Source organism: Mesorhizobium salmacidum (SeqCode) (genome assembly GCF_037179605.1).
Lineage (GTDB): Bacteria > Pseudomonadota > Alphaproteobacteria > Rhizobiales > Rhizobiaceae > Mesorhizobium > Mesorhizobium salmacidum.
The window spans coordinates 55,645-170,662 of record NZ_JAPYKS010000015.1 but is presented as its reverse complement, the minus strand read 5'-3'; the positions used below and the strand labels follow the sequence as shown (position 1 = coordinate 170,662).

General features: G+C 62.7%; 98 protein-coding genes, 1 tRNA gene and 4 pseudogenes (2 of these 103 running past the window's edge). 57 read left to right on the top strand and 46 right to left on the bottom strand.

The window, feature by feature from the left end; translation table 11 throughout:
* Positions 1–624: the 5' portion of an ROK family transcriptional regulator gene (locus O7A60_RS20870; RefSeq protein WP_337107824.1), read on the bottom strand. The gene continues 603 nt to the left of window position 1, outside the view; 624 of the gene's 1,227 nt are visible here — the first part of the coding sequence; its start codon is at positions 622–624; its stop codon lies off the left edge, out of view.
* A gap of 269 nt (positions 625–893) precedes the next feature.
* On the opposite strand from O7A60_RS20870, the gene O7A60_RS20865 reads away from it, so the two are divergent.
* From O7A60_RS20865 to bglA, 10 genes are all read left to right on the top strand, one after another.
* On the top strand, positions 894–1,871 hold the full coding sequence (locus O7A60_RS20865; RefSeq protein WP_415926840.1) for a sugar ABC transporter substrate-binding protein: 978 nt from the start codon (positions 894–896) through the stop codon (positions 1,869–1,871).
* Between the two features lie 156 nt (positions 1,872–2,027).
* Positions 2,028–3,089: an ABC transporter permease gene (locus tag O7A60_RS20860; protein WP_337107823.1), complete on the top strand. Its 1,062-nt coding sequence runs from the start codon at positions 2,028–2,030 to the stop codon at positions 3,087–3,089.
* Complete coding sequence (locus O7A60_RS20855; RefSeq protein WP_337107822.1) at positions 3,086–3,868, top strand: ATP-binding cassette domain-containing protein; 783 nt, start codon at positions 3,086–3,088, stop codon at positions 3,866–3,868. Before O7A60_RS20860 ends, O7A60_RS20855 begins: the two co-directional genes overlap by 4 nt.
* Positions 3,869–4,001: 133 nt before the next feature.
* On the top strand, positions 4,002–6,464 hold the full coding sequence (locus O7A60_RS20850; protein ID WP_337107821.1) for a glycogen/starch/alpha-glucan phosphorylase: 2,463 nt from the start codon (positions 4,002–4,004) through the stop codon (positions 6,462–6,464).
* Between the two features lie 105 nt (positions 6,465–6,569).
* A complete protein-coding gene (glgB, locus tag O7A60_RS20845; RefSeq protein WP_337107820.1) occupies positions 6,570–8,783 on the top strand; it encodes a 1,4-alpha-glucan branching protein GlgB in 2,214 nt (737 codons plus the stop codon).
* 51 nt (positions 8,784–8,834) lie between these two features.
* Complete coding sequence (glgC, locus tag O7A60_RS20840) at positions 8,835–10,100, top strand: glucose-1-phosphate adenylyltransferase (protein ID WP_337107819.1); 1,266 nt, start codon at positions 8,835–8,837, stop codon at positions 10,098–10,100.
* Positions 10,101–10,178: 78 nt separating this feature from the next.
* Positions 10,179–11,624, top strand: coding sequence for a glycogen synthase GlgA (gene glgA, locus O7A60_RS20835; protein WP_337107833.1), 1,446 nt, complete (start codon positions 10,179–10,181; stop codon positions 11,622–11,624).
* Between the two features lie 3 nt (positions 11,625–11,627).
* Positions 11,628–13,256 (top strand): alpha-D-glucose phosphate-specific phosphoglucomutase, encoded by a 1,629-nt coding sequence (locus O7A60_RS20830; protein ID WP_337107818.1) that lies wholly within the window; start codon positions 11,628–11,630, stop codon positions 13,254–13,256.
* Between the two features lie 232 nt (positions 13,257–13,488).
* A complete protein-coding gene (glgX, locus tag O7A60_RS20825; protein WP_337107817.1) occupies positions 13,489–15,486 on the top strand; it encodes a glycogen debranching protein GlgX in 1,998 nt (665 codons plus the stop codon).
* Positions 15,487–17,121 (top strand): beta-galactosidase BglA, encoded by a 1,635-nt coding sequence (gene bglA / locus O7A60_RS20820; protein ID WP_337107816.1) that lies wholly within the window; start codon positions 15,487–15,489, stop codon positions 17,119–17,121.
* A gap of 28 nt (positions 17,122–17,149) precedes the next feature.
* On the opposite strand, the gene O7A60_RS20815 is transcribed toward bglA, so the two are convergent.
* Both O7A60_RS20815 and O7A60_RS20810 read right to left on the bottom strand, forming a co-directional pair.
* A complete protein-coding gene (locus tag O7A60_RS20815; RefSeq protein WP_337107815.1) occupies positions 17,150–18,907 on the bottom strand; it encodes a hypothetical protein in 1,758 nt (585 codons plus the stop codon).
* Positions 18,908–19,354, bottom strand: a complete 447-nt coding sequence (locus O7A60_RS20810; RefSeq protein WP_337107814.1) for a TadE/TadG family type IV pilus assembly protein — start codon at positions 19,352–19,354, stop codon at positions 18,908–18,910.
* Between the two features lie 282 nt (positions 19,355–19,636).
* Between O7A60_RS20810 and O7A60_RS20805 the strand changes: the two are divergent.
* The 4 genes and pseudogenes from O7A60_RS20805 to O7A60_RS20790 all read left to right on the top strand — a co-directional run.
* A pseudogene (locus O7A60_RS20805) lies at positions 19,637–20,977 on the top strand (peptide ABC transporter substrate-binding protein); the annotation flags it as partial.
* 416 nt (positions 20,978–21,393) lie between these two features.
* Positions 21,394–22,317 (top strand): ABC transporter permease subunit, encoded by a 924-nt coding sequence (locus tag O7A60_RS20800; RefSeq protein ID WP_337107812.1) that lies wholly within the window; start codon positions 21,394–21,396, stop codon positions 22,315–22,317.
* On the top strand, positions 22,310–23,431 hold the full coding sequence (locus O7A60_RS20795) for an ABC transporter permease (RefSeq protein WP_337107811.1): 1,122 nt from the start codon (positions 22,310–22,312) through the stop codon (positions 23,429–23,431). Before O7A60_RS20800 ends, O7A60_RS20795 begins: the two co-directional genes overlap by 8 nt.
* Positions 23,432–23,448: 17 nt before the next feature.
* Entirely contained in the window at positions 23,449–25,068 is a 1,620-nt protein-coding gene (locus O7A60_RS20790) for an ABC transporter ATP-binding protein (protein WP_337107810.1), read from the top strand.
* A gap of 28 nt (positions 25,069–25,096) precedes the next feature.
* Here O7A60_RS20790 and O7A60_RS20785 read toward each other — a convergent pair whose 3' ends face one another.
* From O7A60_RS20785 to O7A60_RS20765, 5 genes and pseudogenes are all read right to left on the bottom strand, one after another.
* Complete coding sequence (locus tag O7A60_RS20785; RefSeq protein ID WP_337107809.1) at positions 25,097–25,441, bottom strand: hypothetical protein; 345 nt, start codon at positions 25,439–25,441, stop codon at positions 25,097–25,099.
* 156 nt (positions 25,442–25,597) lie between these two features.
* Positions 25,598–26,041, bottom strand: coding sequence for a hypothetical protein (locus O7A60_RS20780; RefSeq protein WP_337107808.1), 444 nt, complete (start codon positions 26,039–26,041; stop codon positions 25,598–25,600).
* The gene (locus O7A60_RS20775; protein ID WP_415926839.1) at positions 26,038–26,268 is read right to left on the bottom strand and encodes a hypothetical protein; all 231 of its coding nucleotides are present in this window, start codon (positions 26,266–26,268) and stop codon (positions 26,038–26,040) included. Before O7A60_RS20775 ends, O7A60_RS20780 begins: the two co-directional genes overlap by 4 nt.
* A 492-nt stretch (positions 26,269–26,760) precedes the next feature.
* Positions 26,761–27,045, bottom strand: a complete 285-nt coding sequence (locus O7A60_RS20770; RefSeq protein WP_337107807.1) for a hypothetical protein — start codon at positions 27,043–27,045, stop codon at positions 26,761–26,763.
* 564 nt (positions 27,046–27,609) lie between these two features.
* Positions 27,610–27,950 (bottom strand): annotated as a pseudogene (locus O7A60_RS20765) (helix-turn-helix domain-containing protein); the annotation flags it as partial.
* A 158-nt stretch (positions 27,951–28,108) separates the two neighbouring features.
* Here O7A60_RS20765 and O7A60_RS20760 point away from each other — a divergent pair.
* Positions 28,109–28,384 carry a hypothetical protein gene (locus O7A60_RS20760; protein ID WP_027143995.1) on the top strand — a complete coding sequence of 92 codons (276 nt, stop codon included), beginning with the start codon at positions 28,109–28,111 and terminating at the stop codon, positions 28,382–28,384.
* Between the two features lie 157 nt (positions 28,385–28,541).
* Here the strand turns inward: O7A60_RS20760 and O7A60_RS20755 are convergent, their stop codons facing one another.
* Positions 28,542–28,949, bottom strand: a complete 408-nt coding sequence (locus O7A60_RS20755; protein WP_337107806.1) for a lysozyme inhibitor LprI family protein — start codon at positions 28,947–28,949, stop codon at positions 28,542–28,544.
* A gap of 471 nt (positions 28,950–29,420) precedes the next feature.
* Here O7A60_RS20755 and O7A60_RS20750 point away from each other — a divergent pair, with 471 nt between their 5' ends.
* Positions 29,421–30,455, top strand: coding sequence for a YihY/virulence factor BrkB family protein (locus tag O7A60_RS20750; RefSeq protein ID WP_337107805.1), 1,035 nt, complete (start codon positions 29,421–29,423; stop codon positions 30,453–30,455).
* 320 nt (positions 30,456–30,775) lie between these two features.
* Here the strand turns inward: O7A60_RS20750 and O7A60_RS20745 are convergent.
* Positions 30,776–30,852 (bottom strand) — tRNA-Pro (locus tag O7A60_RS20745).
* A 199-nt stretch (positions 30,853–31,051) separates the two neighbouring features.
* Between O7A60_RS20745 and O7A60_RS20740 the strand changes: the two genes are divergently transcribed.
* Positions 31,052–32,572: a phosphomannomutase/phosphoglucomutase gene (locus O7A60_RS20740; protein WP_337107804.1), complete on the top strand. Its 1,521-nt coding sequence runs from the start codon at positions 31,052–31,054 to the stop codon at positions 32,570–32,572.
* 1 nt (position 32,573) lies between these two features.
* On the opposite strand, the gene O7A60_RS20735 is transcribed toward O7A60_RS20740, so the two are convergent.
* A complete protein-coding gene (locus tag O7A60_RS20735) occupies positions 32,574–33,461 on the bottom strand; it encodes an NmrA/HSCARG family protein (RefSeq protein ID WP_337107803.1) in 888 nt (295 codons plus the stop codon).
* A gap of 113 nt (positions 33,462–33,574) precedes the next feature.
* Here O7A60_RS20735 and O7A60_RS20730 point away from each other — a divergent pair, with 113 nt between their 5' ends.
* Both O7A60_RS20730 and O7A60_RS20725 read left to right on the top strand, forming a co-directional pair.
* A complete protein-coding gene (locus O7A60_RS20730; protein ID WP_337107802.1) occupies positions 33,575–34,474 on the top strand; it encodes a LysR family transcriptional regulator in 900 nt (299 codons plus the stop codon).
* A gap of 51 nt (positions 34,475–34,525) precedes the next feature.
* On the top strand, positions 34,526–36,760 hold the full coding sequence (locus O7A60_RS20725; RefSeq protein WP_337107801.1) for a mannose-1-phosphate guanylyltransferase/mannose-6-phosphate isomerase: 2,235 nt from the start codon (positions 34,526–34,528) through the stop codon (positions 36,758–36,760).
* Positions 36,761–36,766: 6 nt separating this feature from the next.
* Here the strand turns inward: O7A60_RS20725 and betB are convergent, their stop codons facing one another.
* The 5 genes from betB to betI form a co-directional block, all read right to left on the bottom strand.
* Entirely contained in the window at positions 36,767–38,230 is a 1,464-nt protein-coding gene (gene betB, locus O7A60_RS20720) for a betaine-aldehyde dehydrogenase (protein WP_337107800.1), read from the bottom strand.
* Between the two features lie 86 nt (positions 38,231–38,316).
* A complete protein-coding gene (gene betA / locus O7A60_RS20715; protein WP_140717013.1) occupies positions 38,317–39,969 on the bottom strand; it encodes a choline dehydrogenase in 1,653 nt (550 codons plus the stop codon).
* The gene (locus O7A60_RS20710; protein ID WP_337107799.1) at positions 39,962–40,966 is read right to left on the bottom strand and encodes a threonine/serine dehydratase; all 1,005 of its coding nucleotides are present in this window, start codon (positions 40,964–40,966) and stop codon (positions 39,962–39,964) included. The genes betA and O7A60_RS20710 overlap by 8 nt, the downstream gene beginning before the upstream one ends.
* Entirely contained in the window at positions 40,963–42,492 is a 1,530-nt protein-coding gene (gene betC / locus O7A60_RS20705) for a choline-sulfatase (RefSeq protein WP_337107798.1), read from the bottom strand. Before betC ends, O7A60_RS20710 begins: the two co-directional genes overlap by 4 nt.
* Entirely contained in the window at positions 42,489–43,079 is a 591-nt protein-coding gene (gene betI, locus O7A60_RS20700; RefSeq protein WP_337107797.1) for a choline-binding transcriptional repressor BetI, read from the bottom strand. The genes betC and betI overlap by 4 nt, the downstream gene beginning before the upstream one ends.
* Before the next feature lie 188 nt (positions 43,080–43,267).
* On the opposite strand from betI, the gene O7A60_RS20695 reads away from it, so the two are divergent.
* From O7A60_RS20695 to greA, 3 genes are all read left to right on the top strand, one after another.
* The gene (locus O7A60_RS20695) at positions 43,268–44,434 is read left to right on the top strand and encodes an acetyl-CoA acetyltransferase (RefSeq protein ID WP_337107796.1); all 1,167 of its coding nucleotides are present in this window, start codon (positions 43,268–43,270) and stop codon (positions 44,432–44,434) included.
* Positions 44,435–44,512: 78 nt separating this feature from the next.
* Positions 44,513–45,517, top strand: coding sequence for an asparaginase (locus O7A60_RS20690; protein WP_337107795.1), 1,005 nt, complete (start codon positions 44,513–44,515; stop codon positions 45,515–45,517).
* 163 nt (positions 45,518–45,680) lie between these two features.
* Positions 45,681–46,154, top strand: a complete 474-nt coding sequence (gene greA / locus O7A60_RS20685) for a transcription elongation factor GreA (protein ID WP_337107794.1) — start codon at positions 45,681–45,683, stop codon at positions 46,152–46,154.
* On the opposite strand, the gene O7A60_RS20680 is transcribed toward greA, so the two are convergent.
* From O7A60_RS20680 to O7A60_RS20665, 4 genes are all read right to left on the bottom strand, one after another.
* Positions 46,151–46,540 carry a type II toxin-antitoxin system death-on-curing family toxin gene (locus O7A60_RS20680; RefSeq protein ID WP_337107793.1) on the bottom strand — a complete coding sequence of 130 codons (390 nt, stop codon included), beginning with the start codon at positions 46,538–46,540 and terminating at the stop codon, positions 46,151–46,153. The genes greA and O7A60_RS20680 overlap by 4 nt on opposite strands.
* Positions 46,537–46,758, bottom strand: a complete 222-nt coding sequence (locus O7A60_RS20675; protein WP_027143979.1) for an AbrB/MazE/SpoVT family DNA-binding domain-containing protein — start codon at positions 46,756–46,758, stop codon at positions 46,537–46,539. The genes O7A60_RS20680 and O7A60_RS20675 overlap by 4 nt, the downstream gene beginning before the upstream one ends.
* A gap of 71 nt (positions 46,759–46,829) precedes the next feature.
* Positions 46,830–48,953 carry a methylmalonyl-CoA mutase gene (gene scpA, locus O7A60_RS20670; RefSeq protein ID WP_337107792.1) on the bottom strand — a complete coding sequence of 708 codons (2,124 nt, stop codon included), beginning with the start codon at positions 48,951–48,953 and terminating at the stop codon, positions 46,830–46,832.
* Positions 48,950–50,392: a methylmalonyl-CoA mutase subunit beta gene (locus O7A60_RS20665; protein ID WP_337107791.1), complete on the bottom strand. Its 1,443-nt coding sequence runs from the start codon at positions 50,390–50,392 to the stop codon at positions 48,950–48,952. Before O7A60_RS20665 ends, scpA begins: the two co-directional genes overlap by 4 nt.
* Positions 50,393–50,751: 359 nt before the next feature.
* Here O7A60_RS20665 and O7A60_RS20660 point away from each other — a divergent pair, with 359 nt between their 5' ends.
* Positions 50,752–52,299, top strand: coding sequence for a helicase HerA-like C-terminal domain-containing protein (locus O7A60_RS20660; protein WP_337107790.1), 1,548 nt, complete (start codon positions 50,752–50,754; stop codon positions 52,297–52,299).
* Between the two features lie 34 nt (positions 52,300–52,333).
* Here O7A60_RS20660 and O7A60_RS20655 read toward each other — a convergent pair whose 3' ends face one another.
* Both O7A60_RS20655 and O7A60_RS20650 read right to left on the bottom strand, forming a co-directional pair.
* Complete coding sequence (locus O7A60_RS20655) at positions 52,334–53,158, bottom strand: L,D-transpeptidase (protein ID WP_337107789.1); 825 nt, start codon at positions 53,156–53,158, stop codon at positions 52,334–52,336.
* 171 nt (positions 53,159–53,329) lie between these two features.
* Entirely contained in the window at positions 53,330–53,992 is a 663-nt protein-coding gene (locus O7A60_RS20650; RefSeq protein WP_337107788.1) for a haloacid dehalogenase type II, read from the bottom strand.
* 155 nt (positions 53,993–54,147) lie between these two features.
* On the opposite strand from O7A60_RS20650, the gene O7A60_RS20645 reads away from it, so the two are divergent.
* From O7A60_RS20645 to O7A60_RS31985, 5 genes and pseudogenes are all read left to right on the top strand, one after another.
* A complete protein-coding gene (locus O7A60_RS20645) occupies positions 54,148–55,026 on the top strand; it encodes a branched-chain amino acid aminotransferase (RefSeq protein ID WP_027143972.1) in 879 nt (292 codons plus the stop codon).
* Positions 55,027–55,196: 170 nt separating this feature from the next.
* Positions 55,197–55,799, top strand: a complete 603-nt coding sequence (locus O7A60_RS20640) for a superoxide dismutase (protein ID WP_337107787.1) — start codon at positions 55,197–55,199, stop codon at positions 55,797–55,799.
* A gap of 161 nt (positions 55,800–55,960) precedes the next feature.
* Positions 55,961–56,398 (top strand): c-type cytochrome, encoded by a 438-nt coding sequence (locus tag O7A60_RS20635; RefSeq protein WP_027143970.1) that lies wholly within the window; start codon positions 55,961–55,963, stop codon positions 56,396–56,398.
* Positions 56,399–56,407: 9 nt separating this feature from the next.
* A complete protein-coding gene (locus tag O7A60_RS20630) occupies positions 56,408–57,358 on the top strand; it encodes a c-type cytochrome (RefSeq protein ID WP_337107786.1) in 951 nt (316 codons plus the stop codon).
* 152 nt (positions 57,359–57,510) lie between these two features.
* Positions 57,511–57,998, top strand: a pseudogene (locus O7A60_RS31985) (glutathione S-transferase family protein).
* A 40-nt stretch (positions 57,999–58,038) separates the two neighbouring features.
* On the opposite strand, the gene O7A60_RS20620 reads toward O7A60_RS31985, so the two are convergent.
* The 3 genes from O7A60_RS20620 to O7A60_RS20610 form a co-directional block, all read right to left on the bottom strand.
* Complete coding sequence (locus O7A60_RS20620) at positions 58,039–58,440, bottom strand: SET domain-containing protein (RefSeq protein ID WP_140506104.1); 402 nt, start codon at positions 58,438–58,440, stop codon at positions 58,039–58,041.
* Positions 58,441–58,589: 149 nt separating this feature from the next.
* Positions 58,590–59,216 carry a LysE family translocator gene (locus O7A60_RS20615; RefSeq protein WP_337107785.1) on the bottom strand — a complete coding sequence of 209 codons (627 nt, stop codon included), beginning with the start codon at positions 59,214–59,216 and terminating at the stop codon, positions 58,590–58,592.
* Positions 59,217–59,235: 19 nt separating this feature from the next.
* Positions 59,236–61,335: a S9 family peptidase gene (locus tag O7A60_RS20610; protein WP_337107784.1), complete on the bottom strand. Its 2,100-nt coding sequence runs from the start codon at positions 61,333–61,335 to the stop codon at positions 59,236–59,238.
* A gap of 114 nt (positions 61,336–61,449) precedes the next feature.
* On the opposite strand from O7A60_RS20610, the gene O7A60_RS20605 reads away from it, so the two are divergent.
* Both O7A60_RS20605 and O7A60_RS20600 read left to right on the top strand, forming a co-directional pair.
* Complete coding sequence (locus O7A60_RS20605; RefSeq protein WP_337107783.1) at positions 61,450–61,818, top strand: SH3 domain-containing protein; 369 nt, start codon at positions 61,450–61,452, stop codon at positions 61,816–61,818.
* Between the two features lie 410 nt (positions 61,819–62,228).
* Positions 62,229–62,654, top strand: a complete 426-nt coding sequence (locus tag O7A60_RS20600; protein WP_027143963.1) for a Ros/MucR family transcriptional regulator — start codon at positions 62,229–62,231, stop codon at positions 62,652–62,654.
* 169 nt (positions 62,655–62,823) lie between these two features.
* Here O7A60_RS20600 and O7A60_RS20595 read toward each other — a convergent pair whose 3' ends face one another.
* Both O7A60_RS20595 and O7A60_RS20590 read right to left on the bottom strand, forming a co-directional pair.
* The gene (locus O7A60_RS20595; protein WP_027143962.1) at positions 62,824–63,252 is read right to left on the bottom strand and encodes a SufE family protein; all 429 of its coding nucleotides are present in this window, start codon (positions 63,250–63,252) and stop codon (positions 62,824–62,826) included.
* A 99-nt stretch (positions 63,253–63,351) separates the two neighbouring features.
* Positions 63,352–63,702: a DUF5330 domain-containing protein gene (locus O7A60_RS20590; protein WP_337107782.1), complete on the bottom strand. Its 351-nt coding sequence runs from the start codon at positions 63,700–63,702 to the stop codon at positions 63,352–63,354.
* A gap of 533 nt (positions 63,703–64,235) precedes the next feature.
* On the opposite strand from O7A60_RS20590, the gene O7A60_RS20585 reads away from it, so the two are divergent.
* The 3 genes from O7A60_RS20585 (at position 64,236) to O7A60_RS20575 (ending at position 67,162) form a co-directional block, all read left to right on the top strand.
* Entirely contained in the window at positions 64,236–65,987 is a 1,752-nt protein-coding gene (locus O7A60_RS20585) for a PAS domain-containing sensor histidine kinase (protein ID WP_337107781.1), read from the top strand.
* Positions 65,962–66,744, top strand: a complete 783-nt coding sequence (locus tag O7A60_RS20580) for a peptidoglycan-binding domain-containing protein (protein WP_337107780.1) — start codon at positions 65,962–65,964, stop codon at positions 66,742–66,744. The genes O7A60_RS20585 and O7A60_RS20580 overlap by 26 nt, the downstream gene beginning before the upstream one ends.
* A 70-nt stretch (positions 66,745–66,814) precedes the next feature.
* A complete protein-coding gene (locus tag O7A60_RS20575; protein ID WP_337107779.1) occupies positions 66,815–67,162 on the top strand; it encodes a DUF1491 family protein in 348 nt (115 codons plus the stop codon).
* Here the strand turns inward: O7A60_RS20575 and O7A60_RS20570 are convergent.
* From O7A60_RS20570 to O7A60_RS20545, 6 genes are all read right to left on the bottom strand, one after another.
* Positions 67,140–68,165, bottom strand: coding sequence for a hypothetical protein (locus O7A60_RS20570; RefSeq protein ID WP_337107778.1), 1,026 nt, complete (start codon positions 68,163–68,165; stop codon positions 67,140–67,142). The two genes, O7A60_RS20575 and O7A60_RS20570, sit on opposite strands and share 23 nt — an antisense overlap.
* 409 nt (positions 68,166–68,574) lie before the next feature.
* Complete coding sequence (locus O7A60_RS20565; protein WP_027143955.1) at positions 68,575–69,144, bottom strand: DUF1254 domain-containing protein; 570 nt, start codon at positions 69,142–69,144, stop codon at positions 68,575–68,577.
* The gene (locus O7A60_RS20560; protein ID WP_337107777.1) at positions 69,137–69,721 is read right to left on the bottom strand and encodes a DUF1214 domain-containing protein; all 585 of its coding nucleotides are present in this window, start codon (positions 69,719–69,721) and stop codon (positions 69,137–69,139) included. Before O7A60_RS20560 ends, O7A60_RS20565 begins: the two co-directional genes overlap by 8 nt.
* A gap of 111 nt (positions 69,722–69,832) precedes the next feature.
* Complete coding sequence (locus tag O7A60_RS20555; RefSeq protein WP_337107776.1) at positions 69,833–71,986, bottom strand: transglycosylase domain-containing protein; 2,154 nt, start codon at positions 71,984–71,986, stop codon at positions 69,833–69,835.
* A gap of 221 nt (positions 71,987–72,207) precedes the next feature.
* Positions 72,208–73,140: a dimethylarginine dimethylaminohydrolase family protein gene (locus O7A60_RS20550; RefSeq protein WP_015318637.1), complete on the bottom strand. Its 933-nt coding sequence runs from the start codon at positions 73,138–73,140 to the stop codon at positions 72,208–72,210.
* Between the two features lie 23 nt (positions 73,141–73,163).
* Positions 73,164–74,765 (bottom strand): zinc-binding metallopeptidase family protein, encoded by a 1,602-nt coding sequence (locus tag O7A60_RS20545; protein ID WP_337107775.1) that lies wholly within the window; start codon positions 74,763–74,765, stop codon positions 73,164–73,166.
* Positions 74,766–74,841: 76 nt separating this feature from the next.
* On the opposite strand from O7A60_RS20545, the gene O7A60_RS20540 reads away from it, so the two are divergent.
* From O7A60_RS20540 to O7A60_RS20520, 5 genes are all read left to right on the top strand, one after another.
* Entirely contained in the window at positions 74,842–75,738 is an 897-nt protein-coding gene (locus tag O7A60_RS20540) for a LysR substrate-binding domain-containing protein (RefSeq protein WP_140717055.1), read from the top strand.
* Between the two features lie 115 nt (positions 75,739–75,853).
* Complete coding sequence (locus O7A60_RS20535; RefSeq protein WP_337107774.1) at positions 75,854–76,948, top strand: ABC transporter ATP-binding protein; 1,095 nt, start codon at positions 75,854–75,856, stop codon at positions 76,946–76,948.
* 76 nt (positions 76,949–77,024) lie between these two features.
* A complete protein-coding gene (locus O7A60_RS20530) occupies positions 77,025–78,137 on the top strand; it encodes an ABC transporter substrate-binding protein (protein WP_337107831.1) in 1,113 nt (370 codons plus the stop codon).
* A gap of 21 nt (positions 78,138–78,158) precedes the next feature.
* Complete coding sequence (locus tag O7A60_RS20525) at positions 78,159–78,992, top strand: ABC transporter permease (protein ID WP_027143938.1); 834 nt, start codon at positions 78,159–78,161, stop codon at positions 78,990–78,992.
* The gene (locus tag O7A60_RS20520) at positions 78,992–79,798 is read left to right on the top strand and encodes an ABC transporter permease (protein ID WP_337107773.1); all 807 of its coding nucleotides are present in this window, start codon (positions 78,992–78,994) and stop codon (positions 79,796–79,798) included. Before O7A60_RS20525 ends, O7A60_RS20520 begins: the two co-directional genes overlap by 1 nt.
* Here O7A60_RS20520 and O7A60_RS20515 read toward each other — a convergent pair.
* Positions 79,795–80,581: pseudogene (locus O7A60_RS20515) on the bottom strand (2-keto-4-pentenoate hydratase). The gene O7A60_RS20520 and the pseudogene O7A60_RS20515 overlap by 4 nt on opposite strands.
* A gap of 302 nt (positions 80,582–80,883) precedes the next feature.
* Here O7A60_RS20515 and O7A60_RS20510 point away from each other — a divergent pair.
* The 10 genes from O7A60_RS20510 to O7A60_RS20465 all read left to right on the top strand — a co-directional run bounded on the left by O7A60_RS20510 (position 80,884) and on the right by O7A60_RS20465 (position 90,439).
* The gene (locus O7A60_RS20510) at positions 80,884–81,291 is read left to right on the top strand and encodes a DUF3168 domain-containing protein (RefSeq protein ID WP_337107771.1); all 408 of its coding nucleotides are present in this window, start codon (positions 80,884–80,886) and stop codon (positions 81,289–81,291) included.
* A 171-nt stretch (positions 81,292–81,462) separates the two neighbouring features.
* Complete coding sequence (locus O7A60_RS20505) at positions 81,463–81,762, top strand: hypothetical protein (RefSeq protein WP_027143934.1); 300 nt, start codon at positions 81,463–81,465, stop codon at positions 81,760–81,762.
* Positions 81,763–81,848: 86 nt separating this feature from the next.
* Positions 81,849–82,514: a response regulator transcription factor gene (locus O7A60_RS20500; RefSeq protein ID WP_027143933.1), complete on the top strand. Its 666-nt coding sequence runs from the start codon at positions 81,849–81,851 to the stop codon at positions 82,512–82,514.
* Positions 82,515–82,542: 28 nt separating this feature from the next.
* Positions 82,543–83,931: an ATP-binding protein gene (locus tag O7A60_RS20495; RefSeq protein WP_337107770.1), complete on the top strand. Its 1,389-nt coding sequence runs from the start codon at positions 82,543–82,545 to the stop codon at positions 83,929–83,931.
* Positions 83,932–84,115: 184 nt separating this feature from the next.
* Entirely contained in the window at positions 84,116–84,556 is a 441-nt protein-coding gene (locus O7A60_RS20490) for a hypothetical protein (RefSeq protein ID WP_337107769.1), read from the top strand.
* Between the two features lie 124 nt (positions 84,557–84,680).
* Positions 84,681–85,820, top strand: a complete 1,140-nt coding sequence (gene ccmI / locus O7A60_RS20485; RefSeq protein WP_337107768.1) for a c-type cytochrome biogenesis protein CcmI — start codon at positions 84,681–84,683, stop codon at positions 85,818–85,820.
* 8 nt (positions 85,821–85,828) lie between these two features.
* Positions 85,829–86,272, top strand: a complete 444-nt coding sequence (gene ccmE / locus O7A60_RS20480; protein ID WP_140506064.1) for a cytochrome c maturation protein CcmE — start codon at positions 85,829–85,831, stop codon at positions 86,270–86,272.
* Positions 86,273–86,304: 32 nt separating this feature from the next.
* On the top strand, positions 86,305–88,290 hold the full coding sequence (locus tag O7A60_RS20475) for a heme lyase CcmF/NrfE family subunit (RefSeq protein WP_337107767.1): 1,986 nt from the start codon (positions 86,305–86,307) through the stop codon (positions 88,288–88,290).
* On the top strand, positions 88,287–88,754 hold the full coding sequence (locus O7A60_RS20470) for a cytochrome c-type biogenesis protein (protein WP_027143927.1): 468 nt from the start codon (positions 88,287–88,289) through the stop codon (positions 88,752–88,754). The genes O7A60_RS20475 and O7A60_RS20470 overlap by 4 nt, the downstream gene beginning before the upstream one ends.
* 131 nt (positions 88,755–88,885) lie before the next feature.
* Entirely contained in the window at positions 88,886–90,439 is a 1,554-nt protein-coding gene (locus O7A60_RS20465; RefSeq protein ID WP_337107766.1) for a Do family serine endopeptidase, read from the top strand.
* A 70-nt stretch (positions 90,440–90,509) separates the two neighbouring features.
* Here the strand turns inward: O7A60_RS20465 and O7A60_RS20460 are convergent, their stop codons facing one another.
* Positions 90,510–90,638 (bottom strand): hypothetical protein, encoded by a 129-nt coding sequence (locus O7A60_RS20460; protein WP_337107765.1) that lies wholly within the window; start codon positions 90,636–90,638, stop codon positions 90,510–90,512.
* A gap of 154 nt (positions 90,639–90,792) precedes the next feature.
* Between O7A60_RS20460 and O7A60_RS20455 the strand changes: the two genes are divergently transcribed.
* Genes O7A60_RS20455 through O7A60_RS20440 form a run of 4 tightly spaced genes read left to right on the top strand, consistent with a single transcriptional unit; the run spans position 90,793 to position 96,441 of the window.
* Positions 90,793–91,467: a response regulator transcription factor gene (locus O7A60_RS20455; RefSeq protein ID WP_023771592.1), complete on the top strand. Its 675-nt coding sequence runs from the start codon at positions 90,793–90,795 to the stop codon at positions 91,465–91,467.
* Between the two features lie 8 nt (positions 91,468–91,475).
* Positions 91,476–92,957, top strand: coding sequence for a sensor histidine kinase (locus tag O7A60_RS20450; RefSeq protein WP_337107764.1), 1,482 nt, complete (start codon positions 91,476–91,478; stop codon positions 92,955–92,957).
* Complete coding sequence (locus O7A60_RS20445) at positions 92,957–95,917, top strand: bifunctional [glutamine synthetase] adenylyltransferase/[glutamine synthetase]-adenylyl-L-tyrosine phosphorylase (protein WP_337107763.1); 2,961 nt, start codon at positions 92,957–92,959, stop codon at positions 95,915–95,917. The genes O7A60_RS20450 and O7A60_RS20445 overlap by 1 nt, the downstream gene beginning before the upstream one ends.
* Before the next feature lie 50 nt (positions 95,918–95,967).
* Positions 95,968–96,441, top strand: coding sequence for an EF-hand domain-containing protein (locus O7A60_RS20440; protein WP_140506054.1), 474 nt, complete (start codon positions 95,968–95,970; stop codon positions 96,439–96,441).
* Positions 96,442–96,485: 44 nt separating this feature from the next.
* Here the strand turns inward: O7A60_RS20440 and O7A60_RS20435 are convergent, their stop codons facing one another.
* The gene (locus tag O7A60_RS20435) at positions 96,486–98,807 is read right to left on the bottom strand and encodes a PAS domain-containing sensor histidine kinase (protein WP_337107762.1); all 2,322 of its coding nucleotides are present in this window, start codon (positions 98,805–98,807) and stop codon (positions 96,486–96,488) included.
* A 196-nt stretch (positions 98,808–99,003) separates the two neighbouring features.
* A complete protein-coding gene (gene pepN, locus O7A60_RS20430) occupies positions 99,004–101,649 on the bottom strand; it encodes an aminopeptidase N (RefSeq protein WP_337107761.1) in 2,646 nt (881 codons plus the stop codon).
* A 272-nt stretch (positions 101,650–101,921) separates the two neighbouring features.
* On the opposite strand from pepN, the gene O7A60_RS20425 reads away from it, so the two are divergent.
* The gene (locus tag O7A60_RS20425) at positions 101,922–102,887 is read left to right on the top strand and encodes a DMT family transporter (RefSeq protein WP_337107760.1); all 966 of its coding nucleotides are present in this window, start codon (positions 101,922–101,924) and stop codon (positions 102,885–102,887) included.
* Here the strand turns inward: O7A60_RS20425 and O7A60_RS20420 are convergent, their stop codons facing one another.
* The 3 genes from O7A60_RS20420 to O7A60_RS20410 form a co-directional block, all read right to left on the bottom strand.
* Positions 102,888–103,700, bottom strand: coding sequence for a helix-turn-helix domain-containing protein (locus O7A60_RS20420; protein ID WP_337107759.1), 813 nt, complete (start codon positions 103,698–103,700; stop codon positions 102,888–102,890). It abuts the gene before it with no gap.
* A gap of 54 nt (positions 103,701–103,754) precedes the next feature.
* Positions 103,755–104,627 carry a uracil-DNA glycosylase gene (locus tag O7A60_RS20415; protein ID WP_337107758.1) on the bottom strand — a complete coding sequence of 291 codons (873 nt, stop codon included), beginning with the start codon at positions 104,625–104,627 and terminating at the stop codon, positions 103,755–103,757.
* Positions 104,628–104,715: 88 nt separating this feature from the next.
* A complete protein-coding gene (locus O7A60_RS20410) occupies positions 104,716–105,360 on the bottom strand; it encodes a hypothetical protein (protein WP_337107757.1) in 645 nt (214 codons plus the stop codon).
* A gap of 220 nt (positions 105,361–105,580) precedes the next feature.
* Between O7A60_RS20410 and O7A60_RS20405 the strand changes: the two genes are divergently transcribed.
* A complete protein-coding gene (locus tag O7A60_RS20405; RefSeq protein WP_337107756.1) occupies positions 105,581–107,260 on the top strand; it encodes an electron transfer flavoprotein-ubiquinone oxidoreductase in 1,680 nt (559 codons plus the stop codon).
* 104 nt (positions 107,261–107,364) lie between these two features.
* Entirely contained in the window at positions 107,365–107,961 is a 597-nt protein-coding gene (locus O7A60_RS20400) for a DUF922 domain-containing protein (protein ID WP_337107755.1), read from the top strand.
* A 174-nt stretch (positions 107,962–108,135) separates the two neighbouring features.
* On the opposite strand, the gene O7A60_RS20395 is transcribed toward O7A60_RS20400, so the two are convergent.
* From O7A60_RS20395 to O7A60_RS20375, 5 genes are all read right to left on the bottom strand, one after another.
* Complete coding sequence (locus O7A60_RS20395; protein WP_337107754.1) at positions 108,136–109,167, bottom strand: endonuclease/exonuclease/phosphatase family protein; 1,032 nt, start codon at positions 109,165–109,167, stop codon at positions 108,136–108,138.
* Positions 109,168–109,278: 111 nt separating this feature from the next.
* The gene (locus tag O7A60_RS20390; RefSeq protein ID WP_246672913.1) at positions 109,279–110,739 is read right to left on the bottom strand and encodes an AMP nucleosidase; all 1,461 of its coding nucleotides are present in this window, start codon (positions 110,737–110,739) and stop codon (positions 109,279–109,281) included.
* 117 nt (positions 110,740–110,856) lie between these two features.
* Positions 110,857–111,051: a hypothetical protein gene (locus O7A60_RS20385; RefSeq protein WP_337107753.1), complete on the bottom strand. Its 195-nt coding sequence runs from the start codon at positions 111,049–111,051 to the stop codon at positions 110,857–110,859.
* Positions 111,052–111,092: 41 nt separating this feature from the next.
* Positions 111,093–111,248, bottom strand: a complete 156-nt coding sequence (locus O7A60_RS20380) for a hypothetical protein (protein ID WP_181169782.1) — start codon at positions 111,246–111,248, stop codon at positions 111,093–111,095.
* 209 nt (positions 111,249–111,457) lie between these two features.
* Complete coding sequence (locus O7A60_RS20375; RefSeq protein ID WP_027143911.1) at positions 111,458–111,799, bottom strand: DUF2147 domain-containing protein; 342 nt, start codon at positions 111,797–111,799, stop codon at positions 111,458–111,460.
* Between the two features lie 437 nt (positions 111,800–112,236).
* On the opposite strand from O7A60_RS20375, the gene O7A60_RS20370 reads away from it, so the two are divergent.
* Both O7A60_RS20370 and O7A60_RS20365 read left to right on the top strand, forming a co-directional pair.
* A complete protein-coding gene (locus O7A60_RS20370; protein WP_010915070.1) occupies positions 112,237–112,503 on the top strand; it encodes an SEL1-like repeat protein in 267 nt (88 codons plus the stop codon).
* Positions 112,504–112,935: 432 nt separating this feature from the next.
* Positions 112,936–114,057, top strand: coding sequence for a branched-chain amino acid ABC transporter substrate-binding protein (locus O7A60_RS20365; RefSeq protein WP_027143910.1), 1,122 nt, complete (start codon positions 112,936–112,938; stop codon positions 114,055–114,057).
* A gap of 75 nt (positions 114,058–114,132) precedes the next feature.
* Here O7A60_RS20365 and O7A60_RS20360 read toward each other — a convergent pair whose 3' ends face one another.
* On the bottom strand, positions 114,133–115,018 hold the final stretch of the coding sequence (locus O7A60_RS20360) for an acetyl/propionyl/methylcrotonyl-CoA carboxylase subunit alpha (protein ID WP_337107751.1). 1,097 nt of this gene lie beyond the right edge of the window; 886 of the gene's 1,983 nt are visible here — the last part of the coding sequence; the start codon falls outside the window, past its right edge; its stop codon occupies positions 114,133–114,135.

Below are 115,018 nucleotides of genomic sequence, written 5' to 3'. Positions count from 1 at the left end.
TTGCAGGTAGACCGGAAAATCGCACTGTGCCTGGACGTCGGCCCTGATATCGCGATGGCGCCATTCGTCCATGACGTCGCGCGGCGCGCCGGCGGTGTCGGCCCAGTTCCAAAGTTCGAACGGCATGGCGATGCCGAGTCCGGCAATGCGCTTGTCCTGCGCCGGTGTCAGCTCGCCGCGCATCGTCTTCATGCCCGACGTGACAAACTCGACCGTCTCGCGTGGGGCAGGGTAGCGGTAGGAATGCTGCAGCATGGCGCGCACCTGCCCGAGGAAATCGATCAGCACGAGTTCGGCGCTACGGCGGCCGATCTTGAGGCCGATGAAGAAGGCGCCTTCGGGATTGAGCGCCATGGGGATCGAGGGCTGACCGATCTTGCCACGCAACGGCGCTTGGCGCACGAGCAGGCTTTCTTCCTCCAGTTCGCGCATGATGACCGAGACCGTCTGCGCCGAAAGTCCGGTCATGCGGGCAATGTCGGATTTCGCAAGACTGCCGTGCTGGCGCACCAGCGAAAGCACCAGGCGCTCGTTGTGGTCGCGCATGCCGCTCTGGTTGGTGCCGCGGTGAATAAGGCTCTCGTTCGCTTCGGGCGAACCATGCCTCGCAGTGGCGGTCTCCACCCTGTTCCTCCCGTCGTTTCCCCGGCAATGCTTTTGGGCCAGAATGAGTGAACGACGCAAGGCTGTCAATAATAAATAAGAGTGATTTAATTATTGACAGATGCCTTGCTGTGGTGTTCTTTGAGGGGGCATCCGCGCTGGGAGAAGTCGCTTGGATGCCGTGCGGGTGCCGGTTGGCCGGCACTCGAAAATGGTCCACTGGGAGGAAAATCGTGACCAATACAAAACTGTTGAAGTCCACCGTTTTTGCGGCGGCCGCGCTGGGTCTGATGGCGTTCGCTTCGTCCGCATCAGCCGCCGGCGTCGGCGCCTGCCTGATCACCAAGACCGACACCAATCCGTTCTTCGTCAAGATGAAAGAGGGCGCGACCGCCAAGGCCAAGGAACTTGGCGTCGATCTCAAGACCTATGCGGGCAAGATCGACGGTGACAGCGAGAGCCAGGTGGCGGCGATCGAAAGCTGCATCGCCGATGGCGCCAAGGGCATTCTGATCACCGCGTCCGACACCAAGGGCATCGTGCCGACCGTGAAGAAGGCGCGCGACGCGGGCCTGCTGGTGATAGCGCTCGACACGCCGCTCGACCCGATCGACGCCGCCGACGCGACCTTCGCCACCGACAATCTGGAGGCCGGCAAGCTGATCGGCGCCTGGGCCGCCGCCACTCTGGGCGACAAGGCCAAGGATGCCAAGATCGGCTTCCTCGACCTGACCCCCTCGCAGCCGACCGTGGACGTTCTGCGCGACCAGGGCTTCATGATGGGCTACGGCATCGACGTGAAGGATCCCAACAAGATTGGCGATGAGACCGATCCGCGCATCGTCGGCCATGATGTGACGAACGGCAACGAGGAAGGCGGCCGCAAGGCGATGGAAAACCTTCTCCAGAAGGACAACACCATCACCGTCATCCACACCATCAACGAGCCGGCAGCGGTCGGCGCCTACCAGGCGCTCAAGGCCGTCGGCCTCGAAAGCCAGGTGCTGATCGTCTCGGTCGACGGCGGCTGCCCCGGCGTGAAGTCGGTCGCCGAAGGCGTCATCGGCGCCACCTCGCAGCAATATCCGCTGCAGATGGCCGCACTCGGCATCGAGGCGATCGCCGCTTTCGCCAAGGACGGGACCAAGCCGAAGCCGACCGAGGGCAAGAACTTCTTCGACACCGGCGTCAATCTCGTCACCGACAAGCCCGCCAATGGCGTCAAGTCCATCGACACCAAGGAAGGCCTCGCCAAGTGCTGGGGCTAATGCCCGCCTGACCGGAACAAAACCGATGCGGCCGGGGGCTTGATCCCCGGCCGCATCGGGTGGACGATGCATCACTGTAAACGCGAATAATCCCGGCGACAGACCGGAAGGCGTGGAAGGCGTCAGCGCGTGGCTGAAGCCCTACGGGGAGAAAAAATGGCTCAAGTTCAGGAATTCGAGAAGGTTCTCTCGGCCAGCGACTCAAGTGTGGCCGCTTTCGACGAGCACAAATCAGCCGTCAAGCGCATCCAGCATTTTCTGCATTCGACGCCGGCCGCGGTGCCGCTGATCGTGCTGCTTCTGTCGATCATCATCTTCGGCATCACGATCGGAGGGCGATTCTTCTCGTCCTACACACTGACACTGATCCTGCAGCAGATCGCCATCGTCGGCATTCTCGGGGCCGCGCAGACGCTGGTCATCCTGACCGCCGGCATCGACCTGTCGATCGGGGTGATCATGGTGATTTCGGCCGTGATCATGGGCAATTGCGCGGTCAGCTACGGCATGCCGAGTGTGCTCGCCGTAGCGATCGGGCTTGCCGCCGGAGCGGCTTGCGGGCTGCTGAACGGGCTGCTGGTCGCCTATATGAAGCTGCCGCCCTTCATCGTGACGCTTGGCACCTGGAACATCGTCATGGCCACCAATTTCATCTATTCGGCCAATGAGACGATCCGCGACACCGACGTCGACAATCAGGCGCCGCTGCTGCACCTGTTTGCCCTGAGCTTCAAGGTCGGCACGGCGGTGCTGACGCTCGGCGTCATCGCCACGGTCGTGCTCGTGCTGGTTCTTTGGTACGTGCTCAACCACACCGCATGGGGCCGTCATGTCTACGCCGTCGGCGACGACCAGGAGGCGGCGAAGCTGTCGGGTATCCAAACCAAGAAGGTGCTGATGACAGTCTACACCCTTGCCGGGCTGATCGCCGCTTTCGCGGCCTGGGTCTCGATCGGTCGCAACGGCTCGATCTCGCCGTCCGCTGCCGTCACCGACTACAATCTGCAGGCCATCACCGCGACGGTGATCGGCGGTATTTCTCTCTTCGGCGGCCGCGGCTCCATCCTCGGCACCTTGTTCGGCGCCATGATCGTCGGCGTCGTCTCGATGGGCCTCAACATGCTGGGCGCCGATCCGCAATGGAAAGTGCTGCTCACCGGCGTGCTGATCATCGGCGCCGTCGCCATCGACCAATGGATCAGAAAGGTTTCGGCATGACCCAGGAACCCATCCTCACCGCGCGCGGTCTGGTCAAGCGCTATGGCCGCGTCACGGCTCTCGACAATGCCGATTTCGACCTTTACCCCGGCGAAATCCTTGCCGTCATCGGCGACAACGGCGCCGGCAAGTCGTCGCTCATCAAGGCGATTTCCGGCGCGGCCGTGCCGGACGAAGGCGAAATCCGGCTCGAAGGCAAACCCGTCTCCTTCAAGTCGCCGATGGAAGCTCGCGAAGCCGGCATCGAAACCGTCTACCAGAACCTGGCGCTGTCGCCGGCGCTGTCGATCGCCGACAACATGTTCCTCGGCCGTGAGATCCGCAAACCCGGCTTTGTCGGCCAGTGGCTTCGCATGCTCGACCGTCCGGCAATGGAAAAGCGCGCCCGCGACAAGCTCACCGAACTCGGCTTGATGACCATCCAGAACATCAGCCAGGCGGTGGAGACGCTGTCGGGCGGCCAGCGCCAGGGCGTTGCGGTGGCCCGCGCCGCCGCCTTCGGTTCGAAGATGGTGATCATGGACGAGCCGACGGCGGCACTGGGCGTCAAGGAGAGCCGCCGCGTGCTCGAACTGATCCTCGACGTGAAGAAGCGCGGTCTGCCGATCGTGCTGATCTCGCACAACATGCCGCACGTCTTCGAGGTGGCGGACCGTATACACATCCACCGTCTGGGCCGTCGCCTGTGCGTCATCGACCCCAAGCAACATACGATGTCCGATGCGGTTGCCTTCATGACCGGGGCAAAAACACCCCCGGAGGCGGCATTGGCGGCCTGAACTGCCAAGTTGCCGCGGGGTAAGCAGGCGGGAGTATTCTCTAATCGATTGAAAACATGCTGCAATGCACTAGGATAGGCTGGGAGAAACGGTGAAAGCCGGTATGATCAGGCCAAACCGAACGAGAGGCGATATGACATCCGCCATGACGATCGAAGCCCCCGCTCTCGACAATCCCGATCCCAAGACGCTCGCCGAAGAAGTCTTGATGTCGCTCAAATACCGTGTCGGCAAGGACACCACCGTCGCGACCCAGTACGACTGGCTGACTGCCTCGATCAAGGTCGTGCGCGATCGCATCGTCGACCATTGGATGCAGGCGACCAAGGAAGCCTACGACCAGCAGGAAAAGCGCGTCTATTACCTCTCGCTCGAATTCCTGATCGGGCGTCTGATGCGCGACGCCTTTTCCAATCTCGGCCTGATGGAGAATATGCGTGAGGCGCTGTCGTCGCTCGGCGTCGACCTCGACCTGATCGCGGCGCTCGAGCCGGACGCTGCCCTTGGCAATGGCGGCCTCGGACGGCTCGCCGCCTGCTTCATGGAAAGCATGGCGACCGTCGACATTCCCGCGCATGGCTACGGCATCCGCTATGCCAACGGCATGTTCCGCCAGGAAATCCATGACGGCTGGCAGGTCGAACTGCCCGAGACCTGGCTTGACCATGGCAACCCCTGGGAGTTCGAGCGCCGCGAGCGCTCCTTCGAAGTCGGCTTCGGCGGTTCGGTCGAATCGATCACCTCCAGGGAAGGGCGCCTCGAACGCCATGTCTGGAAGCCGAGGGAACATGTTCTGGCTGTCGCCTACGATACGCCCGTGGCCGGCTGGCGCGCCAAGCGCGTCAACACGCTACGACTATGGTCGGGCATGCCGATCGATCCGATCCTGCTCGACAAGTTCAATGCCGGCGACCACATCGGGGCGCTGGCTGAAAGCAACAAGGCCGATGCGCTGTCGCGCGTGCTCTATCCAGCCGATTCCCACATGGCCGGGCAGGAGCTCAGGCTGCGCCAGGAATACTTCTTCTCGACCGCTTCGCTGCAGGACATCGTCCAGCGCCATCGCAGCCAATATGGCGACCTGAAGTCGCTGCCCGACAAGGCCGCGATCCACCTCAACGACACCCATCCGGCGATCGCCGTGCCTGAACTGATGCGGCTCTTGATGGATGTCCATGGCATGGATTTCGATCTCGCCTGGGACATCACCAAGCGCACCTTCGGCTACACCAACCATACGCTGCTGCCCGAGGCGCTGGAAAGCTGGTCGGTGCCGCTGTTCGAGCGACTCCTGCCGCGCCACATGCAGATCGTCTACGCCATCAACGCGCAGGTGCTGCTCGAAGCTCGCGCCACCGACCAATTCTCGGACGAGCAGATCAGCCGCATCTCGCTGATCCAGGAGAATGGCGACCGCCGGGTGCGCATGGGCAATTTGGCCTTTGTCGGTTCGCATTCGATCAACGGCGTGTCGGCGCTGCACACCGAATTGATGAAGAAGACGGTCTTCGCCGACCTACACAAACTTTATCCCGATCGCATCAACAACAAGACCAACGGCATCACGCCGCGGCGCTGGCTCATCCAGTGCAATCCGGGCCTCACCGCGCTTGCCCGCGAGGCGATCGGCGACCGCTTCATGGATGACATCGAGGCGATCAAGGGGCTCGATCCTCTCGCCGACGACACTGCCTTCCGCGAAAAATTCGCCGCCGTGAAGCGCCAGAACAAGGTGAGGCTTGCCAATCTGGTAGCCGATCGCCTCGGCATCAAGCTCGACCCTTCGGCGCTCTTCGACATCCAGGTCAAGCGCATCCACGAATACAAGCGCCAACTCCTCAACATCCTCGAAGCGATCGCGCTCTATGACCAGATCCGTTCGCATCCCGAGCGCGACTGGATGCCGCGCGTGAAATTCTTCGGCGGCAAGGCCGCGCCCAGCTACCACAACGCCAAGCTGATCATCAAACTGGCCAACGATGTCGCCAGGGTGATCAACAGTGACCCTTCGGTGCGCGGCCTGCTGAAGGTCGTGTTCGTACCGAACTACAACGTCAGCCTGGCCGAGGTGCTGATGCCGGCCGCCGATCTTTCCGAGCAGATATCGACCGCAGGCATGGAAGCATCGGGGACCGGCAACATGAAGTTCGCGCTGAACGGCGCGCTGACCATCGGCACGCTCGACGGCGCCAATGTCGAGATCAAGGAGCATGTCGGCGACGACAACATCTTCATCTTCGGCCTCACCACCGAAGAAGTCGCCGAGCGGCGCAACAATGGCTATAATCCGCGCGGCGTCATCGAAGCATCCTCGGAACTGGTGCAGGCGGTCGCGGCCGTTTCGTCAGGCGTCTTCTCGCCCGATGATCCCAATCGCTACCGCGATCTCATCAACGGTCTCTACGACACCGACTGGTTCATGGTCGCGGCGGATTTCGACGCCTATGCCGCCTGCCAGCGCGACGTCGATGCCGTCTGGCGCAACAGCCCGGACTGGTACGCGCGCGCCATCCGCAACGTCGCCCGCGTCGGTTGGTTCTCCTCCGATCGCACGATCCGTCAATACGCGAAAGAAATCTGGAACGTGCCGGTCTGATGTGATTGCATGAGCCACGAACAATGTGGTCCCGGTGATGCGAGTTGAATGCCAATTCACATCGCTGGAAATGAATAGCTGGTGCCCTGGGAGGGACGCTGCCTGATGAGGAAGCCGCGCGCGACCGCTGCGACAAGCGGGCCGGACGGACTGGCGCCAGCCAGCGATGTTGCGGCGATTGTCGCCGGTACGCACGGCAATCCCTTTGCGGTTCTCGGTGTCCAGGAGGCCGGCAAGAGCCTGTTCGCGCGCTGCTTCGTTCCGCACGCGCAGTCCGTCACCGCCTACACGCTGACCGGCATCGAGGCGGGCGAATTGACCAGGCGCGACGACGCCGGTTTCTTCGAGGGCAAGCTGTCGATCAGGAAGCGCCAACCGCTTCGCTACCACGCGCGCAATGCCGGCGGCGACTGGTGGCTGACCGATCCCTATTCGTTCGGCCCGGTGCTCGGGCCGATGGACGATTACTACATCGCCGAAGGTTCGCATCTCAGGCTGTTCGACAAGCTCGGCGCGCATGTCATCGAGCACGAAGGCGCTACCGGCGTGCATTTCGCGGTATGGGCGCCCAATGCCCGGCGCGTCTCGGTGGTCGGCGATTTCAATGACTGGGATGGCCGCCGGCATACGATGCGCGACCGTCGCGACACCGGCATCTGGGAGCTGTTCATTCCCGATATTGGTGCCGGCCGGCCCTATAAATACGAAATCATAGGCCCCGATGGCGTCAGGTTGCCGCTGAAGGCCGATCCGTTCGCCTTCAAGTCGGAGCTGCGCCCGGCAACCGCCTCTGTGACCGCGGTGCCGCCGGCCCATCCATGGGGTGACGAGGCGCATCGCGATTTCTGGCGCAACGCCGACCCTCGGCGCGAAGCTATCTCGATTTACGAAGTCCACGCCGGTTCCTGGCAGCTTCGCGACGACGGCACCTTCCTGTCATGGGATGAACTGGCCGACCGGCTGATCCCCTATGTGGTCGAGGCCGGTTTCACCCATGTCGAATTCCTGCCGATCTCCGAGCATCCCTATGACCCGTCCTGGGGTTACCAGACAACCGGCCTCTACGCGCCATCGGCCCGCTTCGGCGATCCGGACGGCTTTGCCCGCTTTGTCGATGGCGCCCACCGTGCCGGCATCGGCGTCATTCTCGACTGGGTGCCGGCGCATTTCCCTGTCGACGAGCACGGTCTGGTCCATTTCGACGGCACCGCGCTCTACGAGCATGCCGACCCGCGCAAGGGCTTCCACCCGGACTGGAACACCGCGATCTACAATTTCGGCCGCCGCGAGGTGGTGTCGTTCCTCGTCAACAACGCACTATTCTGGGCCGAAAAATACCATGTCGACGGTCTTCGCGTCGACGCGGTCGCCTCGATGCTCTACCTCGACTATTCGCGCAAGCAGGGCGAATGGATTCCCAACGAGAAGGGTGGGCGCGAAAACCTCGAGGCGGTCAGCTTCCTGCAGAAGATGAACAAGGAGCTCTACGGGCACCATCCCGGCGTTATGACCATCGCCGAGGAATCGACTTCATGGCCAAAGGTCTCGGCGCCTGTCCATGAAGGCGGGCTGGGCTTCGGCTTCAAGTGGAACATGGGTTTCATGCACGACACGCTGGAGTATTTTTCAAAGGAGCCGATTTTCCGCAAGCACCACCACAATGAGCTGACCTTCGGCCTGACCTACGCCTTCTCGGAGAATTTCGTGCTGCCGCTCTCGCATGACGAGGTCGTGCACGGCAAGGGCACGCTGCTCGGCAAAATGGCCGGCGACGACTGGCAGAAATTCGCGACCTTGCGGGCCTATTACGGCTTCATGTGGGGATATCCCGGCAAGAAGCTGCTGTTCATGGGCCAGGAATTCGCGCAGCGCCGCGAATGGAGCGAGACGCGCGCGCTCGATTGGAACCTGCTCGATTTCCGCCCGCATCGCGGTGTCTGGCAGACGGTGCGCGATCTCAACTATCTCTATCGTTCACGCCCGGCCCTGCATGGCCGCGACTGCGAGCCGGAAGGGTTTTCCTGGCTGATCGTCGACGACAGCCAGAATTCGGTTTTCGCCTGGGTGCGCAACGCTCCCGGCGGCAATCCAGTCGCCGTCATCTCCAATTTCACACCGGTGCCGCGCGACAATTATCGTGTGCCTCTGCCGAAGGCCGGCAAGTGGCGCGAGATCATCAACACCGACGCTTCCGAATATGGCGGCTCCGGCATGGGCAATGGCGGCGTGGTCGAGGCACGGGCGGAGGGCAAGAGCATTTCGGCAACGATGCTTCTGCCACCGCTGTCGACGATCATGCTTGAACTCGCCGCGGACTGAACTCGTTAAGGCTGGTCAACGCATAAAGACGAGTAACTTGGGAGGGTAGGAATGGCAGACTTGAAACGAACCCAGCCGCTGGCCCGCGACGCCATGGCCTATGTGCTGGCCGGCGGGCGCGGCAGCCGCCTCAAGGAACTGACCGACCGGCGCGCCAAGCCGGCGGTCTATTTCGGCGGCAAGACGCGCATCATCGATTTCGCGCTCTCCAATGCGCTCAATTCCGGCATCCGCCGCCTCGGCGTCGCCACTCAGTACAAGGCGCATTCGCTGATCCGCCACCTGCAGCGCGGCTGGAACTTCCTGCGGCCCGAGCGAAATGAAAGCTTCGACATCCTGCCGGCCAGCCAGCGCGTGTCGGAAACGCAATGGTATGAAGGCACGGCGGACGCCGTCTACCAGAACATCGACATCATCGAGGCCTATGGTCCGGAATACATGGTCATCCTGGCCGGCGATCACATCTACAAGATGGATTACGAGATGATGCTGCGCCAGCATGTCGATGCCGGCGCCGATGTCACGGTCGGCTGCCTCGAAGTGCCGCGCATGGAAGCGACCGGCTTCGGCGTCATGCATGTCGATGCCAAGGACAACATCATCGCCTTCGTCGAAAAGCCCACCGATCCGCCGGGAATTCCAGGCCATCCGGAATTCGCCTTGGCCTCGATGGGCATCTACGTCTTCAAGACCAAGTTCCTGATGGAGCAACTGCGCCGCGACGCCGCCGAGCCGGGCTCCAGCCGCGACTTCGGCAAGGATATCATCCCCTATATCGTCACACACGGTAAGGCGATCGCGCACCGCTTCACCAAGTCCTGCGTGCGTTCGACCGCCGAGAACGAGGCCTACTGGCGCGATGTCGGCACGGTCGACGCCTATTGGGAAGCCAATATCGACTTGACCGACGTGACGCCGGAACTCGACCTCTACGACCGCGACTGGCCGATCTGGACCTATGCCGAGTTGAAGCCGCCGGCAAAGTTCGTCCATGACGAGGACGGCAGGCGCGGTTCCGCCGTCTCGTCACTGGTGTCGGGCGATTGCATCGTCTCGGGCGCTTCGCTGAAGAAAAGCCTGATTTTCACCGGTGCGCGCATCAATTCCTATTCGACGCTGGAAGAGGTTGTCATGCTGCCCGACGTTCATGTCGGCCGGAACGCAAAGTTGAAGCGCGTCGTCATCGACCACGGTGTAAGGATACCGGAAGGGCTGGTGGTCGGCGAGGATCCCGCGATCGACGCCAAGCGCTTCCGCGTCTCGGAAAAGGGTATCTGCCTGATCACACAGGACATGATCAACAAGCTGTCACTTTAGGGTGTTTTGTGCATGTCGTGGTCCCAAAACCGCTACACGGTTCTGGGCGACATGGACCAGGAGCGGATCGTTAAGCGCATGCATGTTCTGTCGGTCACGCCCGAAATCTTCCCGCTGATCAAGACCGGCGGACTGGCTGACGTAACCGGCGCGCTGCCTATTGCGCTCTCGGCCAAGGGCGTGACCATGCGCACGCTCATCCCGGGCTTTCCGGTGGTGATGAACGCCTTCAAGAAGAAGAAGGCCGTCTATCAGTACCCTTTGCTGCAGGGCGGCAAGGCCTCGGTCCATGCCGTCGAGGTCGGCGGGCTCGACCTGTTCGTGCTCGACGCGCCGCATCTGTTCGACCGCCCTGGCGGTCCCTATGGCAACGCCTCGGGCGCCGATTGGCCGGACAATTGGCGGCGCTTCGCGGCGCTGAGCCAGGCCGGCGCCGATATCGCCGGCGGCGCCATTTCGGGCTACCTGCCTGACATCGTCCATGCTCATGACTGGCAGTCGGCGATGACCCTGGCTTATATGCGCTACGGCAAGGCCGTTGGCATACCGTCGATGATGACCGTCCACAATCTCGCCTTCCAGGGCCAGTTCGGCGCCGGCATTTTCGGTGAGCTCGGCCTGCCGGCCGCGGCGATGGCACTTGACGGCGTCGAATATTATGGCGGTGTCGGCTTCCTCAAGGCTGGCTTGCAAGCCGCCTGGGCGATCACAACGGTGAGCCCGACCTATGCGCAGGAGATCCGTTCGCCGGAATTCGGCATGGGCCTCGACGGTCTCATCAACATGCGTTCAAGCGATCTCCATGGCATCGTCAACGGCATCGATACCGCCATCTGGGATCCGGAGACCGACAAGCATCTGGTATCGACCTATACGGCCGAAACGTTGAAGACCCGGGCGCCCAACAGGGCCGCCGTCGAGGACCGTTTCGGCCTCGACCGCGACGACAGCCCGATTGTCTGTGTCGTCAGCCGGCTGACATGGCAGAAGGGCATGGACATATTGGCGACGGTGGTCGACGGCATCGTCGCGACAGGCGCAAGGCTGGCCATCCTGGGCTCGGGCGACGCGGGCCTCGAAGGCGCGCTGCTGGCCGCGGCCGCACGCCACCGCGGCCGCATCGGCGTCGTCGTCGGCTATGATGAGCAGCTGTCGCACATCATGCAGGGCGGCTGCGACGCCATCGTTATTCCTTCGCGCTTCGAGCCTTGCGGGCTGACGCAGCTTTATGGCCTGCGCTATGGCTGCGTGCCGGTCGTCGCGCGCACTGGCGGCCTTGCCGACACCATCATCGATGCCAATGAAGCAGCAATGGCCGCGGGCGTGGCGACCGGGTTCCAATTTGCCCCCAACAATGGCGGCGCGCTGCTGCACGCCATCCGCCGCCTGGTCGATGCCCATGCCAGTCCCGCAAGCTTCGAAACCATCCAGCGCCAGGGCATGAAGACCGATCTGTCGTGGGACCGAAGCGCCGAAAAATACGTCGAACTTTATCGCCTGCTGCTTTCGAAAAGGGTTGCCTGAAGCATGATACGAACCGTCCCCACCAAGCCCTATTCCGACCAGAAGCCCGGCACGTCGGGACTGCGCAAGAAGGTGCCAGTGTTCCAGCAGGAGCACTATGCCGAGAACTTCATCCAGTCGATCTTCGACGCGCTCGACGGATTTGCTGGCAAGACCCTGGTGATCGGCGGCGACGGCCGCTACTACAACCGCGAGGTCATCCAGAAGGCCATCGCCATGGCCGCCGCCAACGGTTTCGGCAAGGTGATGGTCGGGCAGGGCGGCATATTGTCGACGCCGGCGGCCTCTCATGTCATCCGAAAATACAAGACCTTCGGCGGCATCATCCTGTCGGCCAGCCACAATCCTGGCGGCCCGCACGAGGATTTCGGCATCAAGTACAATGCCGGCAATGGCGGCCCGGCGCCGGAAAAGCTGACCGACGCCATCTTTGCCAAGACCAAGGCGATTTCGAGCTTCAAGACCGCCGACATCGATCCGATCGACATCGATACGGTCGGGACCGTCAAGGCTGGCGGCATGACCATCGAGATCATCGATCCGGTCACCGACTATGCCGAGCTGATGGAGAGCCTGTTCGATTTCGATGCGCTGCGCAAACTGTTCAAGTCGGGCTTCCGCATGCGCTTCGACGCCATGCATGCGGTGACCGGACCCTACGCCAAGGAAATCCTCGAACACCGCCTCGGCGCACCGAACGGCACCTGCCGCAATTTCAAGCCGCTGCCGGATTTCGGCGGTCATCACCCCGATCCCAACCTTGTTCATGCCAAACACCTATATGACGAGATGATGGGACCGAACGCGCCGGATTTCGGCGCCGCCTCCGATGGCGACGGCGACCGCAATCTGATCATAGGCAAGGGTATTTTCGTCACCCCGTCGGATTCGGTCGCCATGCTCGCCGCCAATGCCCGCCTGGCGCCGGGCTACAAGGAAGGTCTGAAGGGCATTGCCCGCTCGATGCCGACCAGCGGTGCGGCCGACCGCGTCGCCCACAAGCTCGGTATCGGCATCTACGAGACGCCTACTGGCTGGAAGTTCTTCGGCAATCTGCTCGACGCCGGCATGGCGACCATCTGCGGCGAGGAAAGTGCCGGCACCGGCTCCAACCATGTCCGCGAAAAGGACGGTCTGTGGGCCGTGCTGCTGTGGCTCAACATCCTGGCCGCGCGCGGCGAAAGCTGCAAACAGATCGTCACCGAACATTGGGCGACCTATGGGCGCAATTACTATTCGCGGCACGACTATGAGGAGGTCGAGACCGACCGCGCCAATGCGCTTGTCGACGAACTCAGGGCCAAGCTAGGCTCGCTGCCGGGCACCAGCGTGCGTGGCCTGAAGATCGCCAAGGCCGACGATTTTGCCTATCACGACCCGGTCGACGGCTCGACCAGCGAGCACCAGGGTATAAGGGTGCTGTTCGAAGGCGGCTCGCGCGTCGTCTTCCGGCTTTCGGGCACCGGCACGTCAGGCGCGACCCTGCGCGTCTATATCGAACGCTACGAGCCGGACCAGGCGAGGCACGATCTCGACACGCAGGAGGCGCTCGCCGATCTCATCGCCGCCGCCGACGACATTGCCCGGATCAAGAGCCACACCGGCCGCAACAAGCCCAGCGTGATTACTTGAGGGTGGTGGATGAGGCCTTCCCTACTCCCCTTGTGGGAGAAGGTGGCCGAGCGAAGCTCGGACGGCTGAGGGGTGCTCCAGCTTGGCGCAAACCGGCGCCCAGAACACGGGCGCCTCATTCCTTCCAACACCCCTCATCCGGCTCGGCGCTGCGCGCCGATCCACCCCCGGGGCGAGCCAACGGTCTCGCCCGCCCTTCGGGCCCCACAAGGGGAGAAGGGAAGGCGCGCGCATGACGTCGCTCGGCGCCACCATCACCAGCGAAGGCATCCGCTTTGCCGCATGGTCCTCATCGGCCCATCGCCTCTGGGTTTCGATCTTCGACGAGCAGGGGAACCGCGAACTCGATCGGCTGGAGCTGACGCCGGATGGCGACGGCATGCATGCGCTTTTCGTCTCCGGCCTGGCCGTGGGCGCGCGCTATGGCCTGCGAGCCGACGGCGACTATGCACCCGAGCGTGGGCTGTGGTTCGACCCCGACAAGCTGCTGACCGATCCCTACGCCGTCGAGATCGACCGGCCCTATGCCTATCACTGGAAGCTCGCCGCGCGGCGCAATGAGGGCGCCGACACTGCGTCGGTGATGCCCAAGGCCGTGGCCAACGCCTTGCCCGCGGCCCCACCGATCCTGCCGCCGCTGTTTCGTCCGGGCGGCCTGATCTACGAATTGAATGTCCGCGCCTTCACCAAGCTCCACCCGGATGTGCCCCAAGAACAGCGCGGTACGATCGCCGCACTTGCCCATCCAGCCATCATCGAGCATCTGCAAAGGCTCGGTGTCTCCGCTGTCGAACTGATGCCGGTGACGGCGTCGATCGACGAGCGACATCTGCCGCCGCTGGGCTTAAGCAACGCCTGGGGCTACAATCCCGTGACCTTCATGGCGCTCGACCCACGCCTCGCGCCCGGCGGCCTGACGGAATTGCAGGATACAGTCGCTGCGCTGCGCCGGGCCGGCATCGGCACCATTCTCGACCTCGTCTTCAACCATACCGGCGAAAGCGACAGGCTGGGGCCGACGCTCTCGCTACGCGGCCTCGACAACCAGGCCTACTATCGGCACCGGCCGGATGGCGTGCTGGTCAATGACACAGGCACCGGCAACACGATCGCCTGCGACCATCCGGTGGTGAGGGAAATGGTGCTCGACACACTCCGTCATTTCGTGCGCCAGGCCGGCGTCGACGGCTTCCGTTTCGATCTGGCTCCGGTGCTGGGCCGGATCGATGGTATCTTCGACCCGGAAGCGCCGCTGCTCCGGGCCATCACCCATGATCCGGTGCTCCGCGACCGGGTGCTGATCGCCGAGCCTTGGGATATCGGGGCAAACGGCTATCAACTGGGCAATTTCCGGCCGCCGTTCCTTGAGTGGAACGATCGCTACCGCGACGATGTCAGACGCTTCTGGCGCGGCGATGCCGGCATGGTCGGTGCTCTCGCCACGCGCCTTGCCGGTTCGTCCGACGCGTTCAACGGGGCAGGGGAGCAGACAAGCCGCAGCGTGAACTTCATCGCCGCCCATGACGGCATGACGCTGGCCGACATCGTCTCCTATGAGCGCAAGCACAACGGGGCCAATGGCGAGCAGAACCGCGACGGCCATAACGAAAACCTGTCCTGGAACAATGGCACCGAAGGCGAGACGGACGACGCGGCGATCACCAAGGCGCGCTTCGACGACCAGTGCGCACTGCTCGCCACGCTGTTCGCCTCGCGCGGCACCATAATGCTGACCGCAGGCGACGAGTTCGGCCGCACCCAGAAGGGCAACAACAACGCCTATGCGCAGGACAACGCCATCACCTGGCTTGACTGGGCAGCCCGCGACCAGGCGCTGGCGCGTTACGCATCGGCGCTCGCAGCTCTTCGCCAGGCGGTGCCGGCACTGTCGGACACGCGTTTCCTGACCGGGCAAGCGGTTGACGGTTCTGACATCCCCGATGTCTCATGGCTGACCGAGACGGGCGCTCCTCTCAACGAGAGCGACTGGAACGACTCCAGCCGGCATCGCCTCGTCATGCTGCTTGGCGGCGACGATGGCAGGCTTGCCGTCATGATCAACGGCGACCGCCGCCAATGCGTCTTCACCTTGCCAGCGCGAGATGGCTTCCTTTGGCGCCCGGCAATCGAGACGCAGGCGATCGACCTTCTACGCCCGCTGCCGGGTCGCGGCGTCAACTTCATGATCGAGGGCCGGACCGGAAACGGTGGCGCCGGGAAGGGTTCGTAAATGTCCGACGACAATGCCATGCAGAGGCCCGAATGGTGGCGAGGCTGCGTCATCTATCAGGTCTATCCGCGCTCTTTCCAGGACACCACCGGCGACGGCAGCGGCGATCTCAAGGGCATCACGTCACGGCTCGCTCATATCGCCTCGCTCGGCGTCGACGCTGTCTGGCTGTCGCCCTTCTTCAAGTCGCCGATGGCCGACATGGGCTATGATGTATCCGACTATCGCGACGTCGACCCGATGTTCGGCACGTTGGCGGATTTCGATGCGCTGGTTGCCGAAGCGCACAGGCTCGGCCTGAAAGTCGTCATCGACCAGGTGCTGTCGCATTCATCCGACAAGCACGAATGGTTCATCGAAAGCCGCTCCAGCCGCGACAACGCCAAGGCCGACTGGTACGTCTGGGCCGACGCCAGGCCGGACGGCGGCGCGCCCAACAATTGGCTGTCGGTCTTCGGGGGACCAGCCTGGGAATGGGACGCGACCCGCCGCCAATATTACATGCACAATTTCCTCGCCTCGCAGCCGGATCTCAATTTCCACAATCCGGAGGTCCAGGATGCATTGCTGGGCACGGTGCGGTTCTGGCTCGATCGCGGTGTCGACGGTTTCCGGCTCGACACGGTCAATTACTATGTCCACGACCGCTGGCTGCGCAGCAATCCGCCCGTGGCTTCGAGCGTAGCCGGCACCAATACGGAGACCAGCACCTATCTCTATCAGGAGCATCTGTTCGACAAGACGCAGCCGGAAAACCTCCATTTCCTCAGGCGCTTTCGGGCATTGCTGGACGAGTATGAGGGCCGCGCCGCCGTCGGCGAGATCGGCGATGAAGGCCGCTCCTTGCAGACGCTGGCCGCCTACACCTCCGGCGGCGACAAGCTTCAGATGAGCTACACTTTCGACCTGCTCGGCTCGCAATTCTCCGCGGCGCATGTACGTGGCTGCGTCGAGGCCTTCGAAAATGCGGTTGCCGATGGCTGGGTCTGCTGGGCATTCTCCAACCATGACGTCGTGCGCCATGTCAGCCGCTGGACGAGGCCGGGTGGCGATCCCGATGCGGTGGCCAGATTCTCGATCATGCTGCTCGCATGCCTGCGCGGTTCGATCTGCCTCTATCAGGGCGAGGAGCTCGGCCTTGAGGAGGCGGAGCTTGCCTATGAGGATCTGCGCGATCCCGTCGGCATCCGCTTCTGGCCCGGCGTGAAGGGCAGGGACGGCTGCCGCACGCCGATGGTCTGGGAGGCGGGCGCCAACAATGCGGGCTTTTCCACCGCGAAACCCTGGCTGCCTGTGCCGGCAGGCCATCGCGCCCGCGCGGTCGATGTGCAGAACGGCGAGGAGCAATCGGTGCTGTCGGCCTACCGCTCGGCGCTCGTCTTGCGCAAACAGCATCCTGCGCTGGTCGGCGGCTCGATCCGCTTTCTCGATACCGAGGGCGACGTGCTCGCCTTCATCCGCGAGGGTGGTGGGGAGAGGCTGCTCTGTGTCTTCAATTTCGCCGGAGAGCCGGCGACTTGGCCGTTGCCTGAGGATATCGGAACTGTCGCGGCTGTCCTGGGCGGCACTGCTTCCGTCGAGGAAAACGCGCTCTCGCTGCCGGCTCTCGGTTACTTCCTCGGTCGGCTCGACTGATTGGCGCTTCGGTTGTGGCCAAGCGGTTCTACTGAACGAGCACTGCCCGTCCGCAGGTCGCGCCGGTGACGCGCACGTCGGCCTGGCCGACACCGACGCCCAGGGCTGACAGCACATTGTAGAGCAAGTCGTCCACGGGCGCCGTTACAGTGTTGAGCAGGGCCACCACGGCTGGTTTGACCGTTCCGAGCAGGGTGGTCACATCGATCCCAAGACCAAGCAGATTGACCGAGAGCGAGAGGTTGTTGACCAGGGACGTGGTGAGCGACTGCGTGATGTTTCGCGTCGAAACGGTCTTCACCGTCTTGCTGGCGATGTCGGTCGCGTTGAAGGTCAGAGTCTGCGGGTTATTGTTGGTGATCGCGGGCGCGGCCGAACCCATCACCTGGATCAACGGTATCAGCAGCAGCTTAACATCCGCGATGTCTGCGTCCGTAAAGGTCTGCGGCTGGCTGAAATCGGCGAAGCCGGAAGGATTGTTGCTGTTGGCCAGGTTCAACTGGGCAATACCGGGGTGCGCGGCGATGGAAACGCTGATGCTGGACGGCCCTGTCGGGCAGGTGATGTCGGTCAACTTGGCCTCGGCATAGGCGACTTCCACATTGAGCGGCAGATTGACGGCCAGCAAGCTGATGCCGCCGGCCAGGCCGGGCGTGCCGATGCCGACGGAGGCCGTCAGCTTGATGCGCGTCTGGGCGGTCCGCACGACAGTGCCGATACCATCGACCGTCAGCCAGGGCGAGGATTGCATCGGCTCCCCGATGGCGATGTTGAGCTTGGTGGAAAGCAGCCCCGGTATGGTGGCGCCGAGATCGATCGCGGCCTGGTTGGTGCCGTTTGCAAGTACGGCCGCCGCCGTCAGCATCCCCATGGCGCTGGCGTCCACGCCAAGGCCGGACGGCTGTTGCCCGAGACCCAGGCTGCCGACGGAGCCAAGGTCGACAAGTCCGCTGAGTGGGATCTTGACGGTGCTGGTCGACTTGGAGGCGATGGTCTGCAAGGCGACCTTGGCGGTATTGCCGAGGCCAGGAACATTGGCCATGGCAGTGGCGATCTGGCCGACGGTCGCCTTCGATGCCAGAACGTCGGAATAGGTGCCGGCCGTGATGTTCAGTTGTGTGCCGAGCGCACTGATGAAGGAAAGCACGCTGACATCGGCCGAGATCAGCCCGTTGTAATCCATGACGCTAAGCGAGATGTTGCCGCCAAGAAGTCCGCTCAAAAGTGCGTTGAGGATGCCGCCATTGACGCTAAGCAATCTCGACCCGACCGAGAATGTCGCCTGCGGCGTCATGCTGGCAGTGGCTTGGGTGTCGATGACGGGAGTGGGGATCAGCGAGCTTGCGAAGTAGCGCTGGGGAATTTTCGCCAAAGTCACCCGCGCCGCATTGTAAGGCGTCACGCCCGCCTGAAAGCGCTGGCTGACATTGGCGGTCGACGAGGCATATCGGCCCCGCGTGACCGTCACCACCGTCTTTCCGGCGGCCGCTGGGATGGTTTGGCCCGAAGCTTGAACAACGACACCCGGCATGCCGTTGTCGGTGAGCGTGGTGACGACCGCTGTGTTGACGTTGTTGATGTTCGAGGCGGCGGTGATCGCTGCCAGGTCGACCATCGCCTGGGCTTCCCGGCGCTCGGTATAGATGGAGGCCTCGTCTATCGCCACCGCGGCCAGCGCCAGCGCAACCGGCGCGCTCAATGCGGTCATGACGGCGAAGTTCGCCTTCCTGTCTCCCATCATCGACCGTGCAAGCCGGCCGATGCCCTTGCCCGCCCGCTGCAGCATTCAGATACCCCCGACCCTGATCGTTGACTGACGCTTGATGGACGTCCCTGGCATGGCTATGCCCGGGAACAGATTCCAGATCGGCAGGTTGCGGGCATCATACGAGATGGACACCACGAACTGGCTTCCGTCGGCCACGCTGTCATTGGCCTGGTAGGTCAGCTTGCTGGCGTCCACGAAAGGGTAGCCGCCGGCGTTGTTGGTGAGATAGCTGGCCACGAGCGTTTGCCGCTCGGTCTGGTTCACCCCGGCGATAGCCGTCCGGGCGGCGTCGGCTGCGATTTGCTGGATCGAGTTGGCGGCACCAAAATAGATGCCGTAGGCAACCATTCCGAGCAAAAGAAGGATGAAAAGCGGTGACAACAGTGCGAACTCGACCGCTGAAGTTCCCGAATTGTCTGTTCGGAACTGGCGCCTTCGGACCTTGGAAATGAGGTTGTGGACCATGGCACCAGCATGCTCAAGTTCGCATGCAGAAAGCGGAAACTCCGGGTGCAACCAAGGGATGTGCTCGATTGAAACGTCTTTCTAATTTAGCTGTTGCTTCGGCGATAATGAGGATTGACTTAGGGTCAATCAGTACTCAGTTGAAAAGAGCTTACCTCCTGTCTAGTCTCCTGCCACCAGCCGCCGGAGGGAACCGGCGGCGCGCTCAAAGGAGCCAGACATCGGTTCCGGGGCGTCAACACGCAAAGGCGCGCCGATGGCAGCGCCGACAGGGAGAACTTCATGCTGAAAAACATGCTGAAGGCGACGGTACTCGCCACGACCATGACCTTGGCTGCCGGCACGTTCTTGACGCCAGCCTTTGCCGAGACCGTCTATAACAGGGGCACCGCCGCTGAATCGGAGTCGGTCGATCCACACAAGACCTCGACCGTCTATGAAGCCAACGTGCTGCGTGACCTGTTCCAGGGACTGGTCATGCAAGATGAGAAGGCGAACCTCATTCCGGGCGCCGCCGAAAGCTGGACGGTGTCGGATGACGGCACCGTCTACACCTTCAAGCTGCGCAAGGACGGCAAGTGGTCGGATGGCAGCCCGGTGACGGCGGACGACTTCGTCTACGCCTTCCACCGGCTCGAGGATCCGGCGACCGGCGCGGAATACGCCTCGATGCTCTATCCGGTGAAGGGTGCGGAGGACGTCAACACCAAGAAGGGCAAGCCGGAGGACATGGGCGTCAAGGCGATCGACGCCAACACCCTGGAAGTGACTCTGAAGGCACCGACGCCGTACTTCCTGGAGATGCTGACCCATCAGGCGACTTATCCGGTCAGCAAGGCCTCGATTGAAAAGCTCGGCGCCGACTGGATCAAGCCCGGCAATCTGGTTTCGAACGGCGCCTATACGCTGGCCGAATGGGTTCCCAACGACCACATGAAACTGGTCAAGAATCCGAAATTCTGGGACGCCGCGACCGTCAAGTTCGACGTCGTCAACTACATTCCGACCGAGGATCGTTCATCGGCTATGAAGCGCTTCGAGGCCGGCGAACTCGATAGCTATGACGATCTGCCGACCGAACAACTCGCCGACCTCAAGACCAAGTTCGGCGACCAGATCCATGTCGGGCCGTATCTCGGCACCTACTATTATGCGATCAAGACCGACAAGGCGCCGTGGAACAACCCCGAGCTGCGCAACGCCATCTCGATGGCGATCGACCGTGACTTCATCGCTGAAAAGGTCTGGCAGAACTCTATGTTGCCCGGCTATTCGATGGTGCCTCCCGGCATCGAGGGCTACACGCCCGCAATGGCCAAATACGCCGACATGCCGCAGATCGACCGCGAGGACGCGGCCAAGAAAATCCTTGAGAAGCTTGGCTACACGCCCGAGCATCCGCTGAAGATGGAGATCCGCTACAACACCTCGGAAAACCACAAGAACACCGCTGTGGCGATCCAGGAACAGTTGAAGCCGCTTGGCGTCGACGTCACGCTGCTCAACACCGACACCAAGACCCACTACTCCTTCCTCGAGCAGAAGGGCGACTATGACGTGGCGCGTGCCGCCTGGATTGCCGACTACAAGGATCCGGAAACCTTCCTCGGCATCACGCGCAAGGCCAGCGGCAACAATTATTCGAACTACAACAGTCCGCAATACGAAGCGGCAATGGACAAGGCCGCGGCCGCCGGCGGCAAGCCTGAAGAGCGCATGAAGGACCTCTCCGCCGCCGAGCGCATCCTGATCGACGATGTCGGCCAGATCCCGCTTCTCTACTACAGCTACCACGACATCGTTTCCTCGAAGCTGCATGGCTTCGTCGACAATGTGATGGACGTGCATCCGTCACGCTTCGTCAGCAAGGACTGATCCCTGGCCAAGCCGCCGCGCAACTGAATGCGCGGCGGCGCTGGTTTGCCATCGCATCGGCCCGGGAAGCGGAATCGATTTTCGGAAAGTTCGGTGCGAAGATTTGAAGGCTGGAGCGCAATCGTCCGGGTGGACGGGCGTGCTCCAGATCAAGCGGGGCGCCGATGCTGCGATACGTATTCCGGCGGCTTTTGACCGCCATCCCGACGCTGTTCGTCATCGTGACGATGGCGTTCTTCCTGATGCGCGTCGCGCCGGGCGGTCCATTCAACCAGGAGCGGGGACTTAGCCCCGAGATCAAGGCCAATCTTGAAGCCCAGTTCGGTCTCAACGATCCGCTCTGGCTGCAATATGTCCACTATCTCGGCAATCTGCTGCGCGGCAATTTCGGCCCGAGCTACAACATGCCGGATTTCACCGTCACCGAACTGTTTGCCAAGGGCCTGCCCATTTCCGTCCAACTCGGTGCCTCGGCGCTGATCCTGGCGCTGCTGCTCGGCAGCGTGCTCGGCACCATTGCCGCGCTCAACCAGAACAAGCTTGGCGACTATACGGTGATTGCGCTGGCGACCGCCGGCAGCACCATCCCCACCTTCGTCATCGCGCCGGTGATCCAGCTCCTGTTCGGGCTGACCTGGAGGCTGTTGCCGATCGGGGGATGGGGCGATGGCGCTTTCATCAACAAGGTGGGTCCGGTGCTGACGCTCGCCTTGCCGCAGATCGCCATCGTCGCCCGCCTGATGCGCGGCTCGATGATCGAGTCGCTGCGATCCCATCATATCCGAACGGCGCGAGCGCTCGGCCTCTCCGACTGGTCGGTGGTGGTCAAGCACGCCTTGCGCGGCGCCATCCTGCCTATCGTCTCCTTCACCGGCCCGGCGGCGGCGGCACTGCTGACCGGCTCTGTCATCGTCGAGACGATCTTCTCCATTCCGGGCGTTGGCCGCTATTTCGTCGATGCCGCGCTCAATCGCGATTACACGCTGGTGATGGGAACGGTGGTGGTGATCGCCATTTTCACCATCATCTTCAACCTGATGGTCGACGTCATGTACGCGGTCGTCGACCCGAGGGTGCGCTATGACTGACATCGCAGCCACCGCTCCCGCCATCGTCGGTCGCTCGCTTTGGGGTGATGCCTGGGCGCGCCTCAAGGCCAACCGCGCCGCCATGTTCAGCCTCTACTACCTCGTTCTGATCGGGGTCGTCAGCGTCTTTGGCCCGTGGTTCGTGCCGCATCAATACACGACTATCTACGCCGACTATGTGCGCATGCCGCCAAGCCTGTCGGCCTACCCGAAACCCGATATGATCGAGACGGCGCTCACCGAAGCGATCAAACGCATGCGCGTTGACATCAAGGAGTGGCACCAGGAGGGCAATAAGGTCTTCGTCACGGTCAAGTCGGCCAAGCCGATCGACGACCGCAACATCCGCTACCTCGACCGTTCCGATGCCTTCGACGACACCAAGATCGAGAGCAAGTCGACCGACGGCCTCGAAGTGACGATGAGCGCATCGGTCAAGCAGCAGTATTTCCTGTTCGGAACCGACAACACTGGCCGCGATCTCTTGTCGCGCACGCTGATGGCCGGGCGTATCTCGCTTGCCATCGGCCTGCTCGCGGGCATCGTGGCGGTGGTGATTGGTGTGATTTATGGCGCCGCCGCCGGCTTTTCCGGCGGCAAGGTCGACGAGGTGATGATGCGCATCGTTGACGTACTCTATTCCTTGCCGTTCATCTTCTTCGTCATCATGCTGGTGGTGTTCTTCGGCCGCAACTTCGTGCTGATGTTCCTGGCGGTCGGTGCCGTGCTGTGGCTCGACATGGCGCGCATCGTACGGGGCCAGGCGCTGTCGATCCGCCGGCAGGAATATGTCCAGGCGGCGGAAGCCATGGGCATCGGCCAGCGCGGCATCCTGCTGCGCCATGTCATCCCCAACCTGCTTGGCCCCGTGGTGATCTACATGACGCTGCTGGTGCCGCAGGTCATCATCCTGGAGAGCTTCCTGTCGTTCCTCGGCCTTGGCATCCAGGAGCCGATGACCAGCTGGGGCGTGCTGATCTCGGTTGGCGCCAAGAACATCGGCACCGCCAACTGGCTGCTCCTGTTTCCCGCCTTCTTCCTCGTCTCCACGCTGTTCGCCCTGAACTTCGTCGGCGACGGCCTGCGCGACGCGCTCGACCCAAGGGATCGATAAAGATGGGGAACGCTGACATGGCCACTCCCGAAACGATCCTCAGCGTCAAGGACCTCCGCGTCCGCTTCCGCACGCTCGACGGTGCGGTCGAAGCGGTCAAGGGTATCAACATCCACGTGAATGCGGGTGAAACCGTCGCAGTCGTCGGCGAGTCCGGCTCCGGCAAGAGCCAGACGATGATGGCGGCGATGAGCCTGCTGGCCTCCAATGGCGAGGCGTCGGGCAGTGTCGACTATCGCGGCCGCAACCTTTTGACGCTGAGCAAATCCGAGCTGAACAAGGTCCGCGGCCGCAAGATCAGCATGATCTTCCAGGAGCCGATGACCTCGCTCGATCCGCTCTATTCGATCGGCAACCAGCTGATCGAGCCGATCCGCCGGCATCGGGGCCTGAGCGCCACAGAGGCGCATGATGAGGCGCTCAAGCTGCTGCGGCTCGTCCAAATTCCGGATCCGGAACGGCGGATGAAATCCTATCCGCACGAAATGTCCGGCGGCCAGCGCCAGCGCGTGATGATCGCCATGGCGCTCGCCAACGACCCCGACATCCTGATCGCCGACGAGCCGACGACGGCGCTCGACGTGACCATCCAGGCGCAGATCCTGATGCTGCTGGCCGAGTTGCAGCGCAAGCTTGGCATGGCGATCGTCTTCATCACCCACGACCTCGGCATCGTCCGCCGCTTCGCCGATCGGGTCTATGTCATGCGCCAGGGGGAGGTCGTCGAGGAAGGGGAGGCGGAAGCGATCTTCGCCAACCCGCAGCATGCCTACACCAAGATGCTGCTGGCGGCCGAGCCGACGGGAACCAAGGCACCTCCGCCCGCCAATGCGCCCGTGGTGCTCGAGGGCAGGAATGTCGAAGTCACATTCAGGATCGGTGGCGGGTTTTTCGCCGGCGAACCGCTGATGCTGCGGGCTGTCGATCACATCTCGATCCGGTTGCAACGCAACCAGACCATCGGCATCGTCGGCGAATCCGGCTCGGGCAAATCGACGCTCGGCCGCGCCTTGCTGCGGCTTTTGCCGAGCGATGGGCTCATTCGGTTCGGCGATCGCGACATTTCCACTGCCAACCGGCAGCAGATGCGGCCGCTGCGGCGCCAGATGCAGCTCGTCTTCCAGGATCCCTTCGGCTCGCTGTCGCCGCGCATGACCGTCGGCCAGGTCATCACCGAAGGGCTGCTGGTGCATGAGCCGAACCTTTCGGGAAAGCAGCGCGACCAGCGCGCGGTCGAGGCCCTGCGCGAAGTCGGTCTCGACCCCAACGCCCGCAACCGCTACCCGCACGAATTTTCCGGCGGACAACGGCAACGCATCGCCATTGCCCGCGCCATGATCCTGAAGCCGAAGATGGTCGTGCTGGACGAGCCCACCTCGGCGCTCGATCGCTCGGTGCAGAAACAGATCGTGGAACTGCTGCGCAAGCTCCAGGCCGACCACGAACTGTCTTACCTGTTTATCAGCCACGATCTCGCGGTGGTGCGCGCCATGGCCGACTACATCATCGTCATGAAGCAGGGCAAGATCGTCGAGGAGGGGCCGACCGAGGCCATCTTCAGCAATCCGCAAGCGCCTTATACACAGACGCTGATGAACGCCGCGATCGACGTCACGCGCTTCCGGTTGAGCGCGTGACAAGTCACTGTAGGTGAGGCCTGTTCGCTCAGCCGGCTGAGCTGGCGCACTTGTATGCGCGCACGGCGACAACGGCATCCTGCTGTTGCTTCAACCGGTCGATCCTTGCCGTTTCACGGTTGGCGACCGCCATCTTCACGCGCGATCCGCCAGGCAGCCAGCGCGGCACTCTGGTGTTGGCGACCTTGCCGCGGGTGATCGCGGTTTGCGAGATGTCGCTCGCGCTGCTTCCCACGGCGCTGTTGAGCTCGGTGCAGCTCATGCTCTCGTATTTGGCCGGATCGGCCGTCCTGCCGATCGAGGAGCATCCGGCAACAAGAAACACCGTAGCCAGAAGAACCGGTGCCGATCCTGTCGTTGAGATCAAATTCATGTCCGCGTCCGGTTCGCCGTTTTACCGGCTCCCTCATATTCATCGATCAAAACTAGGGGCCGATGCCCATCTCGTCAAAGGTTGAGGGGCCGATACCCCAGTGCTCGCGCTCTCTGCACTGGGGTATCGGCCCGTTTATTCAATGTCATCGAAATCTTACGCTGCTTCGGCGTCCAATCCGGTCATGGGGACACAACCACCGCCGAGCACCATTTGGGCGACGTGCGTGGCATTCTCATCGACATGGGCCGTCACCAGCACAACTCCTTCGCCGACGCCTCGACGCTCAAACCTTCTGGCGCCCGCGGCCATGGCTCCGAACAACCCGCCGAGGATGCAGCCGCAGCCTATCAGGGCCGTCGCCGACAGGCCGGTCGCAAAAGGATTGATGCCGTTGACAGCAAAAGCGCTCAGGCACGCCAGCAGCCCGGCGGCGACGCCAAGCATGACAGCGGGAGATTTCAGGACACCGATTTCGTCGTGGTAGGGCCCGATAATCGCGATCTGTACGCGAGGAACCCCGGCCGCCAAAAGGTTGCCGGCGATCCGGGCTGCTTCGGAATGGGATTCAAAAAGCCTGCTGATTGTTGGCATGGTCATTCAGGGCGCGTCGTGTCCGTCAGCACGTCGGTAACGAAGGATGCGGCGATCAAATCGTCGCCATAGATCCGGCCTTGACCGTCCTCCATTACGGCCGCGACCTTTTGGAAGGTCTTGATTTCGCCCTCGGTGATCCGCGCGTCGCGCATCCTGCTCCTGAGGTCTGCCACGCGCAGCTGCAAGGCATCGGATCTTGCGTTGTCACGATTCGAGATTGTCGTGGTCATCTATTTCCGCTTCTTTTTTGATGGTCCTCGCGCCCAGCCAACCGAACTCTGGAGGGCGGGCAAACGTTCCAGGGCTGGGCTTCGGTCTGGCGAGGTGCGGGACTTAGGTCTTGCCCCAAGACGTAATGGTCTTGCCGGCCGCGGCGCCCGGAACAGCCGCTGTTTGCCACCGTTTGTCCGCTACGAGATTATGGGAGGAAGCCGATGGAGAAGAGTGTTGGCCAGGCGCGCTGGTTGCTCGCATCGATCTTCGCTGTGGCTATTACCTTCATGGTGGCTGGAGTAGTCCTTAGCTGATTGATCACCAAGTTCCCCTTTGGTGCAGCAAGGCCCCTTCAGGCCCGTCCGGCGTAGGATACGACCAATTGCCTGGGCTCAGGGACCCAAGTTCGCGCAATTTATTTCCGGCGATGACGAGATCTCAGAATTGGCCCGGTTCTCTTTCGCACCTGGTGGCCAGGCTTGATCGAGAGCCGGGCCACCAGTCGGCGATCAGTAGCCGCTGTTTTCCATCACCACCGGGTGATGATGACGGTGATGGGTGGAGACGGAGCCGGTGACAACAACGGTATTCCGATGGTGATGCCGGCGGCCATGGTCGTAGAACGCGATCTGTCCATGGTGACGATGATGAAGGCGCTGGCCCTCCTCATTGATGATCCTGACGTGGCTATGATGTCGATGATGGGTCTTGATGACAACGTCAGTCTGGGCGGCCGATGCCAAAGCTGGGAACCCCAGCGAAAGCGCCAAAGCGCAGATGGCCACTGTTTTCATTGCAATTTCTCCATTGCCTTTGTTAGCCCTTCGTTGGGTACAACTGCTGCTGATCCCTTTGGTTCCGGGCTTCCCGGGACAGCTCGTATGGTAAATCGAAGGGCTGGCTATCGGATCGTGACCAGACCTGGAGAAAAATCGCAATGTTTGGCGACGGACTCTCATGAGTCCTCACCCGGGATGTTCGCGACATCGGCTCTTCTACAATTACGGTTGGTTCTCCCGGGCAGCTACGCTGCCGCATCGTCCGTCGTCCGCGCGCGCAGGCCAGCGCAACTGCCGCTGTGAGGACCAATCTGTCTCTGTCCCACAAAAGCAGTTTGCTTAGCTATTTCGAGATCCTGTCAGGCTACGGAACATTAGATAAGCCTAACGGTTTTATCTCCACAGCAGGCATCACGGTTTGAGGTCCGCTGAAGATCAGCAGGCAAAGGCTGATCGGCCCGCGTCCTCCGCCAGAGGCGCGGGCTCACCAGGCAACAGGAGAGAGATCATGAACAATATCATTTGGCTCATCGGAGCGGTGGTCATCGTGATAGCGATATTGAGCTTTTTCGGCCTCCGCTAGGCGGCGTGCACCGTGCCCTTGCGGGTGACGTTGGAGGAGCGAGGCGCATTATTGCCCATGTTCAGCAGCTCGTCCTGCTTTAGAATTTCGATGCCGCGCAAGCCGAGCAGGCGAATGACGCTTTTGTCCTTGAGGCGGGTGAAGACCCGCAACGCAGTTTCGATGGTGAGGCCGAGATAGTCGCCAATATCCAGTCGCGACATCCGCCACTCAATCTTGCGCAGGCCTCCTGGCGGCCAAGAACCAGGAGGTGTTCTTATGCTCTGGTCAAAGCCTTGAGTGCCAGCGGCAGCAGGCGAGACATATCGGCGGCTGAGGTAATCCGAAAAAGGCGGATACAGTCCGCCGCGCGGCGCCATTCGTTTCAAGGATGTGATCGACTTGTGAAGCGACATCCCAACATTCGCCGTTTTTTAGATGTTGCTTATATTGCGTTAGAAACCGCACCTGATCGCAAACGACGGTCGGGGCACAAAAATAGGGAAGGATAATTTCATGAGCTTCAAAACTGCCTGTTTAGGCGCACTTGCTTTCACGATTGTTGGCGGCGCGGCGCTTGCCGGCGCGCTCGATGAACCCAAGATGATGGCCCCGTTCTTCACCGACGCGAGCATGAAGACGATGAAGCCCGACGCCGATATGAAAAAGGCTTGGGCTGCGATGGCCAAGGCTGATCAGGACAAGATGATGAAGGAATGCAACGACGCGGCGATGAGCAAGCCTCATGCTCAGTTCTGCGAGAAATTGAAGGCACTTGGCGGCTCCAAATAGGCCATCGCCTTTGCCAACAACCTTGTGGCGGGTTATGCCCCGCCACCAGGCGCACCCTATCAGGCGAATCCAAAACGGCTTTTTTGGACGAAATTGTGCCGCAAAACCCGGCGAGTTTCTGGTTCCCGCTGCATTGTGATCAAACCAATTGTGGGCGTCAGTTCGCTGTTGGAACGGGGCAGCTCGCATCGCCTTCCTGGCAATTCAGGTAACCCTCGAAATTCTTGACACGGGATTGCGTCAGGCTGTCTATGCACATCGAGATGAGCATCGGTGCCATGCTTCCTCCAGCCGCCCCCGCAGCCTGGAATTGGCACTCCGCATCGCGAAATTTAACCCAGCCCTGCTGCGCTTGAACGAGAAGCTTCTTGGCATCCGCATCGTCCTTGAGGCGGGTTTCGATCTGCTTGTAGAGCTCGTTTAGCTTCTTGTCCGATTTCTTGAACGAAGCATCGGCGCACTGGTTCATGGTGACCTGATCCTTGGCGTCGGCGCATTTGTCCTTGGCAGAGGCAAAACCCGGCATGGCCAGAACCACGGCGGCAGTCAGAATTGCGGTTTTCATCGATTGTCCTCCTGTTTGCCTGTGGGCGTCATCTCATTCCGTAACGGTTCCGGCGAAGCAGCTGGCCAGCTTTTTTCGATTTTTGCAACGCCACCGCGTGTTCCGCTCGTCGATCGCGTGAGCGATTTTCGCGGCGTTGAGGTGATGCTCCCGCAAGGCCCGCCGCCCACGCACCAGCAATTGAGAGCCGGATCAATGCTCTCGCCGCTCGCATCTGTGCCGGTGGCACCGAAGCAGTGATCCTGCGATGCCGGCACAAACAGCAGGCGTCAATGTGCTGACCTTTTCCTTCGAGCCCGCCTTGGGAACGCGGAGTTACGTCGCGAGTTGAAGCAAAGGGCGGATCGTGAGTGAAGCGCATGGAAGTGTGGACGGTGCCATGGTGACGAAGGTCATAATCCGTCCGTAAGATTGTCCGCCGGTGTTGCGGCGAACTCTCCAGCCGAGCTGCGAAAAGTCTTGAGGCTAACAATGTCACGGTCGCTGATTGCGTTTTGGCACCTGCTGAGCGAGAGCATCCGCGGCTTCGTCGACGACAATTGCTTGAGCCACGGGGCGGCGATGGCTTTCTATGCGACCACTTCGCTCGCTCCAATCCTGCTGATCGTTGTTGCCATCGCCGGTCTGGGCTTCGGGAACGATGCCGCTCAGGTCGCGTTGTCGGCACAGATTTCAGGCGTCATGGGTCCTCAAAGTGCCGACCTGCTGCAAGCAACGATCGAAAGCGCCTCCCAGAGAACCGCAGGGACCTTGGCGACCATCTTGGGCTTGATCACTCTGTTTGTCACCGCATCCGGGGTGTTCGGAGAGATGCAGCTTTCACTGAACCAGATGTGGAAAGTGCCACCCACCGGATTTTCCATTTCGCGCTTGGTGCGGGCTCGCGCGGCAAGTCTGGGCTTGGTGGGAGCGCTGGGCTTTCTACTTCTGGTCTCGCTGGTTGCGAGCGCGGCGATATCAGCGCTTGCCCAAGTGATCAACGCTCACCTGCCTTTTGGCGAGTTTATCCTCGCCTCCATAAATACCGTCGTCTCCTTTGTTCTGATCGCACTGATGTTTGCTGCCATCTACAAAGTTCTGCCGGACCGTTCCCTCGAATGGCGTGATGTGGGCGTCGGCGCCGTGATCACGGCGCTTTTGTTCACCATCGGAAAGTCGTTGATCGGCTGGTATATTGGCACAAGCGCGGTTGCCTCCTCATATGGCGCTGCCGGGGCGCTGCTTGTGGTGCTGCTGTGGGTCTACTACTCATCGGAGGTCTTTCTACTCGGCGCGGAAATTACCCGCGCCTATTCGATCCGGCATGGCAGCCGGGCCGATCTGGCGCAAATCGTCCATCCGCGGACGCCACCGGCAACAGGCATCAAACATGATCGAAAGATATCGGAAAAAGAGATAGTTGGCTGGATCGTTTTCAGCAGCTTGGTCACAGCGCTGATTTCTATCGCGCCCTATCTCAAGAAGTCGGCTCTTCGCCACGGCAACGATCAAGGCACTGATAAATGATGCCTCGATTCGCAAAGCCATGCTCGCTCTCGAAAGGGTCCGGTACGCCCGGAGCCTCGCCGATCCGGCTCGTCAGACGTGGAAGACCCGGTACCACTCGACGAACCGGCCTAACTCCTCGATGACAGAGGTGCGGTGGCGGTAGCCGATGCCGCTTGTGTCGGCGAAGATGTCGGCATGGCGCCGGCCTGCAGCGGTAGGATTTCGACGGCGGCGGGGCGTGCGCCCGCTGGCGGGGACGCGCCACGTAGACACATAGCTATTTCTGTCGGGATATCTATGGGGTAGCCATCGTCGCGGCGCTAACCCATTGTTGTTTCTGGTCGGAGTGGCAGGATTTGAACCTGCGACCCCCTCGTCCCGAACGAGGTGCGCTACCAGGCTGCGCTACACTCCGTGACCAGACCGCGGGCTTATAGCCGCCACACTTCGTTCCTGCAAGCGGCAATGGCAACCCTTCTGTCGCATTTCGTCCGCTTTCGTCGGGTAGTGCCGTAAAGCCCGGATTTCCATCCGGGATAAACGCAGCTTAAAGCCTTGTGTGCTAAGCCGCTGCCTCGATAGATCGTGTTTTTGCCGCCTGGAGCTCTGCTGTCTTGCCCCCAAAAATCGTCGCCGAGGCCTGGCCCAACAGCTTCGAATTCGAAACCGCGGCGCTGATCAAGGCATCCGGCTTTCGGGAATATGATGCGCGCTGGTGGTTCGGCCATCCCGGTTCGACGGTGCCGCCGGAACTCAATCTGATCGGCGTCCAGGCGCTTGGCATGGGGCTCGGCACACTGATCCGGCGTCTCGGCGCCGGACCTGATATCGTCACCGGACATGATTTCCGCTCCTATTCGCTTGGCATCAAGCTGGCGTTGGTTTCCGGGCTGATGGCGGCCGGCGCACGGGTGAAGGACATCGGCCTGGCGCTGTCGCCGATGGCCTATTTCGCGCAGTTCGCACTGGAGACGCAGTCGGTGGCCATGGTCACCGCCTCGCACAACGAAAATGGCTGGACCGGCGTCAAGATGGGAGCGGCGCGGCCGCTGACCTTCGGGCCCGAGGAGATGAGCGCGCTGAAGGCGATCGTGCTGGCCGGCGATTTCGACCTTACAGGCGGCGGCTCCTATGATTTCGTCCGCGATTTTCGCGCCACCTATCTCGACGACCTGACCGGGGCCAAGCGCATCACACGAAAGCTCAAAGTGGTTGCCGCCTGCGGCAACGGCACTGCCGGCGCCTTTGCCCCGGAAGCCTTGCAGCGCATAGGCTGCGAAGTGGTCCCGCTCGATATCGAACTCGATCACACCTTTCCGCGCTACAATCCCAATCCGGAGGACATGCGGATGCTGCATGCCATCAGGGACAAGGTGCTGGAGACAGGGGCCGATGTCGGGCTGGGTTTCGATGGCGACGGTGATCGCTGCGGTGTCGTCGACAATGAAGGCAACGAGATCTTTGCCGACAAGGTCGGCGTCATGCTGGCGCGTGACATTTCCAGCCAATATCCGGGTTCGACCTTTGTCGTCGACGTCAAGTCGACCGGATTGTTCAACACCGACACGGTGCTGCACGCCAATGGCGCCGTTACCGACTACTGGAAGACCGGCCATTCCTACATCAAGCGCCGCGTTGCCGAACTCGGCGCGGTCGCCGGCTTCGAAAAGTCAGGCCACTTCTTCTTCAACCCGCCGATCGGGCGCGGCTATGACGACGGGTTGGTCACGGCAATCGCCATCTGCCAGATGCTGGACCGCAACCCGGCCAGTTCGATGGCCGGTCTCTACCGTGCGCTGCCGCTGACCTTCGGCACGCCCACCATGTCTCCGCACTGCGCGGACGAGGTGAAGTACGACGTCGTCGAACGGGTGGTCTCCGATTTCCAGGCGATGAAGCGGGACGGCTCCAGTTTCGCGGGCCAGAAGATCGTGGACCTCGTCACAGTCAATGGCGTGCGCGTCGTCGCCGAGGACGGCACCTGGGGTCTGGTGCGCGCCTCGTCGAACAAGCCGGAACTGGTCGTGGTCGTCGAAAGCCCGGTCTCGTCCGAGCGTCGCCGGCAGATGTTCGATGCCGTCGACGCCGTGCTGCGCCGCAGTCCGGAAGTCGGCGCCTACAACCAGACCTTCTAGTTCAGCGTTCTGGCGCTTTGGTCGTCAGAACGCTCCAGTCGAACGCGCGCGCCCAGTCGGCAAAGCCGTGCCAGCGCACCTCCGGAAATTCCCTGTGCAAGGTGGCGATATCGACGTCGTAGCCGACGCGGTCGAACCATTCGAACATCAGCGCAGCGTCCTCGCTTTGCTGACGAGCAACCGCGATCGGTATTTCCTGATAGTGGATCGGGTGGCCGATGGCGCCGGACAGTATTGCGGCCTGTTCTTCGCCCGACAATTCGTCGCCGGCGAAATCGAGGCGCTTGCCGAACACCCGCTCTCGCCGCTCGGCCAGAGCGGCCACGAAGGCGCCGATATCCGCCAGGGCGACCAGTTGAAGCACCCGCTTGGGCGGCATCGCGAAGGCATGGATGCCTTGGTTGAGCGCACCGATCGACCACGGCGCAACGGCATTCTCCATGAAGGCCACCGGCGCGCTGATCGAATAAGGAATGCCGAGCTGCTCGATATACTGCTCGACCAGATATTTGCTTTCGAAATGCGGGATGCCTGTCTTCTTGTCCGCGTCGGCAACGGAGGAATAGATCAGATGTCCGACGCCGGCGGCCTTCGCAGCATCGGCGGCAAGGATCCCCAGACGGGTCTCCTCCTCGAGGCCGGCTTCATAGCTGTTGCCCATCAGGAACAGGGTGTCGACGCCTTCTGCGGCACTCACGACCGAGCCCGCGTCACCGAGATCGCCGGCTACCACCTCGGCGCCCGCCGACGCCAGTTGCCGCGCGCCCTCGCTGTCCGGTTTGCGCGTCAGTCCCTTGACGTGATGGCCTCTAGCCAACAGGGCACGCGCAACCGCGCCACCTTGCTGGCCCGTGGCGCCGGTCACAAGAACGCTTCGTTTGCTGGTCATTTCGTCTGCTCCTTCTTCTCTGTCTGGCTTGTTTGTCCGGAGCAAAACTAGGCCCTGTCCGATTGATGCATAATTGCCTATAATTGGAAAACTTTGTTCCACTGGTGAGCACAATGATTGATCTCAATGATATCGTCGTGTTTGCTCGCGTCGTCGAAGCCGGCAGCTTCACCGCTGCCGCGCGCCTGCTCGCCATACCCAAGACGACGGTCAGCCGCCGTGTCGCCGCGCTGGAACGCGAGGTCGGCGTGCGCCTGCTGCAGCGCACGACACGCAGCCTCAACCTGACGGATGCCGGGCGCTCCTATTATCAGCAGAGCAGCCAGGCACTGCGGACTATAGAGGAAGCGAATCTGCGTCTCGCGGAGGCGAGGGCAGAACCGTCGGGCACTATCCGCATTTCAGCCCCGGTAGGTTTTGGCAGCCACTTCCTCATCCGCGCCGTGGTCGACTTTCTGGCGTTGTATCCGAAGACCAACGTCGAGCTTCGCCTTACCGACGACAAGCTCAACTTGGTCGACGACGGTATCGACCTTGCCTTCCGCACAGGCACCCTTCAGGATTCGACGCTGATCGCCCGCAAGCTCGGCGTCACGCGCAGGCTGCTCTGCGCAAGCCCGGACTATCTAACACGATACGGAATACCGGAAAGTCCGGCGGATCTAGCGCGCCATCGATGCGTCATCGCGGGCCCATCGGCCTCAGCTGCTCATTGGGTTCTGGATGGACCACAAGGCCAGGAGACGGTCGTTGTCACGGGGCGCTTCGCCGCCAACGAAATGCAGGCGGTGGTTGCGGCCGCGCTCGCGGGCTTCGGCATCGCCCAATTGCCCCAGGCGATGGCCGAAGGACTGATCGATCAGGGGCGCCTGCAGCGCGTTCTCGAGGATTACACGACACCGGCCGGCGGACTGCACGTCCTTTATCCGAGCAGCCGCCACCTTTCGCCCTTGGTAAAGGCCTTTATCGAACTGGCGGCCGGGCGGATTTCCAATCGGGCAGATACCGCTTAAAAGGCGTCTGTGCTACTCAATCGACCTTCAATTCCCGAGCGCGAGACCTGAATGACCGAGCGGATCGTCAGTTTTGTCATGAGCGGCGGCGTCGGTTCTCGGCTATGGCCGTTGTCACGTGAGGACAATCCCAAGCAGTTCCACGATCTGTCGGGCGATGGTTCCATGCTGGCCAAGACCTTGCGCCGCCTGACGGCGAGAGCGGCTGGCGAGACGCCGATCTTCCTGATTGCTTCGGAGCGTCATGCCGACCGTGTCCGTGCCGACTTGGCCGGTCTCGATCTTGCCGGTGGCGGCCCCCTGTTCGAGCCCGCGGGACGCAACACTGCCGCCGCCGTCGCACTGGCGACCCTGCGCACCTTGTCGGAATTCGGCGACAGCCTGGTGCTGGTGGTGCCCTCGGACCATGAAATATCGACGGCAGGGCAATTCTGGCAAAGCATCGAAGCGGGATCGCAGGCAGCGCGCGCCGGCCGCCTGGTGGTGTTCGGCATCAAGCCGACCCAGCCGGAAACCGGTTATGGCTATATCGAGGTATCGGCCGAGAAGGGAGGGATATTCGACGTTTCGCGCTTCGTCGAGAAGCCCGACCTTGCGACGGCCAACGACTATCTCAGGGCGGGAAATTTCTACTGGAACACCGGCATCTTCCTGTTTCGGGCCGGTGCCATGCGCGACGCCTTCGAGGCATTCCAGCCCGATATCTGGCACGCCACCGAAGCGGCCTACAAGGCGGCCACAGCGGACCTATCCGGCCTTTATATGCCGCTGGAGCTCTACGCGGCGATCCCTTCGAACTCGATCGACTATGCCATCATGGAGCGGGCGAAAGACATAGCCATGGTGCCGGCCGGTTTCCGCTGGAACGATCTCGGCTCCTGGCAATCGCTCCTCGATGTCGGTCCCGCCGACGGCCGGGGCAATGTCGTCGTCGGTGATGTCGTCGCCATCGATTGCGAGAATTCCTATATCCGCAGCGATGGCCGCCTGCTGTCGGCGATCGGCATGAAGGACGTTGCCATCGTCTCGACCGCCGATGCCACTTTCGTTGCCCCGGTCAGTCACAGCCAGCACGTCAAGAAGATCGTCGAGCAACTCGAAAAATCGGGACGGCTGGAAACCAGATTTACGCCCGCGCATGACCGCGTCATCCAAAGCGGCGCCTGGCGGCGACGGGTGCATCACTGGCTGTTCCAGGAGACCTTGCCGTTGTGGTCGACATCAGGCGTCGACGAGCGCCATGGCGGCTTCCCCGAGGCGCTGGGTTTCGACGCCAAGCCGCTCATCAAACCCAAGCGCATGCGCACCCAGGCCAGGCAGATCTATGCTTTCGCGGTTGCCAAGGAGCACGGCTGGACCGGCCCGGCCGACCGGCTGATCGCGCATGGCATCGACTTCATGGCGGGGCACGGCCGCACCGAACGGGGCGGTTGGGTGCGCACGCTGAATGTCGATGGCTCCGTCGCCGACCCGGTCGAGGATGCCTACGATCATTCCTGCATCCTGCTGGCGTTGGCGCACGCGCATATGTCGGGTAATCCCGATGCCTTGCGGCTCGGCGAAGAGACCTTCGCCTTCCTCGATGCGCATCTGGAGGACAGCCGCATGACCGGCTTCCTCGAGACATCGGGCGGGACGGGCGAGCGGCGCTCCAACCCGCACATGCATCTGCTCGAAGCTTTCCTGGCCTGGCACCAGGCGACCGGCGAGCGCGCGCATCTGCGTCGTGCGGCGCGCATCATCGACCTCTTCCGCAGCCATTTCTTCGACTCTGAGAGCTGGACGCTCGGCGAGTATTTCGATGCCGAATGGAAACCGGTCTCCGGAGAGAAGGGAACCTGGACCGAACCCGGCCACCACTTCGAATGGGCATCGCTGCTGGTCGATTTCGCCGGTCGCAGCGGCCAGGCCGAACTAAGCGTCTTTGCCCGAAAACTCTATGCCTCGGCGATCGCCAACGGCCTTAACCGTGCCACCGGCCTTGCCTATGGGGCAGTCTCGCGGCAGGGCCTGCCGCTCGACCTGATATCGCGCAGCTGGCCGCAGGCGGAGGCGCTCAAGGCGGCGATCGCGCTGGATGGCTCGGGCGGTCCTGATCTGAAGCCGGAGATCGAGGCGCGCGTCGGCCGGCTGTTCCGCTGGCACATCGACCCGGCCCCGCTCGGTCTGTGGATCGACCGCATCGACGAGCGCGGCCGCTCGCTGGCGTCGGACGTGCCGGCGAGCATCTTCTACCACTTGGTCTGTGCGCTGACCCAGTATCTGGATCGCACGGTGGACAAGTAGGCAGGATCAGTACGGACTGACGACGTCCCCGGTCTCGACATAGATCGACTTCAGCTGCGAATAGAGTGCCAGCGCCGCCAGCGAGTTCTCGCGGCCGATGCCGGACTGCTTGACGCCGCCGAAGGGGATTTCCACCGGCGTCAGATTGTAGGCGTTGATCCAGCAGGTTCCGGCCTGCAACTCGGCGATGACGCGGTGGGCGCGCGGCAGGTCGCGTGTGAAAACGCCCGCGGCAAGGCCGAACTCGGTGCCGTTGGCGCGGTCGATCACCTCGTCCTCACTGTTGAATTTCAGCACGCTCATGACCGGGCCGAAAATCTCCTCGCGGGCGATCCGCATCGTGTCGGTGACGCCGGTGAACACCGTCGGCTCGACGAAGAAGCCGCCCTGGAAGCCCTGCAGCGACGGCACATTGCCGCCACAGGCCAGCGTCGCCCCATCCTTCTTGCCGGCCGCGACATAGCCGACGACCTTCTCGTGCTGTGCCTTGGAGACCAGTGGCCCCATCTGCGTTTCCGGATCGAGCGGATCGCCGATGCGAATTTTCTTGGTCCGTTCGACCAGCCGCTCGACAAACCGGTCGTGAATGCCGCTCTGGACGAAGACGCGCGTGCCATTGGAACAGATCTGGCCGGTCGAATAGAAGTTGCCGAGCATGGCGCCGCCAATGGCATTTTCGAGATCGGCATCGTCGAAGACGATCAGCGGCGACTTGCCGCCGAGTTCCATCGTCGCGTGCTTCATCTTGGAGCCGGCCAGCGACAGCACCTTGCGCCCGGTCGGCACCGAGCCGGTCACCGAGACCTTGGCGACGACATCATGGCCAACAAGCCCGGCGCCGACATCACCATAGCCTTGCACGACGTTGAAGAGCCCGTCGGGCAGGCCGGCCTCCGAGTAGATCTCGGCCAGCGCCAGTGCCGAAAGCGGCGTGTTTTCCGATGGCTTGAATACCATGGCGTTGCCCATGGCGAGCGCCGGCGCTGATTTCCAGCCGGCGATCTGGATCGGATAGTTCCATGCGCCGATGCCGACGCAGACGCCAAGCGCCTCGCGGCGCGTGTAGGCGAAGGATCCGCCGAGGTCGACCGCTTCGCCGTTGAAGACGGCGACCGCGCCGGCGAAATATTCGAGGCAATCGGCTGCCGAAGGGGCGTCCGCCACCAGCGTCTCCTGGATCGCCTTCCCAGTGTCGAGCGTCTCGATGCGGGCAAGATCGGCGTTGCGGGCGCGCAAAATGTCGGCGGCACGGCGCAGAATGCGGCCACGCTCGACCGGCTTAAGCCGCGCCCAGGCAGGCTGTGCGGCGCGTGCGGCCTCGATAGCTAGTTCCAGCACGTTCGGCGTCGCCGAACGCAGCATGGCGATCGTCTCGCCTGTCGCGGGATAGATCACCGGCAGCGGCGCGCCGCCGTCGTCCTCGATATAGCGTCCGTTGACATAGTGCGAAGCCGTGGGCTGGGCGCGCATGGGAGGTCTCCAAATCATTTCGGCCCCACGCGTCGGCTATTGGGCGGGCGGCTGTCGGGCGGCTCACTCTATCGGCGGATCATGGCCTATCTGTCAGAGGCCTGCCAGCGCGGATTGATCCATGGTTCCTGGTTGGACGGCGCGAGCGGCGTACGGCCAAGGATGTGATCGGACGCCTTCTCTCCGGTCATGATCGATGGCGCGTTGAGGTTGCCGTTGGTCACGCGCGGGAAGATCGAGGAGTCGGCGACCCGCAATCCGTCGACGCCTATGACCCGGCATTCCGGATCGACGACGCTCGATTGATCATCGACGCGGCCCATTCGGCAGGTGCCGCAGGGGTGATAGGCGCTTTCGGCGTGGTCGCGAATGAACACGTCGAGATCGTCATCCGACTGCACATGGCTGCCCGGCGAGAGTTCCTGTCCGCGATAGGCATCGAAGGCCGACTGGCCGAAGATTTCGCGGGTCAGGCGGATGCAGTGGCGGAACTCCGCCCAGTCGTCCGGATGCGACATGTAGTTGAAGCGGATGACCGGCTTCGCTTTTGGGTCCGGCGAGCGCAGCGTCACCGAGCCGCGCGACTTCGAGCGCATCGGCCCGACATGCGCCTGGAAGCCGTGCGACTTCGCCGCCGCCTTGCCGTCGTAGCGAACCGCCGCCGGGATGAAGTGGTACTGAATGTCGGGATAGTCGACGCCAGCCTGTGAGCGCACGAAGGCGGCGGCCTCGAAATGATTGGTGGCGCCCAGGCCCGACTTGAAAAACAGCCATTGCGCCCCGATCATCGCCTTGGAGAACGGGTTCAGCACTGAATTCAGCGTGATCGGTCTGGTCGATTCCTGCTGTATATAGAGCTCCAGATGGTCCTGCAGGTTGCCGCCGACGCCGGGCCGGTCTGCCACGACGGCAATGCCGTTTTCGCGCAAATGCCCGGCCGGGCCGATGCCGGACAGCATCAGGATCTTTGGCGAATTGATCGACGATGCCGCGACGATCACTTCGCGTCGCGCCTTAACGACCTGAATCTGTTTGTGAGCTTCGATCTCGACGCCGATCGCGCGTTGATTCTCGATGATCACCCGGCGCGCGAAACCCTTGACCAGACTCACGTTTTTGCGCCTGAGCGCCGGCTTCAGATAGGCTGATGCCGCCGACCAGCGGCGGCCGCCCAGAATGGTCTGCTCCATCGGGCCGAAGCCTTCCTGCTTGGCGCCATTGTAGTCGTGGGTCAGTTCAAACCCTGCCTGGCGGCCCGCTTCGACGAAGGCGCCATAGAGCGGATTGCGGCGCGAGCCGCGCTGCACATGCAGCGGCCCACCGTGCCCGCGCCAGCCATCCTCGCCACCGTCCGAATCCTCCATGCGCTTGAAGTAGGGGAGCACGTCAGCAAAACCCCAGCCGGCGGCGCCCTGTTCTGCCCAATGGTCGAAGTCACGGGCGTGGCCGCGCACATAGACCATGCCGTTGATCGAGGACGAGCCGCCGATCACCTTACCGCGCGGCGTCGCCAGCACGCGGCCGCCCAGATGCGGCTCCGGCTCGCTGGCGAACCCCCAGTCGTAGAGGCTCATGTTGAGCGGGATCGACAGCGCCGACGGCATCTGGATCAGAGGTCCGAGATCGGTGCCGCCGAATTCGATGACGATGACCGAATGCTTGCCGTCTTCAGACAGGCGATAGGCCATGGCCGAGCCGGCGGAGCCGGAGCCGATGATGACGAAATCCGCTTCAAGCATGGTTCATATGCGCCATAAAATCGGCGATCGAAACGTTGCCGCCGGTAGCCATTACAAGGACGGTCTTTCCCGCCACATCCACTTTGCCGCCGAGCAGTGCCGCCAGCGACGCCGCACCCGACGGTTCCAGCACCAGCTTCATCCGCTCGAAAGCGATCCGCATGGCGCGCCGCACGGACTGGTCGTCGACGGTGATGCCGCGGACACCCGCGATCTTGACCGCGGCGAACGGCGCGTCGCCTGGCCGGCGCGACATCAGCCCGTCGCAGATCGACTTTGGTCCGATCGGCATGGTCTCGATGCTGCCATGCGCCAGCGAGGAACCCATGCCGTTGAACCCTTCGGGCTCGACGCCGATGATCCCGGTCGCCGGCGACAGATAGTGGAAGGCGAGCGAAACGCCGCCGATCAGCCCACCGCCGCCGACCGAGCAGAACAACAGGTCGGCGCTGGCGTCCTTGGCCGACAACTGGTCGAGCGCTTCAAGGCCGGCGCCCGCCTGGCCGGCGACGATCTCCGGATCGTCGAAAGGATGCAGCAGGGCCAGATCTTCGGTCTCTGCGATCTCGCGCGCCTTTGCGGCCGCGACTTCCTCGCGAGCCCGATCGCCATGATCGGTCAGTACGACGCGCGCGCCATAGCCTGCAGTGGCGTCCCGCTTGGCAGCCGGCGCATCGATCGGCATGACAATGGTGACCGGAATGCCGAGCGCCTGGCCGGCCGCGGCCAGCCCTTGCGCGAAATTGCCGGAGGAATAGGCGAGGACGCCCTTCTTCGCCTCATCGGGCGAAAGCCGCTTCAGCCGCCAATAGGCGCCGCGAACCTTGAAGGATCCGGCCCATTGCAGCGATTCCGGCTTGATGAAGATCCGGGCCGCGCCGGTTTCCCTGGCCAGCGCCGTCGATTCCAGCAGTGGCGTGACCTGTGTCGCCGGGGAGGTGACGGCATAAGCCTGTCTGAGATGGTCGAGCGAGGGGACGAGAAGGTCTGCCATCATTCGCCTCGCGGATACCTTTTGCTCTCTTCGAGATTGTCGAGGTTCATGTGATTGCGCATGTACCGCTCGGACGCCTTCTGCAGCGGCTGGAAATCCCAGGGGTAATAGGCGCCGTTGCGCAGCGCCGGATAGACGACCCAGCGGCGTGCCTGGCTCTCGCGCACGGCGGCGTCGAAGCCGGCCATGTCCCAACGCGCCCGCACCTTTTCCATGAATGCCGCCACAAGACCCGCATTGGCAGGGTCATCGGCCAGATTGTCCCGCTCGAGCGGATCGGTTTCGAGATCGAACAATTGCGGCGGATCGAGTTCGCAATGGACGAATTTGTATCTGCCGTCGCGGATTGCCACCAGCGGCGCATAGGAGCCTTCCGCGGCATACTCGATCAATACCGGTGCCGTGCGCTGCCCGTCCTTGGTGAGCGGCAGCAGCGACTGGCCATCGGTCCACGGCGCGATCGCCCCGATATCGATGCCGGCGAGGTCACAAAGAGTCGGTGCCACGTCGAGATTGGAGACCGGCGCCTCGATCAGGCCGGCATGAATGCCCTTGCCGGCAATCATCAACGGCACCCGCGCCGAGCCTTCGAAGAAGCTCATCTTGAACCACAGACCTCGCTCGCCGAGCATGTCGCCGTGATCCGAACAGAACAGGATGATTGTGTCGTCGAGCATGCGCGTTCGCGTGAGAACGTCCAGGATCTCGCCGACCTTGTCGTCGACATAGGAGATATTGGCGAAATAGCCGCGCCGCGAACGACGCACCTGCTCGGGTGTGATCTCGAAAGAGGGATAGTCGCTGGCGTGGTACAGCCGCTGGGAATGCGTATCCTGCTCGTCATGCGCGATGAACCCGGTTTCCGGGTCCAGCGCCTGGCAATGCTCATAGAGATCCCAATACTGCTTGCGCGCGACATAGGGATCGTGCGGGTGCGACAGCGAGACGGTGAGGCACCATGGCCGATGGCCCGCATCGTCCTGTTCGCGTGAAAGCTGATAGAGCTTCTGCGACGCGAGGAACACGACCTCGTCGTCATACTCCATCTGGTTGGTGGTTTCCGCAACACCGGCGCCGGTCACCGAACCCAGATTGTGATACCACCACTCGATGCGCTCGCCGGGTTTTCGGTAGTCCGGCGTCCAGCCGAAATCCGCCGGATAGATGTCGGTGGTCAGCCGCTCCTCGAAACCGTGCAACTGATCCGGTCCGACGAAATGCATCTTACCCGACAGGCAGGTGTAATAGCCGGCGGCACGCAGATGATGGGCGAAGGTCGGGATCGACGAGGCGAACTCGGCCGCATTGTCATAGACCCCGGTGCGCGACGGCAACTGGCCGCTCATGAACGACGCACGGCCCGGTGCGCAGAGCGGCGAGGCGGTGTAGTTGTTGGCAAAACGCGCAGAACGCGCGGCAAGCGCTTTCAGATGCGGCGTGTGCAGGAATTCCGCCGGCCCATCCGGGAAAAAGGTCCCGTTGAGCTGGTCGACCATGACGATCAGGAAATTAGGTCGCTTCGCTGTCACTGTTTGTGCCGTCCGCCAAGTTTGGTTTCGAGATAATCCTCGACCAGCGCGATCGCGGTCGCGGCGTCGGGCACGCCGTCCTTCAGCGCGCGCCTGATGTAGAGCCCGTCGATCATCGCAGCCGTCGCTTCCGCGGCGCGGTCGGCTTCGGTCCTGGGCAGGATGCCGGTCAATCCGCTCATCAGGTTCGAATGCAGCCGCCGGGCGTAGATTCTGAGCAGCCGGCGAAGCGGGGACGATTGCTGCGCCTCGACATAGAAGGCGAGCCATGCGGCGATGGTCTCCGCCTGGAACTGGATGTCGGAAAAATTGACGGCGACCACGGCCGAGACGCGCTCGCGCGGGGAAGTGGTGGATTGGAGCGCGCGGCGCATGTCGGTGGTCAGTTCAGCCAGGATGTGCCGCATCGTCGCGAACAGCAGCTCATCCTTGGCACCGAAATAGTGATGGGCAAGAGCCGATGACACACCGGCGCGGCCGGCAATCTCCGACATGGTCACGTCAAGCGAGCCGCGCTGACCGATCGCCGAGATCGTCGCGTCGATGAGCGCCTTACGGCGCAATGGCTCCATTCCGACCTTTGGCATGTCGTTCCCGATTTTGTACGGAGATTATTTTTTATTGACGCGTCAATCAATAAAAAAATCGACGCTGGCGCGACCTGCACCAAGCGATTGTTGCGTTGCGGCCCTTCACGGTTCGGGGAAGAATGTTTATATTTGAACAATAAACGGCGAAGCCATGGACGAGGCTGGCGCCAAGGATGGAGACCGCCATGACCGCATGCATCGTAGGCTGGGCGCATTCGCGTTTCGGCAAGCTTGAGGGCGAGACGCTCGAAAATCTGATCGTCAAGGTCGCGACGGACGCGCTCGATCATGCCGGCATCGGCCCGGACGAGGTCGACGAGATCGTGCTTGGCCATTTCAACGCCGGCTTTTCGGCGCAGGATTTTACGGCAAGCCTGGTGCTTCAGGCCGATGACCGGCTGCGCTTCAAGCCGGCGACACGAGTCGAGAATGCTTGCGCTACCGGCTCGGCAGCGGTCAGGCAAGGCATCCGCGCCATCGACTCAAACGCTGCCCGGGTCGTTCTGGTGGTCGGCGCCGAGCAGATGACGACCACGCCCGGGCCAGAGATCGGCAAGAACCTGCTCAAGGCGTCCTATCTGCCCGAGGACGGCGACACGCCGGCCGGTTTTGCGGGCGTCTTCGGCAAGATCGCGCAGGCCTATTTCCAGCGCTATGGCGATCAGTCGGATGCGCTCGCCATGATCGCCGCCAAGAACCACAAGAACGGCGTCGACAATCCGTATGCCCAGATGCGCAAGGATTTCGGCTATGACTTCTGCCGGCAGGAGAGCGAAAAGAATCCCTTTGTCGCTGGTCCGCTGAAGCGTACCGACTGTTCGCTGGTTTCCGACGGCGCCGCCGCCCTTATCCTTGCCGACACGGCGACGGCGCTGAAGATGCGCCGCGCCATCGCCTTCCGTGCCAACGAGCATGTGCAGGATTTCCTGCCGATGTCGAAGCGCGACATCCTGACGTTCGAAGGTTGCGAACAGGCCTGGACCCATGCACTGAAGAACGCCGGCGTGACACTCGACGATCTCTCCTTCGTCGAAACGCATGACTGCTTCACCATCGCCGAACTGATCGAATATGAGGCGATGGGACTGGCGAAGCCGGGTGAGGGCGCCAAATTGGCGCTGGATGGCACAACGGCAAAAGACGGCCGCCTGCCGGTCAATCCCTCAGGCGGCCTGAAGGCCAAGGGCCATCCGATCGGCGCCACCGGCGTTTCGATGCATGCCTTGACCGCCATGCAGCTTGTCGGCGAAGCCGGCGGCATCCAGGTGCCGGGCGCGAAACTCGGCGGTATCTTCAACATGGGCGGTGCGGCCGTCGCCAACTACGTTTCCATTCTCGACCGGATCAGATAGACCGCCCGCATTACAGCGCCGCGCGCCGTTTGGGGCGCGCGAACGACGCTGTAACACTTTGATTTTGCGGGAGGTGAGATGACAAATCCGGTTCTGATCGAGGTTTTGCGCGGCGCCATTGTCGAGAGCGCCCATCGGGGCGCGGTCGCTGTCTTCGATGCCGATGGCAAGCCGGTCCTGGAGATCGGCGACATGTCGAAGCCGGTCTTTCCGCGTTCCGCCGTCAAGGCGATCCAGGCGCTGCCGCTTGTCGAAACGGGTGCCGCCGATGCCTATGGCTTCGGCGACCGCGAACTGGCGCTGGCCTGTGCCTCCCATTCCGGCGAGCCGGCGCATGTCGAATTGGCGCGGTCCATGCTGGCCAGGGCTGGGCTGGACGGGTCGGCGCTCGAATGCGGGACCCACTGGCCTTCGAACCATGACGCGGAGATTGCGCTCGCGCGTGCCGGCGGTTCACCAAATGCGCTGCATAATAATTGTTCCGGCAAGCATTCCGGCTTCCTCTGCACCTGCGTCCATTCAGACATCGCCCATCGCGGCTATGTGAGGCCGGATCACGCCTTGCAGGAAATGGTGCGCGACGCCATGCAGGCAGTCACCGGCGCTGTCCACGGCCCCGACGAACGCGCGATCGACGGCTGCTCGATCCCGACCTATGCGGTACCGCTCAGGAGTTTCGCGCTCGGCTTTGCCCGCATGGCCACGGCCCACGGCTTTGGCCCAGCGCGGGCGAAGGCCGCGAAGCGCCTGCTCTCCGCCTGCATGGCGGAGCCGTTCTTCGTCGCGGGCACAGGCCGTGCGGACCTGTTGCTGATGGAAGCCGCTCCCGGGCGAATTTTTGCGAAAGGCGGAGCCGAGGGCGTCCACTGTGCCGCAATTCCGGAACTCGGCCTCGGTATCGCGGTCAAATGCGATGACGGTGCCGGGCGCGCCGGCGACGCAATCGCAGCCGCTGTACTCGCCAGGCTGCTGCGGGCGGATGAAGCCTTGGCGGCGAAGCTGCTCGAACTGGCGAACGCGCCTATCGAAAGCCGGATTGGCGCCAAGGTCGGGGCGCTGAGGCCGACGCCGGCCTTGAATTGAAAGCAGCAATCAGCTGACGCGGTTGCGCTCGGCGGTCAGGTGCGCATAGCCGCTGCTGCCGGTCTGGGTGAGGTCAACTGTCACCGGCTCGCCCTGTTCGACACGCCTCTTCTCTCAGCGGCAACGGCTTGCCGAGAAGCCACTCGGCGCCTAAGTTCAGCGAATGAGCAGAGCTTTTACCCGCGAAGAAGACAGCGAAAACGCCATCGCCGGCGTTGGCGAGCGGCCGATCAGCACGCACCGTAACCTGGTGACGGAACGCGGCCTGGCGCAGATCGAGGACAATCTGGCCGATCTGCGCGATATCATGGCGAAAGCGGAGCGGAAAGCCGACCGCGAGCGCATTGCGGTTGTGTCGCGCGACCTGCGCTACTGGACCGCGCGGCGCGAGAGTGCCGAGCTTTCCGTGCCGGAGCCCGGCAGCGATGTTATCCGCTTCGGCATGGGTGTCACGCTGGAAAGTGACGACGGCAAGAAGGTGCACTGGAAGATCGTCGGCGAGGACGAAGCCAATCCAGCCAAGGGCAGCATCTCGCATGTCTCGCCGATGGCGGTCGCCTTGTTTGGCAAGAAGGTCGGCGACGTGGCCAACGTCAACGGCAAGGAGTGGGAGATCGTCAAGCTCTCGGAGAGTTAGTCTTCAAGCTTGACGACATGGTCGCGGAAGAATGCGGCGGCACCTGCTTCGTCGATCTCACCAGCAGCGACGGCCATGACAAATTCGTAAAGCGTGCCGTTGTCGGCCGTCAGGACATGGCCGTTCACGATCAAAAATGCGCCGGCGGCGACGATCGCTGTCCGTTTGTTGCCGTCGACAAAGGCATGGTTCCTGGCAATGCCGAAGACATAGGCAGCGGCTAGATCCTCGACTGAAGGATCTCCGTAGTTGGCCTTGTTCTCGGCCCGGGCGAGCGCCGATTCAAGAGCATTTTCATCTCTCAGACCTTGTGCTCCGCCGTGCCTGCGCAATTGCTCGGCATGCATGGCTTCGACTGCGCGCCGGGTCAGGAATTCCCAGCTCATTCCGCGAGCTTCTGAAGCGCGACCTTGTATTTGTCCATGACCTTACGAGCGGCTTCCATCTGCCGCTCGAAACTGTCATCCACCGGCTCAAGGGCAATTCCCTTATCCGTTTCGACGATCTGGAACTGATCACCGGTCTTCAAATTCAGACGATCGAGCAGGTCCTTCGGCAGGATCACACCCTCCGAATTACCGATCTTGCGAATTGTTGTGTTCATGATGAAACATCCTGTTGCAACGCTTATTATAACGCAGCGTACTCGATGTTGCAACAGAAATTATAACAGCATCATGCTGCCGCCAGCAGCCGATCCAGCAGCCGCTCCGCCGCTTCCGGAATGACCGTGCCCGGTGGGAAGATTTCCGAAGCACCTGCTTGCAGCACCGCGTCATAGTCCTGCGGCGGGATAACGCCGCCGGCCACGATCAGCATGTCGCCGCGGCCGAGCTTCTTCAGCGTGTCGCGCAATTCGGGGATCAGCGTCAGGTGACCCGCTGCCAGCGATGAGGCGCCGATGACGTGGACGTCATGCTGGATCGCCAGCCTGGCGATCTCTTCCGGCGTCTGGAACATGGCGCCGACGGTGACGTCGAAGCCGAGATCGGCGAAGGCCGTGGCGATCACCTTCTGCCCGCGGTCGTGGCCGTCCTGTCCCATCTTGGCCACGAGAATGCGCGGCTTGCCGCCGTTTTTCTTTTCGAAGGCATCAAGCTTGTCCTGCAGCCGGTTGACCACCGGATTGTCGCCAAGCGCCTTGCGGTAGACACCGGAAATGGTCTGCACCGTGGCCACATGGCGGCCATAAGCCCTTTCCAAGGCGAACGAGATTTCACCGACAGTGGCATTGGCGCGCGCGGCGCGGATGGCGAACTCCAGCAGGTTGTCCTCGCCTTGGGCGGCACGGGTCAGCGCATCGAGCGCGTTTTCGACCGCGGCGACGTCACGCGTGCCTTTCAGCCGTTGCAGCTTCGAGAGTTGCCGGGCCCTGACCTCGGCATTGTCGATCTTCAGCACGTCGACCTCGATATCGGTCCCGGGGCGATGCGCATTGACGCCGACCAGCATCTGCTCGCCGGAATCGATGCGCGCCTGCGTACGCGCCGCGGCTTCCTCGATGCGCAGCTTGGGTATGCCCTTTTCGATCGCCGCCGCCATGCCACCGAGAGCCTCGACCTCCTCGATATGAGCGAGCGCACGCGCTGCCAGGTCATGTGTCAGCCGCTCGAGATAGGCCGAACCGCCCCACGGATCGATGATCCGCGTGGTGCCGGATTCTTTCTGCAGGATGAGTTGCGTGTTGCGGGCGATGCGCGCCGAATGATCGGTTGGCAGCGCCATTGCTTCATCGAAGGAATTGGTGTGCAGCGACTGGGTATGCCCTTGGGTCGCGGCCATCGCTTCGATCATGGTGCGGATGATGTTGTTGTAGGGATCCTGCGCCGTCAGCGACCAGCCGGAGGTCTGGCAATGGGTGCGCAGGGACAGCGACCGTTCGTCCTTCGGCGCGAAATTCTTTTTCATCAGGGTCCCCCACAACAGGCGGGCGGCCCTGAGCTTGGCCACTTCCATGAAGAAGTTCATGCCGATCGCCCAGAAGAAGGAAAGGCGCGGCGCGAAACGGTCGATGTCGAGCCCTGCCGCGACGCCGGCGCGGGCGTATTCGATGCCGTCGGCGATCGTATAGGCGAGCTCCAGGTCGGCGGTCGCGCCGGCCTCCTGCATGTGATAGCCGGAGATCGATATCGAATTGAACTTCGGCATGTTCTTCGAGGTGTAGGAGAAGATGTCCGAGACGATCCGCATCGAGGGCTTCGGCGGATAGATGTAGGTGTTGCGGACCATGAATTCCTTCAGGATGTCGTTCTGAATGGTCCCCGCCAAGTCCTTCTGCGCGACGCCTTGTTCTTCCGCCGCCACGATGTAGAGCGCCATGATCGGCAGCACCGCGCCATTCATCGTCATCGACACGGTCATGTCGCCGAGCGGAATGCCGTCGAACAACTGCCGCATGTCGAGGATGGAATCGATGGCCACACCCGCCATGCCGACATCGCCGGCCACGCGCGGATGGTCTGAATCATAGCCGCGATGCGTGGCCAGATCGAAGGCAACCGAAAGACCTTTCTGGCCGGCGGCAAGGTTGCGCCGGTAAAAGGCGTTGGACTCTTCGGCGGTCGAAAAGCCTGCATATTGCCGGATCGTCCAAGGCTGCTGGACATACATGGTCGGGTAGGGGCCGCGCACGAACGGCGCCAGGCCTGGATAGGTATCGAGATGCGGCAATCCCTTGAGGTCGCCCTGACTGTACAACTGCTTGACGACAAGACCTTCCGGCGTCGTCCGCTGTCCCTTGACCTCGACCGGTGCGCGGCGCGGCGGCACCCAGCCGATCTGACTGAAATCCGGAATCAAGAAGCGGCCCCGATGGATTGCTCGATGCGAACCGGCGACAGTGCCTCGCACAGCACGACACCCTCGGTGAAGGCAGGTCGCCGCTCTGCGTCCAGCGTTTCGACCGGACGCTCGCTTTTCAAGGGGTGCAGCGTGGCGCCGACAATGGCCCGCTCGCCTGACTTGAAGGCAATGCCGCGCTGGGCGGCGGCAGTGCGGACGCGCTGCTGGATATGTCCGTCCCGCAGGCTGGACAGCACGCCACCCTCTGCCTCGATCGCCTGCAATTCCGCCCACGCTGCTTCGCAAAGATCTGACGTCAGCGCTTCGACCGCGCCGGAGCCATGGGCGGGATCTGTGACATGATCGACATGGCTTTCATTGACCATGATCAGTTGCGCATTACGCGCGACGCGGCGGGCAAAAGCCGCCGGCAGGCCGTGCGCGATCGTATGCGGCAGGATTGAGATCGAATCGGCGCCTCCCGCCGCCGCGGCGAAGCAGCCGATCGTCGTGCGCAGGATGTTGTTTTCGGGGTCCAATGCCGTCATCATGCGAAATGATGTCTCGGCATGGATATTGGCCGTGGAATTGGGGATCGAGCAGGCCTCCTGCACCCGTGCCCACAGCCTGCGCAGGGCCCGCACTTTGGCCGTAGACAGGAACTGGTCCTGGTCGACGCTGAGCGCGAAACCGATATGAGGCGCGGCATAGACGAGCGGCTGCCGCGCCTTCTCGAACATCCTCAGATACGAAACCGCCGAAGCCAGCATGATGCCGAGTTCCTGCGCTTCCGTGGCGCCGGCATTGTGAAAGACGCGACCGTCCGCCTCCAGAAGCACACCGGGGACGCCCATCGAGAAGAAATGAGCCAGCGATTGCGGCATCGATTCCTGCAGCGCCTCGATCGACATGCGCAGTCGTCCGGTGCCGGCGAGGATAGCCGCCGGATCGATGCCGAAGGAAAGGTTGAGCTTTGCCGGATCGGAGCGGCGCTTGCTCAGGAACGCCACCAGCCAGTCGGCCATGGGGCGGCTCCACGGGTGGGTATCGATGCGGATCTGGACCCGGTTGAGGGGTACGCCCTCTAGTACCGTCTCCAGTGCCTGCGCCGTCCTCGGCAGGCCGTAGCCGAACGCGTTCGGAGCACCCTCGAAGACGAGCGACAGTCCCGTCGCGCCCTGCGAGATATCTTCCAGGACCTGGGTCTTGGCGCGATCGACATCGGGGTCGTCGACGCGCTGGCTGACGATCCAGGGCAATTGAGGATTGGCGCGCACGATCGGTTCCGTTCCGGTCGCGCGATCATAGAGCGGCTCGACGCGGATGTTGTCGTCGGTGTGCGAGACCAGCTTTTCCTCAAAGGATGCGCCGGCCAACGCTTTTTCCGCCAAGGCCAGCCATTGCTGACGCTGCGCATCCGTTGGCTCAACATCCCTGGTCAAGGCTCCGGCGCCCATTCATCGTCCTCGTTCTATGTGGCCGCACCAGCCCGGGCAGCCCAGTCTACGGTCCCCGGTAGGTTATCGCAATGCGCATCCAAGGCCCAAATCCCACCACCTGATATTCGATCCACCTGATATAGGTTGGCTTGCGTGGACCGACCATGGACGATTGCCAAACACCATCGAAATTCGCAAGTTCCAAAATCCGCTCCTGGCGATTGGTCCGGTTTGGACGATTGGCCCTGATTGGACGATAGCCCTGATTGGATGATTGGCCTCGCTTTGGACAATTGTCATTGTCGCTATGCGACGGCCTCACTATACCTTCGGACAAAGGCTGGCCTTAGATACATCAGTTTGCGGAGACCCGACATATGACTGACGATCCCAGTATTTTCATCGGCGCCAGCCGCAAGCCCGACGACAGCTATCAGCGCGCCGAAAATCTGCTGCTGCAATACGGCAACCGCCACGGCCTGGTGACTGGCGCCACCGGTACCGGCAAGACTGTCAGCTTGCAGATCCTGGCCGAAGGTTTTTCGAATGCCGGCGTGCCGGTATTCTGCGCCGACATCAAGGGCGACCTTTCCGGCATCGCCATGATGGGCACCGCCCAGGATTTCCTTGTCAAGCGGGCAGAACAGGTCAAGCTCGACCCTTACGACTTTCAGGAATTTCCGATCATCTTCTGGGATCTGTTCGGCGAGCAGGGCCACCCCATCCGCGCGACCATTTCGGAAATGGGACCGCTGCTCCTGTCGCGGCTGATGAACCTGACCGACGCGCAGGAAGGCATCATGAACATCGCCTTCCGCATCGCCGATGAGGAAGGGCTGCTGCTGCTCGACATGAAAGACCTGCAGGCGCTGCTCGCTAACATCGCCGAGCGCGCCGAAGAGATCAGCGCCCGTTACGGCAACGTCACCAAGCCATCGGTAGGGGCCATTCAGCGCACGCTGCTGGTGCTGGAGCAGCAGGGCGCGGCGAATTTCTTCGGCGAGCCGGCTTTGCGGATCGCCGACATCATGCGCACCACGCGTGACGGTCGCGGTGCCATCAGCGTGCTCGCCGCCGACAAGCTGATGATGAATCCGCGCCTCTACGCGACGTTCCTGCTTTGGCTGATGTCGGAGCTGTTCGAGGAACTGCCCGAAGTCGGCGACCCCGACAAGCCGAAGCTGGTGTTCTTCTTCGACGAGGCGCACCTCTTATTCGACGAGGCGCCGAAGGTGCTGATCGACCGGGTCGAGCAAGTGGTCCGCCTGATCCGCTCCAAGGGCGTCGGCGTCTATTTCGTCACGCAGAACCCTTTGGATGTCCCCGAAAAGGTCCTGGCCCAACTCGGCAACCGCGTGCAGCACGCGCTGCGCGCCTACACGCCGCGCGAGCAGCAGGCGGTGAGGACGGCGGCCGAAACTTTCCGGCCCAATCCGGACTTCGACTGCGCCACCGCCATCACCCAGCTCGCCACCGGCGAGGCGCTGGTTTCGACGCTGGAGGCCAAGGGCGTTCCGTCCATGGTCCAGCGCACGCTGATCCGTCCGCCGTCATCGCGGCTTGGACCCATCACCCCCGCCGAGCGGCAGAAGCTGATCGGGGAAAGCCCGGTCACCGGCCAGTACGACCAGGTCATCGACCGCGAGTCGGCTTTCGAGATGCTGCAGAAGAAGACCAAGGAGGCGCAGGACGCCGAGGCGCAGGCGCAGCAGGCAGGCACCGGCGGCTCGCGCTGGACCATTCCAGGCTTCGGCAATGACGATCCCGCGCCGCAGTCCGGCGGCAGGCGCGCGCCTGCGCCGCGGCCGTCCAACCGCCAGACGGTGGCGGAAGCGGCGATCAAGTCGGTCGTGCGCTCGGTCGGCTCTTCGGTCGGACGTGCGATCGTGCGCGGAATATTGGGCAGCCTGTCGCGGGGGCGGTAGAATCGGGCAGCGGCGTTGCCGCTGTCCTGTGAGCTCAGAAAATCGCGTCCGTCACCGCTTTGACCGGTCCGAGCAGGACCGATCCATCCGGCACGCCGGCGTCGATCGGGATGGCCTTGTGGTTAGCCGTCGCCACCATCGGCTGGCGGGCGTCGCTGGTCACGATGACCGGCGTCTTGGAGGGCACGCGATCGTAAAGGTCGATGATGTCCTGGTTCATCAGGCGCACGCAGCCCGACGACACCGATTTGCCGATCGAGCGCCATTCCGGCGAGCCGTGCAGGCGATAGAGCGTGTCCACATTGCCCTGGAAGAGATAGAGCGCGCGCGCGCCGAGCGGGTTCTTCAAGCCGCCGGGCATGCCGCCATTGTCGGCGCTATACTGCTTCAATTCCGGCTGGCGGGCGACCATCTCATCCGGCGGCGTCCATTTCGGCCATTTCTGCTTCCATTGGACGACGGCGTCGCCCGACCACTCGAAGCCGGCGCGGCCGAGACCGACGCCATAACGGATGGCCTGGCCGCCCGGGCGAACCAGATAGAGGAAATGGCCTGTCGTATCGACGACGATGGTTCCCGGCTTCTGGCCGGTCGGGTCGGGCACGATCTGGCGCAGGAACTGCGGATCGATCCTGTCGACCGGGATGGCCGGCAGATCGAAGCCGCCATCGCTGACCGCCGCGTACATCGACGCATAGTCGGCAAGCGGAGGCTCGACATAGGTTGGTGGCGGCGGCTCGGCCGGCCCGGGGCCGGTGGTGGCGCATGCCGAAACCGCGATCGAGGCGGCGCCCAGGGCTGCGGCGTTGAGGAAGCCGCGACGGCTCAGGCGACAGGATTCGATTTCGGTTATGGACATGGCTGCCTTCTTTAAGACTCAAATCGCAACAAAGCGTCAACACGCCGACGTTCGCTGCGGGTGCCTGACAACACCTGAGGCGATAGGCGGTTCCGATTCTGGCCCGAACGTGGACAAACAAAGGCGATGCTGTGACTGCGCCGCCACTGTGGCGTTGAGGCCACAGGTCCGCTAGCCACCGGATACGAGGGCCTCCAGCGACGGCAGGATCAGGGCCGGCGGCAAGTCCCGGTATTCCTCCGGCTGGTTGGAGCGGTTGATCCAAACCGTGCGGAAGCCGAATTTGGTGGCGCCCGCAATGTCCCAGCGATTGGAAGACTGGAAGGAGATCGCGCCGGGATAGAGCCGCCAATCCGTGGCGACCATGTCGTAGACCGCCGGATCGGTCTTGAAGCGACGCACCGCATCGACCGAATAGATGTTGTCCAGGACCTGGTCGAGTGCCGCGGACTTGACCGCCGCCTTCAGCATTTCGGGCGAGCCATTGGAGAGGATCGCCAGCCTGGCGCCCGAGGCCTTGAGCGCCTTCAGCACGGCCGGCACTTCGGGATAACAGTCCAGCCTCCAATAGGCCTCCATCAGCTTTGCCTTGAGACTAGGATCGGCCGAAGGGACCTTGCGCAAGGCGAAGTCCAGCGCCTGTTCCGTCAACTGCCAGAAATCGGCGTAGGCGCCCATCAACGTGCGCACCCAGGAGTATTCAAGCTGCTTGGCGCGCCAGATTTCGGACAGGAGCTGGCCGTCGGGGCCGATCGCGTCTGCATGGCGGCGCACGGCCGCATGCACGTCGAACAGCGTGCCATAGGCGTCGAAAACATAGGCGGCGTATTGCATGGCAACAGTTTTGAGGCGAGGCGGGACAAGGTGCAAGCCTTGATTGCATCGCACCCGTCGCTGGCCTCAACAAAACTCCCCGATGCTGGTTGACGGCAGCGGCCAAAGCATCATCCAATGTTGTCACACAAGATCGACCGGAACAGGAAAACGCGATGACACTGGCGGCGGCGGCGCAATCCGCGACATGGACTTTCGTCGATGGCGATTGGTACGAAGGCAATGTCGCCATTCTGGGGCCGCGCAGCCACGCCATGTGGCTCGGCACCAGCGTGTTTGACGGGGCTCGCTGGTTCGAGGGCGTGGCGCCCGATCTCGAACTTCATGCCGCACGCGTCAATGCCTCGGCGATCGCGCTCGGCCTCGCGCCAAACATGACGCCCGAGCAGATCGTCGGGCTGACCTGGGACGGATTGAAGAAATTCGACGGCAAGACGGCGGTCTACATCAGGCCGATGTACTGGGCCGAGCATGGCGGCTACATGGGCGTCCCGGCGGATCCCGCCTCGACCCGTTTCTGCCTCTGCCTCTACGAATCGCCGATGATCTCGCCGACCGGCTTTTCCGTGACCGTATCGCCGTTCCGGCGCCCGACCATCGAAACCATGCCGACCAACGCCAAGGCCGGCTGCCTCTATCCCAACAACGGCCGCGCCATCCTCGAGGCCAAGGCGCGCGGCTTCGACAATGCGCTTGTGCTAGACATGCTGGGCAATGTCGCGGAGACCGGAAGCTCGAATATCTTCCTGGTCAAGGACGGCCACGTGCTGACGCCGGCGCCCAACGGAACCTTCCTGTCCGGCATCACCCGCTCGCGCACGATGACGCTGCTCGGCGACTATGGGTTCAGGACGACTGAAAAGACGCTGTCGGTGCGGGATTTCCTCGAAGCCGACGAAATCTTCTCGACCGGTAACCACTCCAAGGTGGTGCCGGTCACCCGCGTCGAGGACCGCGACCTGCAACCCGGCCCGGTGGCCAAGAAGGCACGCGAACTCTATTGGGATTGGGCGCATTCGACGTCAGCTGGCTGAGGTCCGGCCTTTTTGTCGCTGCGCGGTTGGCCGCAGGAAAAGCGTGTGACAGTTTTCGGGAACCCGCTTAGAAAGGGGACCGGCGCTTCATTTCCGGAGTTGCTCCAGCTCAATCCCGACCTATCTTACTCCGGTATCCACACCGGATTTTCCACGAGGGAGTACTACCCATGGCTTTCGAATTGCCCGCTCTGCCCTACGACTATGAGGCCCTGCAGCCCTATATGTCGAGAGAGACGCTGGAGTATCACCACGACAAGCATCACAAGGCCTATGTCGACAACGGCAACAAGCTCGCCGCCGAAGCCGGCCTCGGCGATCTTTCGGTCGAAGAGGCGGTCAAGCAGTCGTTCGGCAAGAACGCCGGTCTCTTCAACAATGCCGCCCAGCATTACAACCACATCCATTTCTGGAAATGGATGAAGAAGGGCGGCGGCGGCAACAAGCTGCCTGGCGCGCTGCAGAAGGCTTTCGACAGCGATCTCGGCGGCTACGACAAATTCAAGGCTGATTTCATCGCCGCTGGCACGACGCAGTTCGGTTCGGGATGGGCCTGGGTTTCGGTCAAGGACGGCAAGCTGGCGATCTCGAAGACGCCGAACGGCGAAAACCCGCTGGTTCATGGCGCATCGCCGATCCTCGGTGTCGACGTCTGGGAACACTCCTACTACATCGACTACCGCAACGCCCGGCCGAAATACCTCGAGGCCTTCGTCGACAGCCTGATCAATTGGGATCACGTGCTCGAGCTCTACGAAAAGGCAAATGCCTGATCGATCTTCCGAAAAGGCCCGGCACCCCCGGGCCTTTTCTTTTAAGTCGAAGCCCCACCGCAGCCAGAGTCGTCCAAATTCATGCGGAGAGAAGGGAATATTCCTCCTCCCACACCCGTTAACGTCCTGTCCTGAAATGCCTTCATCACGGAGCCAAATGAATGAGAAAGCTTGTCATCGCCATCTCTATGCTCGCACTCGCCGCGTCGGCGGCCTTTGCCGATCCCGTCCTCGGCCGGCAGGCACTGATGAAGGAACGCGGAAAGATCGTCGGCGGCCTGTCGAAAGTGGTCAAGGGCGAGGAACCTTTTGATGCCGCCGCGGTGCTGACGCAGTTGCAGGCATTGCAGGCAAATGCCGAGAAATTCGACGTAGAGGCCTTGTTCCCGAAGGGCAGCGATACCGGCGACACCACGGCGGCGCCAAAGATCTGGGAAGACATGGCCGGCTTCAAAACGGCCGAGGATAAGTATCTTGCCGACGTCAAGGCCGCGGTCGCGGCTGCTCCGGCCGACGTCGACGCGCTGAAGACGCAGATCGGCACCATCGGCTCGGACTGTGGCACCTGCCACCAGGGCTACAGGGTCAAGAAGGGCTGATCGCCTGATATGGCATGGCTGAAGAAGCTCGTCGGCGCGGCCCTCGTTCTGGGCGTCGCCGGCGCGGCCGCCGGGTGGCTGCTGTCGGCACCCGTCAGGCTTGATGGGGCGGATCTGGCGCAACTCGGCCCAGGCGATGTTGTCCGGGGCAAGCGCATTTTCTATGCCGGCGGCTGCACCTCATGCCATGCGAAGCCTGGGTCGCGGGGCGATGCGCGGCTTCAACTCGTGGGCGGGCTTGAACTCAAGACGCCGTTCGGCACCTTCGTGCCTCCCAATATTTCGCAAGATCCCAATGATGGCATCGGCGCATGGTCGGTCGGGGATCTCGCCAATGCCATGCTGAAGGGTGTTTCGCCCACGGGTGAGCATTTCTATCCGGCCTTTCCCTACGCCTCCTACGCGCGCATGAAGCCGTCTGATGTCGCCGACCTCTATGCTTTCCTGAAGACGCTTCCCGCCGTCGCCGGCAAGGCGCCGGGCAATTCGCTGGCATTCCCGTTCAACATCCGGCGAGGCATTGGCCTGTGGAAGCGCCTCTATCTCAGCGATCAGCCTGTCATTCCCCTGCATGATGGCACGCCGGAACTCGTGATGGCAGGCCGCTACCTGGTCGAAGGGCCGGGTCATTGCGGCGAATGCCATACGCCGCGCGACTTGGCTGGCGGCACCAGGAAGGGCCAATGGCTGGCCGGCGCCGTCGCCGCCGAGGGTTCGGGCGTCGTGCCAAACCTTACTTCGGGCGAGGGGGGTATCGGCAGCTGGTCCGCATCCGACATCGCAAACTACCTGGAAACCGGGTTCACGCCGGATTTCGATTCCGTCGGCGGCGCCATGGTCGATGTGCAGCGCAACATGGCCGAGCTGACGGCGGACGACCGCGCGGCGATTGCCGCCTATCTCAAGGCGATACCGCCGCACCCCAACGGCTATCCGGCTCGCAAGAAAAGTACGAAATAGGTCGGGAATCCATAAAGTGGGAAGGGCCCGCATCTGTAGGATGACGAATATGCGCCAAGCCCTGAGTGCATTATGGGCCATTGATAGTCCGTTGCGCGACTGGCTTACCTCTGCGAGATAGTACATCCAGCCCAATCCAGGGACGCTTAACTATGCTCACCGTCTATGGCGAAGGTCGTGGCTTCCGTGTTGTTTGGCTGCTCGAGGAATTAGGATTGGCTTATCGGCTGCGCCCGGTCGATCTGCTCGCAGTCGAGAATGATCGCGGCTTTCTCGCGATCAACCCCGCCGGCTTCATTCCCGCACTGCAGGACGGCGAGACGATCATGGTCGAATCGATCGCGATTCTTGAGTACCTGCTCGCCCGCCACGGCTCAGGCTCGCTTGCCGTCGCCCCGCACGATCCCGCTTTGGTTATCCGCCGCCTCGCGGATTGCCCCTATCTCGCCGGCGAGCGGTCCACTGCTGCCGATATCTCGGTGAGCTACGCCCCCTGCTCGGCATGCGAACTGGCAACTATGTCCCCGAGTCTATCGAGCGGGACTATCTCGCTCGCACGACGGCACGCCCTGCCTACGCCCGAGCAATGGAAAGCTGTCAGGCCACCAAGGCTTGGTCGGCGAGATCACCGGGATTGTAGTGCTCGCTTCATCCGGCTGTGGCTCTTACGAGTCTACTGCCTAATCTTCGGACTGCAGGTGGCGATCGCCAAGGAAATCGAAGCCCGTTTCGAAGAAATGATTGTAGTTGCAGGTCATTTCCTCGCCCGGCGCGATGTCGCGCAAGGCGTAGGTTTCCTCGGGCGACGAGACATCGCAATTCGGCTCGTCGTCATGGTTCATGTAACGGGCGTCGTCGGCTTCGAAGACGATATAGGCCGGATCGCGCCGGTCGGGGTAGGAATAGCGGTCGAGATAGTTCTTTACCGGCCCGGTCTCGCCCTCATAGGTCTCGACGTCGATGATCCGGTCGAACCGGGGGTCGAGCTTCCAGACCAGCGTGCCCTTGGCAATGTGGTTCTTGGCAAACACACCGATGCCCTGGATCGGCGATTTGTCGAGATAGACGTCGACGAGCAGCATAATGGACCCTTGTGCGAATGTGGGCTTCGTGCCCGGGAAAATCGTGCTTGGGTAGCGCGCGACCGTCGCAATTGCGAGCGGAAATCAGCCGGACGGAATTCAAAAAATCATGATCATCATGCCTGCCGACAGACGTTAGTCGGCTGGCTTCAGCGCTGTTGCAAAGCCAGGCGGACACCCAGGGCGCAATAGATGCCGCCGACAACCTTGCCCTGCCATTTCAGCACTGTGGGATTTTGGCGCAGGAAACCGCCGAGCCGCCCTGCGCTCACGGCAAACACGACCGTGCTGAAAAGCCCCAGCATGACGAAGATGATCCCCAATACGGCTAACTGAACCATCGCCGATCCGTTTTCGGGCCGCACGAACTGAGGCAGGAAAGCGAGGAAGAAAAGCGCGGTCTTGGGGTTGAGCACCTCGGTCAGGACGGCCTGTCGAAACGCCTTTCCGGCAGAGATCGCGAGCGCGCCGGCGGTCGGATCGGTCGGCGCTTTCTCGATGATGGCGCGAATGCCGAGGTAAACGAGGTAGGCCGCGCCGATATACTTTACGATGCTGAACAGCGTCGCCGATGTGGCGATGATCGCCGAGATGCCGACCATCGCCATCATGGTATGAAACACATCGCCGGCCGCGATCCCGGCGCCGGTGGCGATCCCGACCCTGGTTCCCGAACTCGTTGCGCGCGCGATCGTCAACAGTGTGGCCGGACCCGGAATGAAGACAAAACCGAACACAACCGCGATATAGGCTATCAATGTGGACAGATCGATCATCGCGGCGTTCCTCCGTAAGCTATGCCTTGTCCGTTACCTTCAACGTGAAGGCATAAGTATAGGCGATCTCCTCCAGGCGCGAAAACCGGCCGGAGGCACCGGCATGGCCGGAATCCATGTTGATTTTGAACAGCACCGGATTGGCGCCCCTCTTGCGGTCACGCAGCCGCGCCACCCACTTGGCCGGCTCCCAATAGGTGACGCGCGGATCGGTAAGACCGGCGAGCGCCAGGATCGGAGGGTAGTCGAGTGCTGCGACATTGTCGTAGGGCGAATAGGTGGCGATCGTCCGGTAATCGTCGGCCGACGCAATCGGATTGCCCCATTCCGGCCATTCCGGCGGGGTCAGTGGCAGCGTCGCGTCGAGCATGGTGGTAAGCACATCGACGAACGGAACCTCGGCCACGATGCCGCCGAAGCAATCCGGCGCCATGTTGGCGATGGCGCCCATCAGCATGCCGCCGGCCGAGCCGCCCTGCGCGACGATGTGGTCATGCGCGGTATAGCGCTCGGCCACGAGATGGCGGGCGCACGCGATGAAATCGGTGAAGGTGTTCATCTTGTGCGCCCGCTTGCCGTCATCGTACCAGCCATAGCCCTTGTCCTTGCCGCCGCGGACATGGGCAATGGCAAAGACGAGGCCGCGGTCGACCAGCGAGAACCAGTTGGTATTGAAGGCGGCCGGAACGGCAATGCCGTAGGAACCATAGCCGTAGAGCAGGCAAGGCGCGGAGCCGTCCAGCGGCGTGTCGCGGTGATGCAGAAGCGAGATCGGCACCAGTTCACCATCGGCCGCGGGCGCCATCAGCCGCCTCGTGACGTATTGATGCGGGTCATGGCCGGACGGCACTTCCTGGGTCTTGAGCAGCACGCGCTCACGGGTGCGCATGTTGTAGTCGAACATCTGCGACGGCGTCGTCATCGACGAGTAGGAAAAGCGCATCATCTCGGTGTCGTATTCCAGGGCCCCTGAAAGGCCGAGCGAGAAGGCTTCCTCATCGAAGAAAATCAGATGCTCTTCGCCGCTGGCACGGTCACGCACGACGATACGCGGCAGGCCTTCCTTGCGCTCGAGCCGGACCATGTGGTCTTTGAAGCCGATCACCGACAGGATCAGCCGGCCCGGTTCATGCGGCACCAGTTCCTGCCAGTTGGCGCGGACCGGATCGCTTGCCGGCGCCGTCATGATCTTGAAGTCCTTGGCACCATCCGCATTGGTCAGGATGAAGAATATGTCGCCGCCTTCCTCAAGTTCATATTGAAGGCCGGTCTCGCGCGCCGAAACCAGCTTGGGTTCGGCAAACGGATCGCTGGCGCTCAACAGGCGGTATTCCGAAGTCTCGTGATCGTTGATGCCGATCATGATCCATTGATTGTTGCGGGTTCCGTCGACGTCCATGAAGAAGCCGGGGTCGGTTTCCTCGTAGATCAGGCGGTCTCTTTCGGGGTTCTGTCCAAGCGCGTGGAACAGAACCTTGGACGGCCGGTGGTTTGGATCGAGACGCGTGTAGAAGAACCCGTCATTGCCCGCGTCCCAGACGCCCGAACCGCCGGTGGCGGGAATCTGGTCCGCCAGTTCCTTGCCATCGGCAAGGTCGCGCACACGCAGCGTGTAGAATTCGGAACCCTTGTCGTCGAAGGCCCACAGGAGCTTGCGATGATCGGCCGAATGATCGACGCCGCCAAGCCGGAAATAGGCCTTGCCCTCGGCCTCGGCGTCACCGTCGAGCAGGATCTGCTCGGGCCCGCCGTCGCGCGGCATGCGGAAATAGCGCGGCTGCTCGCCGCCGAGCTTGAAGGAAGAGCCATAGGCGTAAGGCCCGTCCTTCATGGGAACGGATGAATCGTCTTCCTTGATGCGGCCCTTCATTTCCTTGAAGAGCTGCTTTTGCAAATCTGACGTGTCGGCCATCAGCTTCGACTGGTAGGCATTTTCGGCTTCGAGTTCGGCGCGGATCCCAGGATCGAGCAAGGAGGGATCCCTGAACATCTCCTGCCAGTTATCCGCCCGCAGCCAGGCATATTCGTCGGTTCGCGTGATGCCGTGATGCGTGTCCGAGACTGGCCTCTTCTCGGGGGAAGGGGCGCTGACGATTGGAAATCGAGAAGTCCTGGTCATTGCGTCTCGCTCTGGAAATATCTTGAATGACGAATGAACACACCGATCAGGGCGGGTTCAAGAGCAGTTGCGTAGAGGTGGTGTGGGCCCATGAGGTGGCCGGGAGGAGGGAAGATGACTATTCGGTCTCGTATTGCTGCGGCCTTCGCCGTTGCTTCGCTAACTCTGGTCTTTGCCGGCCAGTCTCATGCGACCGTATTCGCGGCTTGGCAAGTGGCCAATGTGCCGTTCGGCGACACGCTCAATGTGCGCAAATATCCGTCGGGAACATCCCAGAAACAGGCCGCCTACCCGAACGGGGCCGTCCTGCAGATGACCGGGAGATGCACCGGCGGCATAAACCTGCTCGATATCGCCAATCAACCGGCATGGAAACAGCAGCGGACGGTTCGCTATCGCTGGTGCGAAATCTGGCATGACCCCGCCAAGAACGGCGTCTTCGTCACCGGCTGGGCCTATGGCGGATACATCGCGCCGTTTTGACCGGGGAATGGCCTGATTGATGGCGGGATGGTTTGGCAACCTATGGTTTCGTGGACAGGTGTGAACAACCAAGCTTGTCGGTGTGGTCGCCAAGCAAACCGGAGCATTGAAACTTGTTTTGTGAGTTATCGCGAATGTAACGATTAGCTGACCCAACGTCAGCCTTTGTCCGTTTGGCGACGGAAATATCGAAAAATTACATGGTGCACGAAAGATTGAAGCTGATCGCGCAATAGTTGACCAACATTCGTAAATATAATGCAGAGAGCGAATTGACTTACTTGACGTGTGGTCGCATTGATGTCCCCGTGACACGAATCGGCGCAGCTCTATCTGCGCAAAATTCGTGCAATGCCCTGTTTGTAAAAAGGGGCACAGATCGACGTAACTCTTGTTGGGGCCTGAAGACCATGGATATTGTCGAAACACCTTCCAGAAACAATGATGCGCTGATTGAGCTCACCGCCGATGTGGTGGCAGCCTATGTCAGCAACAATCCCGTGCCGGTCGGCGAACTGCCGAACCTGATATCCGATGTCCACGCCGCTCTCGGGCGTGTGGGCGGAACCGTCGAACAGCCGCCTGCCGACAAGCAGAAGCCGGCTGTCAACCCGAAACGCTCGGTTCATGACGACTACATTGTCTGTCTTGAAGACGGCAAGAAGTTCAAGTCGCTCAAGCGTCACCTGATGACCCACTACGATCTGACGCCCGATCAGTATCGCGAAAAGTGGAACCTGGACCCAAGCTATCCGATGGTTGCCCCGAACTACGCGGCGGCCCGCTCGCAGCTTGCCAAGAAGATGGGCCTTGGCCGCAAGCGCAAAGCGCGGTAGTCGCGGCTTGCCGGATTGGAACTGAAATCAAACGGCGCCTTCGGGCGCCGTTTGATTTTGCGGGCGAGTGCAATTCCAGGAAAAGTGTGAACCGGTTTTCCCGGGAAAAGCGCGTAGCGCTTTCCCTAGGGAGTTGCGTCAAAACAAGGAAGATCGAGGCAGAAGCCTGTCAGGCGGTCTGCGCGAGCGCCATCTCGGCATCGCGTTTGATGCGCTTGACCATCGAGCGAAGGCCGTTGGCGCGCTGAGGTGACAGGTGTTCGTCGAGGCCGAGTGCCTTCAGCGTCGCTTCAGCGTCGGTTTTCTGGATTTCGCTGGCCGTCTTTCCGGAAAACAGCGCCAGCATGATCGCGACCAGTCCGCGCACGATATGAGCGTCCGAATCGCCCGTGAAGCTGATGACGGGATCGGCGCCCGGACCCCGTTCCGTGGTCAGCCAGACCTGGCTGACGCAACCTGGCACCTTGTTGGCGGCGTTGCGTTCCGCATCGGGGAAGGGAGGCAGCGCTTCGCCAAGCTCGATGACGTAACGATAGCGGTCCTCCCATTCCTCGAGGAACGAGAAGTCGTCGCGGATTGTCTGGATCGTGGTCGTCATGACCCGGATATAGTCACGCGACGGCGCCGCGTCACGGAAAAACAAGGACACCGCGGGCGTCGAGAGGGCAGACGGGCCGCGGTGCGCCGTCGAGACGGCTTAATTCTTTATCGGCAGGTTGACCGTTTGGGGCAGGACGATTTCTTCCGGCACGCTGCCCGTCACTGTCGAGATGTCGGGGCCGGCGGACTTGTCGTCCAGCATGGCGGCCGCGATCTTGGCGGTCTCCTTGGCGCGTGCGGTGATGGTGTGCATCGCCGATTTGCCGGTTTCGCAGACATCGGGCTTGCGTTCGCAGATCCCGGCGATGTCGCCGACGGCGTCTCGCGCCGCGAACAGGGCCTGGACCGGCCCGACGCTTTGCTGGCCCGTTTCATCAGACCCGACACCCAGCGGCAGCGCCAGCAGCACCAGTGAAAACCAGAAAGCCATTCTTATCAGGAAGAACATGCCTTGCCTCTCGTCGTGACCGGATCATGCATCATACGGCACGACCTCTTTTATGGGCAGGATGTTGGCACACAGGCACAAAGGACGGCTTGCACGATCGCCGAGAATTTTCCTCAAATTTTAGGCAAATTCGAAACGAAGCGTTTTGTTATCGATTTGTTTCATATCGGGACGATTCTCGTTACCATCCGATAACCATCTATCCGGTTGTTTCTGCCGGATTTTTCGCAAATGGAGGCGATTCCGTTCCTGCCTTTGGGCCGCTGATGACGGGCGTTCGCGAATAACCCTCCGTTTACTATGGCGGCATTTGCCCGGGCTTTCGGCGGCTGTCGTCCCGATATTTGCCGCAGGGCCGGCCTTGGTCGGCCCTGCCTTATCCATTCCTTAAACGCTGGATGCGAGTTTCAAAGCCACCCAAGACAATCTGCAAAAGCAGAGCTGTTCACGACGAGTGCGAGTGCGTTGAGTTGATGCCGATCGAGGCCAGATACGCTGAATTGCCTGGCGCAATGGCGGCCGGTTGTGAACGCATGGTTCATCCCAGCGTTCTCGGGCACAGCGACCGCGAGCGCCAGCGCCGTTTCATCGGCGTGATGCTGGCCGCGCCGTTCTTTGCAGCGGGTGCCGCGGTCACGCTGGTTACGTCGGGCATGGGGGCTGCCGTGACCATGGCCGCCATTTTCGCGGCCTTCGGTCTGTGCTGGTTCGTCGCTCTGCTGGTAGCAGCGACCGGCAAGATGGCCGCCGCCGGGCCGATCGCCCTGGCGATGGCGGCGATTGCCCTTGGCGGTCTCATCGGTGCCGCCGGCGGATTGAGTTCACCTGTCGCCATGCTTGCCTTGGCGCTGCCATTCGAAGCCTGGTGGATCGGCGCCTCGCGGCGTGCTGCTGTGTGGGGGGGCGCCTCGGCCGTCATCGCCATCGCCCTTCAGTCCCTGTCGGCCACCTTCCTTCCATTCGCGGACGCGCACATCGCCGCCTGGCACTGGCTGGTGCCATTGGCGTGGGCGCTGACCCTCCTCCCGCGCATATCGGCTTTTCGCGGCACCGCCGGCGCGGCCGCTACGCTCGATGCGGGTGACGGATTGGAAGACATCATCGACGCGGTGGTCTTTCGGGTCACCCGCCACGGCGAAGTCGTGGAGGCGTCCGCCAAGGCGCGTACGCTTCTGAAATTGCCACCTGAATTGTTGTCCGGAACGGGCCTCTTCGACCGCGTCCACCTGTCGGACCGTGTCTCCTATCTCAGCGCCCTGGCCGACATGCGTGACGGCGCACTATCGCGCCGCCTCGAATTGCGCATCAGGTTGCCCCAGAGTGGCAACGGCGCCCACAACGGAAATGGTTTGGTGGCCGACAACTACCAGCCATTCGCGCTCGAACTGGTGCGCGGCGAGGAACAAAGCGACGTTTTCACGCTTGTCCTGCGCAAGAACGACGAGACCGCGCGGTTGCGCGAAGAACTGGCGCAAGCCAATGAGACGGCGGCCGCCGCCGAAGTGGCCAAGGGCCGCTTCCTCGCAGTGGTGAGCCATGAACTGCGCACACCCTTAAATGCCATCATCGGCTTCTCCGACATGCTGCTGCACGAGATGTTCGGCGCCTTCAAGGATCCGCGCCAGAAGGAATATGTCGGCCTCGTGCGGGATTCGGGCCAGCATCTGCTGGCAGTCGTGACATCCATACTCGACGTCTCGAGGATCGAATCGGGTGTCTACGCCACCGAGCCGGAGCCGTTCCGGTTCATGGAAGCCGTGGACATGTGCCAGTCGATGATGCGGCTGCAGGCCCAGGCCAAGAACATCGACCTGCAGACGCAGATCGCCCCAGACGCAGGCGATATCAATGCCGATCGCCGCGCCGTACAGCAGATGCTCATCAACCTCGTTTCCAACGCGATCAAGTTCACGCCCGACGGCGGCGATGTCGTCGTCGGCGCCAAGCGGATCGGCTCACGTCTGCATTTCTGGGTCAGGGACACCGGCATCGGCATTGCCGAGGAGGATTTCGCCAATCTCGGCAAACCCTTCATGCAGATCCAGAACGACTATACCCGCCGTTTCGAGGGAACGGGTCTTGGCCTTTCCCTGGTGAAGGGGCTGGTGGCCTTGCATGAAGGCACGATGTCGATCGAAAGCATGCCGGGCGAGGGCACCACGGTGACCATCAGCCTGCCGGTCTGCGGGCCGAAGGGACGCCCCGCCAACTCGACCGGAGTGCTGACGATGCCGGTGACGAGGGCGAAAGGGGACGGAAATGGCTCGCTCCGCAAAACAGGCTAAGGCGGTCAAACGCCGCAGCAACGCCTTGCAGGACGGCGCCATCGCCGTTGGCGGCATGATTTCGCGCAATCCCGTCCTGGTGGGAGGATCGACCGCATTCCTGGTGACGCTGTTCTACGTCTCGGCCAACGCGCTGTGGTATCAGCCTTTCCCGCACGCCGGGGCGTTTTTCGCCACGCGTCATTTCCAGGGCTTTCCGCACGCCGCAGCCGACGAGCCGGAGACGACAATTAACATCGTGCGGCCCAATGCCGCGCCCGCCCCGATCAAGGGCGACCCGGTGGTCGAGCAGGTGCAAGGCATATTGAAGGACCTCGATTTCTATTCCGGCACCGTCGACGGCATTTCCGGCCCCAACACGCGCAAGGCCATACAGGCCTATCAGCAGAAGGTTGGGCTGAACGCCTCGGGCGAAATCGATGCGCTGCTGCTGGATCAGCTAGGTGCAACGCCGAATATGGCCGCCGTGCCCAAGCCGCAGCCTCGTCCCGACATGGCGCCGACCGCTGTTCCCGTGTCCTTGCAGACGAATGAGGCACAGACGAATGCCGCTTTGCAGGGGCCTGATCCCCGCATCGTTAAGATCCAGGCCGGGCTCAAGGCCTTCGGCAATGACGACATGCAACTGGATGGCGTCGTCGGTGCACGCACGAAGGCGGCGATCAAGGAGTTCCAGACGCTGTTCGGGTTGCCGCAGACCGGCGAACCCGACGAGATCGTCTACGTCAAGATGCGCGAGATCGGCCTGACCAACTGACAGCCGAAACGACGGCTCGCCCTGCATCGGAAATTTCGATAGAGAGCCCGCATGTTGTCGGGAGTCTTCGATGCGTGTAACCGCTGACCTGTGGGTTTCGGCCCTGTTGCGCCGGGTTTTCGGCGCTGGCGGATTTGCCGCCGTGGTCAATCGCGGCGCGACAGAGGCCGGGGCTGTGTTCATCCTGGCGCGGGGCAGGATGGGTGAAATGGCTCTCTACGGGCCGGCGCCGCAGACAAGCTACGATTCGGCCAAGCCCGAAGACCGTTTTTTCAGCCTTCTCGCCGCCGGCGATGATGCGTCCGTGCTGGACGCGAGACTTGAGCGCGAGAAAAAATTCGATCCCGACATTTGGGTGGTCGAGATCGAGGCCGGGAATGTTCCCGTCGAGGAGCTTATTTCCGTGAAGACGCCCTGAGGCCGGGGGCGTCGGCTTCGTCGCTGTTGGAGGCCTTGCGGCTGTCGCCGTTTGTCGGCGAAGCATCGCGAGCCGCCCTGGACGGGGTTTTGGCTTTCCATCCCCGCACTTTGTCCAGGGCCGTATCGCGGTGCAGCAGGCGGTAATGGTCGAGATAGGTGCGGATGGCCTGCGGATGCGGGAACAGGCCGGGATAGACGGCAACCGTGATCAGGAATGCCCGGTCCTCGCTGAAATCGAGCGAACGCAGCGCCGCAAGCAGCGGCGCATAATTCTGGTTGGCGGTCAGCGATTGCGCGATCGAGAAATCAATGTCGAGGGCATCGGCAAGAGCGGTCTGGAAGAAAGCGGCGTTTCCCGTCAATGCCGTCTCGCGCAGTTTGACATAGGTATCCGCACCTGGGAACGCATCGACCTTCGCCGCCAAGGCTTCGTCGCCGGTGTGCATCATGGAGCGCAGCCTGCGCCGCGCGTTCTCGGCGGCAACGCCGGGCGTCTGCTGAGTTTCCGCGCTGTCCGCCGTCGCTTGCGTCGTCACGGCAGGGCTTTGCGCCGGGGCTGCTTCCGGATCCCGCATCCGCACCAGGGTCGGTCTTTCCAGCGCTCTGATCAGATCGGCGATGGTCGGGTTCAGGTCCTTGCGCCGCGCGATGGCGCGCGCATGCGGCAGCCCGTGCCGGCCAATCAGCGCGATCAGGTCGATATCGCTGACCGCGCGTGAGCGGATGAGCAGCGGAGCGGCAATGTCGACCGGTTCCTCGCAAAGGCGCCGCACCAGGGCCGCGGGTGCATATTCGCATTCGGAAAGGGCGGCTGCCACGTAGCGCCGCGATTCGACGGATACGCTGTCGAACAGCGGCAGCGTCAGGTCTTCGAGCTGGCCGATCTCGCGGCGTGACGGTCGGGTCAGCGAGCAGAACGCCGACACGGCGGCGCGGAACAGCCTTTCGGCTTTTCCCGATTCCGTCCTTATCGCGATTTGCCTGAAGTCCGAAGATGACACGAAGGATACGCCTGACAACAGATACACACTCGACATCGCGCCACCGGAACTATGTCGGTTTCGCGTTTGCCTCGGTCAGAACTCTCTGACCTGGGAACAAAGATCAAGTTAGCGGCGATCCGTTAGCGCTCCGTTAACCCTCTGCCGGCCTTAATGATATTTGGAGGCGTTGCGTTGTGCTCCGGGGAAACCGAGAGGAATGCGCGAACCATGGGCATGGTACTGTCTTTCGTGCCGCGTGCGGCACCGACCAATCGAGCAAAGCAAACCACCGAAATACCGGCGGCCGTAATCATATTTCCCGGCATCCGCTATGAGCGGTCCAGCACCGGCGAAGCGCGGCCCGCGGGGCCGGACAAGCCGGGATCGCCACGGACGCCCGTGCCGCACCACTGAGCTTGCTGAAGCCCTAGAAATCCTGCAGCTCGCAGGAACTCTGATCGAGAAAGCGCGACACGATCGGCTTCCAGCTCTCGTCCGGCACGAAGCTGCGGATGACGAAGATGCCTTCGTCGATGGGCGCTTCGACGAAAATCGCTCCCTGGAGGTCTTCGGGCAGGTCCTTGCGCACGTCGATCATCTGCGCCGGCGTCAGCACGACCGCATCCAGCTTGCCACCGGTCGCCGTGTGGTCGTTGAAGGAATAGATGTTGTGACCGCTGCGGTCATAGACCGACACCGACCAGAAGGGGACGTCTCCCGGCGCCTTGATCCGGACCATTCCTTCCTCGAGGTCGAAGCGGCAGGCTGTGGCATAGAACAGCGGGTCGACCGATTTCACCACCGGCGCGCCGCCGGCTTCGGCATCGAGCCGGTTCATCCTGTAGAGATCGGATGCCATGGAAAGACGCGACCATGCGTCACGTTCGGAAAAATCCGGCACCAGAAGCAGGACGATAATGTGGACAATGCCGGCGCCGACGAGGCCCAGCAGGACGGCGTGCAGAAGTCTGCGCAGGGCGGCATGCAGACTACGCATCGCAGCCCGCCCTCACGATCCTGGGCAGCGAAACGTCGGACAGGCCGGTGCTGCTGGCGATCGGCGTGTCGTAGAAGGTCAGGACGAAATACATCTTCCCGGAACCGTCGGTCAGAAGCCAGTTGCCCGGCATCGGGTGATGGCCGACGGAGATGATCACGGAATTGTCCGGTTGGCGCAGCACCCCGTAGGACTGAAGTGCCGCAAGCCGCGATTTGCCGGTCTCGACGACGCCGAGCGATCGATCGGCGGCATAAAGCGTCCAGAATCGGGCTGTCGGAAATCCACCCTCGATCCTGTAGGCGCATTCCCGCTTGAGCTGGTCGCCGGCGGCGTCGTTTTCCGCTACGAAGGACAGGCCTTCGGCGCGGCCGAGCGCGAGCACCCCCTCGCGCGCCACGCGCGCCTTGGAATAGGGGTCCGCGGCCGGTGTGCCGATGTCGGGAAAGGCGGTCCACTGGCCGATCCTGATTGCGCCGACCCCGTCCTGGATCTTCAGCGCGTACCAGACGCTGGCGCCGCCCCCGCCAATGGCTATGGCAAGCGAAATCAGCATCAGGAAGGCATTCTTGAGCATGAAGGGCCGGGTGCGCGAAGGATTGCAGTTCGGGGATATCGCGGCGCGGGGTCTTGTGGCAAGCAGGCGTGATGGATTTGCCTGCCGAACCGGCTCGCGCCGGGGCGGATGTCACAGCGCCGAAAGCGTTTCGGGTGGAGTGGGGGCGTCGAGTTTGGGCGCCGTCTGGAACAGCTGGCTCATGTCCCGCAGCGTCTGCGTGGTTCGGCTGGACAGCACCGGCGGCCGCTCGGCGGCGGTATCGGCCGCTGCCTGCTCCTCGGTCTTCTTCTGCGCCTCGGCTGCCTTGGCCGCGATCTCCTCGTCGACGAAGGGTTTGTCGATGCCGGGGATCGGCTTTAGGTCGATGTTCTGGTGCGCGTAGACCATCAGCCGCTGCCACACCATCGCCGGCAGCGAGCCGCCGGTCATGTTCTTGGTCGGTGTGAAATCGTCATTGCCCAGCCACACTGCCGCCGTGTAGTTGCCGGTGAAGCCGACGAACCAGGCATCGCGGTAGGACTGCGTCGTGCCGGTCTTGCCGGCGACGACGATGTTGGGAATTTGCGCCCGCCGCGCCGTGCCCATCACCGGCACGGCCGTCAGCATGGTGTTCATGGATTTCAGGGCCTGCTCGGACAGCACGCGGTGCGGCGGCGGCGCGTCCTTGGTCCAGTCGTAAACCACGTCGCCGGTGCGCGTGACGAGCTGGGTGATGCCGTGCCGGAAGCCGACGAAGCCGTTCTGGGCGAACACGCTGTAGCCCGTCGCCTGGTCCATCACGGTCATGCCCGAGGTGCCGAGCACCATCGTCTTGTGCCCTTCGAGCGGCGATTCCACGCCAAACGATTCCGCCAATGCTTTGATCGGCGCGATGCCGAGATGGTCCTTGGCCAGCCGCACCGGCACCGTGTTGATCGACTTGGCCATCGCCATGATCAGGGTGATGTTGCCCGCCGATTCGCCGCTGTAATTATGCGGTGACCAGTTGCCCCAGCTGATCGGCCCGCCAGAAATGATCGAGTTCGGCGTGAAACCGTGTTCCATCGCCGTGGCGTAGACATAGGGCTTGAACGACGAGCCGGTCTGGCGCAGCGCTTTGGTGGCGCGGTTGAACTGGCTGGCGCCGTAGTCACGGCCGCCGACGATCGCTCGCACCGCACCATTGGTCTCGATGACCACCACGGCACCTTCGGTGACGTTGTATTCCTTGCCGAACTGGCGCAGGTGGAACTCGACGGATTCCTCCGCCGCTTTCTGGATGTTGGCGTCGAAGGTGGTGTGAGCGACCAGCGAGTGCTGGCCGGGCTTGGCGATCTTCTTGACCTCGTCGAAGGCCCAGTCGAGGAAATAGTCGGGACTTTTCTGTTCGCCGCGATCGACGACATCGGCCGGATGCAGTCTTGCCTGCAGCACCTGGCCTTCGGTCATGAAACCGGAATCGACAAGGTTGGACAGCACCACATTGGCGCGAGCGCGCGCCGCCGGCAGGTTGATGTGCGGCGCGTATTTGGTCGGCGCCTTGAACAGGCCGGCGAGCATCGCCGCCTCGGCAAGGTTCAGGTCCTTGACGCTCTTGCCGAAATAGAAATCCGCCGCCGCCTCGATACCGAATGTGCCGCCGCCCATATAGGCGCGGTCGAGATAGAGCTGCAGGATTTCCTTTTTCGACAGATTGGCCTCCAGCCACAGCGACAGGAAGGCTTCCTTGATCTTGCGCTCGAACGTGCGCTCGTTGGTCAGGAACAGGTTCTTGGCCAGCTGCTGGGTGATGCTGGAGCCGCCCTGGACGACCGAGTTTGCCCGCACATTCTCGAAGATCGCGCGCGACAGGCCGAGCACGTCGATACCGTAATGATCGAAAAACCTGCGATCCTCGGTGGCGAGCACCGCCTTGATGACGTGGTCCGGCATCTCGTCGACCGGCACGGAATCGCGCTGGATGATGCCGCGCTGGCCGATCTCGTTGCCGTACCGGTCAAGGAAGGTGACGGCGAAGTCGCCCTGGGCACGCCAGTCGCCGGTGGTGTCCTGGAAAGCGGGTATCGCCAGCGCCAGCATCACCACCATGCCGCCGGCGCCGAGTGTAAAACCTTCGCTCAAAAGTTCGATGAAGCCACGGCACCAGCCCTTGAGACGGAAGCGCCGCGAGAAGATCGTCGCGGCCTCCCAGAACTGGCGCGCCTTGAACCCGATCTCATAGAGAGAGGAATCGAGCCACGCGTCCAGCGCCAGAAGGCGGGAGGCGATCGGACCTCTTCTCTTGCGTGGTTCAGGATCGACCATTCAAAAACCCGGCTCGGCTCTGGCGCGACCTGAAAACCGCAAGTGGGCAATTTCAGGGCGGCGACCTGTTGGACTATTCATCCATTTTACCGACACCCACAAGGGCGGCGAGGACACAGCCGCAAGGTTTGTCGATGGAAGGCCAGGTAGCCGGCGGACCGGTTCCTCGCCCGCCAGATTCTGCGGCCGGCGAGCGAGGGGAGATTTGCTTCCTCGAGCTATCAGGCCGCTTCGCGCTTCAGCGCCTGCGCCATGCAATGGATTCCGCCGCCGGTCTTGGAGATTTCGCTCATGTCGACGGCCGCCACCTCAAAGCCGCGCGCCTTGAGTTTTTCGATCAGTGTCTTGCTGGATGTCGGCGCGATCACCCGGTCCTTGCCCAGCGACATGAAGTTGCAGCCCAGCGCCATCGTGTCCTGGAAGGGGACGTCGATGATCTCGTGACCCTTGCCCTTCAGCCAGTCGACGATGCCGGGCTCGGTGCAGGCGAGGCAGACGGCAGTGAGCTTTTCGGCGATCGGCACCACCATCAGGTCGATGTGGACGTAATATTCGTCGATGAATGCGATGCGCGTCTCCCAGCCTTCCTTCTCGAACCAGGCCTGCACCTGGCGGGCGCCTTCCTCCTGCGTGCGCGCGCCGCCGCAGCCGATCAGCACCACGCCGTCCTCGATGACGTTGAAGTCGCCGCCCTCGAAGGTGCCTGCGGTCACCATATCGTAGATCGGGATGCCGAGCTTTTCATAGGTGCGGATGGCCGCGTAGTTCTCGCCGCGCCGCCACCAATTGGCCATGGCGGTGATGATCGCGCCATAGGGCGTCATGACGCTGGAATCACGGGAATAGACCTGCATCGGCAGTTCCGGCGTCGGCTCGTGCCAATGGATGTTAACGCCGAAATGCTCGTAAGCCGCGACCAGATCCTTGTGCTGCGCCTGCGCGATCTGGACGTTGCAGGGCGCCTCGCGCAAATGTTTTCGCGAGAGCGAGCTGGTCGACAGGTGACGCAGGAAATTCGGCGAGCCGAGCAGCACGTCGGTCAACACGTCGGTCTCGTTGGCGAAACCCCAGACGGTGAGCGGCTTGGTGCCGCCGGCCGGGTTGCGGCGCTGCAGCGAAAACGGCTCGGCGATGATGCGGTCATGGACGGTCATGCGGTTCTCCTCGTGGCTTGTTCTCAAGAATTGGTCGGTCGCGCATTGTTTGGTATCCACCAGTCGCGCCCGCGCGGCGTGGTGACATATTCCGGCCAGCGGAAATTGATCGGCGGCTCGTAGTCGCAGAGCGGGGCGATCCAGTTGGAGCCCCCAACGCCGCCGCCGGTACGGGTCGTGAACTCGCTCATCGCCCCCTCGCGGGCGGTTTTGTCCTCGAGCAGGCGCAGCGCCGCCAGCGCGACCGTCTTGGCAGCGCAGATGACCATCGGATCGATCGTCGCGGGAATGCCGCCCAGCGCATTCATCACCCATGCCGGAAAAGCGTGGCCGTTTGCCGAGCGGAGCGCTGGGCGGGCGACATAGAAGCGCGCGGTCGGCGCGTGCCAGCTCATGTCGGTGTAGTCGTCGGAAGTCGAATTCACCTGCGACGGCGGCAAGTCGCGGCGCAAGATCGCCTCGGCCTCTTGCGGCGAAATCAGCCGTTCCAGTTCGTCGATAAAGGGGTTTTCGGTCGTGGTGCCGCCGGCATTGACCTGGATTTCCCGCGCGATCGTCTTGGCGGCTTCGTCCCAGCGAGGTGGTCCGACAATTGACAGGGCTTCGTAGGCAATCCCGGCCATGGCGTGGTTAGCGAGCCCCGGCCGCGACTTCGACACCCAGTGCCGTTCGTAGCGGCAGCCGCTGATCGCGGCCGCGGCCGCGGCGTTGCGGTCGAGCACCGCCGTCACCTGCTCGGCCATACGAAGCGTCGGCACGCGGATCATGTACTGGATCTCGGCCAGGCCTGCCGGCAGATTGTCGGCCGTGGCCTGGCCAGCCGTCAGGATCGCCTCGCTGATCGACCAGCCGCCCTGGTGCGGGAGCATGGAATCGCGCAACGCCTTGGAGGCCATGAACATGGTCATCAGCGCATCGTTGGCGCCCGGTGCCCTGACCGCCGAATGCGCCTGCGGGATCGGTGCGCCGTCGCCTGCGCGAACCCAATTTTCGGGTTCGTCGCAGACGAAGCGATAGATCATCGCGTAGGCCGCACCGCAATGCGTGTCCCAGCGCGCGGTGTTGCAGAGCGGCAGCATATAGAAGGGATGGAAGGAGATCATGCCGGCAAGGCCGTCATAATAGCCTTTGGCGGCATGGATCGGCTTCGAGCCGCGCACCTTTTCGGCCGGTTCGCCGGTGAAGCGCAGCGTGCCTTGAATACCGTCGCGCTGCATGGCGGCCTTGGTCGCGAGCAGCCCGCCGAGACTTGCTATGCCAAGCCCCGAATGCGGATCGGTATGGCCGCCGGCCTCGTCGCCAAGGCCAGGTCGCGGCTGCCTCACCGTCACGGCGTCCTGGCAGTTGCCGGGCACTGCGTCATATTCGGCATACATGCCGACGGTCGGTCCGGCGCCGTTTGTCCAGTGGGCGCAGAAGGCGGTCGGCATGCCGCCCGAGCCCTCCTCGACCGAAAATCCCTCGCGCTTGAGCCGATCGACATACCAGGCGGCCGATTGGTACTCGCGCCACGCGGTCTCGCCGAAATCGAAGATGGTGCGTGTCCAGGCCGACAGCAGGGGCTGGATGCCGTCGAGGCAGGCAAGCGCGGTCTCTTGCGCCGATGTCGTCACCGGTTTGTCCATGCTCTAAAAGAAAGCAGTGAAGCGGCTCGCCAAAAAGTGATATGTTTTCCCGGTTCGTGCAAATTCGGTTCACCTCTTGAGAATTCCATCCACACAGGCGCTGCGCGCCCTCGACAGTTTCGCCAGGCATGGCAGCGTCTGGCGCGCCGCCGACGAACTGCACCTGACCCGCAGCGCCGTCTCGCATCAGCTTCGGCTGCTGGAGCGCGACCTTGGCTTCGATCTGCTGGAGCGTATCGGCAAGGGCGTGGCGCTCACCCCGCGTGGCCAGCGCTATGCCAGCGACGTGCGCAAGGCGCTGACAGTGCTGGGCGATGCGGTCACGCGCGATGCCGGCACCGGCGTCGGCGGCTCGTTCGCCGTCTCTTGTACGCCAGGCTTCGCCTCGCTGTTCTTGTGCACCCACATCGGCGAGTTCCGGCAGATGTATCCCGATGTGGCGCTGCGCATCCTGACGCCCAGGCGGCTCGACGATGTCAGCAATGCCGATGCCGACGCCTTCATCGCCTTTGGCGTCGGCAACTGGCCGAACCGCATGGCCGAACTGTTGTGCGAAATCTCATTCACGCCGCTTTGCAGCCCGACGCTGCTCAACAAGGTCGGCGGCTTTTCCCGGCCGGCGGACGTGCTCCGCGCCAATCTGCTGCATCTCGACGACACCGAGGACTGGGCACGCTGGCTGGCGCTGTCCAAGGTCGAAAACCCGGACACCGAAGGCGGTATTTTCTTTTCCGACATGAACCTCGTCTTCTCTGCGGCGATCGCCGGCCAGGGGATTGCCATGGGTGACGAACTGACCAGCCGCCGCGCGCTGAGCGAAGGCCGTCTGGTCAGGCCGTTCGACATCGCGATCAAGTCGCCGCGCTCCTATTTCCTGGTCTCCGAACACGCCAAGGCCTCGCACCCGGTCCTGGAAGCGTTCGCGGGATGGCTGAGGTCGACGCTCTCCGAGAACCGCATTCAGCCTCATTGAGGGGCAGGGGGCCCGCCATAGATGAATGAAATTTGCCGATCAGGCGAAAACTATTCGGTTGCGGTGAGCTTCGGCCCTGCCTACGATTTGGCTTAACGGTAAGGATAGAGGCAGGATGCAGCAACCCGGCCGGGCCGCAGAGATCAAGGCAATCGAGATCGGCAAGAGCTTCGGCTCGTTCCGTGCGCTGGACAATCTGACGCTCGATATTGGCCGCGGCGAGTTCCTGACGCTGCTTGGCCCTTCCGGCTCCGGCAAGACCACCTTCCTGATGATCCTGGCCGGCTTCGTGCAGCCGAGCGAGGGCAGGCTTTTCAGCGACGGCGCCGACATCACCGACCGCCCGGCCGAGCAGCGCGCCGCCGGCATGGTATTCCAGGGCTATGCATTGTTCCCGCATATGAGCGTCGAGGCCAACATCGCCTTCCCGCTCAAGGTCCGCAAGAAATCGGCCGCCGAGATCAAGAAGCGCGTCGGTGAGATGATCGAGCGTGTCGGTCTGATCGGCCACGAGAAGAAATTGCCGTCGCAGCTTTCCGGCGGCCAGCAGCAGCGCGTCGCACTTGCCCGCGCGCTGGTGTTCGAGCCGGGCGTGCTTTTGCTCGACGAGCCGTTTTCAGCGCTGGACAAGAGCCTGCGCGGCCAGATGCAGGCCGAGATGAAGCGACTGCACCAGGAGACCGGCACCACCTTCGTCTTCGTCACTCACGACCAGAGCGAGGCCTTGGCGCTGTCCTCTCGCGTCGCCATCTTCAACCATGGCAAACTGCTGCAGGTCGGGGCGCCGGACGAGGTCTACGATCGGCCGGCCAATCGCTTCGTCGCCGAATTCCTGGGCGAGATCAACATGCTGCCGCTGAAAGGCGTGCGCAGCGCCGATGACGGGGCCACCGGCCTTTGCGAGGACCGCGCCGTCAGCTTGCGCGGCAATCCGGCGACTGTCGGTGTCAACGCCATCCTGGCAATCCGGCCCGAACACATGTCGATAGCGCGCGAGGCCGCCGCCGGAGAGAACGGCATTGCCGCGACGGCGATCGCCTCGACCTATCTGGGGGCGGCAACCAAGCTCGACCTCACCACACGCCAGGGTGCCAAAGTAACCGTCTCGGTGCCCAACGAGATCGCGGCGGCTGCTCTCAGCAAGGGCAACTCCGTCTGGCTGACATGGCCGGCGGAAAAGGGTTTCCTCCTTCCGGACGGAGGACAATGAGCGCCAGTGAGGCCTGATCCGCCGCACCGGCTTCCGTAATTAAAATCAACAAAAACAAAGGGGAACTGACATGAACATGAACGACACCAAAAAACAGGCCATCGAAACGCTGTCCGAAAGGACGAGACGCGGCGAGATTTCGCGCCGCCAGTTCACACAGTTGGCGGCGCTCGTGCTCGCCGGCACGCCGATGCTGCTGCGTTCGAGCGGCGCATTCGCCGCTGCGAAGGAACTTGTGCTGGTCAACTGGGGCGGCGACGCCATCACGGCCTATGACGCGGCCTATGGCCAGGCTTTCACCAAGGACACCGGCATCACCGTCAAGATGGACGGCTCGGGCCCGACCGAAGGCGCGATCGCCGCGCAGTTTAAAAGCGGCGCCCCGACCTGGGACCTAGTCGACGTCGACCCGTTCTCGGCCATTACGCTCGGCGCGCAAGGCATGCTCGAACCGATCGACTACAACATCGTCGACAAGAAGAAGATGCGGCCGGGCTTCGGCTGGGACTATGCCGCCTCGACCTATTTCTTCTCCTATGTCATCGCCTACGATTCCGAGAAATACGGCAAGGATGCACCGACCGGCATGGCCGATTTCTTCGATGTGAAGAAATTCCCGGGCAAGCGTTCCCTCTACAAATGGGGCGTGTCGAGCTGGGAAGCGGCCCTTTTGGCCGACGGTATCGCGCCGGCTTCGCTCTATCCGCTCGACTTGAAGCGGGCGCACGACAAGATATCAGCCTTCAAGGAAAACGTCGTCGCCTATTGGGGCGGCGGCGCCGAGAGCCAGAGCGTGCTGCTCAATGGCGAAGCCTCGATGGCGATCGTCTGGTCGACGCGCGCCTCGCTGATCGAGCAGGATTCCGGCGGCAAGATCAAGTTCATCTGGGACCAGGGCCTGATCTCACCCGGCGCGCTGGCCGTGCTCAAGAACAACCCCGGCGGCAAGGATGCTGCGATGAAGTTCATCGCCAGTGCACAGGATCCGGAAAAGCAGTTGGTGATGTTCGACAAGCTCGGCCAGGGTCCGGCCAATCCGGCGGCCGATTCGCTGATCCCTGCCGACAAGAAGCGCATCAACCCCGTCGATCCCGAGAACATGAAGAAGCAGATCGCACTCGACATGGATTGGTACGCGAAGAACTACGGTGCGGCACTCGACGAATACACCAAGATCATCTCCGCCTGACGGCGGCGATGCTGAACTGACATGAGAGGCGTTCTCTCCGACAGGATGGGCGCGGCGCTGTTGATGGCGCCGCTGCTCCTGTTTCTCGGCCTTGCCTATGCCTGGCCGTTTCTCGGCGTGGTGAAGTGGAGCTTCACCTTACCGACGCCTGGGCTTGGCCAATACAAGGCGTTGCTCACCGACGATCTGGTGCAGTCGGTGTTCATCCGCACGCTGCGCATCGCCGCCATTGTCACAGTTGTGTCAGTCGCCGCCGCCTATGCCATCACGGTGGTCTGGGTGCGCGGCAGCCCGGCGCAGCGCCTCATCGCCGAATTCTGTATCCTGGTGCCGTTCTGGATCTCGGTGCTGACGCGAGCCTTCGGCTGGGTGGCGCTGCTGTCCAATCGCGGCCTGATCAACACCTGGCTGCAGTCGATCGGTTTCATCTCCGAACCGCTGACTTTGGTGCGCAACGAGTTCGGCGTCATTGTCGGTATGACCCATTTCCTCATTCCGTTCGCCGTCTTTCCGCTGGCTTCGGCCATGCGCAGCCTGGACGACCGTGTGCTGCTGGCAGCGCGCGGCCTCGGCTCCAGCCGCATGCGCACCTTCTGGACGGTGTTCGTGCCGATGACGCGCTCCGGTATTATCGGCTCCGCGATGATCGTGTTCGTCTTCTCGCTCGGCTTCTTCGTAACGCCGGCGATTCTCGGTGGCGGCCGCAGCGTCATGATCGCCGAATTGATCTATCTCAGGATATTCCAGAGCCCGGACTGGGGGCTGGGAGCTGCGATCAGCGTAGTGCTGGTGCTGTTCGTCGGCGCGCTGATGGCGCTCTTGTTCCGTTATGTCAGACCGAAGCAGCTTATCTGATGCCGACTTATCGCCCCGGTCCTGTCTCGCTGGTTATCGCCGCCCTGGTGGCGCTGTTCCTGCTTATGCCGCTGCTCGCCGTCATTCCGGTATCGCTGACGCCTAGCCGCATGCTGGCGATGCCGACGGGTGAATTGTCGCTGCGGCACTATCGGTCGTTGATTGAGGATCCGCGCTGGCTCCAGTCGATTCTGCTTTCGATCCGCATCGGCATTGTCAGCAGCGCCATTTCAACTGTACTGGCGCTTTGTTTCAGCCTTGGTGTGTGGATGTTCCAGCCGCGCTTTACGGCAGCCCTGGTCGGCTTTGTGCTGTTGCCGATGGTGGTGCCGCCCGTGGTTTCGGCGATCACGCTCTACTTCCTGCTCACCTCGATCTCAGGCGTCAGTTCCTTCTTCGGCTACGACACCTGGCTCGGCGTTGCCATGGCGCATTCGGTGATGACGGTGCCGTTCGCGACCGTGCTGATCCTGGTCTCGCTCAGCCAGCTCGACCGCCGCATCGACCTTGCCGCGCGCGGCCTTGGCGCAAGCATGTGGGAACGCGCCACGCGCATCATCATGCCTAACATCAAGTTCGGCATCGTCACCGCGGCACTGCTCTCCTTCGTGCTCTCCTGGGAAGAGATCGGCGTCACCCTGTTCATCACCTCGGTCAACGCCATCACACTGCCGCGCCTGATGTGGATGGGCCTGCGCGACAACATCGACCCGGCGATCGCGGCGCTTTCGGTGATTTTGATCATCATCACGGTGATGGTTCTGGCGGTGAGGAGCCTCGCGGTCAGGCAGCGCGGCGAGCATTAGACAAACCGCACCGAGACTTTGCCAAACCTGCCCAGATCGCCGATCACTTCGTCACCGGCCTCGACGCGTATCGGCGTCAAGCAAGTGCCGGTGATCACCACCTGTCCCGGCTGAAGCGCTATACCTAGACCCGACAGCTCATTGACCAGCCATGTGAGCGCAATACGGGGATCGCCGAGGACAGCCGCGCCGGTTCCGTCGTGCCGCGACTTGCCCGAAACAAGAGGTCACCGGGTACTCCGCGAGATTCACGTCGCGCCATTCGTCTTGCGTGGGCTGGCCGATGACAAAGAGATTGGCGCAGGCATTGTCCGCTATCAGCTGCGGCGCGCCGACGGCGCAGAAATCGTCATAGCGCGAGTCCGGTATTTCGATCGCCGGATGCAAGCTCGCCACGGCGTCCATCACTTCAGCGATTTCATAAGGTGCCGGGCGAGGTGGGATCTGGCGGCCGAAGCGGAAAGCGAATTCGACCTCGGCGACCCGCATCTTGCTTGTCGCCAGCGAGACGGTCCCGCCAACCTCGACCGCTTTCTCTGCCAGCAGGCGCCCAGCCATCGGGCCGTCGACATTGATATGCCTTTGACCGGCAAGGCTGGTTGCCGCGATCTTCCAGCCGAAAAGCGGGGCCGCCGAACGATCCATGACATGGGCCTGGATGGCATAGCCTTCGGTCTGCGTCGTCGGCCGCAACTCCTCAGGTATCGTGTCGAGATGGGTGCCGTTGTCCCAATGACTTACCAGCAGATGCGACGCGGCCCTGGCTTGTTCTGGATCGAGCATGGTCAGCTCCCGAAAATCGGGAACATGCCCTTTGTCCGGCCAAGCCCGCAAGGAACATTTCATCGGAGGGACCAGCCTATATATGGCAAGGCTACGTGGCCACGCGCATGGTTCATTTGCGAGGCTCTACCGCGCCGGCTGACGAGATTGTCGGCAAGTCGTATTTTCGAGATCATGGGCGTTCATCATTCCGATGACGAATCGCCATCGTCTTCGCGTGGCGAACCGCTATATCTGCGAAGGGATGCGGACAGGCTTTGGGAAAGCATTGCCAGTCGCGCAACGGCTTGAGGAAATGGACGATGACCGCGCCCGGTGATTTGCAGCAGGCTCTGTTCCTCAGGTTGAAAAGCGATGCTTCGCTGTCGGCGCTGCTGGGGGGCGCCGGACTGCTCGAGCGGCCAACCGACAATGTCGCCTTTCCCTATGTGACTTCAGGCCAGACCTCGGCCTTCGACTGGCATACTGGCGCCGAGAACAACGATGACCAGCTGATCACGCTGCATGTCTGGTCGAAGGCTCATGGTGAAGCCGAAACGCTTGCCATCATGGCCGCCATCGAGGCACGCCTTGCCGACGCGGTGCTGGTGATCGGCCTGCGTGGCCAGACGCGGCTGTCGCTGGAATTCAGCGAGGCGCGTTATGATGAGGAACTGCTTGTCCATCACGGTCTGCTGCGATTCCGTGCGCTGACGCAGGAAAACGCCTGACGCGCTTTCAATATCATCGAAACGGAGTCTAAACTGGGCTCTCGCGGGTTTCACTGGTGGGGCGGTGAAATCCAGATTGTCTGTCTCGCGTTGCAGGGGTGTGGCGAGCATGGTTTCAGGGCCGTTCACCGTTCATTTCACGTTCAGCACCGACGCGTTAGAACGCCGGTCATGAAAACGCTTCGCTCCCATTTCCGAACCGCGACCCTGGCGCTTGGTGCCGCTGGGCTGTTTGCGTCGCAGGCAATGGCGATACCGGTGATCGCACCCGACCAGCCCAGCCCGATCGTCCTGGCCGCATCCGACTGCTATGCGATCGGTCAGCAGGTGGCCCAGCAGAATGGCGGAACACTAGCCAAGGCCTCGGCGTCGACGCGTGGCGGCCAGCCGGTCTGCGTTATCGTCGTGCTCGTGCCCGGCAAGGACGGGCAGCGTCCGCGCCGCTCCGAAATCGTCGTTCCACAGAACTGACGCAGTCTTCCCTTCCTACAGGGCTCCGTTTCCCAGGCCGGCGGAATCGGCCTATATCTGAAACCTCAACAGCCATTGGTCCCCGCATGCGCGTACTCGTTGTCGAGGATGACAAGGATCTCAACCGCCAGATTTCGGATGCGCTGGTCGATGCCGGCTATGTCGTCGACCGTGCCTTCGACGGCGAGGAAGGCCATTTCCTCGGCGACACAGAGCCTTACGATGCCGTCGTCCTCGACATCGGCCTGCCGCAGATGGACGGCATCAGCGTGGTCGAGCGCTGGCGTCGCGGCGGCCGCAAGATGCCGGTGCTGATCCTGACCGCGCGTGACCGCTGGAGCGACAAGGTGTCCGGCATCGATGCCGGTGCCGACGATTACGTCACCAAGCCGTTCCACATCGAGGAGGTGCTGGCGCGGGTCAGGGCCCTGATCCGCCGCGCCGCCGGCCACGCCTCGTCGGAACTGACCTGTGGGCCGCTGCGTCTCGACACCAAGGCTTCGAAGGCCGATGTCGCCGGCGTGCCGCTGAAATTGACCTCGCACGAATTCCGGCTGCTTGCCTATCTGATGCACCACATGGGCGAGGTCGTTTCGCGGACCGAACTGGTCGAGCATCTCTACGACCAGGATTTCGATCGCGATTCCAACACCATCGAGGTCTTTGTCGGGCGGCTGCGCAAGAAGATGGGCATCGACATGATCGAAACCGTGCGCGGCATGGGCTACCGCATGCGTGAGCCGGAGGCGTAAGGCGGAACCGCTCGCTACCAACTCAACCGTGGGCAGACGGCTTTCGCTGCGCGCTTGGCCGCGTTCGCTGACGTTCCGCGTCATCGCCTTCTCCACCGTGTGGGCGATCCTGACCCTGGTCGTCATCTTCACCCTGATCACCACGCTCTACCGCCAGGCCAGCGAGCGGGGCTTCGACAGTTTGCTGTCGGCGCATTTGTTCAACCTGATCGGCTCCATCGGCATTTCCGACAGCGGTGCGCTGACCGGTTCCCCCGATCTTGGCGACCTCCGTTTCTCGGAACCGAATTCGGGCTGGTACTGGTCCGTCGAGCCCGCCTCGGAAGGCGTGCATGGCGATCTTCATTCTTCGTCCATGACCCGGACCATACCGTCGCCCGACGTGGCGGATGTTCCCTTCAACGCCAATTTCCAGCGCAGCTATGCCGCGCAAGGCATTGGTGGCGAGGAACTGGTCGTGTTCGAGAGCGAATTCGTTCTCGATGCCAAGAACCGCGCCGCGCGCTTCCGCGTCATGGGCAACAAGACCGAGCTGGAGCAGGAAATAGGAACCTTCCAGCGCCGCTTGCTGACCTATCTCAGCCTGTTCGGCATTGGCATGATCGCCATCAACGCCATCGCCATCCTGCTCGGGCTGCAGCCGCTGCGCAGGGTCCGGAACGCACTTGCCATGGTGCGCGAGGGCACCGCGCAGAGGCTCGACGGCCGCTTCCCGGCCGAGATCGAACCATTAGCCAACGAAACCAACGCGTTGATTGAAAACAACAAACGCATTGTCGAGCGCTCGCGGACGCAGGTCGGCAATCTCGCTCATTCGCTGAAGACACCGCTTGCCGTTCTGCTCAACGAGGGCCGGGCGCTTGGCGGCGCCAAGGGACAGTTGATCGCCGAGCAGGCCGCGTCCATGCAAAAGCAGATCGACCATTATTTGCAGCGCGCCCGCGTCGCGGCGCAGCGCGACAGCGTCGTCTACCGCACGCCGGTGGCACCGCTAGTGCAGCGCATGGTGCGCGTTTTGCAGAAGCTCAACCCGCAGACCAGTCTGTCGCTATCGTTGCCCGCGGCCGAGCTCATCTTTGCCGGCGAACGCGAGGACCTCGAGGAACTTCTTGGCAACCTTCTCGAAAACGCGATGAAGTGGGCAAAGAGCGCGGTGTCGGTTACGGTTGCGCCTTTGGCCAGCAGCGGTGACAACCTGTTCGAGATCAGCATCGACGACGACGGCCCTGGCATTCCCGAAGATAAGGCGCGCGAAGCCATGAAGCGTGGACGCCGCCTGGACGAGACAAAGCCTGGAACGGGTCTGGGCCTCGCCATCGTCGCCGATCTCGTCAACGAATATGGAGGCGGGCTGGTGCTGGAACGGTCCGGCATGGGTGGATTAAAGGCAGTGGTGCGATTGCGGAGCCTTCAGTGACGTTTCCCCAGGCCAATCGACACCGACGGGCGGCCCATGCTATGGCGGCATATCGATTGACCTCGGACTGGCCGGCGGCGGCCAAATTTCCGGCAAATATCAACACTATGGCCACGCCCACTTCTCAGATGATGCTCCCCGCGCATCCATGGCAGGCTCCAACTCAGGAATACCGGTTGTTGGCATGAAGATTCGCGTCGCGCTTGTTTCCGCCTTGCTGGCCGTATCGGGCTGCACCACCTTGAGCGGCAAGGGCCCGACCGTGCCGGCGACACCGGCCTCGACGCCTCCGGCCAGCGGCAAGGTTGTCACCAAGTCCATCATTTCCGCCATGGGCGGTGGTCTCATTGGCGGGTCGATCGGCAATGGCCTGAGCGATACGGAAAAGCGCAGCGCGCTCGAGGCCGAATACAAGGCGCTTGAATATACGACGAGCGGCCAGAAGGTGGCGTGGAAGGGCGATCAGGTGTCGCGCCATGGCGAGGTGGTTCCAGCCCAGCCTTACCGCGTTGGTTCGCAGGATTGCCGCCAGTACACGCAGACGGTATTCACCGGCAGCGCCAGTGTCACGGCGCACGGAACGGCCTGCCGCAATGCCGACGGCAGTTGGACGCCATTGACCTAGCCAACCGGGTCCGGTTGCGATCCGGCCAGTTGATGTCGATCAAGGACATTCGGCGTGCCTGCCGTCAAAGCGTCGCAGGATGCCTGTGTTGGCAGGGCAGGGCTCTGCCGTTATTGGAAGAACCATGCTGTTCTGGGTCATAGCCGCAATTCTCACGCTGGGCGCCAGCCTGGCGGTGCTTTTGCCGCTGGCCGGGGCCTCCAAGGGCGCGCCATCGAGCGGCGATCACGATCTGGAAGTCTATCGCGACCAATTGGCCGAGCTGGACCGCGACGCCGCACGTGGCCTGATCGGGCCCGCTGAAGCGGCCGAGGCGCGCGCCGAGATCGCCCGCCGCATCCTTCGCCTGGGCAACGCGGACATGGCCGGCGAGACGTCCGGCAGGTCGGCATCGGTCACGGCACGACTTGTTGCGACCGTCGCCGTGCTGGCGGTGCCGTTGGTCAGTTGGGGGCTCTACAGCCAGATCGGCTCGCCTGACCTGCCGTCGCAGCCGCTTAGCGACCGACTGGCCAAGAACCCCGCCGACAGTTCGGTCGATGAGCTGGTAGCGCGCGCCGAAGCCCATGTTGCTGCCAATCCTTCCGATGGGAGAGGCTGGGACGTGCTGGCGCCGGTCTATCTGCGCATGCAGCGCTTTGCCGACGCCGCGGCGGCCTACCGCAACGCCATACGCCTCGACGGCGACAGCGCCATCCGCCAGGCCGGCCTCGGCGAGGCGATCGCCGGTGCCGCGGGCGGTATTGTTTCGGCCGATGCCCAGGATGCCTTCGAGGCGGCCTTGAAGCTTGACCCGGCCAATGCGAAAGCCAGCTTCTATCTGGCCATGGCGTTGGCGCAGGAGGGCCGCGGCAAGGAAGCGGCCGCGGCCTGGCAGGCGATGCTTGGTACGCTGCCGCCGGATTCGCCATGGCGCGGCGCCGTCGAACAGGCATTGGCCAAATCCGGCGGCCCCGAAGTCGCTTCCGGCGCGGCCGCGAAAGGCCCCGATGCCGCCGATGTCGACGCGGCATCTTCCATGTCGCCGCAGGACAGGGAAGCCATGATCAACACCATGGTTGCCGGCCTCGACGACAAACTTCGTCAAAATCCGCGCGACCCGGAAGGATGGATGCGGCTGGTTCGTTCCTATGTCGTGCTGGGCAAGACCGATCAGGCACGCGATGCGCTGGGCCGCGCCATTGCGGTCTTTGGGGCCGACAGTGACGAAGCCGGGAAATTCACCGCCTTTGCCGCCTCGCTCGGCTTGACGGCGACGGAGTAGAACTTGACATGACGCGCAAGCAGAAACGATTGTCGGTGATTGTGGGCGGCTTGGCTTTCCTCGCCGCCGCCACCGGCCTGACCTTCTACGCGCTTGGCCAGAAGGCGTCCTATTTCTACATGCCGGCCGATCTGACCTCGGCCAGTGTGCAGCCCGGCCAGCGCATCAGGCTCGGCGGTTTGGTCGAAAAAGGCACTATCCAGCGTGGCCAGGGCGCGACGGTTGCCTTTTCGGTCACCGATACCCACAAATCGGTCAAGGTTACCTATACCGGCATCCTGCCCGATCTTTTCCGCGAAGAGCAGGGTGTCATCACCGAGGGCACCTTCGGCACCGACGGTGTCTTTGTCGCCGACAGCGTGCTGGCCAAGCATGATGAGCGCTACATGCCCAAGGAAGTTGCCGACGGGCTGAAGGCCAAGGGTGTCTGGCAGGAGAGCAAGAGTGAGTAACTCTGGCGGGAGAGCAAGGGTGAGTAGCGGGAATGGTTGAAACCGGACATTTCGCCCTGGTTCTGGCGTTCGCGCTTTCGCTGGTGCAGACCGTCGCGCCGCTGTTTGGCGCGCGGCTGAATAACCAGCGCCTGATGGCAGTCGGCGGTCCGGTCGCGGTGACCGGTTTTGCCCTGACGGCGCTGTCCTTCGCCGCACTTGCGAGCGCTTATGCAAGCTCCGATTTCTCGCTGGCGACCGTCTGGGAGAACTCGCATTCGCTGCAGCCTCTGATCTACAAGATCACCGGAACCTGGGGCAACCATGAGGGCTCGATGCTGCTCTGGGTGCTGATCCTGACCTTCTTCGGCGCGCTTGTCGCCGCTTTCGGCTCCAACCTGCCGGCGACGCTGCGCGCCAACGTGCTTGCGGTACAGGGCGCCATTGGCGCTACTTTCTTCCTGTTCATCCTGGTGACGTCCAATCCTTTCATCCGGCTCAACCCGGCGCCCATCGAAGGCCGCGATCTCAACCCGATCCTGCAGGATCTTGGCCTCGCCATTCATCCGCCGCTGCTTTATCTCGGCTATGTCGGCTTCTCGATCTGCTTCTCCTTCTCGGTCGCGGCCCTTATCGAGGGGCGCATCGATGCCTCCTGGGCGCGCTGGGTGCGGCCATGGACGCTGGTCGCCTGGATGTTCCTGACCGGCGGCATCGCGATGGGATCGTACTGGGCCTATTACGAACTCGGCTGGGGCGGTTTCTGGTTCTGGGATCCGGTCGAAAACGCTTCCTTCATGCCATGGCTGGCGGGCACTGCGCTGCTGCATTCGGCCATCGTCATGGAAAAGCGCTCAGCGTTGAAGATCTGGACGCTGCTGCTTGCCATTTTGACCTTCTCGCTGTCGCTGCTTGGCACCTTCCTGGTGCGTTCGGGCGTCCTGACTTCCGTCCACGCCTTTGCCACCGATCCAACGCGCGGCGTCTTCATCCTATGCATCCTGACGTTGTTCATCGGCGGCTCGCTGGCACTGTTTGCGCTGCGCGCCTCGAAATTGACGGCAGGCGGCCTGTTCCATCCGATTTCGCGCGAAGGGGCGCTCGTCCTCAACAATCTGTTCCTGACCACGGCGACCGCCACCGTGCTGGTCGGCACGCTCTATCCGTTGGCGGTCGAGGCTTTTTCGGCCGACAAGATTTCGGTCGGAGCGCCGTTCTTCAACCTCACCTTCGCCCCGCTCATGGTGCCGCTGCTGGTAATGGTTCCCTTTGGGCCGCTGCTGGCCTGGAAACGCGGCGATGTCTTTGGCGTCGCGCAGCGTCTGATGGTGGCGTTTGCGGCCGCCCTTCTGGCAACGCTGGTCACGGCCTTGTTCATCGACGGCGCTTCGGTGCTTGCCGCGCTTGGCGTCGGCCTTGCCGTCTGGCTGATCCTTGGCGCGCTGACCGACCTCGCCGTCAAGGCGGGGTTAGGCAATGCCGCCGCGCCGATCATGGTCAGGCGCCTGGTTGGTTTGCCGCGCTCGGTCTTCGGGACCGCTTTCGCGCATCTTGGCCTCGGCCTGACCGTGCTCGGCATCGTCGGCACGCTCTGCTTCGGCACGGAGAAGATACTGGCCATGCATGCCGGTGAAATCGTCGAAATCTCCGGCCGCACGGTGCGTTTCGTCGGGCTCTACCCCGCGCAGGGACCGAACTACAGCGAGGATCGCGGCCGCTTCGAGCTGATCGGCGTCAGCGGCAGCCCAATCGGCGAAATCAGCTCCGCCAAGCGTTTCTATCCCGTGCGACAGATGACGACGACGGAGTCCGGCATCAAGACCATCGGCCTCTCCCAGCTCTACCTTTCGCTCGGCGACGAGGGCAAGGACGGCTCGGTCGTGGTGCGTCTGTGGTGGAAGCCGCTGGTGACGCTGATCTGGGGCGGCGGCCTGGTGATGATGGCGGGTGCGGCCATGTCGCTGATGGACAGACGCCTGCGTGTCGGCGCGCCATCGCGCCGTCGCAAGCAGGCGGTGGCGCCGGCGGGCCTGCCATGAGGGCGAGGTTTTCACTGACATCGATTGTCCTGCTGCTGGCGTTGCTCTTCGTCGGCACGGCGCTGGCGGTGAAGCCCGACGAGATGCTGGCCGACACGGCACTCGAGGCGCGGGCGCGGGCGCTGTCGGAAGGCTTGCGCTGCATGGTCTGCCAGAATCAGTCGATCGACGAATCCGACGCCGACCTTGCTCGCGACCTGCGTATCCTGGTGCGACAACGCCTTGTTGCCGGCGATACCGACCAGCAGGTGATGGACTACGTGGTTTCCCGCTACGGCGAGTTCGTGCTGCTGAAGCCGCGCTTCGACCTGCGCAACGCGTTGCTGTGGGGCACGCCGGTTCTGTTGCTGCTGGTGGGAGGCGTATTTATCGCTCTAAGCGCGCGATCGCGCCGGACGCTGGCGACGAAATCCCTGTCAGCCGACGAGCAGGCGACATTGGACGCTATCCTGCACCGCGACTGACAGCCCAGTCGCGCGCTAACATTACCAAAGTTTCATGTGCCGGAAATGGCGTCGTAATGTGCGCCGCTCTAATTCTCGTTTCTTGAGGATGCCGATCAAGGCGCGTCCGTTTGAAAGAGGATAAGAGATCCATGAATATTGCCCCCAATTCATATTCCCTCACCCGCAAGCGTCTTCTGGCTGCCGTCGCGTCCGTCGCTGTCGCCGGCGCGATCGGATTTGGCGCGCTGACCAGTGGAACCAGCCCCGTTCTGGCTGACGCCGTGCGTGTCGAGGCTCCGCAGGTCCCGAGCTTCGCCGATGTCGTTGAGCGCGTTTCGCCAGCCGTGGTCAGTGTCAAGGTCAAGGCCAAGCTGCAACCAACAGCCGATGACGGTTCCGACGATCAGGGCGGTTTCGACAATCTTCCCAACAATCCGCAGCTGCGCCGCTTCTTCAAGGAATTCCGTGGCTTTGGTGACCAGGACCAGGGTGGTCAGAACGAAGGTCACCGCCGCTTTGGCCACCGCGACCGCAACAACGATCAGCCGCGCCCGGTGGCGCAGGGCTCCGGCTTCTTCATTTCCGAAGACGGTTATCTCGTCACCAACAACCACGTCGTCGAAGAAGGCACCGCCTTCACCGTGGTGACCAATGACGGCAAGGAACTCGACGCCAAGCTGGTCGGCACCGATCCGCGCACCGACCTCGCCGTGCTCAAGGTCGACGGCGGTGGCAAATTCACCTATGTCGACTTCGCCGACGATTCCAAGGTTCGCGTCGGCGACTGGGTCGTGGCTGTCGGCAACCCGTTCGGCCTCGGCGGCACCGTTACCGCCGGCATCGTCTCGGCGCGCGGCCGCGATATCGGCGCCGGCCCCTATGACGATTTCCTCCAGATCGACGCCTCGGTCAACCGCGGCAATTCGGGCGGCCCGACCTTCAATCTCAACGGCCAGGTGGTCGGCATCAACACCGCCATCTTCTCGCCCTCGGGCGGCAGCGTCGGCATCGCCTTCGACATTCCTGCCTCGACCGCCAAGCAGGTCGTCGGAGACCTGATGAAGAATGGCGCGGTCCAGCGCGGCTGGCTCGGTGTCGAAATCCAGCCGGTCACCTCCGACATCGCCGAATCGCTCGGTCTGAAGTCCAACAATGGCGCCCTGGTTTCGAGCGCCCAGGATGATGGCCCCGGCAAGAAGGCCGGCATTACCGCAGGTGATGTCATCACCCAGGTCGATGGCAAGGACGTTGCCTCGCCGAAGGAACTCGCCCGCCTGATCGGCGCCTATTCGCCGGGCAAGTCGGTTGACGTCACCGTGTGGCGTGACGGCAAGGGCCAGACAGTCAAGGTCGATCTCGGCAAGCTGCCCGCCAGCGACAAGCAGGCGTCGGGCGACCAGCAGCAGCAACCCGCCGCTCCGGCAAAGCCGGACACGCTGGCCGATCTCGGCCTCACCGTCACCAAGTCCGAAAACGGCAAGGGTCTGGTGGTGACCGACGTCGACCCAGACAGCGCCGCCGCCGATCGCGGCATCCAGCCAGGCGACGTCATCACCGCGGTCAACTCGGCGGAGGTCAACGGCACCGAAGACGTCACCAAGGCCATGGCCGATGCGGTCAAGTCCGGACGCAAGTCGGTGCTGATGCAGATCTCCCGCGACGACAACAACCGCTTCGTCGCGCTGCCGGTGGCCAAGGGCTGAGACGACTTTTCCAATGCGGCGGTTTCAACACCCCCGAGTCGCCGCATGGGAAAGCAAGAAGGAGAGCCCGTTAGTCAGTCATCGCGCTCTTCTTCAGCGGCAGCGGGCTTCCCATCGCCCGCTGCCGCGCCCGCATATGACTGCCCATCACGCCCTCGTGCCCGAAGCCGATTGGTTCGGTGGTTGCGGGTAACGACATGACCGGGAACCGGCATGTCCGGCGTAACGACGCCACGGAACAAAGATTTTATCGCGCGCGCGCTCGATCCTCTTGATCGCGATGTGCTTTGGCAAAGGCTAAAATGCAGATGCCGGCTACTCAACCTTCCAGCGAAATCGCGTATAACGGCCCTATGAAGATTCTCGTCATAGAAGACGATCGCGAGGCTGCGGATTATCTGCAGAAAGCCTTCACGGAAGCGGGTCATACCGCGCATGTCGCGGGTGACGGCGAGACCGGCTTCGCGCTTGCCGATGCGGGTGACTATGACGTGATGGTCATCGATCGGATGATGCCGCGCCGCGACGGCCTATCCGTCATTGCCGCTCTCCGCTCCAGGGGCAACACGACGCCGGTGCTCATCCTGTCGGCGCTGGGCGAGGTCGATGACCGGGTCACCGGCCTGCGCGCCGGCGGCGACGACTATCTCACCAAGCCCTATGCCTTTTCCGAACTTCTGGCGCGCGTCGAGGTGCTGAATCGACGCGCCAGCGCCAAGGAGGCCGAGACCGTCTACCGGGTTGGCGACCTTGAACTCGACAGGCTGTCGCATTCCGTCCGCCGGGCGGCGCGCGAGATCACGCTGCAGCCACGCGAATTCCGTCTGCTCGAATATCTTATGCGCCATGCCGGCCAGGTGGTGACGCGCACCATGCTGCTCGAAAATGTCTGGGATTATCATTTCGATCCGCAGACCAATGTCATCGATGTCCACGTCTCGCGGCTACGCGGCAAGATCGAAAAGGGTTTCGACAAACCCATCCTGCATACGGTTCGTGGCGCCGGCTACATGCTGAAGGGCGGCTAGGCGGCAGCATGGCGCTTTCCGTGCCCGCCATCATGAAGACGACGGCCGCACGGCTTTCGGCGCTGTATCTCCTGCTCTTTGCACTCTGCGCGGTGCTGCTCGTCCTCTATATGACTTCGCTCTCGGCGCGCATGCTGACGGCGCAGACGCAGGAGACCATCAACGACGAAGTGCTCGGCCTTGCCCGCGCCTATCAGCGCGGAGGTCTGCCGGTATTGGTCCGCGTGGTCGAGGCTCGCTCGCGCCAGCCCGGCGCCAACCTCTATCTGATCGCCGATGCCAACGGCCAGATCCTGACAGGCAATGTGCAGAGTCTTGAACCTGGGGTGATCGACACCGAGGGCTGGACGACCGAGCCGTTCTCCTACAAGCGTTTCGGCGAGGGTGAGCTTGATCGCCTGCGCAGCGGAACGTCGGACCAGGCGACGCCTCCTTCGACTGGCGATAATGCGCCGCCGCAGGCCGAAGGCGAAAAGGGTCACAACGCCATTGCCCTGGTGCTGCGGCTGCCGAACCAGATGATCATGCTGGTCGGCCGTGATCTCGGCGAACCGGAGCGGTTCCGTGCCGTCATCCGCCGTTCGCTGGTGCTGGCGCTCGGCATGATGGGGGTGGGCGGCATCCTGATCTGGTTCTTTGTTGGCCGCGCGGCATTGAAGCGTATCGACGGGGTTTCCGAGGCAAGCCGGCGCATTATGGGCGGTGATCTCAGTGGCCGGTTGCCGGTGACCGGCGCCGGCGACGAGTTCGACCGGCTATCGGAAAATCTCAATGTCATGCTGGCCAGGATCTCCACGCTCAACGAAGGCCTGAAGCAGGTATCCGACAACATCGCGCATGACCTGAAGACACCGCTGACTCGGCTGCGCAACCGGGCCGAAGCGACGCTTTCCGGCAAGCAGAAAACATCGGACTATCGGCAGGCGCTGGAAGGCACCATCGCCGAGTCCGACCAGCTGATAAAAACCTTCAGCGCCATCCTGATGATTTCCCGGCTGGAGGCTGGGTATTCTTCCGAGCACACTAGCCGCGTCGATCTGGCGGCGGCCGTGCGTGATGTGGTCGAACTCTACGAGCCCGTGGCCGAGGAGGCTGGCGTTGCGCTGGACGCCGAGGTGAACGATGCTTTTGTCGTTGACGGCAACCGCGAACTGATCGGCCAGGCGCTTTCCAACATCGTCGACAATGCGATCAAGTACTCAACCGATTCCACATCCAAGCCGGCGGTCCGTGTGGCGCTCGAACGCAAGCATGGCGAGATCAGGCTTTCCGTCGCCGACAACGGCCAGGGCATTCCCGACGAAGCCGATCGCGCCCGGGCGACCGAACGATTCGTACGGCTGGAGAAGAGCCGTTCGCAGCCTGGTTCCGGCCTTGGCCTCAGTCTCGCCAAGGCGGTCATGACATTCCATTACGGCCGGCTTGACCTGTTGCCTGGCAATCCGGGACTATCCGTGGTCATGAGTTTCCCCGCGCGGGAGGACCACTGATGGCGGCCGTTGCCAAGCGGAGCAAGACAGACTGGTTGCTGAGCCTGGAAACCCCTCTTGCTCCGCTCGACGAGAGCCGGGCACAGCAGGAACTGTCCGAAATCGCGGACGCAGCGCGCGAAGAAGGGCTGACACGGGCGGCCAAATTCCTGGCCGGCAAGGGGACGGCGCAGGATTTCCTGGCCGCCGTCTTTGACCTTTCGCCGTTTCTGCGCGATACGGCGCGCCGCCGGCCGCAAATCCTGGACGGCCTCTTCGACCTGCCGGTCGAGACCCGCCTGAAGGCGATCACCGCCGCGATCGACCAGGCGCCGCTGGCGGAAATGGTCTCGGAATCCGGCCTGATGATGGAGCTGCGCCGGCATAAGGCCGAGGCGCATTTCCTGATCGCACTCGCCGATCTTTCGGGCGAGGCTGAAACCTCGCTGACTGTAAGGCGGTTGAGCGATCTCGCCGACGCCTGCACCCGCGCGGCCGTCGATTTCCTGCTGCGTGACGCGCATGGCCAGGGCAAGCTCAAACTGCCCGACCTCGACAGTCCGTCGCATCGATCGGGATGGATCCTGCTCGGCATGGGCAAGCTCGGCGCGCATGAGCTGAATTTCTCCTCCGACATCGACCTCGTCGTGTTCTTCGATCCGGAAGCGCCCGCAGTGGTCGATCCACTCGACGCCACCGACCTGTTTTCACGCCTGACGCGGCGGCTGGTGCGCATCCTGCAGGATCGCACCGAGCACGGCTATGTCTTCCGCACCGATCTGAGATTGCGTCCCGATCCCGGCTCGACCCCGCTGGCAATTCCGGTTGAAGCCGCGCTGCGCTACTACGAAGCGCGCGGCCAGAACTGGGAACGCGCCGCGATGATCAAGGCGCGCCCGGTCGCCGGCGATCTCGCGGCGGGCGATGCCTTTCTCAAGGAGCTCCAGCCCTATATCTGGCGCAAATACATGGACTATGCGGCTATTGCCGACGTCCATTCGATCAAGCGCCAGATTCATGCCCATAAGGGTCATGGCGAGATCGCCGTGAAAGGACACAATGTCAAGCTTGGGCGCGGCGGCATCCGCGAGATCGAGTTCTTCGTCCAGACCCAGCAGCTCATCGCCGGCGGCCGCTTCCCGGAGCTGCGCGGCCGCGAAACCGTGCCGATGCTCGGTCAGCTCGCGGCTCGGGGTTGGATCACATCAGATGCGCGTGACGCGCTCGCCCGCCAGTACTGGTTCCTGCGTCGCGTCGAACACGCTATCCAGATGGTGGCCGACGAGCAGACGCACACGCTGCCGGAAGACGATGAAGGGCTGGAGCGCATCGCCCGCATGCTGGGCTTTGCCGACGCGGTCGTGTTTGCCGGGGCGTTCCGTGCCTCGCTGCAGCAGGTCGAGCGCCACTATGCCGCGCTGTTCGAAACAGCACCCGAGCTTTCGGCCGGCATCGGCAACCTGGTCTTCACCGGTGACGTCGACGACCCGGACACGCTGCGGACCTTGCACAGCCTCGGTTTTCAGAGGCCAAGCGATATCTGCCGTGTCATCCGCGGCTGGCATTTCGGGCGCTATCGCGTCACCCGGTCGGCGGAGGCGCGCGAGCGGCTGACGGAACTGACACCGGCACTGCTCAAGGCCTTTGGCCAGACGCGCCGGGCCGATGAGGCGCTGGTCCGTTTCGACGAATTCCTCGCCGGCCTGCCGGCCGGCATCCAATTGTTCTCGTTGTTGCAGTCGAACCCCGCATTGCTCAGGCTGATGGCCACGATCATGGGCGCGGCACCCCGGCTGGCGGCGATCATCACCCGCCGGCCGCATGTCTTCGACGGCTTGCTCGACCCGGCATTGCTGACCGAGCTTCCCGACCGCGTCTATCTCTCGGCGCGGCTGTCGGCCTTCCTCGAAGGCGACAGGGCCTATGAGGACGTGCTCGACCGGCTGCGCATATTTGCTTCCGAGCAGAAATTCCTGATCGGTGTGAGGCTGCTCGCCGGTTCGATCGATCCGGCCCGCGCCGGCCGCGCTTTCTCCGATCTGGCGGACCTGACCATCGCGGCTGCGTTGCAAGCGGTGACCGCAGAATTCGCGGTGCGCCACGGCACGATCGCCGGTGGCGTGGTTTCGCTGCTCGGCATGGGCAAGCTCGGCAGCCGCGAATTGACCGCCGGATCGGATGTCGATCTTATTTTGCTTTACGACCACGATGCGGATGCCGAGGACTCCGACGGTGAAAAACCGCTGGCGCCTTCGCATTACTACACCCGCATGACGCAGCGGCTGATATCGGCTGTATCGGCGCCGACGGCGGAAGGGGTGCTCTACGAGCTCGACCTGCGTTTGCGGCCGTCCGGCAACAAGGGACCGGTCGCCACCCACATCGATGCCTTCAAGAAATACCAGCGCCAGGAGGCTTGGACCTGGGAGCACATGGCCCTGTCGCGGGCGCGGCCGATTGCTGGTGACCCCCGCCTATGCGGCGAGGTCGAGGCGGAAGTTGTCGCGTTGCTCAGCCAGCCGCGCGATGCGGCGAAGGTGAGGGCGGAGGCGTCGGACATGCGTGCCATGATCGAGCAGGAGAAGGCGCCACGCGACCTCTGGGACATCAAGCTGATCCCGGGTGGTCTGATCGATCTCGAATTCATCGCCCAGGTGGCTGTCATCATCAGGCAGGTCGAGGCCGGGCCGCGCGCCACCGGTACGGCCGAGATCCTGTCTCGCCTGACGCCACGTTTCGCCAATGCCGGGATCAGGCAGGACCTTGGCGATGCTTACGCCCTCTATCTGGCGCTGACCCAGATGACGCGGCTGTGCCTTACCGGACCCTTCGAACGTGACGACGTTCCGCCGGGGCTTTCGGATCTGCTTCTGGCGGTCACTGACCTGCCGGATTTCGGTGTGCTGGAGGCACACCTCAAGGAGACGTCGCAAAAGGTCAGGAAGGATTTCGACCTTTTGCTTCGTGCCGGGGGTTCGTGATCAACGAGCGTTCGGCCGCATCGGGGGTGACGATGCAACAGGAGAAAACCATGAGAAAGACAACCAAGCTCGCAATTGCCTTCATCGCCCTGGCCGGAGCTGTCGGCGGCGGCGCCTATGCCGAGAATGTCGACAGCGCAACCATGCGTGAGCGCACCATGATGCGGCTCGACAAGGCGATGAAGGACAACAACGGCACTATCACCTTCGACCAGTTCTCCGATGTCATGGACGCGCGGCTCAAGAAGCTCGTGGCTGACAATGGCGGCAAACTGACTGTCGCTCAACTCGCCGACGCACTGGAGAAGGCGCGCTTCGAACGTATGGCAAGGCGCATCATCGCCCGTTACGACAGCAAGGGCGACGGCACGCTGACATCAGATGACATCAGCGGCCGCGAAAAGAAGCTTTTCGCGATACTCGACAAGAACAATGACGGAAAGATCGAGAACCGCGAGCTGCCGAAGAGCGGGCGCTTTGGCCGTCATCGTCAAGGAGGCGACGACGAAAACGGCATGCAGTGAGGCTGGCTGACGCAGGCTCCGGGCCGTCAGCCGGAGCCTGCCGCTCAGGCCGCGGCTTTGACCGAAGGCGGAGCCTTCTTCACCGGAATGCGCACCGACACGATCGTGCCGACGCCTTCGGTGGAACGGATCTTCAGTGCGCCGCCTTGCAACTCGGCCAGCGAGCGGGAAATGGCAAGGCCAAGTCCGGAGCCGGCATGGTTCTTGGAAAACTGGTTCTGCACCTGCTCGAAGGGGCGCCCGAGCTTGCCAAGCGCTTCCTTCGGGATACCGCAGCCATTGTCCTCGATCGTCAGCACCAGCGCGCCTGAGGTGTTGCGGGCCCTGACCGATATGTGGCCGCCCTGGCCGGTGAATTTCACCGCGTTGGACAGGAGGTTGATGACGATCTGCTTGATCGCCCGGCGATCGGCGAACAGCGTCAGTGCGTCGGCGATACGCGTTTCCACGGTGATCGCCTTCTGCGCCGCCTGCAGCGACACGACACGCACGGTTTCGCTGATCAACGGACCGAGGTCGATCTGTTCCTGGTCCAGCGAGAACTGGCCGGCCTCGATCTTGGACATATCGAGAATGTCATTGATGACGCCGAGCAGGTATTTGCCGCTGCTGTTGATGTCGGTGGCGTACTCCTCGTAGCGCTCCGACCCCAGCGGGCCGAACAACCTTTGTTCCATCAGTTCGGAGAAGCCGATGATGGCATTGAGCGGCGTGCGCAGTTCATGCGACATGTTGGCCAGGAATTCGGATTTGGCCCGGTTCGCCGCTTCGGCGCGCTCGGTTTCCTTCATGTATTTGCGGTTGAGGTCGACCAGTTCGCGCGACCGTTCCTCTTCGGCCCGCCGTGCGAGGCTGAGATCATGGATCGTCGCCATCAGCCGGCGCTCGCTGTCGACCAGCTTTTCCTGATGCAGCTTGATCTGGGTGATGTCGGACCCGACCGAGACGATGCCGCCGTCCCTGGTCCTGAGTTCGTTGACCTGCAGCCAGCGGCCATCGGACAGCTGCCGCTCGAACGTGGCGCCGCCCTGCGGACCATTGGTGTTGGCAAGCCGGCGCTCCGAAGCAAAGGCCAGCATCCGCTCTTCCAGCGACGCGCGCGTCACACCTGGCATCACGTCGCGATCCGAGAGCCCGTTGTCCTGCTGGTATTTGGAATTGCACATGATCAGGTGCTGAGCCGAATCCCACAACACGAAGGATTCATTTATGTTCTCGATCGCGGTCCTGAGGCGAAGATCGGCCGCTTCGGAGCGGAGCGCCAGATGCCGTTGCTCGGTGACGTCGACCGCGATGCCGATCAACTGGATCTCCGGCGCTTCCGGATCCATGACTTGGGCCCGGGCGCGCATCCACACCCACTGGCCATCGGCATGCCGCATCCGGAACACCTGGTCGATGTGATCGATCTCGCGTGCGACGATCCTGTTGGCGAGCTCGAACAGGTCGCCGTCCTCGGGATGAATGATCTCGTCGACCTCGCCAAACGATAGCATCGTCTCGCAGGGTTCGTAGCCGAGCATGTCGTACATCGAGCGTGACCAGTACATCTTGCCGCGCACCATGTCCCAGTCCCACAGGCCGCAGCGGCCGCGAACCAGCGCCATGTCGATACGCTGATGCGCTTCGAGATAGATGCGGTCGGCAGCCTGCGCGCGCGCCGCCTGTCCGAAATAGGCATAGAGGATGATGATCAGCACGCCGGCCGTCAGCACGAACAGGGTGACGTTGAGCGAGACGGTCTTGCGCCACGTGTCGAAGACCGCTTCCTGCGGCACCAGAGCCGCGGCGGCTCCCTTCCTGTCCTTGGACAGGCTGACCGCCGCATACCAGTCCTCACCGCCGATGTTGACCTCCATGACACCGGCCCGATCGCCGAACATGAACAGGGGTTGGCAGCCCTGGACGAGGCCGTCGAGCGAATGGCCTTGCCAAGGCACGGAACGTGGTGTCACCGCGGTGATCCTGAAGGCACTGTCGGTGATGACGAGCACATGGCTGCGGCCCATCGCGCCTTGGCGGCTGGTGGTCTCCAGCAGGTCCTGGGTGGCGCCCGGCAGCGTGTCCGATGTCGTGGCGAGCGAGCTGGCGAGCTGCGCGGCGCCCAGCGTCAGGATCGCCTTGGCATCGCGCTCGATGTCGTCGCGCTCGTTCATGAGCGAGAGCACGCGCAGCGCCGCGATGACGAGGAGGAAGATGACGATGAGGGCTGGTATCGACCGGCGCAAAAGCGGTTCAGCCGCCAGAAGACGCTTGTAGGCTGGTTCGGCGATGAGCCGCGTATTCCCGGCAAGGCCGTCGCTGCGCGTCTCGCGACGCGCAAAAGCCATCCCTCCGGGCGCGCCCCACGCGTCCGCCTTCGCCATAAATGGCACTCCCCGATTTCCAGTATGCCGCATTTCTATGTGCTGGTGATCCGGCAACACCGCACTTCCGAATCGCCATTAAAGAATCAAAGGTGATTCGCCTTGTCCAGTGCTCGGGCGAAAAAAGATTAAAAATCGACTAAATAGTGAGCTTTTGAAAGGTGCGGCGGCTCAGCCTTCTCCCGCACGAGGACGCCTATGCCAGCGTGCGCTCGACGATATCGCGCAGGTCCGCCGACAGGTTTTCGGTGTTGGCGATCGAAACCAGTGCTTCCCTGGCCTTGGCTTGCCGGCCCGGTTCGAGCGAACGCCAGGACCTGAGCGCCGTCGCCAGCCTAGCCGCCACTTGCGGGTTGCGCTTTTCGACCTCGAGCACCGTCTGCGCTAAGAAACGGTAACCTTCGCCGTCGGGGCGATGGAAGCCGGTCTGGTTGGCGCTTGAGAATGTGCCGATCAGCGAGCGCACCCGGTTCGGGTTGCCCATCGAAAACCCCGGATGAGCGGTCAGGGACCGAACCGTGTCGACAGCCTGCGGCCCCGGCACGCTGGCCTGGATCTGGAACCATTTGTCCATGACCAGCGGGTCGGATGCATATGTCTTTTCGAAAGCCGCCAGCGCCTTTTTCGCCTCTGACGATCCGTGGTGACGATGCGCGAGAACGGCCAATGCGGCCGCGCGGTCGGTCATGTTGGTCGCGGACTGGAAATGCCCGGCCGCCAATGCCGCTCCACCAGGCAGCAGCGAGAGATAATCCAGCAGAATGTTGCGCAAGGCGCGTCGTCCCGCGCTCGCCGCGTCGGGGCTGAAGGCGTTCTTGTCGGCAAGGCTGTCGTAGAGGCCGGAAAATGCCTCGCCATTGGCCGTTCCGATCGCCAGCGCAAGCGCGTGGCGGGCGGTATGGACGGCGTCGGGATCGATGTTCTTGCCGATGTCACGCGCGATGTCGGCGTCGCCAGGCAGCGCCAGGGCAAGGGCCCGATAGGCCGGCTCGAGTGTCTCGTCACTGGCGATGACGCCGGCAAGGTCGGTCAGCCGTGGGGCGAAGTCCGGCTGTTTGCCGCCGAGGATCTGGCGGAAGGCAGCGATCAGCGCATCGGTGAGCAGCGTGTTGAAGGCCTGCCAGCGCGAGAAGGCGTCGCTGTCATGGCGGGCGAGGAAGAACTGGTCGGCGGCCTTCTGCTCGACCGACAGCGTCACCGGCGCCGAAAAGCCGCGGTTGAGCGACACCGCCGGTCGTTCGGCGACGCCGGAAAAACGCACCATGTGACGGCGCTTGCGGATATGGATGACGCCGCCCTCGACGCTGGCACCCTCGACGCGGTCATATTCCACCGGCTTGCCGCCGGCGCCGATCAGGCCGAAGGCGAGCGGGATATGCATCAGCCGCTTGCGGCTTTCCGACGGTGTCGGCGGCACCGACTGCTCGATCTCGAGCGTGAATTCCTGTGCGGCCGGATTGTGCGTCGAACTCACCGTCAGGTTGGGTGTACCTGCCTGGTGATACCAGAGCGCGAATTGCGAAAGGTCGCGGCCGGACGCCTCCTCGAACACTTTGATGAAGTCCTCGATGGTCGCGGCTTCGCCGTCGTGGCGTTCGAAATAGAGGTCCATGCCGGCGCGAAAGACCTCGGCGCCGAGAATGGTGCGGATCATGCGCACCACTTCGGAGCCTTTTTCGTAGACCGTCGCCGTATAGAAATTGTTGATCTCGCGGTAGCGGCGCGGCCGCACCGGGTGCGCCAGCGGTCCCTGGTCCTCGGGAAACTGGTGGGCACGCAGCGTGCGCACTTCGGCGATGCGCTTGACCGCGCGCGAGCGCTGGTCGGCGGAGAATTCATGATCGCGGAAGACCGTCAGGCCTTCCTTCAGGCAAAGCTGGAACCAGTCGCGGCAAGTGATTCTGTTGCCTGTCCAATTGTGGAAATACTCATGCGCGATGATCGCCTCTATATTGGCGAAATCGGCGTCCGTCGCCGTCTCCTGGTCGGCCAGCACGTATTTGTCGTTGAAGATGTTGAGGCCCTTGTTCTCCATCGCGCCCATGTTGAAGTCCGACACGGCGACGATGTTGAAGACGTCGAGGTCGTACTCGCGGCCAAACGCCTCCTCGTCCCATTGCATGGACCGCTTCAGCGCGTCCATCGCGTAGCCGGCGAGCGCATCCTTGCCGGGCTCGACATAGATGCCGAGCTCGACCTTGCGCCCGGACATGGTCACGAAACTGTCGGCGACCTGACCGAGATTCCCGGCCACCAGCGCGAACAGGTAGGACGGCTTGGGGAAGGGGTCGTGCCAGCTGGCGTAGTGCCAGCCATCGGCGAGATCGCCGTTCTCGACCGGATTGCCGTTGGACAGGAGCAGCGGCGCCTCGTCGCGCGACGCTTCGATCCGCACCGTGTAGACGGACAGGATATCGGGGCGATCCAGGAAGTAGGTGATGCGGCGAAAACCCTCCGCCTCGCACTGCGTGCAGTAGACGTTGTTTGAGCGGTAAAGGCCCATAAGAGCCTCATTGCTGGCCGGCGCCAGTTCGGTTTCGATCCGCAGTTGGAAACGACGTGCGGCCGGCGGCTTGAGCAGGGTCAGTTGGTCCGGGCTCGCCAGCAGATCAGCCGGTCTCACCGTCTTGCCGTCGATCTCGACGCGCTTGAGCGTCAACCCATCGCCGTCGAGCACCAGCGGAGCCGATTTCGATATCCCCTCGCGGCGCTCTACGGTCAGTATCGCGGTGACGACCGTGGCCTGTGGCGAAAGACGGAAGTCAAGGTTGGTTTCCGGAATGAGGTAGTCGCTGGGGCGATAGTCCTCGAGTTTGAAGACCTGGCCTGTGTCGGTGCGCATTCCCTGGCTTTTCCTGTCTTTTCCGGGGACCGGACATGTTTTGGCTGGTCCAAAAAATTCAAAGTCCGCGCTCTTTACACGAAACACACCCTCGACAAAACTGCGGCAGAGCCTAATTCAGGCCTTCCTTTCATCATCGCGAGGGCAGTCATGACCGCCGTCACACCGAAAAACGGGATGGGCGCTTTCGTTCGGCGCGCCGACAATTTCCCGTTCTGCCGTTTCGAAACCCGCAACGTGCCCTCGGCGGCGGGCAGAGACGCATTGCCAAAGTGACATCAGGGGCGGAGGCGCAACCAGAAACCACCGGCGGCCACGATACGCTCAGAGGCATCGTGCTGAAGATCGTCTCTGTGGCGGTTTTTGTCGGCATGCAAACCTGTATCAAGGCGGCGGGCGACGTGCCTGCCGGGCAGATCGTCTTCTTCCGTTCCTTCTTCGCCATCTTCCCGATCATTGCCTTCCTGGCATTGAAAGGACATCTGGCCACGGCGTTCGTCACGAAACGTCCCTTCAACCACGTCGCGCGTGGCGTCGTCGGCGTCGGTGCCATGGGGCTCGGCTTTTTCGCGCTCACCAGGTTGCCGTTGCCGGAGGCGATCACCCTGAACTATGCACAGCCGCTGCTGGTCGTGGTGTTCTCCTCGGTGTTCCTTGGCGAGACGATCCGTGTTTATCGCTGGAGTGCCGTCGCGATCGGCCTCATTGGCGTGCTCATCATTTCCTGGCCGGAACTGACGCTGCTCAATTCGGATCAAGGGCTGAACGACCAGGAGGTCCTGGGCGTCATGGCCGCGCTGGCGGCCGCGGCAATCTCGGCTGTCGCCATGTTGCTCGTGCGCAATCTCGTCCAGACAGAGAAGACGGCCACCATCGTGCTGTGGTTCTCGTCAACGGCGAGCGTGCTCTCGCTGCTGACGCTGCCCATCGGCTGGCAATCGCTGACGCCGGCGCAAGCAGCACTGCTCATCATGGCCGGCTTTTGCGGCGGCCTCGGCCAGATTCTGATGACCGCGGCCTATCGCCATGCCGAAGCCTCGGTCGTGGCGCCTTTCGAATACACTTCGATGATCCTTGGTGTCGTCGTCGGCTATTTCGTTTTCGGTGACGTGACCTCGTCCGGCACGCTGGTCGGTGGTGTGATCGTGGTGGCCGCCGGCATCTTCATCATCTGGCGCGAACGGCAACTGGGTCTGGAACGCACCCGCACCCGCAAGGCGGCCCTGCCGCAGGGGTGATCACGACCGTTCCGTCCGCTCTTTCGCCAACCGCACCAGCACCGCTCTTGTCTGTTCGTCGGCCGGGAAGAACGACTCGATCGCCAGTTCCGAAAGCGTCACATCCAGCGGCGTGCCGAACACGGTAATGGTGCTGATGAAGGAAAGCACCGTGTCGCCATGGGCAAGCCTGAGCGGGTGCACGATGGCATTCGGCTCGACCGGCGCCGGCCGGCTGCCCTTCAGGCCGGAGGGGTAGCCGCGAAGCTCTTGCTCCAATGCGATCAGCTCCGGGTCGCCGGCGGCATCGTTCTGATGCTTCAGCCGTTCGAGCAGGTGGATGCGCCATTCCTGGAGATTCACGATACGCGGCGCGACACCACCCGGGTGCAGGCTGAGCCGCAGCACATTGACGGGTGGCTGGAGCAATGAAGGCTCGGAAACATCGGCCAGGAATGGCCCGATTGCCGCGTTGGCCTTAACCAGGTTCCAGTGCCGGTCCACCGCCAATGCCGGAAACGGCTCATGCCCCTTGAGCACCATCTCGACCGCCGCCATCGCTGGTGCCAGCGTCCTATCGGTGAGCGGCCGTTCGCTGAAGCTCGGCGCGAAGCCCGCGGCCAGCAGCAATTGATTGCGTTGCCGCAGTGGGATCGCAAGCTGCTCGGCCAGATGCAGCACCATGTCGCGCGAAGGTGCGGCGCGGCCGCTTTCGACGAAAGAGAGATGCCGTTGCGAAATTTCGGCTTCCATGGCGAGGTCGAGCTGGCTCATGCGGCGGCGCGTGCGCCATTCGCGTATGAGACTGCCGGCGGAGGTTTGAGGCGTTGTCATGGGAGAATGGTTAAGCCGCAGGCCAAAGCATTTCAATTACCTGCGAGGTCATCGCTAGGAGAGCGCCCGCAGCTTCGCCTTCACCTCGAGAAAATCCCGCCACGCGAGCTTCTTGTGTGCGGGCGTCCGCAAGAGATAGGCCGGATGCAGCGTCGGCATCGCCGGAATGGCAATGCCGGACGCCGTGGTGTGGAGGCGCCAGTTGCCGCGCAGCCGCAGGATTCCTTCCGAGGTGTTGAGCAAGGTCTTGGCCGACGGACCGCCGAGATTGATCAGCACCTTGGGATTGACCAGCTCGATCTGACGCTCGATGAACGGCCGGCAGATCTCGGTCTCGTGCGGCGTCGGCGTGCGGTTGCCGGGCGGCCGCCAGGGAATGACATTGGCGATGTAGACCGAGCCTCGGTCGAGGCCGATCGCGGCCAGCATGCGGTCGAGCAGGCGGCCCGAGCGGCCGACGAAGGGCAATCCTTCAATATCCTCGTCGCGGCCGGGGGCTTCACCGACCAGCATGACAGCGGCTTGCGGGTTGCCATCGGCGAATACCAGGTTCTTGGCGGTGGCCTTGAGATTGCAGCCCTCGAAAGCGGCCATGTGCTGGCGCAGCTCGTCCAGGGATACCGCCGCGGTCGCCAGTTGGCGTGCCAGCACCGCCTGCGCCTCGTCGGGCACGGCCGAGGTCGGCGGGCGCGGGGCCGGAGCATCCGGCACGGCGCGCCCATCGAGCCGCGGCGGAGCCACGGGCGGCTGCTCTGGTGCGCTGCTTTCGCGTGGCGTCGCCGTCGGCATGCGCTCCGCCGGCTTCGGCGCGGCCTCCGCGAACCGGTTTACCGGCGCATCCTCCAAAGCCTCGTCAACACCCGCGCTGGCATAGAAGGCGAGCAGATCGGCGAAATCGACCGGATGATTGGGAGAGGCGGCAGTCATGGCCGCACCATCGTCTGGGCGGCGCCAATTTGCAACCTCGGGAAGGCCGTGGCGGCAGCCAATCCCGCTGCCAAGGCGACGTCGCGGTCTAGCCGGTGGGTATGCGTGGATCCTGCACGAGATAGAAGGTCCAACGCGGCGTGTAGTCGGTCATCAGGAATTCGAAGCGGGCGGTCTTCAGCGGATCGACCTTGCCGTTCTTGAACAGCAGCCGATCATAGGGTTCGAACTCGCGATCGAAATCGGCGAAATTGCTCGACCAGATATTGTCAGGTGTCTTGTTGCGCTGGTCGAACGAAAGCCCGTCTCCGAACACGCTTGGCTGGTCCAGTATTTCCTGCAGCTCGAACTGGAATTCAATCCAGCCCTGGCCGCTGTTGTTGAGCACGTCTATGCGCATATACATGATGCCGTTGGCGAACTCACCCGCCTTGCCGAATGTCTGGATCGGCTTTGTGGTGCGGATGGTCAGCGTCGCGGGTGTCGCCGAATTCAGCTCTTCGGTGATGACAAGCGGATCGTCCTTGGTTCCGATGCCGGAGGCCCCGGTGATGCGGAAACCGCCAAGCTCGTCGGAGAATGAGTACGCGCCTGTCGACCAGACCTTCACTTCACCGGCGACGGCATGACCCGGCGCCAAAACCAGAAGGGCCAAAGTAATCGCCCGGCAGGCCCGGCCGGGCGTTGATGGAAAGCGCGTCGAAGAGAAGCCGCCTGGCCCGGGAATGCGCATGGCGGGAAGTATGGCCGATAAGCAAGCCGTCGAACAATAAAAAACGCAAGTTTGGCGGGTCGCGCCGCGCGGAAGCGGCTTGCCTGCCGCGGAATGCGCGACTTTTTGGCCAAATCCGCATTGTCACGTATGCGCCGGTTTCCTGTCGCCAAATGATGCGCTATGCAGCGCAAGAGCCAGCAAGATACGCCAACGGCGGCAAGCCAGTGCGGAGGGGTTGATGAGCGATATCGAACGCGAAAGCATGGAATTCGACGTGGTCATCGTCGGTGCCGGACCGGCCGGCCTTGCCGCGGCCATCCGCCTCAAGCAGGTCAATCCCGAGCTCTCGGTCGTCGTGCTGGAAAAGGGCGGCGAGGTCGGCGCCCATATCCTATCGGGTGCCGTCGTCGATCCGATCGGCATCGACCGGCTATTGCCCGGATGGCGCGAGGAGGATGGTCATCCCTTCAAGACGCCGGTCACGGCGGACCATTTCCTTGTGCTCGGCCCCGCCGGCTCGTTCCGCCTGCCCAACATCCTCATGCCGCCGCTGATGAACAACCACGGCAACTATATCGTCTCGCTGGGGAACGTCTGCCGTTGGCTGGCCGACAAGGCCGAAGCGCTTGGCGTCGAGATCTATCCAGGCTTTGCCGCGACCGGCCTGCTCTACAATGAAGAAGGTGCCGTCACCGGCGTCGTTACCGGAGACATGGGTGTCGAGAAGGACGGCACGCACGGTCCGGGCTTCGCGCCGGGCATGGCGCTGATGGGCAAGTACGTGCTGATCGGCGAGGGCGCGCGCGGTTCGCTCGCCAAGCAGTTGATCGCCAGATACAAACTCTCCGATGGCCGCGAGCCGGGCAAATACGGCATCGGCCTCAAGGAACTCTGGCAGGTCAAGCCGGAGAACCATCGGCCCGGTCTGGTGCAGCATTCCTTCGGCTGGCCGCTCGACATGAAGACCGGAGGCGGTTCGTTCCTCTATCATCTGGAGGACAACCAGGTGGCTGTCGGCTTCGTCCTCCACCTCAATTACAAAAATCCTTATCTGTCACCCTTCGAGGAATTCCAGCGCTTCAAGACCCATCCGGCGATCGCAGGCACGTTCGAGGGCGCCAAGCGCCTGGGCTACGGTGCGCGCGCCATAACGGAGGGTGGTTGGCAGTCGGTGCCGAAATTGTCGTTCCCGGGCGGCGCGCTGATGGGATGCGCGGCGGGCTTCGTCAATGTGCCGCGCATCAAGGGTTCGCACAATGCCGTGCTGTCCGGCATGCTGGCGGCCGATTATGTCGCCGAGGCGATCGGCGCCGGCCGTGCCAATGACGAGCTTTCCGCCTACGAAGAGGCCTGGCGCGCGACCGACATCGGCAAGGACCTGAAGAAGGTGCGCAACGTCAAGCCGCTATGGTCGCGCTTCGGCACTGTCATAGGCGTCAGCCTCGGCGGCCTCGATATGTGGCTGAACGCGCTGTTCGGCGTCTCGCCCTTCGGCACGCTGAAGCATGGCAAGGCCGACTATGCCACGCTCGAGCCTGCCGCCCAGCACAAGAAGATCGCTTATCCGAAGCCGGATGGCGTGCTCACCTTCGACCGCCTCTCCTCGGTGTTCCTGTCCAATACCAATCACGAGGAAAACGAGCCGGTGCACCTCATCGTCGGCGACATGGCGCTGCAGCAACGCTCCGAGCACGATGTCTTTGCCGGACCTTCCACGCGCTATTGTCCGGCGGGCGTCTATGAGTGGGTGGACAAGGATGGCAACGCCGCCGCCGATCCGCAGGCCAAGGACGTGCGCTTCGTCATCAATGCGCAGAACTGCGTCCACTGCAAGACCTGCGACATCAAGGACCCGAACCAGAACATCAACTGGGTGCCGCCGCAGGGCGGTGAAGGACCGGTCTACCAGGGTATGTGAGCGGCGGCGGACCTCGTCTGTCGCCGCAGGGGCGGCCGTTTCACCCAAGCCCGTTGAAGCGCCGCTCGGAGTATGGTCTCATGGCTTCCGGAGAGGAGGCGGACATGCGCCCGAGGAATCTGACTATGATCGCCGCGGCCGGCATGCTGGTCTGCGCATCGGCCGCTTCGGCCGACACAAAGCTCACCGTGCATATCCGCAGCTATGACGTTGCCGGCAGGACCGGCGCCGCCCTTGTCGAGGCGATGGACCGATTGGGGCCCAAGCATGGCTATATGGCGCGCGCCATCGCCGAAACCGGCTACACCACGCACTGGGATCTCGATGTCGCCCGCCAGGATGGGACCTGTCGCCTGCGCCAGGCCAACGGGACGCTCGACGTAACCTACACTTTCCCACGGCGGCTCTCGCCAACAGATACAAGACTGCGCGAGCGCTGGGACCGTTTCATGGCCGGCGTCCGCAAGCATGAGCATACGCATGGCCGCATTGCGGCGCGGATGATGCGGGCCACCGAGACCGCGCTTGTCGGGCTGAAGCGCCCCGACAACTGGTTCTGCATGGGCACGCACATCGAAGCGAGGCGGCGCATCAACGCCATCTATGCCGAATACGAAGCCAGGCAGAATGCGTTCGATGCCCGCGAGCATCGTGATGGCGGCCGCGTCGAGCACCTGGTCGACGCGCTGACCAAACCTTGAAGGCGTCGTTGGCGTCTAGAGCAAAGTGCGTGGCGGTTTTCCCGGGCAAAGCGCACAGCGCTTTCCCTTGGGAAGTGCGTCGAAACAAAGGGTTAGAGCGGTTCGGTGATTCTAACAAACACTGAACCGCGCTTGCGCATTCGCGATGGTGCCCCGTCTTGGGACGGCGAAGCATCAGCCGCGCGGTCTGCCTTGGAGATCGTGTGCCGCGAGCGCGCTCTCGTGCTCGTCATGCGGTTGCTTGTCTCCCGTGCGGACGGAGAACTCGACCAGCACCGGCAGATGGTCGGAGCCGGTATCCTCCAGCCGCGCCGAAGACAGAATGGTCAGCCCGCCCTTGCTGAACACCTGGTCGATCGGCAGGCCTGCATAGCGGCGCAGGAAATCGGGCAGTGTCCGGTGAATCCAGGTCGGGCCGGCTGAAGGCATGAGTATCAGCCCGCCGAGAGCCGCGACCCGCCGCACCGCGGCACTCCAAGGCACGGCGTTGCAATCCCCGGCCAGGATCGCCGTCTCGCCGAGCGCGGCCAGTGGCTGCGCCAGTTCGCCGATCTGCCAGTATTGCTCCTTCGGCCAGGGCCAGGTCAAATGGATCGCGGCGACATCGACATCGCTCCCGCCAAAGTCGATAGTGGCGGTCGCCATCGCGCCGCGCGGTTCGCAACGCGGCGCGGTGTCGGCGACAAACGGCCGGCGCGACAGCAGCGCCACGCCGAACATGCGGTTCGGGTAAGGGCAGAGGATCCGGTAGGGATAGGCGCTGGCGATGTAGCCAAGCTCGGTCGTCCACATCGCCGACACCTCGTCGAGCGTGATCACGTCCGGATTGGTGCGGCCGATCAGTGAGAGCACTTTCTTCGGCGTTGGATTGTTGAAGCGAAGGTTCATCTGCAGCAGGCTGTAGACGATCTGGTCGGCGGGCTTGGCAACCGCCGGCTGCGGCCACAGCCTTGGCAATGCGCTTGCCGTCGTGGCCAGGCAGGCGACGGCGAAGAGCAGTGCCGCGGCCGACTGCAGCCGGTAGGAACTCGCAAGCAGCGGCAGCGCCAAAAGCGCCATCAGCACGCTGAGGTGAATGCGAAAATGCGAAAAGGAATCGAAAGCGGGATGCAACGCGCCGAAAAACCCGGCCAACAAAGCGGCCGACAATGCCGTCATCGCCAGGAATGCCAGCCCAGCCATCATGTTCAAGCGCGCGCCTGTCATCATTGGGTCGTGTCTGCCGAATGCCGCCTGACGATCCGTTCGATTGCTTATCGGCCAAATTGCGGCCGAGCAAGACGACGAATTGCCTCGCCCAGCCCTGCAAGCGACCGCCTACTGGAATGCTGTCTCCGAAAAGCTCCGGAGCTTGCGCGAATGCAGCCGCTCCATCGGCATCTCGGCCAGCTTTTCCATCGCCCTGATGCCGATGGTCAGGTGTTGCGCCACCTGACGCTTGTAGAACTCTGTCGCCATACCAGGCAATTTCAACTCGCCATGCAGCGGCTTGTCGGAAACGCACAGCAGCGTGCCGTAGGGGACGCGGAAGCGGAAGCCATTGGCGGCGATCGTCGCCGATTCCATATCGAGGGCGATAGCGCGCGACTGCGACAGGCGCTGCACCGGTCCGCGCTGGTCGCGCAGTTCCCAATTGCGGTTGTCGATGGTGGCGACGGTGCCTGTGCGCATGATGCGCTTCAGATCATAGCCCGACAGGCCGGTGACCTCGGCGACCGCCTCCTGCAGCGCAACCTGGATCTCGGCCAACGGCGGGATCGGCACCCACACCGGCAGATCGTCGTCCAGCACGTGGTCTTCGCGCACATAGGCATGCGCGAGCACATAATCGCCCAGCGCCTGGGTGTTGCGCAGCCCGGCGCAGTGACCAAGCATCACCCAGGCATGTGGCCGAAGCACCGCGATATGGTCAGTGATGGTCTTGGCGTTGGAAGGACCCACGCCGATATTGACCATGGTGATGCCACCATGGTTCGGCTTCTTCAGATGGTAGGCCGGCATCTGCGGCAGGCGCTGTGGCGCTACGCCTTCACTGGGAGCGCTCTGCCCGGACCGGGTGATAACGTTGCCAGGTTCGACAAATTCCGTGTAGCCTTCACCACCGTTTTCCATCAGGTCGCGGGCGCGGGCGACGAACTCGTCGATATAGAACTGATAGTTGGTGAACAGCACGAAATTCTGGAAATGCTGCGGGCTGGTTGCAGTGTAGTGCGTCATGCGGTGCAGTGAATAGTCGATGCGCTGCGCCGTGAACGGCGCCAGCGGCCGGGGCTCGCCGAAGGCGACCTCGAACGTACCGTTGGCGATCTGATCGTCGGTGCCGTCGAGATCCGGCACGTCGAACAGGTCGCGGATCGGCCGCTTGATACGTTCGGCATCGGCGCCGTCGACATAGGTGCCTTCCAGGAAAGCGAAATGCAGCGGGATCGGCGTGGTCGATTCCGAGACGGTCACCGACACGCCGTGATTGCGCATGATCAGCCGAAGCTGCTCGATGAGGTAGGTCTCGAACAGGTCCGGCTGGGTAACCGTGGTAGCGAAATGACCGGGCGTCGGCATGTGGCCATAGGCCTGGCGAGAGTCGACCTGGGTGAACGAACTCGTGGTGACGCCAATCTCGGGGTAGAAGGCCCGGTAGCGCTTGCTGCTGTCGCCGCCGGCGGCAAGGGCCGCGAAGGAATCGCGCAGGAACTTGGTGTTGCGGTCGTAGAGCACCTGCAGCGCGGCAACGGCCTTTTCGGCGTTGTCGAAGCTCTGCCGGCCAAAAGGCTCGGGCATGACGACAGATTCGATGGCTTGGGGATAGATTCGCTTTTCCATGGCCCAATATAGAGACTTGGGCGGCCGGTTGGGAGGGGTGTCGCCGCCGAAGGCGCCCAAAGCGCCCCTTTTTCTTCAACCCCGCTGCAGGCTGACCAGCAGAACGAACCCGACGCCAGACTTTCTGAGCGCCGGCGCCTCGATCGTCGAGCCGGCATCGGCGCGCATCATCGGCACCGCCAGGACCGGGGCGGCCAGAACGATCAGGATAAGCACCGCCCGCGGCAGGAGCCGGAGGGTCTTGAGAGCGTTGGCGGCGATGCGGTTCATGATGTCTGTGCTTTTCTTTTCGAGGTCCGGGCTATTTGGTTTCAGTGGCGAAGGTTGGTCGGGCAGGCGAGATGGCAGAGCCTGGTGGCTTCGTCCCAGGAGCGGGGGGAACGGCCCGCTTCGGCGACGAGAATGGCGAAGAACATTCCAAACAGGCTCATCAGCAGGCAGACGATGGTGAAGCGGCGAGCAAGCATTGGGTCCGTGTCTCCTTCAACACGCATGAGAATGCCCTGACGCCGCTGAACCAACTCTGATGCCGGCGTTCATCTGCGGTTCAAATTGATTGACGCGACGTTGGCTGGGTCGCCGGCCCCGGACGGCGATCGGGTGCCACAGTCAGCGCATCGGTAAAACGAAAACGGGCCCGCCGGGCCCCGTTTTGAGATCACTGGGAAATGGTCGATCAGAGCTTATGCCAGGTCTGGCTCTTGCAGATCAGTCCGCCGAGCACGCAGCCGCTCATCTTGAGCGAGGCGCCCGACAATGTCGCCTTGCCCGAATAGGTCTTGTCGTTTGCCGGGTCGGTGATGTTGCCGGTATATTTGTTGTCGCCGGCCGCCTTGAGCGAGCCGATGGTCTTGCCGGCATATTTGCCGGACTTGAGCGTGATGGAAAATGAACCGCCGCCTGAAATGGCCGCCGTGTCGCCTGCCTGCGTTTTCCAGTTGCCCTCTATCGGATCCGCCCACGCCGCGCCGCTCAGGATCAAAGTGGCCGCCAGGGCCAGGCTCACTTTTCGAAACATGTCTTCCTCCCTTTGGATAGCCGGCCGGATGCTCCGCCTCGCCGGTCTGCCGCTTACGCAAACGTAAGCTAATCCAGCTTCCTTCAAAACAAAAGCGGTGCCGCTACGGAAGACTTTGGCATTTTGAAAGCGCCTGAATTCGCTCTGTCGGCGCGGAAATGAGAACGATCGGCTCGCCGCGTTTGTTTCCCGTGGTTAGCGGAGTGTTGATTGTGGCCGTGAAAATTTTCGTCAAATTTGGCGAAAACCAGCCGAATTGCTGGCTCCGTATCCTTAACGAATTTCTGTGTTTACCTCTTGTTTTAGCTTTGTTTTCCTCAAATTAAGCACGCCATTTAACGACGGATTCAAGCCTGCGCGGCATTCTCGAAAGCATCGAAAGAGCGGCCCGGACAAGACAACGGAGGCAGCTCTCGGGAGCCAGACAGGGGACTAAAATGGCACGTTTTGAAATGCTTGAAGCAGGCTTCGGCGCCATGGGGGCAACTGCCCAGGCCGACATTCTTTTCGAACTGGGCATGATGTATGCGACCGGCCGCGATTGCGAGACCGACGTCGTTGCCGCCCACAAATGGTTCAACATCGCCGCCATCAAGGGTTCGGCCCGCGCCGCCGAGCTGCGCTCGGAACTCTCGGCGGCCATGTCGAAGGTCGAGATCGCCAAGGCGCTGCGCGAAGCCCGCGAATGGATGACCATGCACTGAGTTCCGCCAGACGGGAACGCTCCGGCCAAGACCGCTGAAACACGGTCGGGCCAACAGGGATAGGCTGCGCAGACAGCCAGGCCACAGGCCAACAACAAAAAGAATGCGGCAGGCCGACAGGTCCAATCCGCCCGACGAACCATGATCCCGAAAGTGGAATCGGGGCTTCGGCAAGATCATGGCCAACAGGAAGACAGGGAAGGTGGGTTGGGTTCACAGCGCGGGGCGCCGGGGAAACGGCCTGACAGGCAAAAAAAGCCACGACCAGCCGGAACAAGGCTGGCGTGGCTTTTTTGCTTGGATGAGGCCAGGCAGGCCCAATCGAGTGGCGCCAATGCGCCTAGACAGGTCCGATGAAGGATGAAATTGTCCCGCCTCTCTGGAAGAAGCGCGGCCGGGGCGGCCGCGCGTGAGTGGAGGAGTTCTATTGTCATGAAAAAAATGAGTATTTTGAGCGCGGCCATTTTCGGCCTGATGATGAGCGCGCCGGTCGCATTCGCCGACGACATCACCGTCTCGGTGGTCGGCCCGATGACCGGACAACTCGCGACCATCGGCGACCAGTTCAAGCAGGGCGCACAGGCCGCCGCCGATGCCATCAACGCCGCGGGCGGCGTCAACGGCTCGATGATCAAGCTCGACATCGAGGACGACCAGTGCGATCCAAAGCAGGCCGTGTCGGTCGCCAACCGCATCGTTGCCAACGGCGTCAAGTTCATCGACGGTCATGCCTGCTCGGGGTCGAGCATCCCGGCCTCGGCGGTCTACGCCGAAGCCGGTGCGCTGATGATGAGCCCGGCGTCCTCGAACCCGGTGCTGACCGATGCCGCGGCCAAGGCCGGCTGGCCGACGATCATGCGTCTCTATACGCGTGACGACGCGCAGGGCGCCTTCATCGGTCCCTGGATCGCCAAGAAGTATGCCGGCAAGAAAGTCGTCATCCTGCACGACAAGAGCGCCTACGGTCAGGGCGTGGCTGACGCCGTCAGGGCCACCATGAATACTGGTGGCCTCAAGGAAGTCTACTATGACGCCATCAACCCCGGCGAGAAGGACTATTCGGCGCTTGTCACCAAGCTGAAGGATCTCAAGGCCGATGTCGTCTATTTCGGCGGCTACCATCCTGAGGCCGGGCTGATCCTGCGTCAGTCGGCGGAGCAAAACCTGAAGTTCCAGCTGATCATGCCGGATTCGATTGCCTCGCCGGAGTTCTGGCAGGTTGCCGGCCCGGCCGGCGAGGGCACCATGTTCGTGTTCCCGTCGGATCCGCAGGCAAAGCCGGAAGCCAAGGCGGCGGTCGAGAAGATCAAGGCCGGCGGCTTCGTGCCGGAAGGCTTCACGCTGTTCTCCTACGCCGTGGTCCAGGCTTTCGCCGAAGGCATCAAGCGTGCCGGCGGCGACGATCCGGCCAAGGTTGCCGAAGCGTTGAAGAACGGCACGCCGATCAGCACCGTTGTCGGTGACGTCACCTTCGACGAGAAGGGCGACCTCAAGAATGCCAGCTACGACATCAACCAGTGGCACGACGGCAAGTACGCGCCGATCGCGCAGTAATCGCTCTGTAGCCTAAGGAAATGGCCGGGTTCGTCCCGGCCATTTCTGTTTGCGGCCCGCGATGCGCTCCGGCTATCAGCTGGTGGCTGAGTTCGACGCGCTCTGTTCCTCGACGAACCGCACCAGCACCGTCCCGTCAGTGACCTGCGCCCCTCCCCCGGCGATCTCGGCGATCACGCCATCATGCGGGGCGGCGATGGTGTGCTCCATCTTCATCGCTTCGAGGATCAGCAGAATTTGCCCCTTGATCACAGCGTCGCCTTTCGCCACGCGCACAAGCTTGACGAGACCCGGCATCGGCGCGCGCAGGCTGCCGGAGGCGGCAGCTGCTTCATCGCTCCTAGCCAGGGGATCCGGCACGGTGAAAGCATAGCCGACAGCGCCTTCGAACACCGTGATGTGGGCGGGCCAGCGGGCGAGGCGGGGAACGGCGCGAAGATCATGCGAATTGGTGCTGTCGTAAGGCGCATCGAGCGCCACCTGAAAGCGTCCGTCCGGCCGCATTGAAACCTTTGCCTGAATTTGCTCGTCGCCGAACTTCAGCCGCATGCGCCGCGCCACGCCGTGGAAATGCGCATAGCCGGCAAGCGACGACCACGGGTCGTCCGACGACGGCAATGCTCCGGCACCCGAGGCCGCCAGGACGGCAGCCGAGATGATTTCGCCGGTCGGCGGCGCGACCGCCGTCAGCGCTTCCTGGTGTCGGCCGATCAGACCGGTATCGACGTCGCCTGCTGCAAAATCCGGGTCGGCCGCAAGAGCGGCAAGAAAAGCGGTGTTGACGGTGGAGCCGGCAATCTCGGTTTGCGCGAGCGCTGTGCGGAGCGCTTCCAGCGCCGCCTGTCTGTTCCCGGCATGGACGACCAGCTTCGCGATCATGGGGTCGTAGTAGGGGGAAATCGCATCGCCAGCCCGCACGCCGGTCTCAATGCGCATCGCGGCTCCTTCTGGGGCAACGCCC

What these genes read in the sequence shown, in the direction of transcription:
- O7A60_RS20865 (WP_415926840.1), top strand. Translation starts at nt 894, where the DNA reads ATGGCGTTCGCTTCGTCCGCATCAGCCGCCGGCGTCGGCGCCTGCCTG.
- O7A60_RS20860 (WP_337107823.1), top strand. Translation starts at nt 2,028, where the DNA reads ATGGCTCAAGTTCAGGAATTCGAGAAGGTTCTCTCGGCCAGCGACTCA.
- O7A60_RS20855 (WP_337107822.1), top strand. Translation starts at nt 3,086, where the DNA reads ATGACCCAGGAACCCATCCTCACCGCGCGCGGTCTGGTCAAGCGCTAT.
- O7A60_RS20850 (WP_337107821.1), top strand. Translation starts at nt 4,002, where the DNA reads ATGACATCCGCCATGACGATCGAAGCCCCCGCTCTCGACAATCCCGAT.
- glgB (WP_337107820.1), top strand. Translation starts at nt 6,570, where the DNA reads ATGAGGAAGCCGCGCGCGACCGCTGCGACAAGCGGGCCGGACGGACTG.
- glgC (WP_337107819.1), top strand. Translation starts at nt 8,835, where the DNA reads ATGGCAGACTTGAAACGAACCCAGCCGCTGGCCCGCGACGCCATGGCC.
- glgA (WP_337107833.1), top strand. Translation starts at nt 10,179, where the DNA reads ATGCATGTTCTGTCGGTCACGCCCGAAATCTTCCCGCTGATCAAGACC.
- O7A60_RS20830 (WP_337107818.1), top strand. Translation starts at nt 11,628, where the DNA reads ATGATACGAACCGTCCCCACCAAGCCCTATTCCGACCAGAAGCCCGGC.
- glgX (WP_337107817.1), top strand. Translation starts at nt 13,489, where the DNA reads ATGACGTCGCTCGGCGCCACCATCACCAGCGAAGGCATCCGCTTTGCC.
- bglA (WP_337107816.1), top strand. Translation starts at nt 15,487, where the DNA reads ATGTCCGACGACAATGCCATGCAGAGGCCCGAATGGTGGCGAGGCTGC.
- O7A60_RS20815 (WP_337107815.1), bottom strand. Translation starts at nt 18,907, where the DNA reads ATGCTGCAGCGGGCGGGCAAGGGCATCGGCCGGCTTGCACGGTCGATG.
- O7A60_RS20810 (WP_337107814.1), bottom strand. Translation starts at nt 19,354, where the DNA reads ATGGTCCACAACCTCATTTCCAAGGTCCGAAGGCGCCAGTTCCGAACA.
- O7A60_RS20800 (WP_337107812.1), top strand. Translation starts at nt 21,394, where the DNA reads ATGCTGCGATACGTATTCCGGCGGCTTTTGACCGCCATCCCGACGCTG.
- O7A60_RS20795 (WP_337107811.1), top strand. Translation starts at nt 22,310, where the DNA reads ATGACTGACATCGCAGCCACCGCTCCCGCCATCGTCGGTCGCTCGCTT.
- O7A60_RS20790 (WP_337107810.1), top strand. Translation starts at nt 23,449, where the DNA reads ATGGCCACTCCCGAAACGATCCTCAGCGTCAAGGACCTCCGCGTCCGC.
- O7A60_RS20785 (WP_337107809.1), bottom strand. Translation starts at nt 25,441, where the DNA reads ATGAATTTGATCTCAACGACAGGATCGGCACCGGTTCTTCTGGCTACG.
- O7A60_RS20780 (WP_337107808.1), bottom strand. Translation starts at nt 26,041, where the DNA reads ATGACCATGCCAACAATCAGCAGGCTTTTTGAATCCCATTCCGAAGCA.
- O7A60_RS20775 (WP_415926839.1), bottom strand. Translation starts at nt 26,268, where the DNA reads ATGACCACGACAATCTCGAATCGTGACAACGCAAGATCCGATGCCTTG.
- O7A60_RS20770 (WP_337107807.1), bottom strand. Translation starts at nt 27,045, where the DNA reads ATGAAAACAGTGGCCATCTGCGCTTTGGCGCTTTCGCTGGGGTTCCCA.
- O7A60_RS20760 (WP_027143995.1), top strand. Translation starts at nt 28,109, where the DNA reads ATGAGCTTCAAAACTGCCTGTTTAGGCGCACTTGCTTTCACGATTGTT.
- O7A60_RS20755 (WP_337107806.1), bottom strand. Translation starts at nt 28,949, where the DNA reads ATGAAAACCGCAATTCTGACTGCCGCCGTGGTTCTGGCCATGCCGGGT.
- O7A60_RS20750 (WP_337107805.1), top strand. Translation starts at nt 29,421, where the DNA reads ATGTCACGGTCGCTGATTGCGTTTTGGCACCTGCTGAGCGAGAGCATC.
- O7A60_RS20735 (WP_337107803.1), bottom strand. Translation starts at nt 33,461, where the DNA reads ATGACCAGCAAACGAAGCGTTCTTGTGACCGGCGCCACGGGCCAGCAA.
- O7A60_RS20730 (WP_337107802.1), top strand. Translation starts at nt 33,575, where the DNA reads ATGATTGATCTCAATGATATCGTCGTGTTTGCTCGCGTCGTCGAAGCC.
- O7A60_RS20725 (WP_337107801.1), top strand. Translation starts at nt 34,526, where the DNA reads ATGACCGAGCGGATCGTCAGTTTTGTCATGAGCGGCGGCGTCGGTTCT.
- betB (WP_337107800.1), bottom strand. Translation starts at nt 38,230, where the DNA reads ATGCGCGCCCAGCCCACGGCTTCGCACTATGTCAACGGACGCTATATC.
- betA (WP_140717013.1), bottom strand. Translation starts at nt 39,969, where the DNA reads ATGCTTGAAGCGGATTTCGTCATCATCGGCTCCGGCTCCGCCGGCTCG.
- O7A60_RS20710 (WP_337107799.1), bottom strand. Translation starts at nt 40,966, where the DNA reads ATGATGGCAGACCTTCTCGTCCCCTCGCTCGACCATCTCAGACAGGCT.
- betI (WP_337107797.1), bottom strand. Translation starts at nt 43,079, where the DNA reads ATGCCAAAGGTCGGAATGGAGCCATTGCGCCGTAAGGCGCTCATCGAC.
- O7A60_RS20695 (WP_337107796.1), top strand. Translation starts at nt 43,268, where the DNA reads ATGACCGCATGCATCGTAGGCTGGGCGCATTCGCGTTTCGGCAAGCTT.
- O7A60_RS20690 (WP_337107795.1), top strand. Translation starts at nt 44,513, where the DNA reads ATGACAAATCCGGTTCTGATCGAGGTTTTGCGCGGCGCCATTGTCGAG.
- greA (WP_337107794.1), top strand. Translation starts at nt 45,681, where the DNA reads ATGAGCAGAGCTTTTACCCGCGAAGAAGACAGCGAAAACGCCATCGCC.
- O7A60_RS20680 (WP_337107793.1), bottom strand. Translation starts at nt 46,540, where the DNA reads ATGAGCTGGGAATTCCTGACCCGGCGCGCAGTCGAAGCCATGCATGCC.
- O7A60_RS20675 (WP_027143979.1), bottom strand. Translation starts at nt 46,758, where the DNA reads ATGAACACAACAATTCGCAAGATCGGTAATTCGGAGGGTGTGATCCTG.
- O7A60_RS20665 (WP_337107791.1), bottom strand. Translation starts at nt 50,392, where the DNA reads ATGGGCGCCGGAGCCTTGACCAGGGATGTTGAGCCAACGGATGCGCAG.
- O7A60_RS20660 (WP_337107790.1), top strand. Translation starts at nt 50,752, where the DNA reads ATGACTGACGATCCCAGTATTTTCATCGGCGCCAGCCGCAAGCCCGAC.
- O7A60_RS20655 (WP_337107789.1), bottom strand. Translation starts at nt 53,158, where the DNA reads ATGTCCATAACCGAAATCGAATCCTGTCGCCTGAGCCGTCGCGGCTTC.
- O7A60_RS20650 (WP_337107788.1), bottom strand. Translation starts at nt 53,992, where the DNA reads ATGCAATACGCCGCCTATGTTTTCGACGCCTATGGCACGCTGTTCGAC.
- O7A60_RS20645 (WP_027143972.1), top strand. Translation starts at nt 54,148, where the DNA reads ATGACACTGGCGGCGGCGGCGCAATCCGCGACATGGACTTTCGTCGAT.
- O7A60_RS20640 (WP_337107787.1), top strand. Translation starts at nt 55,197, where the DNA reads ATGGCTTTCGAATTGCCCGCTCTGCCCTACGACTATGAGGCCCTGCAG.
- O7A60_RS20635 (WP_027143970.1), top strand. Translation starts at nt 55,961, where the DNA reads ATGAGAAAGCTTGTCATCGCCATCTCTATGCTCGCACTCGCCGCGTCG.
- O7A60_RS20630 (WP_337107786.1), top strand. Translation starts at nt 56,408, where the DNA reads ATGGCATGGCTGAAGAAGCTCGTCGGCGCGGCCCTCGTTCTGGGCGTC.
- O7A60_RS20620 (WP_140506104.1), bottom strand. Translation starts at nt 58,440, where the DNA reads ATGCTGCTCGTCGACGTCTATCTCGACAAATCGCCGATCCAGGGCATC.
- O7A60_RS20615 (WP_337107785.1), bottom strand. Translation starts at nt 59,216, where the DNA reads ATGATCGATCTGTCCACATTGATAGCCTATATCGCGGTTGTGTTCGGT.
- O7A60_RS20610 (WP_337107784.1), bottom strand. Translation starts at nt 61,335, where the DNA reads ATGACCAGGACTTCTCGATTTCCAATCGTCAGCGCCCCTTCCCCCGAG.
- O7A60_RS20605 (WP_337107783.1), top strand. Translation starts at nt 61,450, where the DNA reads ATGACTATTCGGTCTCGTATTGCTGCGGCCTTCGCCGTTGCTTCGCTA.
- O7A60_RS20600 (WP_027143963.1), top strand. Translation starts at nt 62,229, where the DNA reads ATGGATATTGTCGAAACACCTTCCAGAAACAATGATGCGCTGATTGAG.
- O7A60_RS20595 (WP_027143962.1), bottom strand. Translation starts at nt 63,252, where the DNA reads ATGACGACCACGATCCAGACAATCCGCGACGACTTCTCGTTCCTCGAG.
- O7A60_RS20590 (WP_337107782.1), bottom strand. Translation starts at nt 63,702, where the DNA reads ATGTTCTTCCTGATAAGAATGGCTTTCTGGTTTTCACTGGTGCTGCTG.
- O7A60_RS20585 (WP_337107781.1), top strand. Translation starts at nt 64,236, where the DNA reads ATGGTTCATCCCAGCGTTCTCGGGCACAGCGACCGCGAGCGCCAGCGC.
- O7A60_RS20580 (WP_337107780.1), top strand. Translation starts at nt 65,962, where the DNA reads ATGGCTCGCTCCGCAAAACAGGCTAAGGCGGTCAAACGCCGCAGCAAC.
- O7A60_RS20575 (WP_337107779.1), top strand. Translation starts at nt 66,815, where the DNA reads ATGCGTGTAACCGCTGACCTGTGGGTTTCGGCCCTGTTGCGCCGGGTT.
- O7A60_RS20565 (WP_027143955.1), bottom strand. Translation starts at nt 69,144, where the DNA reads ATGCGTAGTCTGCATGCCGCCCTGCGCAGACTTCTGCACGCCGTCCTG.
- O7A60_RS20560 (WP_337107777.1), bottom strand. Translation starts at nt 69,721, where the DNA reads ATGCTCAAGAATGCCTTCCTGATGCTGATTTCGCTTGCCATAGCCATT.
- O7A60_RS20555 (WP_337107776.1), bottom strand. Translation starts at nt 71,986, where the DNA reads ATGGTCGATCCTGAACCACGCAAGAGAAGAGGTCCGATCGCCTCCCGC.
- O7A60_RS20550 (WP_015318637.1), bottom strand. Translation starts at nt 73,140, where the DNA reads ATGACCGTCCATGACCGCATCATCGCCGAGCCGTTTTCGCTGCAGCGC.
- O7A60_RS20545 (WP_337107775.1), bottom strand. Translation starts at nt 74,765, where the DNA reads ATGGACAAACCGGTGACGACATCGGCGCAAGAGACCGCGCTTGCCTGC.
- O7A60_RS20535 (WP_337107774.1), top strand. Translation starts at nt 75,854, where the DNA reads ATGCAGCAACCCGGCCGGGCCGCAGAGATCAAGGCAATCGAGATCGGC.
- O7A60_RS20530 (WP_337107831.1), top strand. Translation starts at nt 77,025, where the DNA reads ATGAACGACACCAAAAAACAGGCCATCGAAACGCTGTCCGAAAGGACG.
- O7A60_RS20525 (WP_027143938.1), top strand. Translation starts at nt 78,159, where the DNA reads ATGAGAGGCGTTCTCTCCGACAGGATGGGCGCGGCGCTGTTGATGGCG.
- O7A60_RS20520 (WP_337107773.1), top strand. Translation starts at nt 78,992, where the DNA reads ATGCCGACTTATCGCCCCGGTCCTGTCTCGCTGGTTATCGCCGCCCTG.
- O7A60_RS20510 (WP_337107771.1), top strand. Translation starts at nt 80,884, where the DNA reads ATGACCGCGCCCGGTGATTTGCAGCAGGCTCTGTTCCTCAGGTTGAAA.
- O7A60_RS20505 (WP_027143934.1), top strand. Translation starts at nt 81,463, where the DNA reads ATGAAAACGCTTCGCTCCCATTTCCGAACCGCGACCCTGGCGCTTGGT.
- O7A60_RS20500 (WP_027143933.1), top strand. Translation starts at nt 81,849, where the DNA reads ATGCGCGTACTCGTTGTCGAGGATGACAAGGATCTCAACCGCCAGATT.
- O7A60_RS20490 (WP_337107769.1), top strand. Translation starts at nt 84,116, where the DNA reads ATGAAGATTCGCGTCGCGCTTGTTTCCGCCTTGCTGGCCGTATCGGGC.
- ccmI (WP_337107768.1), top strand. Translation starts at nt 84,681, where the DNA reads ATGCTGTTCTGGGTCATAGCCGCAATTCTCACGCTGGGCGCCAGCCTG.
- ccmE (WP_140506064.1), top strand. Translation starts at nt 85,829, where the DNA reads ATGACGCGCAAGCAGAAACGATTGTCGGTGATTGTGGGCGGCTTGGCT.
- O7A60_RS20475 (WP_337107767.1), top strand. Translation starts at nt 86,305, where the DNA reads ATGGTTGAAACCGGACATTTCGCCCTGGTTCTGGCGTTCGCGCTTTCG.
- O7A60_RS20470 (WP_027143927.1), top strand. Translation starts at nt 88,287, where the DNA reads ATGAGGGCGAGGTTTTCACTGACATCGATTGTCCTGCTGCTGGCGTTG.
- O7A60_RS20465 (WP_337107766.1), top strand. Translation starts at nt 88,886, where the DNA reads ATGAATATTGCCCCCAATTCATATTCCCTCACCCGCAAGCGTCTTCTG.
- O7A60_RS20460 (WP_337107765.1), bottom strand. Translation starts at nt 90,638, where the DNA reads ATGTCGTTACCCGCAACCACCGAACCAATCGGCTTCGGGCACGAGGGC.
- O7A60_RS20455 (WP_023771592.1), top strand. Translation starts at nt 90,793, where the DNA reads ATGAAGATTCTCGTCATAGAAGACGATCGCGAGGCTGCGGATTATCTG.
- O7A60_RS20450 (WP_337107764.1), top strand. Translation starts at nt 91,476, where the DNA reads ATGGCGCTTTCCGTGCCCGCCATCATGAAGACGACGGCCGCACGGCTT.
- O7A60_RS20445 (WP_337107763.1), top strand. Translation starts at nt 92,957, where the DNA reads ATGGCGGCCGTTGCCAAGCGGAGCAAGACAGACTGGTTGCTGAGCCTG.
- O7A60_RS20440 (WP_140506054.1), top strand. Translation starts at nt 95,968, where the DNA reads ATGAGAAAGACAACCAAGCTCGCAATTGCCTTCATCGCCCTGGCCGGA.
- O7A60_RS20435 (WP_337107762.1), bottom strand. Translation starts at nt 98,807, where the DNA reads ATGGCGAAGGCGGACGCGTGGGGCGCGCCCGGAGGGATGGCTTTTGCG.
- pepN (WP_337107761.1), bottom strand. Translation starts at nt 101,649, where the DNA reads ATGCGCACCGACACAGGCCAGGTCTTCAAACTCGAGGACTATCGCCCC.
- O7A60_RS20420 (WP_337107759.1), bottom strand. Translation starts at nt 103,700, where the DNA reads ATGACAACGCCTCAAACCTCCGCCGGCAGTCTCATACGCGAATGGCGC.
- O7A60_RS20415 (WP_337107758.1), bottom strand. Translation starts at nt 104,627, where the DNA reads ATGACTGCCGCCTCTCCCAATCATCCGGTCGATTTCGCCGATCTGCTC.
- O7A60_RS20410 (WP_337107757.1), bottom strand. Translation starts at nt 105,360, where the DNA reads ATGCGCATTCCCGGGCCAGGCGGCTTCTCTTCGACGCGCTTTCCATCA.
- O7A60_RS20405 (WP_337107756.1), top strand. Translation starts at nt 105,581, where the DNA reads ATGAGCGATATCGAACGCGAAAGCATGGAATTCGACGTGGTCATCGTC.
- O7A60_RS20400 (WP_337107755.1), top strand. Translation starts at nt 107,365, where the DNA reads ATGCGCCCGAGGAATCTGACTATGATCGCCGCGGCCGGCATGCTGGTC.
- O7A60_RS20395 (WP_337107754.1), bottom strand. Translation starts at nt 109,167, where the DNA reads ATGACAGGCGCGCGCTTGAACATGATGGCTGGGCTGGCATTCCTGGCG.
- O7A60_RS20390 (WP_246672913.1), bottom strand. Translation starts at nt 110,739, where the DNA reads ATGCCCGAGCCTTTTGGCCGGCAGAGCTTCGACAACGCCGAAAAGGCC.
- O7A60_RS20385 (WP_337107753.1), bottom strand. Translation starts at nt 111,051, where the DNA reads ATGAACCGCATCGCCGCCAACGCTCTCAAGACCCTCCGGCTCCTGCCG.
- O7A60_RS20380 (WP_181169782.1), bottom strand. Translation starts at nt 111,248, where the DNA reads ATGCTTGCTCGCCGCTTCACCATCGTCTGCCTGCTGATGAGCCTGTTT.
- O7A60_RS20375 (WP_027143911.1), bottom strand. Translation starts at nt 111,799, where the DNA reads ATGTTTCGAAAAGTGAGCCTGGCCCTGGCGGCCACTTTGATCCTGAGC.
- O7A60_RS20370 (WP_010915070.1), top strand. Translation starts at nt 112,237, where the DNA reads ATGGCACGTTTTGAAATGCTTGAAGCAGGCTTCGGCGCCATGGGGGCA.
- O7A60_RS20365 (WP_027143910.1), top strand. Translation starts at nt 112,936, where the DNA reads ATGAAAAAAATGAGTATTTTGAGCGCGGCCATTTTCGGCCTGATGATG.